This is a genomic window from Parabacteroides sp. AF39-10AC (assembly GCF_003635405.1).
Taxonomy (GTDB): domain Bacteria; phylum Bacteroidota; class Bacteroidia; order Bacteroidales; family Tannerellaceae; genus Parabacteroides; species Parabacteroides distasonis.
In genome coordinates, this window is the sequence record NZ_QTLP01000003.1 from 173,015 (window position 1) to 286,535 (window position 113,521).

The 113,521-nt window shown below is 44.3% G+C and carries 83 protein-coding genes, 4 tRNA genes and 1 riboswitch (1 of these 88 only partly in view); of the genes, 33 read left to right on the forward strand and 54 right to left on the reverse strand.

What is annotated here, in order from left to right; all coding sequences use genetic code 11:
- Positions 1-1,120 carry the 3' portion of a prolyl oligopeptidase family serine peptidase gene (locus DW033_RS04085; RefSeq protein ID WP_122368988.1) on the forward strand. The gene continues 1,298 nt to the left of window position 1, outside the view, so the window shows 1,120 of its 2,418 coding nt (coding positions 1,299-2,418); the start codon falls outside the window, past its left edge; the stop codon is at positions 1,118-1,120.
- A gap of 227 nt (positions 1,121-1,347) precedes the next feature.
- Here the strand turns inward: DW033_RS04085 and nagB are convergent, their stop codons facing one another.
- The 7 genes from nagB to DW033_RS04120 all read right to left on the reverse strand — a co-directional run bounded on the left by nagB (position 1,348) and on the right by DW033_RS04120 (position 8,600).
- Complete coding sequence (gene nagB / locus DW033_RS04090) at positions 1,348-2,160, reverse strand: glucosamine-6-phosphate deaminase (RefSeq protein ID WP_005859323.1); 813 nt, start codon at positions 2,158-2,160, stop codon at positions 1,348-1,350.
- Positions 2,161-2,202: 42 nt separating this feature from the next.
- A complete protein-coding gene (locus tag DW033_RS04095; protein WP_005867620.1) occupies positions 2,203-3,414 on the reverse strand; it encodes an FprA family A-type flavoprotein in 1,212 nt (403 codons plus the stop codon).
- Positions 3,415-3,476: 62 nt separating this feature from the next.
- The gene (gene lgt, locus DW033_RS04100; protein ID WP_005859327.1) at positions 3,477-4,310 is read right to left on the reverse strand and encodes a prolipoprotein diacylglyceryl transferase; all 834 of its coding nucleotides are present in this window, start codon (positions 4,308-4,310) and stop codon (positions 3,477-3,479) included.
- Between the two features lie 95 nt (positions 4,311-4,405).
- The gene (locus DW033_RS04105; RefSeq protein WP_005867618.1) at positions 4,406-5,302 is read right to left on the reverse strand and encodes a diaminopimelate dehydrogenase; all 897 of its coding nucleotides are present in this window, start codon (positions 5,300-5,302) and stop codon (positions 4,406-4,408) included.
- A gap of 103 nt (positions 5,303-5,405) precedes the next feature.
- Positions 5,406-6,407: a metallophosphoesterase family protein gene (locus DW033_RS04110; protein WP_083434096.1), complete on the reverse strand. Its 1,002-nt coding sequence runs from the start codon at positions 6,405-6,407 to the stop codon at positions 5,406-5,408.
- Positions 6,408-6,439: 32 nt separating this feature from the next.
- Complete coding sequence (locus DW033_RS04115) at positions 6,440-7,432, reverse strand: sugar phosphate isomerase/epimerase (protein ID WP_005859333.1); 993 nt, start codon at positions 7,430-7,432, stop codon at positions 6,440-6,442.
- Positions 7,433-7,445: 13 nt separating this feature from the next.
- Positions 7,446-8,600, reverse strand: coding sequence for a Gfo/Idh/MocA family protein (locus DW033_RS04120; RefSeq protein ID WP_048927165.1), 1,155 nt, complete (start codon positions 8,598-8,600; stop codon positions 7,446-7,448).
- Between the two features lie 155 nt (positions 8,601-8,755).
- On the opposite strand from DW033_RS04120, the gene DW033_RS04125 reads away from it, so the two are divergent.
- The gene (locus DW033_RS04125) at positions 8,756-9,715 is read left to right on the forward strand and encodes a hypothetical protein (RefSeq protein ID WP_048927164.1); all 960 of its coding nucleotides are present in this window, start codon (positions 8,756-8,758) and stop codon (positions 9,713-9,715) included.
- Positions 9,716-9,772: 57 nt separating this feature from the next.
- On the opposite strand, the gene DW033_RS04130 is transcribed toward DW033_RS04125, so the two are convergent.
- Both DW033_RS04130 and DW033_RS04135 read right to left on the reverse strand, forming a co-directional pair.
- Positions 9,773-10,084, reverse strand: coding sequence for an STAS domain-containing protein (locus DW033_RS04130; protein ID WP_005859339.1), 312 nt, complete (start codon positions 10,082-10,084; stop codon positions 9,773-9,775).
- Between the two features lie 11 nt (positions 10,085-10,095).
- Positions 10,096-10,509: an ATP-binding protein gene (locus DW033_RS04135; protein WP_005859341.1), complete on the reverse strand. Its 414-nt coding sequence runs from the start codon at positions 10,507-10,509 to the stop codon at positions 10,096-10,098.
- A gap of 97 nt (positions 10,510-10,606) precedes the next feature.
- Between DW033_RS04135 and DW033_RS04140 the strand changes: the two genes are divergently transcribed.
- Both DW033_RS04140 and DW033_RS04145 read left to right on the forward strand, forming a co-directional pair.
- The gene (locus DW033_RS04140) at positions 10,607-11,008 is read left to right on the forward strand and encodes a hypothetical protein (protein WP_008772763.1); all 402 of its coding nucleotides are present in this window, start codon (positions 10,607-10,609) and stop codon (positions 11,006-11,008) included.
- On the forward strand, positions 11,009-11,881 hold the full coding sequence (locus tag DW033_RS04145) for a DMT family transporter (RefSeq protein ID WP_048927163.1): 873 nt from the start codon (positions 11,009-11,011) through the stop codon (positions 11,879-11,881).
- 10 nt (positions 11,882-11,891) lie between these two features.
- Here DW033_RS04145 and DW033_RS04150 read toward each other — a convergent pair whose 3' ends face one another.
- The 4 genes from DW033_RS04150 to recO all read right to left on the reverse strand — a co-directional run bounded on the left by DW033_RS04150 (position 11,892) and on the right by recO (position 13,678).
- The gene (locus DW033_RS04150) at positions 11,892-12,233 is read right to left on the reverse strand and encodes a DUF86 domain-containing protein (RefSeq protein ID WP_008772765.1); all 342 of its coding nucleotides are present in this window, start codon (positions 12,231-12,233) and stop codon (positions 11,892-11,894) included.
- Positions 12,217-12,513, reverse strand: coding sequence for a nucleotidyltransferase family protein (locus DW033_RS04155; RefSeq protein ID WP_005865085.1), 297 nt, complete (start codon positions 12,511-12,513; stop codon positions 12,217-12,219). Before DW033_RS04155 ends, DW033_RS04150 begins: the two co-directional genes overlap by 17 nt.
- Positions 12,514-12,693: 180 nt before the next feature.
- Positions 12,694-12,765: transfer RNA gene (locus DW033_RS04160), tRNA-Arg, on the reverse strand.
- A gap of 187 nt (positions 12,766-12,952) precedes the next feature.
- The gene (gene recO / locus DW033_RS04170; RefSeq protein WP_048927162.1) at positions 12,953-13,678 is read right to left on the reverse strand and encodes a DNA repair protein RecO; all 726 of its coding nucleotides are present in this window, start codon (positions 13,676-13,678) and stop codon (positions 12,953-12,955) included.
- Between the two features lie 77 nt (positions 13,679-13,755).
- Here recO and DW033_RS04175 point away from each other — a divergent pair, with 77 nt between their 5' ends.
- The 9 genes from DW033_RS04175 (at position 13,756) to DW033_RS04215 (ending at position 22,004) form a co-directional block, all read left to right on the forward strand.
- Complete coding sequence (locus DW033_RS04175) at positions 13,756-14,160, forward strand: DUF2721 domain-containing protein (protein WP_005867604.1); 405 nt, start codon at positions 13,756-13,758, stop codon at positions 14,158-14,160.
- A gap of 116 nt (positions 14,161-14,276) precedes the next feature.
- Positions 14,277-14,348 (forward strand) — tRNA-Glu (locus DW033_RS04180).
- A gap of 41 nt (positions 14,349-14,389) precedes the next feature.
- The gene (gene rpsT, locus DW033_RS04185) at positions 14,390-14,644 is read left to right on the forward strand and encodes a 30S ribosomal protein S20 (RefSeq protein ID WP_005859369.1); all 255 of its coding nucleotides are present in this window, start codon (positions 14,390-14,392) and stop codon (positions 14,642-14,644) included.
- Positions 14,645-14,712: 68 nt separating this feature from the next.
- A tRNA-Glu gene (locus DW033_RS04190) sits at positions 14,713-14,787 on the forward strand.
- A 170-nt stretch (positions 14,788-14,957) separates the two neighbouring features.
- The gene (gene gyrB / locus DW033_RS04195; protein ID WP_012056068.1) at positions 14,958-16,913 is read left to right on the forward strand and encodes a DNA topoisomerase (ATP-hydrolyzing) subunit B; all 1,956 of its coding nucleotides are present in this window, start codon (positions 14,958-14,960) and stop codon (positions 16,911-16,913) included.
- Entirely contained in the window at positions 16,906-18,690 is a 1,785-nt protein-coding gene (locus DW033_RS04200; protein ID WP_122377512.1) for a gamma-glutamyl-gamma-aminobutyrate hydrolase family protein, read from the forward strand. Before gyrB ends, DW033_RS04200 begins: the two co-directional genes overlap by 8 nt.
- Before the next feature lie 22 nt (positions 18,691-18,712).
- Entirely contained in the window at positions 18,713-20,563 is a 1,851-nt protein-coding gene (locus DW033_RS04205) for a fused gamma-glutamyl-gamma-aminobutyrate hydrolase/peptidase (RefSeq protein WP_008772769.1), read from the forward strand.
- 13 nt (positions 20,564-20,576) lie between these two features.
- Positions 20,577-21,566 carry a M28 family peptidase gene (locus tag DW033_RS04210; protein WP_044545406.1) on the forward strand — a complete coding sequence of 330 codons (990 nt, stop codon included), beginning with the start codon at positions 20,577-20,579 and terminating at the stop codon, positions 21,564-21,566.
- Positions 21,567-21,578: 12 nt separating this feature from the next.
- Positions 21,579-22,004 carry a SufE family protein gene (locus DW033_RS04215; RefSeq protein WP_005867596.1) on the forward strand — a complete coding sequence of 142 codons (426 nt, stop codon included), beginning with the start codon at positions 21,579-21,581 and terminating at the stop codon, positions 22,002-22,004.
- 117 nt (positions 22,005-22,121) lie between these two features.
- Here DW033_RS04215 and DW033_RS04220 read toward each other — a convergent pair whose 3' ends face one another.
- The 5 genes from DW033_RS04220 to DW033_RS04240 form a co-directional block, all read right to left on the reverse strand.
- Positions 22,122-22,721 carry a ribonuclease HII gene (locus DW033_RS04220; RefSeq protein WP_005859375.1) on the reverse strand — a complete coding sequence of 200 codons (600 nt, stop codon included), beginning with the start codon at positions 22,719-22,721 and terminating at the stop codon, positions 22,122-22,124.
- Between the two features lie 126 nt (positions 22,722-22,847).
- Complete coding sequence (locus DW033_RS04225) at positions 22,848-23,249, reverse strand: VanZ family protein (RefSeq protein ID WP_008777889.1); 402 nt, start codon at positions 23,247-23,249, stop codon at positions 22,848-22,850.
- Positions 23,250-23,251: 2 nt separating this feature from the next.
- Positions 23,252-24,466, reverse strand: coding sequence for an aminotransferase class V-fold PLP-dependent enzyme (locus DW033_RS04230; protein ID WP_122143924.1), 1,215 nt, complete (start codon positions 24,464-24,466; stop codon positions 23,252-23,254).
- 131 nt (positions 24,467-24,597) lie between these two features.
- Positions 24,598-26,013 carry an arylsulfatase gene (locus DW033_RS04235; protein ID WP_122382471.1) on the reverse strand — a complete coding sequence of 472 codons (1,416 nt, stop codon included), beginning with the start codon at positions 26,011-26,013 and terminating at the stop codon, positions 24,598-24,600.
- Between the two features lie 24 nt (positions 26,014-26,037).
- Positions 26,038-29,205: a TIM-barrel domain-containing protein gene (locus tag DW033_RS04240; protein ID WP_122382472.1), complete on the reverse strand. Its 3,168-nt coding sequence runs from the start codon at positions 29,203-29,205 to the stop codon at positions 26,038-26,040.
- A 173-nt stretch (positions 29,206-29,378) separates the two neighbouring features.
- Between DW033_RS04240 and DW033_RS04245 the strand changes: the two genes are divergently transcribed.
- Entirely contained in the window at positions 29,379-31,226 is a 1,848-nt protein-coding gene (locus DW033_RS04245) for a glycoside hydrolase family 13 protein (RefSeq protein ID WP_008772777.1), read from the forward strand.
- A gap of 102 nt (positions 31,227-31,328) precedes the next feature.
- On the opposite strand, the gene DW033_RS04250 is transcribed toward DW033_RS04245, so the two are convergent.
- From DW033_RS04250 to rimP, 8 genes are all read right to left on the reverse strand, one after another.
- Positions 31,329-32,165 (reverse strand): GNAT family N-acetyltransferase, encoded by an 837-nt coding sequence (locus tag DW033_RS04250; RefSeq protein ID WP_122382473.1) that lies wholly within the window; start codon positions 32,163-32,165, stop codon positions 31,329-31,331.
- A 112-nt stretch (positions 32,166-32,277) separates the two neighbouring features.
- Positions 32,278-33,630, reverse strand: a complete 1,353-nt coding sequence (gene sufD, locus DW033_RS04255) for a Fe-S cluster assembly protein SufD (protein WP_122382474.1) — start codon at positions 33,628-33,630, stop codon at positions 32,278-32,280.
- On the reverse strand, positions 33,623-34,378 hold the full coding sequence (sufC, locus tag DW033_RS04260; RefSeq protein ID WP_005859388.1) for a Fe-S cluster assembly ATPase SufC: 756 nt from the start codon (positions 34,376-34,378) through the stop codon (positions 33,623-33,625). Before sufC ends, sufD begins: the two co-directional genes overlap by 8 nt.
- A 42-nt stretch (positions 34,379-34,420) precedes the next feature.
- Complete coding sequence (gene sufB, locus DW033_RS04265; protein ID WP_121961527.1) at positions 34,421-35,866, reverse strand: Fe-S cluster assembly protein SufB; 1,446 nt, start codon at positions 35,864-35,866, stop codon at positions 34,421-34,423.
- 30 nt (positions 35,867-35,896) lie between these two features.
- Positions 35,897-36,388 carry a CvpA family protein gene (locus DW033_RS04270; protein ID WP_005859392.1) on the reverse strand — a complete coding sequence of 164 codons (492 nt, stop codon included), beginning with the start codon at positions 36,386-36,388 and terminating at the stop codon, positions 35,897-35,899.
- Positions 36,389-36,390: 2 nt separating this feature from the next.
- Positions 36,391-39,312 (reverse strand): translation initiation factor IF-2, encoded by a 2,922-nt coding sequence (infB, locus tag DW033_RS04275; protein ID WP_122382475.1) that lies wholly within the window; start codon positions 39,310-39,312, stop codon positions 36,391-36,393.
- A 20-nt stretch (positions 39,313-39,332) separates the two neighbouring features.
- Complete coding sequence (nusA, locus tag DW033_RS04280) at positions 39,333-40,598, reverse strand: transcription termination factor NusA (protein ID WP_005867586.1); 1,266 nt, start codon at positions 40,596-40,598, stop codon at positions 39,333-39,335.
- A 4-nt stretch (positions 40,599-40,602) separates the two neighbouring features.
- A complete protein-coding gene (gene rimP / locus DW033_RS04285) occupies positions 40,603-41,070 on the reverse strand; it encodes a ribosome assembly cofactor RimP (protein ID WP_005867585.1) in 468 nt (155 codons plus the stop codon).
- Between the two features lie 237 nt (positions 41,071-41,307).
- Positions 41,308-41,418, forward strand: a riboswitch (TPP riboswitch).
- 42 nt (positions 41,419-41,460) lie between these two features.
- Between rimP and DW033_RS04290 the strand changes: the two genes are divergently transcribed.
- Genes DW033_RS04290 through DW033_RS04300 form a run of 3 tightly spaced genes read left to right on the forward strand, consistent with a single transcriptional unit; the run spans position 41,461 to position 44,958 of the window.
- A complete protein-coding gene (locus tag DW033_RS04290; protein ID WP_005867583.1) occupies positions 41,461-43,659 on the forward strand; it encodes a TonB-dependent receptor in 2,199 nt (732 codons plus the stop codon).
- A gap of 34 nt (positions 43,660-43,693) precedes the next feature.
- Positions 43,694-44,281 carry a nicotinamide riboside transporter PnuC gene (gene pnuC / locus DW033_RS04295; RefSeq protein WP_008777886.1) on the forward strand — a complete coding sequence of 196 codons (588 nt, stop codon included), beginning with the start codon at positions 43,694-43,696 and terminating at the stop codon, positions 44,279-44,281.
- Between the two features lie 17 nt (positions 44,282-44,298).
- Positions 44,299-44,958: a thiamine diphosphokinase gene (locus DW033_RS04300; protein ID WP_057328872.1), complete on the forward strand. Its 660-nt coding sequence runs from the start codon at positions 44,299-44,301 to the stop codon at positions 44,956-44,958.
- 80 nt (positions 44,959-45,038) lie between these two features.
- Here the strand turns inward: DW033_RS04300 and DW033_RS04305 are convergent, their stop codons facing one another.
- The 12 genes from DW033_RS04305 to DW033_RS04360 form a co-directional block, all read right to left on the reverse strand.
- On the reverse strand, positions 45,039-45,419 hold the full coding sequence (locus DW033_RS04305; protein ID WP_005867576.1) for a hypothetical protein: 381 nt from the start codon (positions 45,417-45,419) through the stop codon (positions 45,039-45,041).
- Between the two features lie 51 nt (positions 45,420-45,470).
- Positions 45,471-46,955, reverse strand: a complete 1,485-nt coding sequence (locus tag DW033_RS04310) for a DUF3868 domain-containing protein (protein WP_122382476.1) — start codon at positions 46,953-46,955, stop codon at positions 45,471-45,473.
- Positions 46,956-46,963: 8 nt separating this feature from the next.
- Positions 46,964-47,521, reverse strand: coding sequence for a DUF3575 domain-containing protein (locus tag DW033_RS04315; protein ID WP_122382477.1), 558 nt, complete (start codon positions 47,519-47,521; stop codon positions 46,964-46,966).
- A 42-nt stretch (positions 47,522-47,563) separates the two neighbouring features.
- Complete coding sequence (locus DW033_RS04320) at positions 47,564-47,851, reverse strand: HU family DNA-binding protein (protein ID WP_122382478.1); 288 nt, start codon at positions 47,849-47,851, stop codon at positions 47,564-47,566.
- Between the two features lie 1,072 nt (positions 47,852-48,923).
- Positions 48,924-51,398: a DUF4906 domain-containing protein gene (locus tag DW033_RS04325; RefSeq protein ID WP_122382479.1), complete on the reverse strand. Its 2,475-nt coding sequence runs from the start codon at positions 51,396-51,398 to the stop codon at positions 48,924-48,926.
- Positions 51,399-51,415: 17 nt separating this feature from the next.
- A complete protein-coding gene (locus DW033_RS04330) occupies positions 51,416-52,942 on the reverse strand; it encodes a hypothetical protein (RefSeq protein WP_048927148.1) in 1,527 nt (508 codons plus the stop codon).
- 21 nt (positions 52,943-52,963) lie between these two features.
- A complete protein-coding gene (locus DW033_RS04335; RefSeq protein WP_005867565.1) occupies positions 52,964-54,055 on the reverse strand; it encodes a hypothetical protein in 1,092 nt (363 codons plus the stop codon).
- A gap of 256 nt (positions 54,056-54,311) precedes the next feature.
- The gene (locus DW033_RS04340; protein ID WP_122382480.1) at positions 54,312-55,862 is read right to left on the reverse strand and encodes a fimbrial protein; all 1,551 of its coding nucleotides are present in this window, start codon (positions 55,860-55,862) and stop codon (positions 54,312-54,314) included.
- 54 nt (positions 55,863-55,916) lie between these two features.
- Positions 55,917-57,044 carry a fimbrial protein gene (locus tag DW033_RS04345; protein ID WP_122382481.1) on the reverse strand — a complete coding sequence of 376 codons (1,128 nt, stop codon included), beginning with the start codon at positions 57,042-57,044 and terminating at the stop codon, positions 55,917-55,919.
- A 41-nt stretch (positions 57,045-57,085) separates the two neighbouring features.
- Positions 57,086-57,997, reverse strand: a complete 912-nt coding sequence (locus DW033_RS04350) for a FimB/Mfa2 family fimbrial subunit (RefSeq protein ID WP_122382482.1) — start codon at positions 57,995-57,997, stop codon at positions 57,086-57,088.
- Between the two features lie 42 nt (positions 57,998-58,039).
- Positions 58,040-59,299, reverse strand: a complete 1,260-nt coding sequence (locus tag DW033_RS04355; RefSeq protein ID WP_048927147.1) for a fimbrial protein — start codon at positions 59,297-59,299, stop codon at positions 58,040-58,042.
- 225 nt (positions 59,300-59,524) lie between these two features.
- A complete protein-coding gene (locus DW033_RS04360) occupies positions 59,525-60,853 on the reverse strand; it encodes an ATP-binding protein (protein ID WP_122297490.1) in 1,329 nt (442 codons plus the stop codon).
- Between the two features lie 132 nt (positions 60,854-60,985).
- On the opposite strand from DW033_RS04360, the gene DW033_RS04365 reads away from it, so the two are divergent.
- Complete coding sequence (locus DW033_RS04365; RefSeq protein WP_122382483.1) at positions 60,986-62,128, forward strand: site-specific integrase; 1,143 nt, start codon at positions 60,986-60,988, stop codon at positions 62,126-62,128.
- A 103-nt stretch (positions 62,129-62,231) separates the two neighbouring features.
- On the opposite strand, the gene DW033_RS04370 is transcribed toward DW033_RS04365, so the two are convergent.
- Positions 62,232-62,480 (reverse strand): Rpn family recombination-promoting nuclease/putative transposase, encoded by a 249-nt coding sequence (locus tag DW033_RS04370; RefSeq protein ID WP_232282393.1) that lies wholly within the window; start codon positions 62,478-62,480, stop codon positions 62,232-62,234.
- A 256-nt stretch (positions 62,481-62,736) separates the two neighbouring features.
- Here DW033_RS04370 and DW033_RS04375 point away from each other — a divergent pair, with 256 nt between their 5' ends.
- A complete protein-coding gene (locus DW033_RS04375) occupies positions 62,737-64,134 on the forward strand; it encodes a fimbrial protein (protein ID WP_229103520.1) in 1,398 nt (465 codons plus the stop codon).
- A gap of 854 nt (positions 64,135-64,988) precedes the next feature.
- Here the strand turns inward: DW033_RS04375 and DW033_RS04380 are convergent.
- Positions 64,989-66,386, reverse strand: coding sequence for a fimbrial protein (locus DW033_RS04380; RefSeq protein WP_229103519.1), 1,398 nt, complete (start codon positions 66,384-66,386; stop codon positions 64,989-64,991).
- 341 nt (positions 66,387-66,727) lie between these two features.
- Positions 66,728-68,629: a response regulator gene (locus tag DW033_RS04385; protein WP_122297518.1), complete on the reverse strand. Its 1,902-nt coding sequence runs from the start codon at positions 68,627-68,629 to the stop codon at positions 66,728-66,730.
- Between the two features lie 564 nt (positions 68,630-69,193).
- Here DW033_RS04385 and DW033_RS04390 point away from each other — a divergent pair.
- Entirely contained in the window at positions 69,194-70,126 is a 933-nt protein-coding gene (locus tag DW033_RS04390) for a FimB/Mfa2 family fimbrial subunit (protein ID WP_005867545.1), read from the forward strand.
- A 701-nt stretch (positions 70,127-70,827) separates the two neighbouring features.
- Here DW033_RS04390 and DW033_RS04395 read toward each other — a convergent pair.
- Positions 70,828-70,901: transfer RNA gene (locus DW033_RS04395), tRNA-Met, on the reverse strand.
- A gap of 203 nt (positions 70,902-71,104) precedes the next feature.
- On the opposite strand from DW033_RS04395, the gene DW033_RS04400 reads away from it, so the two are divergent.
- The 4 genes from DW033_RS04400 (at position 71,105) to DW033_RS04415 (ending at position 76,032) form a co-directional block, all read left to right on the forward strand.
- On the forward strand, positions 71,105-71,488 hold the full coding sequence (locus DW033_RS04400) for an START-like domain-containing protein (RefSeq protein WP_005859472.1): 384 nt from the start codon (positions 71,105-71,107) through the stop codon (positions 71,486-71,488).
- A 102-nt stretch (positions 71,489-71,590) separates the two neighbouring features.
- A complete protein-coding gene (locus DW033_RS04405) occupies positions 71,591-73,537 on the forward strand; it encodes an LptF/LptG family permease (RefSeq protein ID WP_048927139.1) in 1,947 nt (648 codons plus the stop codon).
- A 2-nt stretch (positions 73,538-73,539) separates the two neighbouring features.
- Positions 73,540-74,757 (forward strand): bifunctional 3,4-dihydroxy-2-butanone-4-phosphate synthase/GTP cyclohydrolase II, encoded by a 1,218-nt coding sequence (locus tag DW033_RS04410; RefSeq protein ID WP_005859476.1) that lies wholly within the window; start codon positions 73,540-73,542, stop codon positions 74,755-74,757.
- Between the two features lie 81 nt (positions 74,758-74,838).
- Positions 74,839-76,032, forward strand: coding sequence for a pyridoxal phosphate-dependent aminotransferase (locus DW033_RS04415; protein WP_121960662.1), 1,194 nt, complete (start codon positions 74,839-74,841; stop codon positions 76,030-76,032).
- A 155-nt stretch (positions 76,033-76,187) separates the two neighbouring features.
- On the opposite strand, the gene tsf is transcribed toward DW033_RS04415, so the two are convergent.
- The 6 genes from tsf to DW033_RS04445 all read right to left on the reverse strand — a co-directional run bounded on the left by tsf (position 76,188) and on the right by DW033_RS04445 (position 83,652).
- Positions 76,188-77,177 (reverse strand): translation elongation factor Ts, encoded by a 990-nt coding sequence (tsf, locus tag DW033_RS04420; RefSeq protein WP_005859480.1) that lies wholly within the window; start codon positions 77,175-77,177, stop codon positions 76,188-76,190.
- 144 nt (positions 77,178-77,321) lie between these two features.
- Entirely contained in the window at positions 77,322-78,158 is an 837-nt protein-coding gene (gene rpsB, locus DW033_RS04425; RefSeq protein WP_005859482.1) for a 30S ribosomal protein S2, read from the reverse strand.
- A gap of 140 nt (positions 78,159-78,298) precedes the next feature.
- Positions 78,299-78,685: a 30S ribosomal protein S9 gene (rpsI, locus tag DW033_RS04430; RefSeq protein WP_005859484.1), complete on the reverse strand. Its 387-nt coding sequence runs from the start codon at positions 78,683-78,685 to the stop codon at positions 78,299-78,301.
- A gap of 5 nt (positions 78,686-78,690) precedes the next feature.
- Positions 78,691-79,146: a 50S ribosomal protein L13 gene (rplM, locus tag DW033_RS04435; protein WP_005859486.1), complete on the reverse strand. Its 456-nt coding sequence runs from the start codon at positions 79,144-79,146 to the stop codon at positions 78,691-78,693.
- 195 nt (positions 79,147-79,341) lie between these two features.
- Entirely contained in the window at positions 79,342-79,974 is a 633-nt protein-coding gene (locus DW033_RS04440) for a porin family protein (RefSeq protein ID WP_008777864.1), read from the reverse strand.
- A 483-nt stretch (positions 79,975-80,457) separates the two neighbouring features.
- Positions 80,458-83,652, reverse strand: coding sequence for a DUF6383 domain-containing protein (locus DW033_RS04445; RefSeq protein ID WP_122382484.1), 3,195 nt, complete (start codon positions 83,650-83,652; stop codon positions 80,458-80,460).
- A gap of 784 nt (positions 83,653-84,436) precedes the next feature.
- Between DW033_RS04445 and dnaE the strand changes: the two genes are divergently transcribed.
- Both dnaE and trxA read left to right on the forward strand, forming a co-directional pair.
- Positions 84,437-88,240, forward strand: a complete 3,804-nt coding sequence (gene dnaE, locus DW033_RS04450) for a DNA polymerase III subunit alpha (protein WP_008772806.1) — start codon at positions 84,437-84,439, stop codon at positions 88,238-88,240.
- Between the two features lie 87 nt (positions 88,241-88,327).
- On the forward strand, positions 88,328-88,645 hold the full coding sequence (gene trxA, locus DW033_RS04455) for a thioredoxin (RefSeq protein WP_005867529.1): 318 nt from the start codon (positions 88,328-88,330) through the stop codon (positions 88,643-88,645).
- A 60-nt stretch (positions 88,646-88,705) separates the two neighbouring features.
- On the opposite strand, the gene mnmD is transcribed toward trxA, so the two are convergent.
- Entirely contained in the window at positions 88,706-89,365 is a 660-nt protein-coding gene (mnmD, locus tag DW033_RS04460; protein WP_087880432.1) for a tRNA (5-methylaminomethyl-2-thiouridine)(34)-methyltransferase MnmD, read from the reverse strand.
- A gap of 70 nt (positions 89,366-89,435) precedes the next feature.
- Here mnmD and DW033_RS04465 point away from each other — a divergent pair, with 70 nt between their 5' ends.
- Positions 89,436-91,829 carry a TonB-dependent receptor gene (locus DW033_RS04465; protein WP_057326204.1) on the forward strand — a complete coding sequence of 798 codons (2,394 nt, stop codon included), beginning with the start codon at positions 89,436-89,438 and terminating at the stop codon, positions 91,827-91,829.
- 132 nt (positions 91,830-91,961) lie between these two features.
- Entirely contained in the window at positions 91,962-94,610 is a 2,649-nt protein-coding gene (locus DW033_RS04470; RefSeq protein WP_122382485.1) for an ATP-binding protein, read from the forward strand.
- Here DW033_RS04470 and DW033_RS04475 read toward each other — a convergent pair.
- Together DW033_RS04475 and DW033_RS04480 are read right to left on the reverse strand one after the other, a co-directional pair.
- The gene (locus DW033_RS04475; RefSeq protein ID WP_057326206.1) at positions 94,605-95,612 is read right to left on the reverse strand and encodes a PAS domain-containing sensor histidine kinase; all 1,008 of its coding nucleotides are present in this window, start codon (positions 95,610-95,612) and stop codon (positions 94,605-94,607) included. The two genes, DW033_RS04470 and DW033_RS04475, sit on opposite strands and share 6 nt — an antisense overlap.
- Complete coding sequence (locus tag DW033_RS04480) at positions 95,609-96,973, reverse strand: sigma-54 dependent transcriptional regulator (RefSeq protein WP_009275379.1); 1,365 nt, start codon at positions 96,971-96,973, stop codon at positions 95,609-95,611. The genes DW033_RS04475 and DW033_RS04480 overlap by 4 nt, the downstream gene beginning before the upstream one ends.
- 216 nt (positions 96,974-97,189) lie before the next feature.
- On the opposite strand from DW033_RS04480, the gene DW033_RS04485 reads away from it, so the two are divergent.
- Positions 97,190-97,795, forward strand: a complete 606-nt coding sequence (locus tag DW033_RS04485; protein WP_008772812.1) for a DUF4858 domain-containing protein — start codon at positions 97,190-97,192, stop codon at positions 97,793-97,795.
- Here the strand turns inward: DW033_RS04485 and nudC are convergent.
- Entirely contained in the window at positions 97,766-98,539 is a 774-nt protein-coding gene (nudC, locus tag DW033_RS04490; protein ID WP_009016882.1) for an NAD(+) diphosphatase, read from the reverse strand. The two genes, DW033_RS04485 and nudC, sit on opposite strands and share 30 nt — an antisense overlap.
- Before the next feature lie 213 nt (positions 98,540-98,752).
- Between nudC and DW033_RS04495 the strand changes: the two genes are divergently transcribed.
- A complete protein-coding gene (locus DW033_RS04495) occupies positions 98,753-101,140 on the forward strand; it encodes an ABC transporter permease (protein ID WP_044545156.1) in 2,388 nt (795 codons plus the stop codon).
- Here DW033_RS04495 and DW033_RS04500 read toward each other — a convergent pair.
- Positions 101,079-105,188 (reverse strand): hybrid sensor histidine kinase/response regulator transcription factor, encoded by a 4,110-nt coding sequence (locus DW033_RS04500; RefSeq protein WP_122382486.1) that lies wholly within the window; start codon positions 105,186-105,188, stop codon positions 101,079-101,081. The genes DW033_RS04495 and DW033_RS04500 overlap by 62 nt on opposite strands.
- A 162-nt stretch (positions 105,189-105,350) precedes the next feature.
- Between DW033_RS04500 and DW033_RS04505 the strand changes: the two genes are divergently transcribed.
- From DW033_RS04505 to DW033_RS04515, 3 genes are all read left to right on the forward strand, one after another.
- Complete coding sequence (locus tag DW033_RS04505; RefSeq protein ID WP_122382487.1) at positions 105,351-107,747, forward strand: TonB-dependent receptor; 2,397 nt, start codon at positions 105,351-105,353, stop codon at positions 107,745-107,747.
- A 234-nt stretch (positions 107,748-107,981) separates the two neighbouring features.
- Positions 107,982-109,019, forward strand: a complete 1,038-nt coding sequence (locus tag DW033_RS04510; RefSeq protein ID WP_005867516.1) for an ATP/GTP-binding protein — start codon at positions 107,982-107,984, stop codon at positions 109,017-109,019.
- On the forward strand, positions 109,012-109,563 hold the full coding sequence (locus DW033_RS04515) for a hypothetical protein (RefSeq protein WP_005867515.1): 552 nt from the start codon (positions 109,012-109,014) through the stop codon (positions 109,561-109,563). Before DW033_RS04510 ends, DW033_RS04515 begins: the two co-directional genes overlap by 8 nt.
- A 262-nt stretch (positions 109,564-109,825) precedes the next feature.
- Here the strand turns inward: DW033_RS04515 and DW033_RS04520 are convergent, their stop codons facing one another.
- On the reverse strand, positions 109,826-112,990 hold the full coding sequence (locus DW033_RS04520; protein ID WP_122382488.1) for a DUF6383 domain-containing protein: 3,165 nt from the start codon (positions 112,988-112,990) through the stop codon (positions 109,826-109,828).
- Positions 112,991-113,521 lie beyond the last annotated feature (531 nt).

The following is a 113,521-nucleotide window of genomic DNA, read 5'->3' on the forward strand; positions in this document are numbered from 1 at the left end:
TGCGTATGGCAAATATATCGTTTATACCAATAAAGCCCACAATGAGTTATTGATGCTTGCCCAAGGTGCCTCTCCTAAAGGGGATATGCCTTACCTTAGCCGTTACAATTTGAAAACAAAAAAGAACACGGAACTTTGGCGCTGCGAGGACGGATATTATGAGACCATCCTAAAGGTAGCGAATCCGGAAAAGCTGCAATTGATCACTTCACGTCAATCCATTACAGAACCGGCGAATCTCTGCTCTCGTGACTTGAGAAAGAAAAAATTCGCTCAATTGACTCATTTCGCCAATCCATATCCGGCCATGGCAAACGTTAGTAAACAAAAGATTAAATATAAACGTGCCGATGGATTGGACTTAACCGCAACGGTATATCTCCCTGCCGGATATGATAAGGCAAAAGAAGGCCCGCTACCCGTCTTGATGTGGGCTTACCCAAGAGAATACAAGAGCAAGGCCGAGGCATCCCAGGTACGTGGTTCCCAATACATGTTCACGAACATCAATTACGGATCACCAGTCTATTGGGTATTGAGAGGATACTGCGTAATGGAGAATGTCGAGATGCCGATCGTAAGCACGAGCGAGGGAGCGGAGCCAAACGATGATTTCATTGAGCAATTGACAATGAACGCCGAGGCGGCCGTAAAAGTCATTTCCGAGATGGGTGTAGGTGATCCGAATCGTGTAGCCGTAGGAGGACATTCCTATGGAGCTTTCATGACAGCGAATCTATTAACACATACCAAACTGTTCAAAGCCGGCATCGCACGTAGCGGGGCTTACAACCGTACGCTTACCCCGTTCGGCTTCCAAACAGAGACCCGTACTTATTGGGAAGTACCGGAAATATATAATGCCATGTCGCCATTCATGTCTGCCGATAAACTACATGGAGCTTTATTAATCATACATGGTGAGATGGATAACAACTCCGGAACCTTTCCGATCCAATCCGAGCGCCTGTTCAGTGCCCTAAAAGGCCACGGGGCGATCGCACGTTATGTGGTATTGCCCTATGAGAGTCATGGCTACGCCGCCAAAGAGAACATATTACATCTATTGTATGAATGTGACCTATGGCTGGATCGTTACGTCAAGAACGCAAAAAAGTAAGTAGTACTGACTTTGTCAATGAAGTATATATCCTCTGACAGGAAAAGTATATTTCCTCTAACCAGTGAAGTATATCTTCTATGAGGAAGCCAGCCGGCAGCCACCAATTGCCCTAAAACAACGATGCCCATCGTAAGGAGTTAAGAATGCCCATCGTAAACTCCTTACAATGGGCATTCTTAACTCCTTACGATGGGCATTCAAAGAAAGCCCTATCTGAGATTCGTTTATTTTAGCAATGAACAAGGACAAAGATGATCCTTCTCGATATCCTTGAAATAGTTATAAGTACCTACCTTAAGATCCGCGCAAGCCGCCTCATCGCAAACAATGATTCCCTTCGGATGCAACTGCAAGGCGGTAATTGTCCACATTTGGTTCACGGCGCCCTCAACGGCTTGTTGCAACGCACGAGCCTTGTTATGACCATTTACCATGATCAATACCTCCTTAGCGTCAAGAACCGTACCTACACCAACCGTTACAGAAGTCTTCGGAACTTTATTCACGTCATTATCAAAGAAACGGGAGTTAGCGATAATCGTATCTGTAGTTAACGTCTTGATACGAGTACGAGAACTCAAAGATGAACCCGGCTCATTGAACGCGATATGGCCATCAGGACCGATACCACCCAAGAACAGGTCTACGCCACCGACCGCTTTCATGCGAGCCTCATAAGACGCACACTCAGCCTCCAAATCCTCGGCGTTACCATTCAAGATATTTACGTTCTCCGGTTTGATATCGATATGACTGAAGAAATTATTCCACATGAAAGAATGATAGCTTTCCGGATGATCTTTCGGAAGGCCGACATACTCATCCATATTGAAAGTGATCACGTTCTGGAACGATACGACACCCTGCTTGTTCAATTCAATCAGGTTCTTGTACATACCCAGCGGAGAAGATCCGGTAGGCAAGCCCAGTACGAATGGTTTTTCAGCGGTTGGATTCGCGGCTTTGATCTTCGCTGCTACATAATTGGCAGCCCATTTTGAGAGTTGCTCGTAATTAGGTTCGATAATTAGTCTCATAACGTTATGTTTTTTAATTGAAAGTTGTATCAACTTTCTTGTTTATAAATTAGATTTGTCGTTAATTGTTTTCAATTTCCCAGCCATTTCCTTGCCCAAAGCTAAACACTCCTCGTATTTAGTAGCGCTTAAACCTTGCTTCTGCTCAACCGGCGTACCGACAGTCTCCCACTTCATCTTCTCGCCAAAAGCCGCCAAACGTTTCACGGCGGCTCCAGCCCATGTGAAAGACCCGAAATAACCGAAAATACGATTTTTCACTTCACGCAACTCGATCTTACTCAACACAGCTTCCACCTCCGGGAACAATTGATTGCTATAAGTCGGGCTACCTACGATCACTCCTTTATATTTGAACACATCTTTCAAAATATAAGAAGAAGGGCTTTTGCTAACATTATGCATCACGATATTCTTAATGCCATTATCAGCCAAAGAAGCGGCGATCGCCTCAGCCATCTGCTCCGTGTTACCATACATGCTGCCATAAATAATAACCACGCCTTCCTCACCTTCGTAGCGGCTCATACGGTCATAGATATCGATCGCTTTCGACGCATATTCACGCCAAACAGGTCCATGGGTAGAGCAAATCGTCTGGATATCCAAGCCCGAAAGCTTCTGTAATGCCCTTTGTACTGGACTTCCATATTTTCCGACAATGTTGGAGTAATAGCGAATCATCTCTTCCCAATAATGCTCCACATTCATCTCCGTATCGATCACACCACCATCCAATGTGCCATACGTACCGAACGCATCCGCAGAGAATACGATTTTATCCGTAACGTCATAAGTAACCATCACTTCCGGCCAATGCACCATCGGAGCCATATAAAATACAAGCTCATGACGACCCGTATTCAAGGTATCACCCTCTTTCACCTCAAACAAGCCTTCCTTGATGCCATGATATCCTTCCAGCATTCCGAAAGTCTTATTGTTTCCGACAATCTGTACGTCCGGATATTGCTGACGTAACAAACGGATACTACCCGCATGATCCGGCTCCATATGATTTACCACGAGATAATCCAAAGAACGTCCGTCCAAGGCATCCGCTACTTTTTTCAAGAAAATATCAGAGTAACAAACATCGACCGTATCGATCAATACGGTTTTCTCGTCTACGATCAAGTACGAGTTATAGGAAACGCCGTATGGCAACGGCCACATATTCTCGAAGAGGGCCTTTTGACGGTCATTAACTCCTACATAATAAACTTTATCCGCAATTTCTTTTAACTTGTACATCTTTTTTAATTGATAATTGATAATTGATAATTGATAATCACGAAGCGTGTGCTCTCTAATCTTCAATTTTCAATCTTTAATTTTCCATTTCTTAGTGCTCTCCAGACAAACCAGCACCCTGCCAAAACAAACGGGATACTTAGCCATTGCCCCATATTCAACATCATTCCAGCCTCGAAAGGCTCTTGGTCATTTTTCACGAATTCTATGAAGAAACGAGACCCGAATACGCATATCATAAATACGCCGAAGATAAGTCCTTGCTTTTTCCAAGCCTCTTTCTTGAAATATAGCCACATACAGATAGCGAACGTCACCAGATAACAAGCGGCCTCATACAATTGCGTCGGATGGCTCGGAGCGGTAAAAATAGGCTCCGCCCCCATTCTCCATGCGTGTAAATTATCGATAAAACGAAATCCCCAAGGCAAATCAGTGGAATGACCGTAAATCTCATGATTCATCAGGTTTCCCAGACGAATCATAGCAGCTACCAATCCTGTCGGAACCACCAACTTATCGAAAGCCCATAACATACTTTTATGGCTTACTCGCTTCGAGTAGAAATAAATGGCGATAATTATACCTAACGTACCACCATGGCTAGCCAAACCTCCCTCCCAAATCTTGAAAATCTCAATCGGGTTGGCTAAATAATATTCCGGCGCATAAAACAAACAATGCCCCAAACGGGCACCAATCACCGTACCGAGCATCGTATAAATCAAAAGGGAATCGATCCATGCGGGCGGCAGTCCCTCTTTTTTCCACATCCGCTCTACAATCATATAGCCAATAGCGAAACCAATCGCGAAAGCCAATCCATACCAACGAATCTCCCGGGAACCGATGGTAAAGATAGCGGGATCGGCAGTCCATGTAATAAAATCAAGCATAATTATTTCAGTTGGCAATTGACAATTGACAGTCGACAATCGCAAGTCAGGATTTCCCGAACTGTCAATTGCCTGCTGTCAACCATCAACTTATATTAAACGAGTCTTCTAATTAAGTTCTCTCTCTCGCCGTACAGCATATCGATTATCGGCAATTCGATCATCGTATATGCGCCCGGTTGTTGCTTCAAGCTCGCACGAGCGACAGAAACCAAGATTTGAGCGGTCAAGGCAGGGTTATTGATCTTCATATCGAATTCGATCAACTGGTTCTGAGTCTTGCCCGATACACCTTTACGAACCAAGTTCACACCATGTCCCATGTCCAACAAATTATCGACACATTCAACCTGCATTACATGAGTCTCATCATGAGCGAAATAATCATCCGCCTTGATAGCGGCAGACACTTGCTTGAAATCGTATCCGTCTTCCACCTCGATATAAACCATACGACGGTGTACACCTGTTCCCAAAGGAATCGTCATACTTAAAGCCGCTTTCACGCCTTCGATAGCCTTCACGGCAACCGTATGCCCCATACTCATTCCCGGACCGAAGTTCGTATAAGTAATACCTTTCGGCACCATCGCTTCTAACAAAGCACGTACCACTGAGTCGCTTCCCGGATCCCAACCAGCAGAAATTACAGCTACCGTATTATGAGCCTTCGCTACAGCGTCCAAAGAACGACGTAAATCCACGATACCTCCGTGGATATCGAAACTATCGACCGTATTGATGCCTAATGCCAGAATCTCTTTCGCATGCTCTTCCACGCTGCGTGTAGGAGTAGCCAAAACCGCTACGTCAACCTTATCTAACTTGGTGATGCTATCAGTAACCGTGTATGCCTTCAACTCGTCCGGAATATCATTCGGATTACGACGAATAATACCTGCTACCTCAAAATCCGGGGCAGCTTCAAGGGCCTCTAACACATATTTCCCGATGTTGCCATAACCTACGATGGCGGCTCTAATTTTCTTCATACTCTAGTTTTTACTTTTCAACCAACCGCAAAGTTAGATATAATTTAGAGCTTTAACAATAAGGAATACAGTTTTTATATCATTTTCAGAATGATATAGATCCTCACTCTTTCACGAATGAATCCGGATAGGTAGTAAGCTGCTCTACACCGGCTTTCGTACGAATCCAAGTCTTGAAGGTACGGGCTCCCTCGTTCAACTCGATCACACGTGCTCCATTTGGTATATGGATGTATTCCGTCGGACCACCCGTAAAACGACCGTAAGCCAATAATACGTCATACCAGCAAACCGCATAATCATCGTCATGATCATGGCCGACAAATACGCCCATCACGTCCCCGTTTTCCTTAATCGCCGTAAATAAGCCGGAATTCAAGGCCGGAGCGCATGCCTTTTCCCTACGTATGCCATAGAGTTGGGCATTCTCATCGGAAGACGCTTGATTAAACTCCGGCAATGCGATATGGAAGAAAGCCAAAGAAGGAACCGGCTCTCCCCCGTTATTCCGGGTAAACTCTGCGCTTTTCTTACAATACCAATCGATCTGGTCACGCTTAATATAATCGTATCCTTTTACCCCTTTGATAGTTGAATAGGTATTCGAGTCGATGCAATACAAAACGCAAGCATCCTTCTTACCATCGGACGAACGTACGGTCAAGGCGTAATTACCAACACCAGAGATTTCGGGGACCTCATCCGCCGTCAAACTATACGGTAGGCTTTCGGCTACTTTCAGCAACTCCTCTTTTGTCGCCCCCTGCTCATTATCATGATTTCCGAAAACAATGGAGAACGGTATTTTACGGTCGGAGACTGTCTTCAATACATTCCGCATATTTTCCAACGCAGGTTTGCTATAGATAATATCTCCCGTAAAAATCACCAAGTCCGGTTTCTCGTCATCCAACACTTGGTTCATACGCTCAAAAGCGATGTCCGAGCGAGGGTCTTGCCATTTTACATGCAAGTCCGTAAACTGTACAATCTTAAACTTCTTATCCGGATTAAACTTCAACCCCGGTTTCTGGGCAAATCCCAAAGAACTCAAGCCGGCGGCCAATAACAAGGCCCCGGCAAACATCCACTTTCTCACACTCATCAAATCTCGTGTTTTTTGTAATTAATAATTATTTATTCCTTTCCGAAACAAGCGTCGAACGCATGTGCGGAAGGTTGGAAATCCACTCTCTTCACCAATTCGCAAGATTCCCGTGCCCCATGTTCCCGATCCATAGCGCTATCTTCCCATTCCACGGAAAGCGGACCTTGATAGCCAATTGAATTCAAAGCACGGATAATCTCCTCAAAATTAATCTTTCCTCGTCCTAAGCTACGGAAATTCCAATATCGGCGGGGATCGCCGAAAGTAACATGACCGCCAAATATACCCACCTGCTTGGGGGTATCACTCCAATATACGTCCTTCATATGCACATGAAAGATACGCTCCGGAAACTGATAGATGAAATCCACATAGTCCACCCCTTGGTATCCTAGATGACTCGGATCATAGTTAAAACCGAAAGCAGGATGGTTATTTACCGCCTCCAATGCTCTGCGTGCGGAAAAAGTATCGAACGCGATCTCTGTAGGATGTACCTCCAACGCAAAACGTACACCCAGTTTCTGAAACTCATCCAAGATGGGCGTAAAGCGACGGGCGAAATCATCATACCCCTTTTGTATCATCGCGTCCGTTACCGGAGGGAAAGAATACAAATAATGCCAAATAGAACTACCCGTAAAACCTACAACCGTATCGACTCCCAGCATCTTTGCCGCATGAGCGGTCCGGATCATCTCCTCGGTAGCCCGTTGGTGAACCCCTTCCGGATCGCCATCTCCCCAAATATAATCCGGCAAGATCGCCTTATGGCGCTCATCGATATTATCGCAAACAGCCTGTCCTACCAAATGGGTAGAGATCGCATAAAGCCGTAAGTCATATTTCTTTAACAGATCCTTGATTCCTTGATAATAAGCCGTATCCGTACGTCGGACATCCACATGATCGGGAAGTCCCAATTCCACACCGTCGTATCCGAATTCTTTCGCTTTTTGACAAACTGTTTCCAGTGATAAATCTCCCCACTGGAGGGTATACAATGTTACAGGACGTGCCATAATAGTATTATTTTTAGTCGATTATTTTTATCCATTTATTCTCTGTCGATCCGGTAGCTACAATCGTCTCGATAAACCGCATGCCACGGACACCGTCTTCGGCGGAAGGGAAATCCAAGGTCTCAAGAGCCGGTTCCTCACCAGCCAGAATCGATTGCAAAGCCAAGGCGAAATTCCGATACAAATTAGCGAATGCCTCTATATAGCCTTCCGGATGCCCGCCCGGTGTACGGGAATTATGAGCGGCGATACCCGACATATATCCATTGGAAGTACGGACGATCTCCACCGGACGATCCGGCCAACGCATAACCATCGTATTCGGTTCTTCTTGACGCCATTCCAACCCACCTTTCTCTCCATACACACGAATATTCAAGCCATTCTCTACACCTACGGCGATCTGGCTAGCGGTCAGCACCCCTTTCGCACCTCCCTCATAACGGATCAATGCCGCCCCATCGTCATCCAAAAGACGATCCGGCACGAAGGTATTCAATTCACCGCATAATTCCACGGCCTTCAGCCCTGTTATATATTCCGCCAGATTAAACGCATGCGTCCCGATATCCCCCATGCAACCGGCCTTGCCCGACCGACCGGGATCCACCCGCCAAGCCGCCTGCTTATTAACATCAGCGCAGTCATTATATAGCCAGCCTTGAGGATATTCCACATAAATACGGCGTATCTTACCTAAATCCCCCCTGCGTACCCTTTCCCGAGCCTCCTTCACCATCGGGTAAGCGGTATAGGTATGAGTCAGCATAAACAATTTTCCGGTTTCCTTCACTTTGTCACGTAATTGTTTCGCCTCATCCAAGGTATATGTCATCGGTTTATCCAGCACGACATGAAAACCATGTTCCAACGCCATCATGGCCGGACCGAAATGCACATGATTCGGGGTAACAATAGACACAAAATCCATCCGTTCGCCTTCAGGCAGGGCGGCCTCTTTCTCTATCATTTCCTGATAAGATGCGTAAATACGATTATCCGGTAAAAATAAAGATTGTCCGGTAGCCAATGAATTCTCCGGGCGAGAACTGAAGCATCCACAGACCAACTCGATCTGTCCGTCTAAATTAGCGGCGATACGATGAACGGCCCCGATAAACGAGCCTTGTCCTCCACCGACCATTCCCATTCTGATTTTTCGTTTCATGGTATTATTCCGTTTTATTAAACTAAGGTAATTACATTGTTGATTCACAAAGCTATGAAAAATAACCCTGCGTACGCCAATTTAACAGCTTAATATTTTTTAATTCACAAAATATATCGTTCCTTTGCGTCAAACATTTACCAAAAATATCAACTATGAAGAAAAATGAATTAGTGGCTATCGCCTGTCTGCTTTGTTTTTGTTGTTGTAATGGAACGGAAAAGGAAGTACCTAACCCCGACCTACAAGAGGAATTATCACCCATACAGTTTACGATCGATTTACAAAAGGAAGTATTACCCTTCCCCGTAACCAAGAGTATTCCCGAGCTGAATATCCCTGAGCCTATTCCCCAAAATCCCGATGCCGAGGAAGATCCTTCTACACCAGATATCGATCCGGATAATTTATACAACCGGATCGATTATATCGTATACCAAAGCGGAAAACCGGACATTCTGGTAAAACATAAGCAATTCACGCCTCAAGATCCGGATTTCACGATCATTTATGATTCACTGCCCTCCGGCGACTATCATATTTGTTTCCTAGCCCACTCAGACAAGAATATCTCCGTGTCCGGACAAACCGCACTATTCAGTAAAGTCTCAGATACGTTTCATCTTTTTCTCACCCAAGAAGTACAAACGGGAGAAAGAATCATTAAGGATATCACCTTACAAAGAATCGTCGGTAAAATAGAGTTCATATCCACCGATGCCGTACCTAAAAACCTAAAAAGCTTCACGATAAATGTCTCCAATTATCAAAACAAGATTGACTTAACCACCGGGAATGGCATTTCTCAAAACACGCCTTATACACAAACCGACACTTTTAACGACTCTGATATCGGGAAAACAAATTTCTCCCATTCCTTCTTCACGTTTATCCCGGCTCCGGAATTCATGCTCAAAGCACACCTCTCGGCCAAAAATCAGATAAATGAAGTAACCCGGGAAAGAGAGGTTAATGACATCCTGCCTCTCAAAAATCACATTATTCGTTATACTGGGATTCTCTACACCCCGAAGGAATCAGACGATACCTTCACCCTTGATATATTAAACGGTGGCAAATGGGATAGCCCCATCGACAAAGATCTAAAAGATTAATACAAAGCCGGTGTGCCAAATTTGACACACCGGCTACCTTTTTCCTAACCTTCACACTTATTTTGCGTCTTCTATCTTGAAGAGAGCGTTAAATCCCGTCAAACTAAAGGTCTCACGAACCACATTCCGCATACCGATCAAACGTAAAGACCCTTTCTTGGCAGTCGTCATTTTTTGTAATATTAAAAACAATCGGAGGCCCGCACTACTCACATATTCCAAATCAGAACAATCGACACATACTTTTACTCCCGGATTCTCCCATACCGGCAAAACCTTTTCCTCGCATTCGCGAGCCGTATTCGTATCCAATCTTCCTTTGATCTTAATTACAGTCTCTTCACCTTTTTGGTCAATAACTACTTCCATATCTTTATATTTTATTCGGTTATTTTTTTCTTCATGATAAAGACATTCCGCTCATCTACTCTCTGATAAGAGACCTCATCCATAATCTTCTTGATCAAGAAAATACCCAACCCTCCGATTGGACGGTCTTCGGCAGATAAAGTAATATCAGGGTCTTTTCTTAAAGTCGGATCGAAAGCAATCCCATGATCTATCAAAGTCACGATCAATTCCCCACCTTCCCTGACCAACGAAATGTCTACGGCATCCTCAACATCTCCCTTATACGCATAAAAAATTATATTTGAGACAGCTTCTTCCATCACCAGATTCAGGCTCATCATGAAAGCGGTGCTTAATCCCAATTCTTCTCCAGCTTCCTCCAAGAACTGATTCATCATGGAAAGCTCATGAATATCGTTCTTAATGCGTAATGTTTTTTGCATATATCTGAAAATTTTGCGCTAAAGATATAAAAAAAAGAAATATCCTTTCCTTAAATTTGTATCTTTACCTCCGAATAGTATTTAAAGGTATAGAGTTATGGCTAAAAGATATTTAATAAACATATTCTTATTGATCGCCGTCTTATGCGGGTTCAGTAGTTGCGAGGAGGATCCGTATTATGATCCGTATGAGGAAATCACCTATGATTTATGTAATTATGTATGGACTGATTGGTTTGTCGTAGACGGTTTAGATTGTGAGCAGCAACTTACATTTAATCCGGATGGGAAAGGATGGGATACAAGAATTTATCATTACCCAAGCGGACGCATAGATCGAGAGGAAATTCCATTCTACTGGGACTGGGACAATTACTATACCGATATACTTTATATGGACTATGAAGACGGCCAGACGGTCTTGAAGGACATATGGATAAGCGGCCGAACTTTTGAATGTCAATACAATGGCGAATGGGTGACGTTTAAAGCCTATTAAATGATACTCACCTCTGTTGCGATCATATTAAGGGTATTATCGAATCCGCTTGGTAATGTTTTCCAAAAGCAATTAACCAATCGGTATAACCACCCTTTATTAATCAACTTCTTGACATTCCTACTATTGAGCGTATTCTGTATCATCCCGGCGATCCAAGTTCGCTGGCTTGAGTTGCCTTTCGAATTCTGGAAATATTGTATTCTAGCCGGAATCGTGGGAGCTACCGGGAATGGATTCTTAGTAAAAGCTTTACAATGCGGGGATCTATCGGTACTGGGCCCCATCAATTCCTACAAATCCGTAGTAGGTATTATTGTCGGTATCTTCTTATTAGGGGAGATCCCGAACCTATGGGGTATCGCAGGAATGTCACTGATCGTATATGGGAGCTATTATGTTTTGGATACGATGGATGAGCATTTTTCCTTGGCTCTTTTAAAACGGAAAGAGATTCAATACCGGATATGGGCTATGGTCCTTACAGCTATCGAGGCGGTCTTTATCAAGAAAATCATCTTATATTCATCCACCACCATCTCGTTCATTGTTTGGTGTTGGTTTGGCGCGATTTTCTCTTTCGCTCTTTTATTCGCTTTCAAGGTCCATCTTGTCAAAGAATTCAAGCGAATCAAAATACGGGATATTTCCTCCTACTTTTATTTGGTCCTTTGTATCGGCACCATGCAATACACCACCAATTACGTATTCGATCATATGGAGGTAGGTTATGCGTTAGCCTTGTTCCAACTCTCTACGATCGTAAGTATCTTCTTAGGATACCGTATATTCAAAGAGGAAAATATAACGAAGAAATTGATTGGCTCCGTTATCATGGTAGCGGGATCGGTCATGATCATCTTATTAAAATAATACATTGAGCTTATTTACAGATCAACCGTTCTATCTTATCCTTAAGCGGAAATAGATCTGTTTGAATGGTTCCCCACACTATCTCATCCCGAATCTGATAATACCCATGCACTAACACATGGCGCATGCCTATGACCTCATTCCATGCGATCTCTTGATGTTCCTCCCGAAATTCCTTTGTAATCAAATAAGCCGCCTCCCCTATAATCTCCAAATTCTTGATGACCGCAAAACGCAATATCTTGTTCCTGGAATACTCCTCAAAAGTCACATCTGTCGTGAACTCAATGACATTATTTATCGCCTCCAGCATATGCCGTAGACGTGTATTGTCTTTAGGCTTCTCTCTCATATACCAATATTTTATCCCGATCTACAGAAGAAACGGCAAAATCCTTCAATTGTCCTTCCTCCACCAAATCAACCTTACGATGCAACAATTGGCTTAGAGCTTCCACCATACCCGCATACTTGAATAATGTAATACGAGCGTGGGAGTCAAAACGAACCAGAATATCAATATCGCTATCCTTCGTCTCCTCTCCACGTGAACAGGAACCAAACACCCATGCTTTCTCTATTGGTTGCAAAGAGAAAAAGCCTCTTAGCTTATTAATTATCTGTTGTTTCATCTTTTAGTGATTACCTTGCGCAAATATAAACAATATTCTCACCACAAGAAACAACCTGCAGTAAGAAAACGCTTATTTTATTTACTCTCTCTTTATACAAGAGACAAAAAAACGTTTAACAATAAGGAGATCAACTTACTTGTTTTGACCAAGTTTGATAAAAAAGAGAGGAAATAAAAGTAGTCTCGCCGGGAATCGAACCCGGATCTAAAGTTTAGGAAACTTCTATTCTATCCGTTGAACTACAAGACCAACTCTTTTGAGATTGCAAAAGTATAATCTTTTCCTCAAATAGGCAACCGTTATCGGATGTTTTTCCCGCCTATCCGGAAGCTTCTCATTATTTCCGAAAAAACATGTACGTGTTTCCGGAAAAACATGTACGTCTTTTTCAAGAAACACGTACGTGTTTTCAAGAGCTAATATAACATCAAATAGATCAATCAAATAAGCTTTGCATCACCGATAACGATTTGATTTCCGGAAAATCCGGGAGATGTAGACGGTAATACTCAAGAATACGATGAATAATACGGACCCGCTCTTGCCGGGAAAAACCATAAAGCGACATATTCTCAAAACTGATACGCAGCAAACGGGAAAAGAAAGCGCTCTCCACCTTATTTAAATAATGCCGATGCATCGGGATATGATCCGTAAACACCCCATTCAACATATCGAAATAATATCCCACCCTATGCGATTCCATATTCGGGAAAATACCGAGATGGTGGAGAAGACCTAACAAGAAAACCATATGAAAATTAGCGATACCCTTATCCGCATACTCCAATAGATGTATGGACTCGTATAAATAATCAAATAAACGGGGATCCGACTCCGTATCTTTCACGACCCTAAAAAGAACCTCCGAGAGGAAAAGCGCCAATACATTCTTAACCGGATCACAACAAACATCATTCAGCGGAAAACAAATGCGGGTCTCCTTAATCCGGTGCAAGTCCCGCTTATTCAAGTGCTCCACCTCCATTTCCAGAACGGACAAAGGTATAAACAAAGCCTTCGACACCGTGCTTTTCTTCCCACGGCTACGACTAACCAGATACGAGGCCCGGCCAAACGCCTCCGTATACATATATATAATAGAATATTTATCATTGTAAGGGATCGTATGCAAGACAATCCCCCTCGTTTTACACAACATAATTCGTATCTTTGCGACGATGATTAAGAACAAAGATACTCAAATTAACGTTATACATATAATTAAAGTATAGAATTATGTTGGACTTAACGACCCCTTCTTTATTATTTTCCGCCATATCATTGATATTGTTGGCCTATACGAATCGCTTCCTTTCATACGCCAGCGTAGTGCGTGCCTTGAAAGAAAAGCATCAGCAAACCCATGACCCCAAGGATATCGCCCAGATAGCGAACCTGCGGAAAAGGCTCTATCTGACCCGTTCCATGCAAATATTAGGAATACTCAGTTTGCTGCTCTGCGTGATCGCTATGTTCTTCATTTATGTATCGTGGCAGATTTTCGCCGCATGGATATTTGGCATAGCCTTATTGCTATTAGCGGCGTCGTTATGTGTATGTATCTGGGAAATAAATATTTCCGTTAAAGCCTTGGAAATTCATCTGGAAGATATAAGTTCTAAAGAGAAGTTAAAACAGTGAGTAGTATTAAATTTTCCTTCGAAATGTTTTGCCAGTTCGGAGAGATCGTCTATCTTTGCACTCGCAATCGGGAAATCACTTTCTTAGAACGCTATAAGTGAGAGCTTTGACATTTTGGCCCATTCGTCTATCGGCTAGGACGCAAGATTTTCATTCTTGAAAGAGGGGTTCGATTCCCCTATGGGCTACAATAAACAGGATTAAAAAACAATAAAGAGAAGATCTAGAAATGGCAAATCATAAGTCATCAATCAAGAGAATCAGACAGACAAACGCAAGACGTTTGCGTAACAGATATTACGCAAAGACAGCTAGAAACGCTATGAAAGTTTTGCGCGCTACTGAAGACAAGAATGAGGCACAAGCTTTATTCCCTAAGGTATGCTCTATGTTGGATAAGCTTGCAAAAAAGAACGTTATCCACAAGAACAAGGCCGGTAATCTGAAATCTAAGTTGGCTAAGCACGTTAATGCGCTAGCATAAGCAGAAGGTAATTACTTTTACAAGTATAAAGCCGGACTCTCAATAAGCCCGGCTTTTTTAAACCTAATGGCCCATTCGTCTATCGGCTAGGACGCAAGATTTTCATTCTTGAAAGAGGGGTTCGATTCCCCTATGGGCTACCAATCAAAAGGAGAGAGATAAGTTTATGGCTTATCTCTCTCCTTTTTTACTATACCCGTCCTTTTTTCGCTATTTTCACATCCCCCACTTCGCTATCTCGATAAAAATCACTACATTTGTTAGATTTTTTTGAGGACATAGATAATTACAGATTTTAAAGAAAGATAAACTCATGAGTGAAGAAATTAAGAATACTTCTACAGAGTACTCCGCAGATAGTATTCAAGTACTTGAAGGGTTAGAGGCAGTACGAAAAAGGCCATCCATGTATATTGGCGATACCAGCGAGAAAGGTCTCCATCACTTAGTGTATGAGGTCGTAGATAACTCCATAGACGAAGCGCTAGCCGGATATTGTACATACATCGACGTGGTAATCAATGAGGACAACTCGATCACGGTTACCGACGACGGCCGTGGTATCCCCGTGGATATTCATGAGAAAGAAGGTAAATCAGCCTTGGAGGTAGTACTGACAGTGCTGCACGCCGGCGGTAAGTTCGACAAGGGAACCTATAAAGTATCCGGTGGTTTGCACGGTGTGGGTGTATCTTGCGTAAACGCCCTCTCTACTTATCTGAAAGCGGAAGTTCGCAGGAACGGCAAAGTACATATGCAGGAGTTCTCTTGCGGAAAGCCGTTGCACGACGTACAGGTTATCGATAATACGGATAAAACAGGTACTACGATCTCTTTCAAGCCGGACGGTTCTATCTTTACGGTCACGGAATACAAGTATGATATCTTGGCTACCCGTTTGCGTGAATTAGCGTTCTTGAACGCAGGTATTACGCTACGTCTGACAGATAAGCGAGTTCTGAAAGAAGACGGTTCATTCAAGTCCGAGGTATTCCATTCGGATGAGGGATTGAAAGAGTTTGTCCGCTATATCGACCGTTCTAAAGAGAAACTGATTCCAGACGTAATCCATATCGTTACCGAGAAGCAGGGTATCCCTGTCGAGGTGGCGTTAACTTATAATACTTCTTACAATGAGAGCGTATTCTCTTACGTAAATGATATTAACACGATAGAAGGTGGTACACACTTAGCCGGTTTCCGCCGTGGCCTGACCCGTACGTTGAAAAAGTACGCCGAGGATTCTAAATTATTGGAGAAAGCCAAGGTGGAGATTCAAGGGGATGACTTCCGTGAAGGTTTGACCGCCGTTATCTCTATCAAGGTAGCCGAACCTCAGTTCGAGGGACAGACAAAGACGAAGCTGGGTAATAGCGAGGTTACCGGTGCAGTGGATATGGCGATCGGTGAGGCGTTAGGCTATTATTTGGAAGAACATCCGAAAGAGGCGAAAATAATCGTCGACAAGGTGATCTTGGCCGCTCAAGCCCGTCATGCCGCTCGTAAGGCTCGCGAATTGGTACAACGCAAATCTCCGCTGACAGGAGGTGGGCTTCCCGGTAAATTGGCGGACTGTTCCTCTAAAGACGCGTCGATCTGCGAATTGTTCCTTGTCGAGGGAGACTCCGCAGGTGGTACGGCTAAGCAAGGACGCGACCGTAACTTCCAAGCGATCCTACCATTGCGCGGTAAGATCTTGAACGTGGAGAAAGCGATGGATCATAAGATCTTCGAAAGCGAGGAAATCCAGAACATCTATCGCGCGATGGGCGTAACCGTCGGTACGGAGGATGACCCGAAAGCGTTGAACATGGAGAAGCTGCGTTACCACAAGGTGATTATCATGACCGATGCCGATGTGGACGGTAGCCACATCGCCACATTGATCTTGACCTTCTTCTTCCGCCGTATGCGTTCCTTGATCGAGAACGGATATGTGTATCTGGCGACTCCTCCCCTCTATTTGTGTAAGAAAGGTAAGGTTGAGGAATATTGCTGGACCGAGCAACAACGTCAGCAGTTCATCTTAAAATATGGAGGAGGCAACGAGAACTCGATCCATACACAACGATACAAAGGTTTGGGAGAAATGAACGACCATCAATTGTGGGATACGACCATGAACCCGGAAAACCGTACGTTAAAGCAAATCACGATCGACAACGCAGCCGAGGCTGACCAAATCTTCGCCATGTTGATGGGTGAAGACGTAGGCCCTCGCCGCGAGTTTATCGAGGAAAACGCTACATATGCTAACATAGATGCTTAAAATCATGAAAGTCCGTCGTCCGAATCTAGAGGCCCTATACAAAGAAGTTGATAATTATATACCGGCTAAAGAAAGCCTTCAACCTCCCCGAATAGGAATATCCGCTAACCGGAGAGACGGACTTTCCTGTATAGCCGAGACCTACGTGCAAGCCGTGCTGGATGCGGGGGGAGCCCCGGTACTTATCCCGGTGATCACGGATCTGAAAGCATTGACCGTACTGGTTTCCGAACTAGACGGATTGGTTATGAGCGGGGGTGGAGACATCAATCCGCTCTATTTGCATGAGGAGCCTATCCCGCAATTGCAAGACGTAGATACGCTACGTGACGAATACGATTTGATCTTGCTTCGCTTGGCCGCTAACCGACAAATTCCGATCATGGGTATTTGCCGAGGGCATCAGATCATGAATGTAGCGTTCGAAGGAAGTGTCTATCAAGACATCCATTCACAAGCCGATCACCCGCTATTGAAACACAGCCAGACATTGGCGCGGGAATATCCGTCGCATACGGTAACTCTCGAACCGGGAACGAACCGGTTACGCGCTATTTTCAATGGAGAAGAACAAATCCTTGTCAACTCTTTCCACCATCAAGCGGTAAAAGAGGTCGCCCCCGGATTTAGGGCGACAGCGACCGCCCCGGATGGAATCAATGAGGCTATGGAACATACGGAGAAAACGATATTCGGCGTACAATGGCATCCGGAGGCCATGGCTCCGCAAGGGGATGAGGCCATGAAAGCCCTATTCGCTTACCATATCGAGAATGCCCGCCGTTTCGCGAAAGCCAAAGCGATCCATCAACGGATCGTGACGATCGATTCCCATACAGATACCCCGATGATCTTTCCCGGTGAATTTAATATCGGGGAGAAAGAAGGAGGGAAAGTGAATCTTCCTTTTATGGAAGAAGGGCGTATCGACGCAACCTTTATGGTCGCCTATATCCCGCAAGGTAAACGAGATGAGGCATCCTTACAGGCAGCGACAGCGTATGCGATAGAACGGCTGAATCAAGTAAAACGCCAGCAAACCTTACATCCGGACCGGATGGCTATAGCGACTACCCCCCAAGAGATCCGAACAATCAAAGCGCAAGGGAAAAAAGCGATCTGCCTCGGTATCGAGAACGGGTACGCTTTAGGGAAGCAGATCGAGAACCTACGGATGTTCAAGGAGATGGGAGTTTCTTATATCACCTTATGCCATAATGGGGATAACGATATTTGTGATTCCGCTAGAGGAAAACAGGAATGGAAAGGACTAAGTCCTTTCGGTAAGGAAGTGGTAAAAGAGATGAACCGATTAGGAATCATGGTTGATATCTCGCATGCGGCGGAAAGTACCTTTTATCAGGTAATGGAAGTGAGCGAGACGCCAATCATAGCCTCCCACTCTTCCGCACGTGCGCTTTGCGATCATCCTCGTAACTTAACAGATGATCAGCTGAAAGCACTGGCTGCTCAAGGAGGTGTCGCCCAAATCTGCCTATACAAAGGATTCATCAATAAGGAAGAGGACAAAGCTTCTTTAAGCGACGCTATCCGCCATATCAATCATATCGTGGATTTAATCGGTATCGATCATATAGGAATCGGCTCGGATTTTGACGGAGACGGGGAACTGATCGGTTGCTCGGCTACCAACGAGTTGATTAACATTACCGTCCGACTTTTAGAAGAAGGATATACGGAAGAAGATATACGGAAAATATGGGGTGGAAACTTGCTAAGGGTTATGACCGCTATACAAGATTTCCCAAACAAATAGCAAACGAAAACAACTACATATTATGAAAAAGATCTTATACACAGCAATATGCGCCTGTAGTATCTTATGTGGAGCACAGGCACAGACACCCGGATCGGAAGTACCCAACTTAAAAAAGCTATATGAGTTGACAGACTCTTGCGATGTAAACGTGCGGGCACGATTCTCCCCATTGATCGGGATTTCCGCTAGTATCTCCAATGGTGCTTCCCGGGTGGGGGCCACCTATATCCAATCCATCGTAAAGGCAGGGGGAACTCCGGTTATCATCCCGGCTGTTACTGACGGTAAGGTACTCAGGAATATCGTATCGAATTTAGACGGGCTAGTTCTTATAGGAGGAGCGGATGTAAACCCTCTATGGTATGAGGAGGAGCCTCGGGAAAAGCTGGAGGAAGTCGATCCGGTACGCGATTTGTATGAGTTGAAACTAATCAAGATGGCTACCGACCAAAATATTCCCGTCTTAGGCATATGCCGGGGATTGCAACTGTTGAATGTAGCGTTTGGCGGTACGCTTTACCAAGACATCCCCTCACAACGTGGCGATCATTCTGTCAAGCATAGGCAAGATTTACCCAGTTCGTATGGCTCACACCGTGTCTTTGTTGACGCAAACTCACAGCTAGCCACTATTCTAGGGAAAGATACCTTAGCCGTAAACTCTCTTCATCATCAAGCGATCAAGGAGTTGGCGCCTATCTTCAAGGCTACCGCTTATGCGCCCGACAGTATTATCGAGGCTATCGACGCTTATCCGAACCGATCCATCATGGGAGTTCAATGGCATCCAGAAGCATTGACTTACGGAGGCGACACTACGATGTTAAAGATATTCCACCATCTGATAGGAAAGGCCGAGACTTTCCACCAAGCCAAAGAGATGCACAAGCATTTCCTTTCCGTAGATACACATACCGATACTCCTTTCTGGTTTAAACGTGCCGGATTCAGCATCGCCGACCGGGAACGTAACCGGGTAAACATCCCTAAGATGCAAGAAGGGAAACTAGACGGGGTGTTCCTTGCGGCCTTCATCGGACAAGGTAAACGTGATGAGGCCTCTTTACAAGAAGCCGTACAAAAAGTAACAGGCTTGATCGAAGGTATTCGCAAGCAAGCTGAATTGAATAAGGATTTATGTGGCATCGCCGTTACGAACCAAGACTTCATCCGCTTGAAGAATGAAGGGAAAAAAGCGTTCTTTATCGGTATAGAGAATGGATACGGCATTGGTAAGGATCTGGCGAATATCGCTAAGTTCAAGGCGATGGGTGTCAATTATATCACGCTCTGCCACTCCTACGATAACGATATTTGCGACTCATCCACCCATACCAAGAAAGAATGGGACGGTTTAAGTCCGTTTGGCGAAGAGGTCGTGAAAGAGATGAATCGCCAAGGTATCATGGTGGATATGTCTCATGCCTCTGAGAAGGCATTTTGGGATGTTATCAAATTGTCCAAGGCCCCGATCATCTGCTCGCATTCCTCATCCATGGCGATGTGCAAGCACGACCGTAACCTGACCGACGAACAACTAAAGGCCCTTGCCCAAAATGGAGGCGTAGCGCAAGTTTGCTTGCTCGACCGCTATATCAATGAGGATTATAAAAACGCGAGCCTTACCGACGCGATCGAACATATCGATCATATGGTGAAAGTCGCCGGTATCGATCATGTAGGTATCGGCTCTGATTTTGATGGCGGTGGCGGAATTATCGGTTGCGAAAGTGACAACGATTTCATACAGATCACTGTTAAATTAATAGAGAAAGGATATACAGAGGAAGATATCGCCAAGATATGGGGTGGAAACTTGATGCGTGTATTAGACGAGGTTCAAGCGACTGCCTCCGTAAAAACATTATAAACAAAACAGATTTATGATCAGATTATTTTTTGCGTTATTGAGTTTTGCTCTTTTATCATGTGGAGCCAAAGGAACCAAAGAGACAGGTAATATGCCGGAGATCAAAAAACAACCGATCGCCTCAGCTGTTCCCGATTTCAACGCAGACAGCGCTTACGCCTATGTAGCGAACCAAGTCGCTTTTGGTCCCCGTGTACCTAACACGGCGGCTCATAAAGCATGCGGGGATTACTTAGCATCTGAATTGAAGCGCTTTGGCGCCAAAGTCTACCAACAGGAAGCGATACTGACCGCCTACGACGGAACGAAGCTGGAAGCGAGAAACATCATAGGCTCGTTTGATCCGGAGAATAGTAAACGTATTTTACTATTCGCGCATTGGGACAGCCGTCCCTATTCGGACCACGATCCCGATCCTTCCAAGCACCGAACTCCATTGGACGGGGCGGACGATGGCGGTAGTGGTGTAGGTGCCTTATTGGAAATCGCCCGCCAAATCGGACAAAAAGTCCCGGGTATCGGTATCGATATTATTTTCTTCGATGCGGAGGATTATGGTACGCCGGAATTCGTAACCGATTATACACCGGATAGCTGGTGCCTAGGTACCCAGTTCTGGGCAAAAAATCCGCATGTCCCCAATTATACGGCGGAATACGGAATCTTATTGGATATGGTGGGCGGCAAGAACGCCACGTTTTTCAAGGAGCAACAATCCTTACGTGCGGCAGCCCCGATCGTCGAGATGGTATGGAGCGCGGCCCGCGATCTGGGATATGGCAAATATTTCATTAACGCCACCGGCGGAGCGCTCATAGACGATCACCAATATGTGATTAGCGGACGTAATATCCCGAGTATCGACATTATTAACTACGACCCTGAGTCTAAAACAGGTTTCGCCAGTTATTGGCATACTCAAAAAGATAATATGGAAAATATAGACCGTGAGACTCTAAAAGCTGCCGGTCAAACCGTACTGGAAGTAATATACAATCGATAAAATACTGATAAAATGACAATCAATGAACTTCAAGACAATGTAATCGAAGAATTCTCAGTCTTCGATGATTGGATGGATAAATATGCGTTATTAATAGATCTGGGAAACTCCCTTCCCCCGCTTGATGAGAAATATAAAACGGAAAGCAACTTGATCGAGGGTTGTCAAAGCCGGGTTTGGTTCCAAGCGGATTATGTGGATGGAAAGATTATTTTCCAAGGAGAAAGCGATGCCGTGATCGTAAAAGGTATCGTATCTTTGCTGATACAGATCTTATCGGGCCATACCCCTCAAGAAATCTTGGATGCGGATCTATACTTTATAGACAAGGTAGGATTAAAAGAGCATTTATCCCCTACCCGTTCCAACGGGTTGGTAGCGATGGTGAAGCAAATGCGTCTGTACGCGATGGCTTACCGGGCAAAGGAACAACAATAAAAACAGGTGTTTTCACATGTATATAGGCACGAGCCGATACGTATATACGTGTAAGCCTACACCGATATAGGCATAGCCTCATACGTATATACGCATAAGGTTATGCCTATATACGTATTAAAAACCGAGTGTAAGCTGCTCCGGTAAGAGCGTAAAAGTCTTGCGATGATAAGGCGTGATTCCGTGGGTACGAATCGCTTCCCTGTGGACCTTGGTAGGATAACCTTTATTGTCCAGCCAATGATAAGCGGGGTATTCCAAGGCCAATTCATTCATATAATCATCCCGATAGGTTTTAGCCAATATAGAGGCGGCGGCGATACTCAGGTATTTGCCATCGCCTTTTACTACGGTCGTATGTGGAATATCGGGATAAGGGGTAAAACGGTTTCCATCGATCAATAAATGTTCCGGCCGTACTTTCAATTGCTCGATCGCACGATGCATGGCCAAGAAAGAGGCTTTCAAAATATTAATCTTATCGATCTCTTCCGGGCTAACGATACCTACCGCCCAAGCGATCGCCTCACGCTCGATAACGGGACGAAGCTTATACCGTTTCTTCTCGCTTAATTGCTTGCTATCGTTTAAATCCTCATTCTTAAAATCTTCCGGAAGAATCACGGCGGCGGCGAATACCGCACCCGCCAAGCAGCCTCTTCCCGCCTCATCACACCCAGCCTCTATACGCCCGGTTTCCATATAGGGTAATAACATGTATCTATCTCTTTTTATCGTAAAACACGCCACATGCTTACGATGCTCATTCAAGCATCCTTACAATGGGCATCGTAAGCACCTTTAAATGCCCATCATAAGCTCCATTGAATGGGCATCGTAATTTTAACTATTCAAATCCTTCACAATCCAAGGGCGAAGCACGAACCAAGCGAATGCCGTAGCGGCGATCACCCCGCAAGTATTCGCCAAGAAATCAAACCAATCCCCACCCCGGTACGTCGTACAATATTCTTGCAATATCTCAATAATCCCACTCATAACGATCGGGCATAAAACCGCCCCGATCCAAGCATGCCATAATACCGTCTCATACTTCCGGTGATTCCGCAAGAACTCCAGCCATAGCATACCCGACATCCCCCCATACATACAGAAATGAACCACCTTGTCCACACCCGGGAATAAAGGGATATCATCCATCCTCGGCGGCTTAAAGAACGACAAGTAAATAACGATCAATATAATCGCCAGTGAAAACGGATATTTCTTAATATAATACATCATACTCAAAACATCTTCCGAACTCGTTCCACACCTGCGATGAACGTATCGATCTCCTCTTTCGTATTATAAAAGGAGAAAGACGCCCGCACCGTCCCCTCGATCCCTAAGGCATGCATCAAAGGCTGGGCACAATGATGCCCTGTACGAACCGCTATTCCCAAACGGTCCAGCAACATCCCCATATCGTAATGATGGATATTACCCACCAAAAAAGAAAGCACCGCTCCTTTATGATCCGCTTGTCCGAAAATACGCATCCCTTCGATCGTATTTAATCCAGCGGTCGCATATCGCAAAAGCTCATCCTCATAAGCAGCTATATTCTCTATACCGATCCGGTCTACATACCGCAAGGCTTCCGCCAACGCCGTGCTACCAATATAATCCGGAGTTCCCGCCTCAAACTTAAAGGGAAGCTCATTAAAAGTTGTCTTCTCGAACGAGACCGTAGCGATCATCTCGCCTCCTCCCTGATACGGAGGAAGTTTATCCAACCACTCCTCTTTACCATACAAGACCCCGATACCCGTCGGTCCGTAAATCTTATGACCAGAGAAAACATAGAACTCCGCATCCAAGTCCTGCACATCCACCTTCATATGCGGAACGGCTTGAGCCCCGTCTACCAACACCGGTACGCCTTGTTCATGAGCGATCTCGATCATCTCCTTTACCGGATTCACCGTACCCAAGACATTAGACACATGAGTCACGGAAACCAAACGAGTCTTATCCGAGAATAATTTACGATACTCATCCAGATTCAACTCCCCTTTCTCATTCATCGGGATCACCTTCAACGTAATACCTTTCCGGGCCGCTTGTATCTGCCAAGGAACGATATTGGAATGATGCTCCATCACGGACACGATCACCTCATCCCCTGCCGACATACATTCATCCGTAAAGCTGGAAGCGATCAAATTAATGGATTCCGTAGTTCCCCGGGTAAAAATAATCTCATTCGAGGAACGGGCATTCAAGAAATGCTGTACCGTTTTGCGAGCCTCCTCATGCGCCTCTGTCGCCGCTTGGCTCAAGAAATGTACGCCTCGGTGGATATTGGCGTTTACGTTATAATATCCATTCTCTATCTTTTCTACCACTTGACGAGGTTTCTGGGTAGTAGCGCCATTATCAAAATATATCAGCGGTTTATCGTATATCTTATGATCCAAGATCGGAAAGTCTTTTCGGATCGCTTGAACGTCTAACATAGTCTTACTTCTTTTTGTCTTAAAATTACGAGAGCCAAAGATACAAAAAAAAGGCTTTCTCGCTGAAAGAAAGCCTTTTTTATCATTACCTAACAGATATTACGCCTACACTTTATCCTCTACTCGCACACCTACTTTTCTCTTCCAAAGTCAAAGTACGGAGACTCTGTACGGGCGTTATCCATTAAGGATGCTAGTTCTTTTACCTTATCGGGATACTTCTCCGCTAGATTCGTATCCTCATGTATATCATTACTTAAATCATACAGTTCCAATATAGTCTCACCCACGATCGGTTGCCGGATTAGTTTCCATTTACCGGAGCGTAATGCTTCCCGGCCATTCAATTCGTGAAATTCCCAATATAAATAATCATGGGCCTGTTGATTTTTCTTTGATAACAAGGTTGGTAAGAAAGAGATTCCATCCGTCTGCTCGGGCAAAACCGTACCTGTAAGCTCTGCCAACGTAGGCATGACATCCCAGAATGCGCTTATATGATCCGATTGAGCTCCGGCCTTGATCGTACCCGGGCACCATGCCACCATAGGTATACGGATACCTCCTTCATATACATCCCGTTTGATCCCCCTGAAAGGTCCGTAGCTCTTGAAAAAGTCCGGATCAGCTCCACCCTCATGATGCGGGCCGTTATCACTGGTAAAAATCACGATCGTATTCTTATCCAAACCCAACTCTTTCAATTCAGCCATTACATCCCCCACGTATTTATCCAACCGGGAGACCATGGCGGCAAAGGAGGCCAAGGGCTTCTCCGAGGTGTTATAACCGCCATACACTTTATCAAACTTACCAATATAAGGAGTCTCCTCGAATGAGTTCTCGTACATCTTATAAATAGAATCATGCGGAAGATTCAATTCCGCATGAGGCAGCGTATAGGTAAGCATCGCAAAGAACGGTTGCTCCTTATGATCCCGGATGAACTTCAATGCTTGCTCATGAATCAAATCTTGTGAATATGTCTTGCAAGCATTGTTCTCGTTTTCAGGAAAAAGAACCTTCTCCTCATTATGCCATAAATGATCCGGATAGAAGGAATGCGACTGGCGTTGGCAATTATACCCATAAAACTCATCGAAGCCCATCTTATTAGGAATGGAGACAGAGCCCGGATTTCCCAACCCCCATTTACCAAAGATACCGGTCGTATAACCGGCCGATTTCATTAATTTACCCAACGTATAGGTATCTTCCCGCATCGGCTGTTGGCCTTCGGGCGTGATCTCCCGGTTTCCCCGGACTTGCGTATGTCCCGTATGCAATCCGGTCATCAAGGAGCAACGGGAAGGGGCACTCACCGTACATCCGGCATAATGCTGCGTAAACAACATTCCCTCCTTCGCCATCCGGTCTATATTGGGAGTCTTGATAATCTGTTGGCCATAACAGCCAACATCTCCATAGCCTAAATCATCGGCCAAGATATACACAACATTCATAGGACGCTCCGGAGTTTTTTCGCAACCGGACATTCCGATAAGCAGCAATGTCCCGGATATACATAAAGTCAATTGTGTTTTCATATACCTTTAAAATAAATAGAAGTGTTAGAAACCAATTACAATCTTCTGATCCTGATTCGTAGACAAGCGGTTCGTCCGTACCTTAACCCTTCCCATACGATCCGAGGCATCGAAGTACCAGCCTTCTTGTCCGGCATTGAACGCTTCGGGGGAGATGGCAGATAGCGGCTTCCCGGCTACGGTTACGTTTGACGGGCTGGACTCCGAGCGGACATCCAATAGGTAAGTACGCTCTTGGTAACGTCCTTTATAATCTCCTTTCGCTTTCGCTATATCCACGGTGATCGTTCCTTTCTCACCTTTCGGGGAGGAAACAGAGATCAAGGTACGGGCAAACTCGCCTTTCTTATAATCACGGGTGAGACCGTCATCCTCATATAAATTGAAAGAGGTGTTTCCGTAGGGATATAAGTCCAAGGTCAAGACATCCGCAGGTTTCTCGCCGACATAATTCATATCCGGGTACATCGGGATAATGGCGCCTTGACGGATAAATACCGGGCAAATATCCAGTTTAGCCTCATATTTATCCAACCACTTGCCACCCTCGTATGTCTTTCCGGTCCAATAGTCGTACCATTCTCCGGCAGGGAAGTAGATACTGTCGCGTACGTTCTTACGGGTATATACAGGAGCAACCATCATCCACTCGCCACTCATAAATTGATATTGGGTGGTCGTATCACGGGTAACCACGTCATCCGGGAATTCCAGTACCATCGCACGAGCCATCGGTACACCGGTCGTATGCGCCTCATGACAATAGGTATAGGCGTACGGGTTCAGACGCATCTTCAGCTTTAGGAATTTACGGTTGATATCCGTGTACGGATGCCCATATACCCAAGGCTGACGGTCGGCATCCGCCCAGCCGCTCATGGTCATAAAGATCGGGGTGAAGACCTTCCATTGCAAGTCGCGGGTATAGGTTTTCGGGGAACCGCCGAAGATACCGTCCACATCGCTAGTAGCGGCGTTCATGGCGGAAAGGCCGGCACCCGTGATCGTCGGGATATGGTAACGGATATAATCCCAGTTGCTCACTTGATCACCGCTCCATACCGTAGAATACCGCTGGGTTCCGGCCCAACCGCAAACAGCCCATACGAAACCCCGTTCGTTCGTATTGTTCTCGATACCCTCGAATGCGGATTTACAGCCGTTCAAGGCAAACTCATAGCCTTCTCCAACCCAAGCCACATCCAATTTACACAGGCGGGTACCACATTTACCAACCTCGTAGGCAATCTTATCCACACCATTCTCTGTCCACAAGCCCGTATGGAAACCTCGTTTACCTAATTCCGTCACAACAGAATCCAATTTCACATAGCCGCAACCATAGCCATCGTTCGGCAAGATCCAGCCACGGGGCATATCATATTCCACATATTTATCAGCAACTTGGCTGATTACGTCCGGGGTGGATTGAGGCCATCCGGTGCGCTGTTCCCCTTTGTTATAGCAGTCGGCGTCTCCCATCGTAAGCATCCACATCGCCGGCATAAAAGGTTTTCCGGTGATATCCGTATAGTCGTTCAATAGGTCTTTCAAGGAAGGGCCGTAGAAGTAGAACGCATCAAAGCGATTCTCGTTATGCGTCAACTGACTGGTGAAGCCCATCAGCTTAAAGCCATCATCACAGTTCTTGTCCAGCATCTCCGTGCCGTTGAAGGCATAATGGCCCGGGGCAAACGTATTGCGGAATACGCCATATCCTTTCGTGGACATATAGAAGGGAGCCGGGTTAGAGGATTGATCCTCATCCCAACCGGTCACCTCGATATCCGCTTCCTTCCCGGCGTATGAGAAATTACCTTGTTGCATACCGCAACCGTAGAAATCCTCATCACCGCTACGGCGCATCGTTTGGGTCGTTTTCAGTCCGAAGGCAAGTGGTTCGGCCTCCTCGTAGATCACGGCACGGTTATTCTTGTCATACATGGCGAAACGAATAGGGTTCTTATAGACACGTACGACACATTGGGGAGTCGTGAACTTATAATAGCTGCCGTTGTCGGCCATGGAGACTCTCGGGTTCTTTACCCCATAATCCACAACGATCGAGTTTGCCGCCGGATTGGTATATGCCCCATCCGGTGCCAACCAGATACGGAAGATATCATCCCGGTAAAACATCAACTTAACCTTAGCGTACCCGGAGACGAACTCATATTCCGTGTTGCTGATCTTATTGAACTTCGTCAACTTACCCAAGTTCATACGGGCGGCGAACAGGTTCGCTTTTAATACGTTGTTTGACGAACGCTCATCCTTCGGGTATTGGATAGCGAACTCTATTTTATAGGAGCCCATCTGGGTTAGGTCGGTAGCAGGGAAAGCTACCTCATATTCCTCTTGTTTAGCGATCGGATGCCCGGAGGCGGTTACCGTGGCGGTTAGTTTCTGACCGTTGTTCAAGGAGGCGGTTACCGTGAAATCCTCGTCTACGGGCTGGGAACCAACGTTCTTCAGCTTCACTTTCAACACGTCTTCCTTCGTGAACGTATTCCCGGTTTCTTGGTGTGAGGTCACTTTCTCCAAAGCCAAATCATGCGCGAAAGGCTCTGTCAGCTCAATATCATCGACCATCCAGTACCAAGAGAAGATATCCCGCCAGAAGAAACGCAAGTAGACGGTTTTCTGGTTCGCGGCTACCTCGCTGATGTTAATCTCCTCATTCACCGGGGCGTGAAGCTGGGTAGCGGCGGGGATCTTATCCATCACGTTATACTCTTTCCAATTCACCCCGTCGTTGCTGACGCCAACCCAAAGGCCGGCACGTTTTCCGGTGAACCAATTATTCCAACGAAACAAGTGCTGGAATTTCAATACCACATCGTTCTTTCCCGCACAATCGATAGCGCTGGTCTGGAAATAGCCGTTCGGGTATTCCTCCCGTTGATTCCACTTCGTGATCTCCTCCCCGGTGACTACGCCCGGCCGGAATTGCATATGATAGCCACGACTCGTAGAGGCGATGGGAGGCGCTTGTTGCTCAAACTGGAAAGAGCCGGGATAAGGCTGATCGGTTACAATCCATTCACACTTTGCCGATTTCGTCGAATCGACAATCATCCAGCCGTCGGGTAATTTCCCGGCGGAGAAATCTTCTTTCCAAAAACTTTGTTGTGCGGACAGGGAGGAAACGCAACCTGTCAGAAGCATGGATACAATTAGACTTTTTATCATTTGAATTAGTTGATTAGATTTAGGCAGTAAAGATAGTCTTAATTTACGAGGGTTCGCAAACGTTCGCGTGATTTTTATTCTCTTTTCGCTGGGCAGAAACGTGTTATTATCAATGGAATCCTTCTATCTTTGCGTATGTACAACCTTGTCATATAAATCAATAAACATATATCATGAACAGACATTTATTCTTGAGCCTTTTACTGGCCCTTTTCGCTTCCAGTACGCTTTCTGCCGATAACCTTAAAATCGAGCCGGCCTTCTGGTGGAGCGGTATGAAGAACCCGGAACTCCAGCTGATGGTGTATGGTAAGGATATCGCCGGATATCTCCCTAGCGTGAAATATCCCGGCGTACAGTTGAAAAGCTCGGTAGCGTTGGAAAGCCCGAATTACCTATTGATCTATCTGGACGTGGAAAAGGCCAAGCCCGGCAGGTTTGATATCACGTTCACGAAGGACAAAAAGAGTTTCAATTACTCGTATGAGTTGAAGGCCCGTAAACCGAACGCCGATCGGATCAAGGGGTTTGACTCTTCCGACGTGCTTTATCTCATCATGCCGGATCGTTTCGCGAACGGAGATCCCTCGAACGATCAGATCCCGATGCGCACCGCTTATAAGGTAGACCGTAACAGCCCGAACGCCCGTCACGGAGGTGACTTGGCCGGTATCGAACAGCATTTGGATTATATCGAAGATCTGGGCGTTACCGCTATCTGGCTGAACCCGGTATTGGAGAATGATATGGAGGGAGGCTCTTATCACGGATATGCCACGACGGATTATTATCGGGTAGACCCACGCTTCGGCACGAACGAGGATTACGTCCGCTTGATCGAGAAGACACACGAGCGGGGCATGCGTGTCGTAATGGATATGATCTTCAACCATTGTGGAAGCGATCATCCTTGGATGAAAGATATCCCTAGCCACGACTGGTTTAATAATCTCGATAACTACGTGCAGACCAACCACGATAAAGAGGCTTATTTCGATCCTTACGTGTCGGATTATGATAAGGAGACGATGCTGAACGGCTGGTTTGTCCCGAGCATGCCGGACTTGAACCAAAAGAACCCACATGTAGCCAAATACCTTATCCAGAACTCTATCTGGTGGATCGAGTATTGCGGCGTGGATGGTATCCGTCAAGATACGTATCCGTATGCCGACGTGGACATGATGCGGAATTGGTGTACGGAGGTCATGAACGAGTATCCGGAGTATAACATCGTAGGCGAGGCGTGGATGAACTACACGATCGGTTCCGCTTATTGGCAGAAAGGCAGCCGGTTGAACTTCGGGCAGGATACCGAGCTGAAATCGGTAATGGATTTCCGCTTGATGGGTATCGCGAGTAAGGCGTTCCATGAGGAGACTGGGTATTCCGGAGGCTTGCACACGATCTTCGAGCATATGTGTTATGATTATGTATATCCCGATATCTATAACGTATTGCGTTTCTTGGAGAACCATGATACGGATCGTTTTCTTCCCTCCATGCCTAAGTCTGTCGATGATTTGTACGCGTTCAAGCAAGGGGTGACATTCTTGTTGACGATCCCCGGTATTCCCCAGCTCTATTACGGGCAGGAGTTGCTGATGAATGGCACCAAGGAGAAGGGAGACGGATATATCCGCTTGGATGTTCCCGGTGGCTGGCCCGGCGACAAGGTGAATCAATTCGAGGCATCCGGTCGCAGCGAGGTGCAAAATGACGCATGGAATTTCCTCCGGACTTTATTGAAATGGCGCAAGGGCAACGATATCATCGCTAAGGGCAAGATGAAACATTTCATGGTGAACCAAGGTGTCTATGTTTACGAGCGCAGTCTGGATGGCCGGAGCGTATTGGTCTTGATGAATGGCAGCGATAAGGAGGTGAACCTCCCGTTGGCCCGCTATGCGGAAGTATTGCGAGGTAAAACCTCCGGAAAAGAGATATTAACCGGAAAGGAGATTCCATTGGGAGACGAATTATCCTTGGCACCAAAAGGGATCTTCGTGCTGGAAATGTGATACCATTAGCCCCGATGATTTTTCATTCGGGGACCTATTTATAGATTACTAATAATTAAATCGGGAGGCCTCTTAAACCTCCCGATTTTCTTTTCATATATACTATTTTAATCTCTTTTCAAGAATCAATTGATGCCTGCATTGAATGCCGTTCTCCCAGATAGGCTCGGCATAGTTCCGTACGAAATAATCGCGATCTACGGCTACCAAGTCAAAGCCTTCCTGTTGATAAAGCATCATCGGGCCGGCGGCTGAGGTTCCGGTGCAAATACGCAAAAGCTCGACATCTTGAGCCGGAGCCCATTTATTAGATACATGCCGTAATAGTTTCCGGGCGATTCCTCGCCGACGGAAGATATCCGCCACGGCAAGATTCATGATCTCCGCCTTGCCACCCTCCTCCTTGCGAACCACGATCACGCCGGCAACGGAATTTCGTACCGTAGCGATAAAGCAATCCGAATCCTTTAGGTAAGCCTCTACTTTCTCCCGATCCGGATCGGCTTCCAGCAGTAACTCATAAGGAGGAAATAAAGCTACTTGTATCTCCGGCTCCCCGCCCACGACGATCTCTACTATATTTCCGTCAGGATCTCGGATTACACCCTCATAGTAACCATCCCCGGAAGTGCGGGTCTCACCGGCGATCGTGTATCCATCCATCCGGAAACGTTCGATCATTTGATCCACTTGCTCCTTCGTATCCGCATGAAAAGCCAGATGAGCCAAGCCGATATGATCCTTGTCGTAGGTATCGGAGATATCTTGCCGTTGCATAATCTCTAAAGCAGGACCACTCTCGAAAGAGACAAAATAAGAAGCGAACCCTTTCTTTGGATTCACATATTTCTCATTACTCTTACCGTTGAAGTATTTTACATAAAAATCCCGTAAACGTTCCAAATGATTCGTCCACAGGGCGATGTGTGTTAACTGCATAAGTTGGAGGTTTTAATTTGTCACTGCCAAAGATATAAAAAAATCAGACATGGTTCCCTACATTATCGTCGGGATAATCCATGTCTGATTACTGTTTTCTTCTTATTCGCGATTATTTACAAATCCGGCAACCGGCGCATTTAGCCAGTTCACCGCGGAAACGTTTCTCTACCAGTTTATGCAAACGGTCTTTCAACGCCTCCAAGCGTACATGGTCGATCACGTCGGAAGTGAAAGCCACGCTCAATAACATACGGGCCTCGTCACGCAGGATACCGCGGCTTTGCATATAGAACAAAGCGTTCTCATCTAACTGACCGGTCGTCATACCGTGCGAGCATTTTACGTCGTCCGCGTAAATCTCCAATTGCGGCTTACTGTACATACGGGCCTCACGGGTAGCGCACAGATTACGGTTCGTCTGGTAAGCGGCGGTCTTCTGGGCATCCTCTTTCACCAAGATACGTCCGCTAAAGACACCTACGGCATGATCATTCAGTACATTCTTGAACAGCTCGTTGCTGGTACAATTCGGAACCGCATGGGTGATATGGCTATAGGTATCCATCTGTTGCTCCTTGTCCAGAACGGACATACCGCATAAGGTAGACTCGGCATACTCGCCATTCAGTTCCACGTAATAATTGTTGCGAGTCAAGCCATTCGTCAACGTAATGCCGTTTACCAAGACATTGGTCGAAGCCGCCTGCTTTACGTGTACGGAAGAGAAACGGGTCGTAGACTCGCTGCTTTCTTCCAAATCATAATAATCAAAGCGAGCACCTTCCTCCGCGAAAATCTCAACCACTTGAGTCGCCAAGAATTTCACGTCGTCGATACTATGATCGCAAACCAATAGCTTCGCTTCCGAATGAGGTTCCATAATCACCAGAACACGACGGTTCGCCATCGTATCCACATCGCTACGGAAAATATTCACCAATTGGATAGGACGCTCAACCACGACATTTTTCGGTACATACACCACGAAACCATCTTGGGTTAACATCGTATTCAACGCGATAATACCATCCTTGCTACTCGGCGCCGCCTTTCCGTAATACTTGGAAGCGATCTTCGGATATTGCTCCGTAAAAGCCTTCAACCCTCCAGCATACACGCCTTCCGGCAAATGCGCTTTTGGCAATTCCTTATCGTAAAACGTATCGTTCACGACAAAGTATAACGACGTGCTTAAGTTCGGCACGTCACAACGGAACACGTCATAAGGATTCACCGGGATAGCGACCCGGTTGATATTCAAACCGTAATCCGGAGCGAACGCTTGGGCTACATCCGTATATTTATAATCCTCGCTTCTCGTGGAGGGGAATCCGAGTCGCTCAAAGTTCGCCAAGGCATCAGCCCTAAGGGCATTCATCACCGGCGTACTATGACGACATACCAGATCCTCACATTGGGCGAAAAGATCGATATATTGTTGCTCGGCCTTCATATTACTCATCTCCCATCTCTTTCTTGATCCAGTCGTAACCTTTCTCTTCCAGTTCCAAGGCCAATTCCGGACCGGCGGTCTTCACGATACGGCCTTTGTAAAGCACATGAACCACATCCGGCTTGATGTAATCCAGCAGACGCTGATAGTGCGTGATTACGATAGCGGCATTCTCCGGAGTCCTCAACTGGTTCACGCCATGCGCTACGATACGCAAGGCATCGATATCCAAACCACTATCCGTCTCATCCAAGATCGCCAATTTCGGCTCCAGCATCGCCATCTGGAAGATCTCGTTCCGCTTTTTCTCTCCACCGGAGAAACCTTCGTTCACGCTACGGCTGGCCAGTTTATTATCCAGCTCGACGATCGCACGTTTCTCACGCATCAATTTCAAGAAGTCCGTAGCCGAAACCGGTTCCAGACCGTTATATTTACGGTGCTCGTTCAACGCCGCACGCATAAAGTTCACCATACTAACTCCCGGGATCTCGACCGGATATTGGAAGCTCAAGAAAATACCCTCACGGCTACGATCCTCGGGAGAAAGATCCAGCAGATTCTTACCGTTGAAGATAACCTCTCCTTCCGTTACCTCAAAAGCGGGATTACCTACCAATACACTACTTAACGTACTTTTTCCGGAACCGTTCGGTCCCATGATAGCATGTACCTCACCCGCTTTCACCGACAGGTTGATACCTTTCAATATCTCTTTGCCATTTACGTTGGCATGTAAATTCTTAACCTCTAACATCTTTTCTAATTGAAAATTGAAAGTTGAAAATTGAAAATTATTCTATCCTACGCTGCCTTCCAGCGAGATCGTTAGTAATTTCTGAGCCTCGACGGCGAACTCCATCGGTAACTTATTCATTACCTCACGGGCATATCCATTCACGATCAAACCGACAGCCTCTTCTACCGAGATACCCCGTTGCTGGCAGTAGAACAATTGCTCCTCGCTGATCTTACTCGTCGTAGCCTCATGCTCCACGATCGCCGTCTCATTCTGAATATCAGCGTAAGGGAACGTATGAGCTCCACAAGTAGAGCTTAGTAACAAACTATCGCATTGGCTATGGTTACGGGCGCCTTCCGCACGGGCGGACACCTTTACCAATCCCCGATAGCTATTCTGGCTATGACCGGCAGAGATACCCTTGGATACGATCGTACTTTTCGTATTCTTACCCAGATGGATCATCTTCGTACCCGTATCGGCCTGTTGGTAATTATTGGTCACGGCAACCGAGTAAAACTCACCTACCGAGTTATCACCCGCCAAGATACAGCTAGGATATTTCCAAGTGATCGCCGAACCGGTCTCTACTTGCGTCCAAGAGATCTTGCTACCCTCACCTTTGCACAAACCTCGTTTCGTCACGAAGTTATAGATACCGCCTTTACCTTCCTTATCACCCGGATACCAGTTCTGTACGGTAGAATACTTCACCTCAGCACGCTCGTTCGCCACGATCTCCACGATAGCGGCATGCAATTGGTTCTCGTCACGCATCGGTGCCGTACATCCTTCCAGATAACTTACATACGCCTCATCGTCAGCGACAATCAAGGTACGCTCGAACTGTCCGGTATTAGCGGCATTGATACGGAAATACGTACTCAACTCCATCGGGCAACGTACGCCCTTCGGTATATAAACAAACGAACCGTCCGAGAACACGGCCGAATTCAAGGCGGCGAAGAAATTATCACGATAACTAACCACGCTGCCCAAATATTTCTGCACCAAGTCCGGATGATGTTGTACAGCCTCGCTGAACGAACAGAAAATAATCCCCTTCTCCGCGAGATTCTCCTTGAAAGTAGTCTTCACGGAAACACTATCCATCACGGCATCTACCGCCATTCCGCTTAAATGCTTCTGTTCTTCCAAAGGAATACCCAGTTTATCGAATGTTTTCAACAACTCAGGATCTACCTCATCCAAGCTCTTTGGTCCCTCTTTTTTCTTAGGGGCGGCATAATAGATAATGTCCTGATAATCGATCGGCGGGATATTCAAGTGAGGCCATGTAGGCATCTCCAACGTCTGCCAATGGCGAAAAGCCTTCAAACGGAACTCGAGTAACCATTCCGGCTCGTTCTTCTTGGCAGAGATAATACGGACCGTCTCCTCGTCTAATCCACGATGGATCACCTCCGTATCAATATCGGTAACGAAGCCATATTTATAATCTCCGCTCGTTACCTCATTAATTATATGATTTGAATCCTGCATAATTAAAAATTAACCATTGATAAAAGCCCTTCATTCTCCTAATGAAAACAAATTATGTGGGAAAATTGTTGGTACTATTTGCTTCACGCTATAATAAAAACGAGATTCTATCTTTGATTGGCGATGAATCAAGACCGATCCGCGATCCACGAACTCCAGCGCGTTCAACAGCAAACTGGTAAAGACCAAAACGACCAACAACCCGAAAAAACCACCAAACAAATGGTTGATAACACTCAACGGTGTCGCCCCTACCACCTTGGTAACCAGTTCACCCGCTAGGATAAATACCCCCATAATCAAGATAAAACCCGCTATATAACTCAAGATCGTAACCCCTTCTTCCGGAAACCAACCCAACGCCAAGATATATCCTTTCAGCCAAGCCGCCGCTTTCCCGCAGAAAAAGATCGCGATCACTAGGGCTATAAGCGAAACAACCTGTTTGATGATTCCATCAAACAGGCCTTTCACAAATCCTATCCCTGCCAGACATAGCAATGTAATGTCCAACCAGTTCATCGTTATAACGTCTTCTTAATTTCTGTCTCTTCGTAAGCCTCGATCATATCGCCTACTTGGATATCGTTGAAGTTCGTAATATTCAAACCGCAATCCAAGCCAGCCACGACCTCTTTCGCATCGTCCTTGAAACGTTTCAAAGAGCCTAGCTCGCCGGCATAGATCACGATACCGTCACGTATCAAGCGGATCTTGTTCGTACGCTTGATCTTGCCTTCCTTAACCATACATCCGGCAACCGTACCGACCTTGGTGATCTTGAATACCTGCCGAACTTCCACATAAGCGGTAATCTCCTCCTTGATCTCCGGAGAAAGCATGCCTTCCATAGCGCTCTTCACCTCCTCGATCGCATCGTAGATGATAGAGTACAAACGGATCTCTACACCTTCCTTCTCGGCGTTTCTACGCGCTTGCAAAGACGGACGAACTTGGAATCCGATAATGATAGCGTTCGAAGCCGCCGCCAAAACCACATCCGACTCGGAAATCTGGCCAACCGCCTTGTGAATTACGTTCACCTGAATCTCCTCTGTAGACAAACGGATCAAGGAGTCGGACAATGCCTCTACGGAACCATCCACGTCACCCTTCACGATCACGTTCAACTCTTGGAAATTACCCACGGCGATACGACGTCCGATATCATCCAAGGTAAGCATCTTCTGCGTACGAAGACCTAACTCACGCTGCAATTGCTCACGACGGTTAGCGATCTCACGCGCCTCTTGCTCAGTCTCCAATACATTAAATGTATCACCGGCCTGAGGAGCACCGTTCAAACCGAGAATCAATACCGGCTCGGAAGGACCAGCCTTCTCCACCCGTTGATTACGCTCGTTGAACATCGCTTTGATACGTCCTTGATGAGTTCCCGCCAAAACGATATCTCCCATCTTCAACGTACCGTTCTCCACCAATATGGTAGATACATAGCCACGTCCCTTGTCCAAAGAAGACTCGATGATAGAACCAACCGCACGTTTTTTCGGATTCGCTTTCAAATCCAACAGGTCGGCCTCCAACAAGACCTTCTCCAACAACTCCTCGACACCGATACCTTTCTTAGCGGAGATCTCTTGACTCTGGTACTTACCCCCCCAGTCTTCCACCAAGTAATTCATATTCGCCAACTCCTCCTTGATCTTCTCAGGATTAGCATGTGGCTTATCGATTTTATTAATAGCGAAAACAATAGGAACGCCGGCAGCCGAAGCGTGATTAATCGCCTCAATCGTCTGAGGCATCACGTTATCATCAGCGGCCACGATAATAATCGCGATATCCGTCACCTTCGCGCCACGGGCACGCATAGCGGTAAACGCCTCATGACCCGGAGTATCCAAGAACGTGATACGGCGGCCATTCTGCAACTTCACGTTGTAGGCTCCGATATGCTGCGTGATACCACCGGCCTCACCAGCGATTACGTTCGCGCTACGGATATTATCCAATAAAGAAGTCTTACCATGGTCAACGTGTCCCATCACCGTTACGATAGGCGGACGGGCTACCCAATCCTCCTCGTTATCATCTTCCTCATCAGCGTTGATCGCCTCGACAACATCCGCGCTTACATATTCAGTCTTATAACCGAACTCCTCAGCCACGATATTGATCGTCTCCGCATCCAGGCGCTGATTGATCGAAACCATAAGGCCGATGCTCATGCAAGTACCGATAACCTCCGTTACAGATACGTCCATCATGTTCGCCAAGTCGTTGGCCGTAACGAACTCGGTCAGCTTCAATACCTTGCTTTCCAGTTCTTCCTGTTCCATCAACTCGTGCTCACGTTTCACAGCGGCGTCACGTTTATCACGACGGTATTTAGCCCCCTTATTATTCTTATTATTCTTGTTGGTCAAGCGAGCCAAAGTCTCCTTGATCTGCTTTTGAACATCCTCTTCGCTAACTTCCGCTTTCACCGGCTTCTTCAAGCGAGGCTTACGGTCGTTATTCGGACGATCGTCACGATTCGGGCGCGGATAATTCGTACCCGGCGTATTATTCACGTCTACTCGATCTTTCTTGATACGTTTACGCTTCTTCTTAGCGTCACCTTCCTCACCCGGTTTAGCAGGAGCGTTCGGTTTAATCAAAGTAGGCGAATTCGGACTCTTATGAGGAGCGCCCGGACCGTTGCTATTATTACCCGGCCGATTGTTATTAAACTTTTGCTTCTCATCACGCTCTTTCCGCTTCTCCTCCTTCGTTTTCTTCTTCGGACGAGTCGATTGGTTAAGCGCATCCAAGTCAATCTTACCGGTTACCTTGATCTTTGATTCCAATTTAACCGAGTTCAAACGGAAAAGATTATCGTCTTTTTCCTCGGTCTTCTCTACTTCCTGTTCCGGTTTCACACTTTCCACCTTAGGTTCCGCAACAACCGGTTGCTTCTCTACGGTTTTTTCTTTTTCCACTTCCACTACTATAACTTTTTCTTCTTTTTTCTCCGTGGGAGCCTGCGCAGGCTGCGCGGGTTTAACAGGAGCTTGAGCAGCGGGAGCGGCAGGCGCTTCCTTCACTTTCGGCTCTTCCTTTACCTTAGGCTCTTCTTTCACCTTCGGCTCCTCTTTAGCCTTCGGCTCTTCCTGCTGTTTTTTATGTTGTCCACCATCCAAATCGATATGACCCTTCATTACGATCTTAGGCCTGAATTCTTCCGGTATCACTGTCTTTATTTCCGCAGTCTTCTCTTCTTTCACAGAAGGAGCCTCTTTCTGCGCACGATCCGCCGCAAAATTACGATCTTTCTCAGGCAGATCCTTTCCAAACTCTTTTACGAGCAAAGCATACTGTTCATCACTGATCCTCGTGTTGGGATTATCCTCAACCGAGAACCCATTCCGGTGCAGGAACTCAACCACCGTGTTGATTCCCACGTTCAATTTTCTCTGTACTTGAATTAATTTTATAGGCATATCTAACTTTGTCGTAATACTTATTCGTTACCTTCATCTTCAAATTCCGCAGATAAGATAGCTAAAAGATCGTCCACGGTCTGCTCTTCCAGATCGGCACGTTCAATAATCTCATTGCGGTTCATAGCAAGGACGCTCTTCGCCGTATAGCATCCTATATTCTTCAGTGCGTCGATCACCCAGCTGTCGATCTCGTCGGAGAACTCATCCAAGTAGATATCCTCCTCGTCCGCTCCTTCGATATCACGGAATACGTCAATCGTATACTCAGTCAACATACAAGCCAACTTAATATTCAGACCACCCTTACCGATCGCTAAAGAAACCTCCTCCGGACGTAGATAAACCTCAGCTTTCTTTTCTTCCTCATTTACACGGATAGAAGAGATCTTAGCCGGGCTTAAAGCACGCTGGATAAACAAAGAGAGATTTGAGGTGTAATTAATCACATCAATGTTCTCGTTTCTCAACTCGCGAACGATTCCGTGAATACGAGAGCCTTTCATACCTACGCAAGCACCCACCGGGTCAATACGGTCATCGTATGACTCGACAGCCACTTTGGCACGCTCTCCCGGGATACGGGCGATCGCCTTGATCGTAATCAAGCCATCATTAATCTCCGGAACCTCCAACTCGAACAACCGCTGCAAGAAGACCTTATCCGTACGGGAAAGAAGGATCTTCGGGTTGTTATTATAGTTATCCACACGTTGAACGATCGCACGTACGGTCTCTCCCTTACGATAGAAATCGGTCGGGATTTGCTCGGATTTCGGCAGTAGCAACTCATTACCATCGTCATCCAGCAACAGGATTTCTTTCTTCCACACCTGATAAACCTCAGCGGCGATGATGTGGCCGATTTTATCCTTATACTTAGCGTACAAGCTGTCTTTCTGCAATTCAAGTATCTTTGAAGCCAAAGTCTGGCGCAAGTTTAAGATCGCACGACGTCCGAAGTCCGCGAAATGCACCTCGTCGGTCACTTCCTCGCCCACCTCACAGTCGGCGTCGATTTTACGGGCCTCCGTCAACGTAAGCTGCAAGTTCTCATCCTCCAATTCATCATCAGCCACAACCGTACGGTTTCTCCAGATCTCGAAATCACCTTTCTCAGGATTGATAATCACGTCATAGTTCTCATCCGTGCCAAACATCTTGGCGATCACGTTACGGAACGAATCTTCCAAAACGCTAATCATCGTATCTTTATCGATATTCTTCAACTCCTTGAACTCCGCAAGGGTGTCAATCATACTGATTGTTTCCTCTTTCTTGGCCATAATCTTACTTGAATCTTATTAAGTATTTTGTATATTTTATTTCATCAAATGTATACGACTCATCCTCTATCACGGTTACCTTCCGCTTAGCGCCCTCCGGTTTCACCTTCTTCTCGACAGAGACAACCACACCGTTCTCGTCGGCAGATTTCAACACACCTGTCAGCTTCGAGCCGTTTTTCAACAGCATCTCCACCTCGTTTCCGATGTTCTTGACGTATTGGCGAAGTACCTTAAAAGGAGAAGTAATGCCGGCGGAGCCAACCTCCAGCTCATAATCCTCGACGTCACGATCCAGATGCTCCTCCAAATACCGGCTCAACTCAGCGCAATCATCAATGCTTACCGCTTCATCGTTATCAATTTCAACGACTATCAGGTTCCCCGGTTTAATCACTACGTCTACTAAATAATTGCTTGAAGAGGCTAGTTTTTCCTCTACTAATTGGCTTACCACTTTCTTTTCTATCATACACATATCTGTTAAGAACAAAAGAAGGGGACTACCCGCCCCCTCCTCAACTTCACTTAATCGCCCGCAAATATACAAAAAATCAATGAGTTCTCAAAATATCCTCATCTTTTTGCAGAAAAAATTAATACGACACAAACCGGATTACGATCGATAGTAATCAGAATTAATATCTATAGAAATCCGATTTACTATTGATAGTAATATTTATTAACATTTTTATGCCTATCTTTGCTGCCGAATACGAAGGGGTGCTCGCGGAATCCTTCACGAAAGGAGCGGGCTGAGATCATACCCATAGAACCTGTACAGGTAATGCTGTCGTAGGGATTCATGCTTCTCCGATCCTTTCTATTCATCTATTTAGTTTTAAAGCAAAAAGATGAAAAGATGAAAAATGTATTGGTTATCTTGGCCGGCTCCTTGCTGGCTACAACCGCCAAGGCACAAATGCCTAGTCCGGTCGACTCCTTGAAAATCTCAAAAGACGTATCTTTAGATGAAGTGGTTATTACCGCTACCAAAGTCGGGAAAGAGACCCCGGTAGCTTATAGCGACATCTCCAAACAAGAACTAAGCAGCCGGAACAACGGGCAAGGTATCCCATTCCTTATCTCCCAATCCCCGTCTGTTATCATGACCTCGGATGCCGGAACGGGTATCGGTTACTCCGGTTTTCGTATCCGGGGTACAGATGCGAACCGTATCAATATCACGATCAATGGCGTACCGGTTAATGACTCCGAGTCTCATACCGTATTCTGGGCTAATATGGCCGATATAGCTTCCTCGGTAGAATCGATCCAGATCCAACGAGGCGCCGGAACCTCTACGAACGGAGCTGCGGCTTTTGGCGCTACGGTCGCCATGCAGACCGAGAAACCGTCCTTAAAGCCTTACGGCGAATATTCCGTATCAGCAGGTTCTTTCGGTACGCTGAAACATACGGTAAAAGGCGGCACTGGATTACTTTACGATCATTTCGCTTTCGACGCCCGCTACTCCAATATCCGTAGCGACGGCTTTATCGATCGTGCCTCCGCCCGTATGAGTTCTTACTATGCCTCCGCCGCTTTCTATGCCGATAATACATTGATTAAATTCCAAGCCTTCGGGAACAGCGAGAAGACCTATCAAGCATGGAACGGTGTTCCGTCTTATTTACTTGACACAGATCGTAGCTATAATCCATGCGGAGAATATGAGGAAGATGGAGTGAAGAAGTTTTATAACAATCAGACGGATAATTATTGGCAACACAACTACCATTTAATGGCCAGCCAGCGTATCGGAGATTTCTGGAATATGAACCTGACCCTTCATTACACCGACGGAAATGGATATTACGAGGATTATAAATCGAAAGCCAAATTCAGCAGTTATAAACTACCGGAATATATCGATCCGGAGGGTAATACCGTAAAAAAGACGGACCTTGTGCGCCGTAAATGGCTCGACAATTATTTCTATGGAGCCGTTTATAGCGCAAACTATCAACGTGACAATACCCGCCTTACGCTGGGAACCGCCGTCAACAACTATGTAGGCGATCATTTTGGCCGGGTAATGTGGACCAAAAGCGCAAACGTCTTGCCACAACCGGATTACGAATATTATCGCAATACCGGTAAGAAATTAGACTACAACGCATACGCTAAATTGACTCAACGTCTTTCCCCTCTTTTCACCGGCTATCTGGACTTACAATACCGTGGGATCCATTACACCATTAAGGGAAACGATGACAAAGCCGGGGAAGGACTGGACATTCGTAAGAACTGGAACTTCTTCAACCCGAAAGCCGGAATAAACTTCCATAACAATGGCCATAACGCCTTCGTCTCTTTCTCCGTCGCTAACCGGGAACCGAACCGTGACAATTTCACGGAGGCAGGCCCCGAGGAACGTCCTACCCACGAGACCTTATATGATTACGAGGCCGGTTATAGTTTTGGTAACGACCGTTTCCGGTTTGGAGCCAATCTCTATTTCATGGATTACAACAACCAATTGATCCTGACCGGCAAGATCAGCGAGATCGGCGAGGCCCTCACTTCCAATATAAAGGATAGTTACCGAATGGGTATCGAGCTTACCGGAGGTGTACAAATCACCTCTTGGCTAAATTGGAGCGCGAACGTAACCCTCAGCCAAAATAAAATCAAGCATTTCGTGGAATACGTGGATAATTGGGATACCGGAGGACAAGAGATCAATGATCTAGGCACAACGAATATAGCTTTCTCACCCAATCTAATAGCGAACAGCATGTTCGATTTCGTTTACAAAGGGTTTATCGCAAGTTTCAACTCACAAATAGTAGGCCGCCAATACATAGACAATTCAAGCAGCAAGGATCGTTCCATCGATCCCTACTTTATCAATAGCCTACGTATCGGTTACGCCTTCCAGCCTAAGTTCATGAAAGAAATAACCCTAGACGTGACTATCAACAACCTCTTCAACGAGAAGTACGAGACCAACGCATGGGTATACTCGTATATCGAAAACGGCACACGTAAAAAGGATGACGGTTATTTCACCCAAGCCGGCACGAACGCCATGGCCAGGATCACCTTCAAATTCTAACTTAATTTTCAATTATCAATTATCAATTACTAAAATGGTTTGGCTAGAATACTTCGGAGTAATAACCGGTCTGCTCTATCTCTTTCTAGAGATTAAACAACATAAGGGCATGTGGGTGGTGGGATTCCTCACCTCCCTCGTGTATGTCTTTGTCTTCCTGTCCGCTAAGATTTATGCGGACATGGGATTGCAAACCTATTACGTAGGAATCAGCATATACGGTTTCTATCAATGGACCCGGAAGAAACATGAGATACACACGGAAAACGACAGTCTTCCCTCCGACCGTATCCTATACACCCATCTGAGCCTTCCGCTTTTCGTGGGGATTATCGGAACATTGGCCGTTGTATTCGCCATCTTATGGTATCTCCTTCATCAATTCACGGACTCTCCCATCCCCGTAGGCGATGCGTTCACCACGTCGGTAGGCATTGTCGCTACTTGGATGCTGGCAAGGCGAATTATCGAGCATTGGATTTTTTGGGTAATCGTAAACCTCGTTTCCGTATATCTTTATTACCTTCGGGGCTTGTATCCGACGATGCTACTCTATTTTTGCTATGCGACACTAGCCATTGTGGGCTATTACAATTGGCGGAAGAAAGGGGAAGAGTTTTAATTTATAATTTATGAATTATGGGAGATAATACGGAAGTGAAGGAAAGAGGATGTGTGATCGTAGCGAATGGGAGATTTCCTTCCGCTGAGTTACCCTTGAGATTATTAAAGGAAGCGAAAACGATTATCGCTTGTGATGGAGCCGTAAAGACACTTTATGAAAAGGGTATTCATCCGGACGCTATCGTAGGAGACTTGGACAGTATACCCGCCGACCTGCGCAAACGCTACGCAGACCGAATCCACCATGTAGAGGACCAAGAGATCAACGACCTCTCCAAATCCATCCGCTTCGCCCATGCCCAAGGCTATCGAGAAGTTCTCATATTAGGAGCTACCGGATTGCGTGAGGATCATACATTGGGAAATATATCCCTTCTTATGGAGTATGCCCCCTTATTCAAGCGGGTGGAGATGTTATCCGACTATGGTCTTTTCACACCTATCTTAGAAACAACGACTTTCGCTTCTTATCCGGGGCAACAAATCTCCATTTTCGTTCTTTATCCCGAAGGGGAGATTAGTACAGAAGGACTCCGCTGGCCCATTTGCCAACGAAAGCTCACCTCATGGTGGCAAGGAACTCTCAACGAGGCTTTAGGAAATCAATTTACCGTCACCCTCTCCCCAGATTGCCGGGTGATCATTTACAGGGAAGCTCCCCATACAAAAAAATAGTCCTGAAAAGTATCACTACTTTTCAGGACCGTTACACCCCTCAACTTTACATGCTTAAATAAGAAGCGTTCGCTTCCTTATCAAGCAGATAATTTTTTTAACTCATTCTCTTTCCATTCGGAAAAACCTTCTACCCTATCCCTTATCTGGAACTGTAGCTTATCGTCGGCAACCAACTTCAGCACAGCCGTAGGAGAAAGGGGCAAATACATATCATTCACGGCGAAAAAAGCTTTCAGTAAAACCACGTCATAGTCATCGTGGATTACTTCTTTCTTTAATACAACCGAAACCTCCATCTGAGTCAGATAGTAGGCTGAACGTTCGTATGCGCACCAAGCATCTCCTTCCAGATACAGATAGACATTGTTTGGATTATCTACCTCATGAGGCAGAACCAACTCTACTACATCTGATGCTTGTTCCATATAAAAGAAATTATTATTAATATTTGTCTTCATGACATTTACAAATTAAGTGCCTTCTACCCTATACATAGGGAGGAATAGCTATCATTTTACAGCGTTGAAACTATCAAATACCGCATTATCCTCTATTTTCTTGCGCAATTCCTCTAAATTTATCGCCGCGGCCTTTACTCCCATATCCTGAGCCTGCTTCAATAGAGATTCCGCTTCCGTCAAATCACCGGTCAACATACTTAACACTCCTTTCGCATGAACCGCCTCCGGGGCGTTCCCCGCTTTCGCCAAATAGTTCTTAGCGGAAGCATAATCACCCTTGCCCATAGCGATATTCGCGGCGTTAAGATTCGCTACCGGATCATTCGGAAACATACGGACAGCGATATCAAATACATTATTATATTCGTCACTACCGATCTCATAGCTGTTAGCCACCGCGAACATCTCCCCTAAACTTAGCTGTTGCGGACGAGTCTTGATAATCTCACGCCCCTCATCCACCGTAAACTCACGTACCGTATAATCAATCTTATATTCCGAGCGACGTAACGAAGGGAAAATATCTTTCAGCACATAACGGAAAGCGGCGCCACCACCCAAGGCACGTAACTTAGCCTCCTTGCGATCCGGATCATCCGAGCTATCGATAATCGCCAATACCTCGCTACGATTCGGTACATTCGGATCGGCCTCTACCTTTTCCTTAAAACCGACCCAATCTTCCGGTTCCGAGCTCATCGTGAAGAAATCAGCCTTGAAGTCATTCTTCTGGCGGATATAGTCACGTAACGCTTTGACACGATTATCCGCCAATTTCTTATTACTAGCGTAAGAGCCTTCCGGTGAGGCATATCCTTTCAGTACGATACCTGTCGGTTTCACGTTCTTATCCTCTGTAACGGTACGAATCGTATTATTGATCTTCGCCAACTCCACCGCATTATTACGGAAATCAGGAAGAATCTGATATTTACCCACTTGGAAGTCCAAAAAAGCCGTACCGACCTCCGCACGATGCTTCTCCGTCTCTGCCATCGGCGTGATATAAGAGAATGTAGGCTGAACCTCATAGCGCTTATCCGGACGACGACGAATCTTGTCCGCGATCAATAACGGACTACCGGCCTCTTCCTTACCACAACCGCATAGATTCGGGTCTAACACGACACGTGCGTCTTTCATCCAATCCTCAAAAGGCACGGCGGTTTTATAACTTACCACTTGATCTTCCTTATTGGCTTTCAAGATAGTATAATGAGGTACGTCGTTCAAATTATCCAAAGCGACCTCACGGTTATATACTTTCTGGCGGATACGTCCGTTCACCAAAATAGAAGGAAGCCCCTCTTTTTGCGAAGCCGACTCCAAGACGGGGGTCAGTTCCAAATAGCTACGGGATTTCACCGCATCGCCACTTACCGTCACCACGGCATCGATATATACCGAGTCGCCCTTCTGTACCACGTCGTTACAAATCACTTTAACCCCATCCGAGGCAGTCTGTCCCATGATTGCCGGAGACACGACGGCCATCATAGCCGCCATCATATATGCATTTATCTTCTTGTTCATCGTTTGGGTTATTTAATAAAGTAAATAATAGAAATAGCCGCTTTCGTAACCCCGAAATAATCTTTCGTATCGCTTTTCAATACGGTTCCGCAAGTGGCACAAGGATATTTATCATAATCCAGATGCGCCCAACCAATACCCAGCACGGCTTCCATGCTCCACCGGTCACTCAACAACCACTGATAGCCATAAGAAAGTCCGGCTCCATACAAATTACCTTGATACCGATGATTCTCCATATTCTTGCTCAAGAACTTCAGACCTCCAACATTGTAATCCGCATAGTGCGCATGCAAGCCGAAGAAATGTCCATTGAACTTCTCGCACAACCAATAACGAACTTCTGGTTGTACCAGCCAATGTTTCATACGAGCCTCATCGCCAAACTTCCATCCATTATAGTTGCCGGATAGATCTAGCGACCACTTTTTCGCCAAGCCAACCTCTACGCCCAAGTTGATCGTAGCAGTCGCATCATAGAGCAAGTTCGACTTCACCGCGAACTTCTGGCCGTAAACGCCTGTCGTAGCTACCAAGAGCAGGACTAGGAAAAGAATTCTCTTCATATCGAATATTTTTTCGTTTTTATTATACATTCATGAATGCCTTCACTTCGACGAGCTCGCATTCAACTGTTTAAGTAATAACTTACCAGGCTTAAACTTCACGCTTTTACGAGCTCTTATCATATAAGCCACCCCATTCCTAGGATTTCTGCCGATCCGTTCGGTTTGTTCCCAAGCGGAGAGCGTCCCAAAGCCCAATAGCATCAAAGAACCATCACTTTCCAAAGCCTCTGTCGTAGTCTCTTCCCAAGCTTGAACAAAGCGCATCACCTCCGCTTGCGTAACCGACAATTTATCAGCCAATGTTTTCACGAGTTCTCTCCTATTCATCCCTTTCACTTTTAATTTGTATCACAAAAATAGATTATAACATTTCTTAGCACGATAGGTGTGAGTTTCAACTTTAAAGGGTAAACCTACCAACTATCCTTGATTGATAAGAATACCTATTCATTTCAAAGAAGGTGATAGGAACACCGACACTTTATAAAGACAGCAAGGGGCAGACTTGTGTAAGCCTGCCCCTTATCAGTCATACTGTATTTATCAGACTCGGATTCTATTAACACCATCAATCCGCATCATCCACTTCTAATTCTTAATCTCCTCCTTGCGGATAAGGTTCTCAAGGTCATTCACTTCCTCCAAGGAAAACCCCGTAGATTGGGCGATCACAGCCGGATCCGCCCAAAAGTCTTACCTGTTTGCTCGTTTGCCAGAACCACGTCCGTTCGCCATGAAGGGAACTCGGGAAGGCTGAAGTTCAGAAAACGTATCTATGTCGTAAAGGTAAGGACTATTTTCCGAATAAAAAATCTCGTTTAGATAAAATAAGCCATTCATATCACTTTAGTATCAAAGATCAACCTGTTAGCCAAACGGACATTATCTGATCCTTTTGATCAATATAAGACGCATATCGTGGCATTCCCTTTTAACGAAAGCCACACAATAAAGACATGGAGCGCCGCTTTATTCATGTTTTAGGATAAAAAAGGACGGTTTTCAACGCACATTAGGAGGCAAAAGCCTACACATACGGTGGCGTTGGGCAACACCTACCGTGCCGTTGGGCATCGTAAGCGGTCGCTAATAGGGTTATAAGCGGTCGTGAATGGGCATTCTTGTACCGTTACACCCCAGTCGTAAGCCTGTTTTTCCCCTTTTAACCCTACTTGATATGAATTACGATGAATTAATTTAGCTAGAATGAAAGGGCATTTTTCAACATCTACGTATATGCTAAGCAATTACTGTTTTTTTCTTGCGTATTTGGAGGCAAGTCGTAGGTCGGGACGGAAAAAGGGATTCTCCGGGAGTTAAGAATACAAAGTGTCAGATTGATTTCTGTTAAATAGAGAGAGACGCAGCATGCTGCGTCTCTACAACTAGATATATCAATTTATTTTTCACTCCTCACACAACGAACAAACATGCCGTTATTCGTATTTAATGTTCCGACATTAATAGGAACATTGGTATTCAGAGAATACCAAAAATCTATAAAAAGCATATTCGTATCAGCATGAGAGTCACCAGATCCAGACCAATAAAAAGCCCCATATCGATGGGCTGTATTATAGAGAAGTCGACCTCCACCCAAATACCCAATACCAATCTCATCAATCCCTGTATCCTCTGCAGCACTCCCATGCTCAGTCATAACAGCCTTTCCATAAGAGAAGAACAAATTGACAGGTTCTCCAGTAGAACGAACCATTAATGTCCCTTTAGCCGGATTGCAATCTATAGTTTCATCTATAACCGCATTGCCTTCTGAATCCCACTGCCAACCAAAAGGAGTATTCTCAACCGGACAACTATCATCATACACATATCCTCCATATGTAAATAATGTATTTTTCTCCGTAGCACTCTTAATAGCACTGTAATGGCTAGCCGCAGGAACTTTATAACCACTCGGACATGGACCTTGTCCATACTCCCATTTGTATTTTTCATTGCGCATGTCCTCCGATGTTTTTTCTTTCCAATTCAAATGCTTATTACCATAAGTCACATCCCATGGTGTATAATAGGAATCTGAAGCCCCTCCTTGATAAAAATATCCAGATTGGGTCGGAGCGTTGGTGATAGAGCCTTTTGTCGTACAATTGAATAAAGACCAAGTTGCCCCACCATCCAACAATTGCGTATCCGCATAACCTTGACGCAAATAAATCATATGCTCGCAACGGTTATTATGATAGGTTACCTTGATAGCGCCATAACGATTGGTGGAAGAACTTCCTGTGCTCGAATTCGGTTTATAATTAAAAACAATATCACCTCCAGTACCTGTAACAGACTCCGATGTTCCGACGACAGACTGTCCGTCATCTGTAGATAGCGTAAACCAATCCCCGGCGGTAATAGTAGCTGTCCAAGGGCCAATAGAATTCAATATCTCATACTTTCTCTTCTCCTTATTAAATTCTCGCACCTTAACTTTGACAAGCTCCCTGTTGTCCCATTTCTTATAGAAAGCTATCGGATCGACCAAACGGATAACTTGATTGACAGTTACAGTTTTAGAGATTGATTTTCCATCCTTCCCTGTAGCCGTAATCGTCACGGTATTAGTTATGTGATCCTTACTACTAATATTCGTTTTCTTCGTGATAACTCGAATCGTATTCGTATTTTTATCATACGCACCAATCTGGAAATCCTTACTATTTGAACCTTCCACACTCCATTCACACTTATCAAACCACTGATGATCTGTTGGTAACTTCACTTGGATATCACTTATAGAGCCTATCCGATACCCGATATAAATATCATCCACCGTAAAATCCCAGTTGAAATCTTTCGTCACACGCCAAGAAGCCTCGTCAACCCCGCCCTTACCGGTAAGATTAAGCGTCACGTTATAGTGGGCGTTTCGCTCTACCGCAAAATTGGTAAAAGCGTCATCTCCTAAGAAAAAGCGATAAACAATCTTCCCATTAGCACCCATTTCTGAATACTCTGCTTCCACACGAATATAAGAACAAGTCTTATCCGCTTCCACAGTGGCAACATCCTTTATTGGGGTGTTACCTAAACTGGCCGGGGTTTTATATGCCTCTACATACTTTCCGTCTTTCAGTAAGCAGACACCATCCGGTTGCTTATTCTCATACATAAAGAAAACACTGTTATCTTTCATTGAACTAACATTCTCTACCGGATTGGAAAATTCGATCATATCAGCCTCCGTTATATAATCTGAAGGTGACGGATTTGCCGGGATTAAGTTGTTCATAAACAATTTACCAGTAGCCGGTACTTGATGCAAAGATACTTTTAGGGGCTTGATCGTACGATCTTTCAATCCAGAAGTATTCACAGATACGGATATCATAGCGTAAATACGCTTTAACGAAAGGATGGCAAAACCTTTTCCTCCGCTAACTGATACATCATCAGCGGATGCGCTCATTACCATCTTTGGCAAATTATCTAACGTTCCATACGATAGATTATCTATCTTATCGAACGGCTCCGCACTCAAATCAGATTCTGCGTTCGCAATTACTCGTACACGATAAGAACCATTCTGTAAAGCTATATCGTAATTAACCGCCTTATTCTCTTCGTTATTATTTACGGTAAGGCCATTCAAGGCTGCACCGGTCAAATACAATCCTTTAACTAAGCGATTATTATCCTTATTATACACAAGGATATTCAAATCGCTAATAGCATTAGCATCAGTAGCAGAGGCTTTCGTGAGCGGAGAGATCACGTCGCTAGCGGAAACGCTCAAGGACAGTCGTAATCCATCAACATTCTGCTCTCCTCCATTCACTTCCGTCTCTTCCATGCAGGAACCTAGTCCTAGCATTAACAGGCCCAAGAACAAGGCATATATATTTTTTATCGCTTTCATAATATTCTATTTACTGTTTAATTAAAGTTTGCGCTAACATCTTTCCCAACCCAAGGAGCTACCCATATATTAAACTCACCTGTTGATTGTTTCAACATTCCTGTCACATGATAATAGTTACCGTGGATCAAACCGTCCGTGCATTCATCCGCTTTATATTCAGGGTTGATTGGGATGGAGTATTGATAGTCCGTACTCTCTCCGGTAGAAGTTATATCTATTTTAGATACGGTTCCACCCATTTCCAATTCTTCCGTATTGATAATAAACTTAGTGTTTGAACCTTCTCCCCAGCCCCCATCTTCATCCCATGTGGGATGAAAACCTGTAGACTTCAACTTATAAGTTGCTATTTCCTTTTTATCACCCTTAACGTATTCCCCAACTATCTTCACAGACAAGGCTTTTGTTAGATCACTGACCTTGTCTCTTTCATACGTGTAAAAAGATAAATTGACCTTAGTATCTGCCATTCCTCCTAGGATAGATCCATCTCTCAAACCAATCGCATCATTCAATTGATTTGTGGGGATAATCAGTTTCGATTGTGTATTCACATTCAATACTTGAACACTTATCAAATTAAACAACCATGTTGGAGTTGTAGTAGTTATCGCCATTGTAATAGGGTTTCCCGAAGAAAAACTTTCTATATGCGCATATTTATTACTAGTATTAGGTTGATTAGCACAGTCTTTATCCGCAGAGTTATTCCATGCCCGCGCTAACGCCTTAGCACCAGCTGGAACTTTTTCTCCCGATCCTGTTGCCTTCAATGCACCAGACTGATCCACATATACAATAACAGGTTTATTTTTGTTAGATGCGCTACTCATTCTTTTAGATAACTTATTGATAATGTCATCCATAGAATAACCATCCAACGTCCACTTACTCGTAGTCGTAGAGCCTTCCATCTTCGGCAACTCCACATCCAAGCCCAACTCTACTTTCGCCGCCAATTGCTTCAAATGGACATCCTTGCCGCCAGAAATCACACCGCTAGTAGCGGTAAATTTCATATCCTGCTCGCCTGCCTTTATCAAGGTTTTCGGATCGAATGTATAATAACCCTCTCCACCCAACGTACCAGTATAAGTTACCGTCTCGGCACTTAACCCATTATAATCCATTTCCGCATAAGACGCAACCTTGTCCTCCAATGGATTCACGATAGCTACCACCTTCAGTTCCGTGTTAAGCGGTAAGGTTAAACCGGTCAATTTAAAAGAGCCGGAACTTTGTGTCCCGACAAAACTGCCATCACCTAAGGTTCCAGTCTTAGAAATCAAGTATTTCCACTCGTTATCCACCTTCTTGAAGATGGAGACGAAAATATTGTTTATGTTAAGCTCATCCGCCGTAGCGTACTGATAAGTACCACCGGCATTTATCGCTTTCGTCTCCACGCCCTCAGTAGAGAAAGAGATCGAAACCGTACCTGTTTCCATCGGTCGCTCATCTATCAGCTTCTCTTCCGTACATGCGGTAAAGGCCAAGAGCGCCAAAAATCCTGTCAATACTATATCTTTTAACTGCTTCATGTTATGTTTATTTTACCCTGTTTACTTAACTGGTTCTCCAAAAATATCACCGACACTCAAGGTATTCGGTATCCAATCTTCAATTACAAAATCAATATCCTCGCTGGCATTACCTATTGTCACAGATAACTTATAGAGATTCCCCCCAACAACCTTCACCGCATCTCCCGGCTTTGTCTTGATCGGATAGGTACGATCCATTACCGCACCATCGACCTTATAGGTTATTTTCATGGAAGTCTGACGATCCACATCCGTATTATCATAGCCATAAAAACGGATCTTATCGTAAGTACCGTAAATGTCTTTCTTCGGATCACTCTGGTTCACATCGGTTGGCTTCAGAATATTATCATCTACTCCGGAAAAAGAGCTACCATACTCACCTACCACTTTAGCGCTTAGCTTAATGTTCAGCATCTGTACGGAAACGACCTCTACATTCGGTACTACCGGATACTCACCATCCACCTTTTCTTTACTCGTGTCTACCACCTTGAAGGAAGCCAGTTCAAACGCCGCAACTCTCTGCGATACGGGAATTGTTATTTTGTTACAATTCACGTCATCGTGAGTAGCCAATTGAGTAGTTGTTTTATAAGATCCAATGGGTTGTTCTCCTACTTTTACTAGAAAATTAGGTTCTGCCAACTCTACATCTCGAATACCCGCTATGGTTGTACAAGCCAATAACTTATCGGCAGTCGTCTGTGTCAGGTTCGCCACCGCATAAGCCGTAAGTGCCGGCTTATCACTTGGCACTTTCACGATCATGTGGCGCTTGATATCCGTAGTAAAGGACTCGCTACTCGTCTGCAAATCGCTTGTTGCGTACCAATAAGAAGACAATACATTGTCATCTTTAATAATAGCTACAAAACAATTACTGATAGAAGATTCCGTAGAAGTAACATCATTGGGATTTTCCGTTATTTCACCAGCCTTGGTCATAGAGCTATTGCCGGAAAGAGAGAAGGCAAAAACGGCCTCGGTGTTTGCGATATTCGTCCCAACGCCTCCCATATCCACGTTATTCAAAATATCGTCTTCCATGGAGCAGGACACTCCGATGCAAAGGAAGCATAACAATGCTAGTATATTCTTTATTTTCATAATGGATTGAATTTTTCTCTTGTTTTTACGCTAGCAAAATTAGAGGAATCCATTATTCGGCACGATAGGCGTAACTTTCAACTTTAAGGGGTAAAACTAGCATATTGAATATAGGCATTTGAGGGTGTGGTTAAAGCTATCTTTGGAGATAGGGATACCTATGCAGAGCGCAAATCCATTCATCATAGGACAAAAAAAACGGAGTCCGGAAATTCCGAACCCCGTTCTCGCTATTAATCGTTATGAAAGAGTTTAATCAATTCACGTCTGTCTCAGTTTGCGTGATGACCGTCCAAGGCTCGACCTTAATACTGAAACTGATACAAGCGTTCAACTCGCTTGTGTCGGGATCCTTAGAGCCTTCACCGGTTATCGTAGCGTATATCTTATAGATGGTATTACGTTGTACACCAATAATGCCACTAGTCGCATCTTGCTTAATTGGTATACGGTAGTAGCGATCTTTTTTAACCACATCATTACTTTGTCCATTCGTTTTTCCATTCGTTTTTCCATTTGGATACCAATTGCCCCGAAGAATTAACATGGTCTGTATATTTCCAGATGGAGAAGCACCTTTATTCAGATCATCTGCAAGCATCGGTTTATCCCCCTTCATTTCAAACACATAAAATTGAGGCATCTCTTTACGTCCATATCCATCACCACTAATCGTTTGGTCATCAAAAGAGAACCAACTGCTACCATTATAATTTATGGAACCATCGCCGTTCAAATTAGAAGAATGACTATGACCCGTCATTTTGATGTCTACCCCTGCATCCATTGTCCAAGCTAAAGAAGCTATATTTTTAGTACCATTCACTAAGAAATAGTCATCTCGCTCATAGCTACAACCATGAGAATAAGCAGTAGCATTATCCAAACTATACGGTTTTGTTGCGTCAGCATAGATAAGGGAAGTATTGCTAGCGTTAGCGATATATACATGTGTCAACTCAAATGACGCGTCTGCATAATTGTTCTTGAAGTCGCAATCAATAGCTTGAAGTTGGACACGGGCTACATGGCGGGTTAATGGGATTTTATCATCATCTGGAATATTTGCCGGATCATAAGAGGAATTTTTTTCAGTCCATCCTTCCGCTTCACTTTTTTTCTCAATCTCCTTATGTGCTGCACCTACTACCGCATTGTTTGTATATGTAATAGAAGGGGTTGTAGATCCTTTCACCCAATTATCATATGTTGTTCCTGCCAGAAGCTTAGAACTACCTCCACCGATCGTAACTATCTGGCTAAACATCGGTACATACGTTTGCGTACCACTGGGCACTGGATGCACTTGCATAAAATCAACAAGACTTTCAAGTTTGGCTGCTTTCACATCCCCCAAATTAGAAGGAGGCGTAGCAAGTTTCGTATTCGCTAAAAAGACCACCGCCAATTGCGTATCAGAAAGTTCGCCGGCCGCCGTAGCTTTTACCTTGACAACGATATCCTCAATAGTCTTTACGGAATGACCATCAGCAGCAGAGGATACCGTCTTCATTGCGGCGAATTTATATGCATCCTCGTTCCCCCCATTGTCTACATAGAACAAATAGGCGGTTAGTTCATTAATAAATTGCTCGTTATTACTGCCAGATTCTAGCACAGCATCACCGCCCTCTTCCGTTGCACCTTTTGTCTGTATCCCATCCAAAGCCGTAGCGGTAAGAGAGACGTTCGCATCTATCATCTGATAGTTCTCTTCCGGTATCTCGATGCCATTCGAGCTATCGTCCGAGCAGGAGGCAAAAGTGCATGCGGCGAAGGAGGCTAATAATAAATGTCTTAGTTTCATATCCTTTTGTTTTTTCTTGTTTATACTAAATTTCATTCCCTATGATTCCATTACTTAGTCTATTACCGGATGCTGCATTACCGGGCCCCAGCCTACTACCTGCACGGCTATATTCAAGTTGGTATCTACCTCGGGTTCCGGATCCGGACCTGGGCCCGGGTCTGGCGTTACGGGAATATTGTCGAAACTTTCGCCGTCAAAATAAATACGGAGACGGTAAACGTAGTTGCGACGGATGAAATTATGATCATAGCCGTTCTGCAAGCCACCCGCATTGATCACCGCCGTGAAGATTTTCGTATGGTCCTGATAACTGGAATTCCCCCGTAAGGTAGCTTTTACGGCGATCATCGTGTGATCGTCGCTTTTCATATTTTCCATTACATAATGAACGAATGGCGTATTGGATATCGAAGCGCCATCATTTACCAACAGATCCTCGAACGAGGTATCTTCCGAATTTCGCACGGCATCGGGAGCCTCTGTCTCTCCCCAATCCGCCTCACTGAAATAGTAAGACTTTGTCTTCATATTGTAGATACCTACCGCATCGATTCGCACCTCACGTCCGGCGAACGGCGTTCCGGCAAAACGAGTGGATATATTCACCAAATCAATACGTGCGGCTACACGGGTCAAAAGGATCGGGTCGGAGATGCCATCCACATTTTGATCGCCAAGATCCTCATATCCTAAATAGTTATTTTCCTCAGATAAAGCGGATTTTGTAACGATCACTTGACTACTCATCGTTAGGTTCGTTTGCGATTGCGAGGAGAGGTCTACCAAGCGAGTCTGGAACTCATCGTAGGTAGAAACGGTAGATAATAAATCTCTCGGCACGTTCGCCAAGACAATGATCCGTGCCCGGACAGCCTTCGTTGTCGGCACATCGGCTATTATGGCGGAATGTTCCGCCCCGGAAAGAGCCTCCCATTTATAACCGAGCAGTTCCGTGCCGGTCTCATTAAAAACTACCACTGCCAAATTATTGATATAAGCCTCACCCTCCAACTCATTCACGTCATTGGGATTATAGGCTTTCGTAGCCGTACCGGACGCCTTGACAGCGACGGACAGCTTAGCGCCTTCTAAGGAAAGAACCGGATCCTCATCTTTAGAACAACTCACACAAGCGAGAATCGCCAAACCGGATAAAAATATGTTCGCTAATAATTTCATGTTCGTATCGTATTTCTTAATTATATATGATGAGGTACCCTTTAATGCATTGGAATATCTTCTTCCACTACTCCCCAAGGACGAACGGTTGCCCGGACGGATAAGGTTCCGCCCTCACCCCATTCAAGGATCAGATGGGTATTCTCTCCCGCGCTCGTATAAATAGGATCACCGTTCTCGTCTACCTTGGCCGAGCCTAACGAGACTCCATTGGCGCTTATCGACACAGCCATATCCTGTCCCGGGCAAGCGGTTTGCATAGTAGGGGTTATCCATTCAACCCCGGACTCGTTCCACGCACCTTCCGGATTATAATATACGCTATCGCCAATCTGCGTGCCACGGTAATCAAAACCACTTAATGTATTATTCAAGTAGAAGTCGCAATCCACGGAACTTCTCAACCCCATCCTGCCGAGTTGCTCTTGCAACCCTCGGGTCTCGATCGTGACCGTACCCACTTTCGGACGAATCACGATCTCAGTCTCCTTCGCTACGCCTCCGGCTTTTGTCAACACTTGTTCGCTACCATAATAAAGGCTGTCCGGGGTAACCGCCAAACCATCTTGGCTTTTCAACATCACTTTCAAGTCCTCTATGGTCTGGGCCTCCGATACGGATTGCTTTTCACCCAAGGCATTCACGTTGCCCCATGCCACGATACGTAGACTACGATCGGCGGTATAGCCATCCAAAACGATCTCATTGCGGGAACGGATAAAGTTCTTATCCAAGCGACGTTTCTCCAAGTAATTCAGATTCTCGTCGAATATATACAGATCGGTAGATTCCATCCATCCGTATTCCGTTATATCATCTCCCTTGATATTCTCGACCTTCAGTTTGAGCGTATAGCACTGATCCAAATCCTCCTTGATGCAGCTAGTCGCTATAATAGCGAACAAAGCCACAACCGAGAGAAGCAATTTCTTTGTAAACAGTATGTGTTTCATAATCCTAATTTTTTCTTATCAATTATTTTACCCTATATTGCTTTATTCTACTTCCTCATGGATAGTCTTCACGTTCCATGGCTCCACTTTCACGGATGCGCTCACGTTCGCCGATACCATCGGATCGTATGGGATCTCGGAACCGGGGCCGATGATGGTCAAGGTGATCGCGTATTTGTAGTTACGTTGGACGTAAAACCCACTCTTCTCTTCCGTACCACCAATCGTCACTTTTTCTCCAACAGGAATCGCGTAATAACAATTCTCTTTCGTAATAGACTCTTTCGCACCTTGCGGGAGATAAGTATAATCACCCTTTACGAGCAATAGAGTGTGGTTTGCATAAGCCGGATTAACATTAGATTCACCTGCATTAACTTCACCTTTTATATTCTCATAAACATAAAATTCATGATTCAAAGCCTCATCACTTGTTGTATTTTCTTGAACTAACATATCTCTTAACGACTGAGTCCCTTTCTTGTAAGAACCTTCGTCAATATTCCCTGAAAACTCTCGACCAACCATATATTTTAAATATCCAAGAGTCGGATCTGTAAAATCAATTATTTTCTCTATCGCTCCCCACTCTTCTTTAGAAGCCACATTTGAAACACCTTTTGCGCTTGCGATAAAGACTTCTTTTAAAACGAAGTTTTTACTTATATAATTCGCAGTATCGGGATTACTATGCGTTACCCGAGCTAAAGCGATCGAAGCGACATTACGAACCAAAGGAACTGGGCCTCCACCATGAACTTCCTGGCCTGTTTTTCCATTCACAGTTATCTCACTCTTCTCATCAGCATAACCTATATAGTTAATCGTATTCGCAACTAATGTCACATCAAGCACCCCACTACTCATCGTCAAACCTTTTTCCAAGGTCTCGTCGGCCAGATTGATTGTTGTTTCAAGAAAGTCAGTTATATCCTTTGCCTTTGCCAATTCAGCTTGGATAGCCGGGGCAGCGTTCGCCACAACCACGACCTGAGCATCACCCGCATACACGTCTTGCGGACCGACATCCTTTGTCCCATCAAGGTTAGGAGTAGCATCTTTTGTATATATCACACTCCATCCATCAACTCCAAACACCCCAACCGTTAGCGTATTCACGTCCGCATCCGTTGGAGTAGTTTCTCCGGTCTTCGTAACCGCCCCCTCCTCACTCTTGATAGCCAAAGCTAGTTGAGCTTTCTCCAAGACAGGAGCCTTTGGAATTTCTATTTCATTATCATCGGAACAAGCGGCAAATCCGCATAGCACCAACGATAAAAGAATGTATTTCTTGAATCTCATAGTATAATATTTTTTGTTCTCACATTAATATGTGACAAAAATAGAAAGGATATATCGTGGCGCTGATAGGCAGAACTCTCTATAATAAGAGACAAATGTATCAATTTCATAAAAGTGATAGGTTTCCCTACCTTTTGCAACTTTCACCTATAGAAAAAGGCTCAATCCGTGTATTTTATGCTACCGGGGTGGTACTCGGATCATCCTAGTAACAAATATACATAATCACTTAAATTCAGCAAAATCATGGCAAGAAAAAAGCAAGACCCATTTCCATGCAGGGATCACCTTGATCTCCTTGCCTTCTCTATTGAATGTATTTTCCTCGTCTTTCGTGACAATGATAAGATTCTCGCATCCGGTCACCGAGGCGGCTTCCAGCAAGCCTTTGATTTCCCTTTCTCTCGTACTCGCATCCACCATATCCCAAGTGACCTGTATGAGTTGTATCACGTTATCCTCCCGTTGAAGCACAAAATCGCACTCACAATTTCCTTGATAGTAGGCAATCTTGTCCGAAGGGAGCCGCATCCGGTTCAGTTGCATGAACACGGTGTTTTCCAGATTTTTCCCATTGTCGTTGCTCTGCGGCATAAGCACGGCACCACGCATACCGTTATCTATACAGTAGTATTTATCAAGCGATTTCTGTTCCTTTACCAGCGAACGGTCGTATTTGGAGATTCGTGCGAACATGAAGATGTTACAAACATAATCAGCCCAAAGATACAGGTCATCCTTACTGACTTTAAGCCCTTGGGACTTGATGTCCTTGTAGATGGCATTGATGGAGGTAGGCTTGGTGAGATTGGCCATGACACGCTTGACGAAATACCGTACCACACCCGTATTGGATATCTTGTAATGTTCGGCCAAGTCCTTCAATATCATCGTGTCGAAATAGCCGTGAAGCAGTTTCAACTGCTCCGACCGGGATGACGTCAATACGATTTCGGGAAAAGCGCTTGCCTGATTGTATGCCTCGAAAGCCATCTTCAATCTTGCCCTGTCCTGTTCCAAATAGCTATTAGTGGCGATTCCCTTGAAACGGCAATATTCATTGAACGAAAGCGGATAGGTCTCGTATTCCAAGGGATATCCGCGCAGAGCCGAACTTAACTCTGTGGACAGCATGGTAGCATTGCTTCCGCACACATAAATGTTCTTACAATAAGATTTATAGACACGCAAGACGAAGTATTCCCAATCCTTAATCAATTGAATCTCGTCGAAAAACATATACACATCTTTTATGGGTATATCCGGAAACATCTCCATGTATGAAACTATCACATCATCCAAATCATCGGATGACATATTTTTCAAACGCTCATCATCAAACCCCAGCCATAATATATTTCTAGGGGAAACCCCTTCACGGACAAGCCCATTGATAGCGATCTCCATTAATGTGGACTTACCGCAACGACGCACACCCGGAACCGTAATGATCTTGTTTCGGTTGATCGGTAACTTTATGTCTCGCTCAATCACATCAAACGGAATTTCGCTTTGCTTGATGGCAATAAGAGATTTGATGACATCTTTCCTCATGATTTTCTTTTTTTATAGGACAAAGATAGGATTTATTTCCTAAATTACAGGAAACAAACATATTGATATTTCCTTGAAATTAGGAAATACTATACTGAAAAACTTACATAATCACTTAAATTCAGCAAAATCATGGCAAGAAAAAAGAATGAGATGAAAGCGAAAGAGCCCGTAAAGCTCCGGTTCAAGAAACTGTCGAACGCGAACCAGTCCATATATCTGGACATCTATTACAAAGGAAAGAGGTATTATGAGTTCCTCAAGCTCTACCTCACCCCGGAACGTTTCCCTGAAGACCGTGATAAGAACCGGATCACTTTGCGCTTGGCCAATAGTATCAAGGCACAACGGATCATTGATCTTCAGAACGAGATTTATGGTGTCCGTATGATAAACGGGCTCGGGAAAAAAACACTTTTAGAATTCCTCTCGGAATTGTCCACCGATAAATCCGCGCATGGCGACAAAGCCTATTCCCTACGATTAAGAAGTCTGGCCAATCATCTTAGAGACTATATGCCGCAATGCTTGCTTAAAGACATAGATACCGGTTTCGTGAAAGGTTTCATCGCTCACTTGCGTAAACAACCCTACCTCAAAAGCGACTTCACGATTCACGGTTATTACCGGCTCCTGAATGTCACACTCAATAAGGCGGTCAAAAAAGGACTGATCCTCTCGAATCCTTGTGGTTCGCTGGATACAGACGAAAAACCCCACAAACCTACCAGCCTGCGTACTTATTTGACCCTAGAGGAACTAAAGAGGTTAATCCGGACAGATTGCGCATGCCCAGAGGTAAAAAAGGCTTTTCTGTTCTGCTGTTTCTGCGGACTCCGGATCAGCGACTTGACCGCTCTTAGATGGGAAGATATGCAAAAAGAAGGAAATGATAAATTCCGTTTACAGATCATACAAAGAAAGACGAAAGAGGCTATTTATCTCCCATTGTCCGAGGAAGCGATAAAATACCTTCCCGCAAGGGAGAATGACAATGACAGGGTCGGCTTGATATTCCATCTACCTAGCCTCACGATTATATGTCAGGTATTAAAAGGCTGGGCCTTAGCCGCCGGCATCAAGAACAAGAAAGTGACCTTTCACCTTGCCCGCCATACTTTCGCCACTCTTTCACTAGCTCTTGGCATTGACTTGTATACGGTATGTAAATTACTAGGACACAAGAACATCATCTCCACACAAGTATATGCGAAAATCATCGATGCTAGTAAAAGACAGGCAATAGACCGGTTTAATGGGGTGTTAGACGCATGAGACGGATATTACTTCAGATTCGGATGGCACGGATCAAGAAAGATACTTCTCCCCAAGATCCGTGTCATCCGCTATAGTTTCAGTCCGCAACCGGCTTATCAGATCAGAGACTTTGTATTATTTCCAACGGAGTCTCGCACTCCTCATAACTCAAATCGAACCGCTCGAATGAAATATAGACCTGTTTGAGCTTGATCCGTCCAAAAGTCTCACCCGTAAGCTCGTTCGCTAGCACCACGTCCGTACGCCACAACGGAAACTCTGGCAAGCTGAAGTTCAACAGATAGATTCCATACACAGGAAGCAGCTCGTACTTCCAGTCACGACCTGTCTCGCCCTGACGGGAGATCATACGGCAAATCCATCGCCACTTGCTTATCTCCAAACACAGCCTTGAAGCCGCCATCCAACATGATGTTCACGTAATGTTCCATAGTTTTATGGTTTTTAGTTGATTAATAATTCACGTATAATCTTATAAAGGTAAAGACTCTTCTGTTGAAAAACAAGCTTATTCCGATAAATTCTCATCATGCCATCCGCTCCCATACATTATTATAATAATACTACTGAGTTGTTACTTACCTGCATATAACAAAAGCATAATTATGCTAAAAACAATCTCTTATAGCCATTCCCAAATAGAACTTAGAAATTTATTATTCGGAACAATGATCGCTTGCGCATTCGCGGCGTGTTCAAACGAGGATGATCCTATCGTAGGACCGGATCAACCGCAAACAGGGGAAAATAACGCAACACTGACTATTTCTGTGAAAAATGTGGCTAGAAGTTTGACTAAAGCTGCAGCGGAGGGGACACAGACTGAAAATGAAGCTAAAATTACAAACTTAACAGTTGCTCTTTATGATGCTGAAACTGGAGCGCTTGTCGCTTCAACCTCTGATATTGCCAATGAGGATGCTGCTGCGGATAATGATGAGGTTCAATTTGCCGGACTGACAGAAGGTGCGCAATTACGTGCTATCGCATTTGCTAATATGCCTGAAATCTCACTGGCTGGTACAACAATTGACAACTTTGTATCTCCTGTATATACGATGCCAGCTGCCGGATTCGCAGAAAACTATTTACCAATGAGTAGTGGTTTGTCTGATCCATTCACTTTACAAGCAGGTAAAAACTATTATGGATATACTAAAACAGTGGGAGAAGGTGAACATATTCTTGTAGCAGATCCCTTGTACTTGATAAGAAATGTAGCGCGCATTGATTTTACGGGACTTAGCTTAGACATGACTAGAGCTGCAAAAGATGTATACGTTGAAGGAATTGCGACGATTGTACCAGAATGTGTATTCATCATGCATGGGCGGACGAAGTCCAATGCAGCAGATATGGGTAATGGCAATAGCTGGTGGAATGTCGTTAGCAATACCGTATGGGGTAATGTGTCCACAACTTATGCTGCTAATGCTACAGATTATGCTTCAGGTTATAGAGGAGATTTCGTGAATGATGACGCTATGTTTACGAATATGAGAGGTTCTATTATTGAAGGATACAAGGCCAGTTTACCAGCCACCGCATTGGTACAGAATATCGCAACTGAAGATGGTGTGTCTGCGACTATCACAATCGCCCCTAAATTCTATGTGTTCGAAAATCCCCAAGTTAAGGCTGCTCGTGAAATGAATGGTGCTGAAAATTTCAAACCAGAGGATCTTGCAACTGAAATTGTAGTTAAAGGTACTTATAAGCTCGAAAATGCTAAAAAGAGCGGAAGTAATGCAGTATACAACTATGCGGAGAAAACAGCATATTGGCCTATTAAAATTGCTGCGACGAATGAAATGGCAGCAGCTACGGCTGAGTATTTAAAGGATGGAAAGATCCATCGTAATATAATTTACAGTATTGACGCGACTTTAGCTGGTAGAGGATATGATGATCCGACTGTTCCTCCAACAGACTTTGTTGAATTGTTTGTTAAGACAAAGGTTCTTGATTGGGGTAGCGCAAATCAATCTTCAGTTGTCGAATAATATCTATTCTCTGAATAACAACCAAAAGGCATTCCTTTTATCGGGAGTGCCTTTTTTGCATATATAATTCTGGTTATGAATTGATCCGGAGACTACAAAATTTACTATCCTTTCCTTATGATGGCGATCCCATATGTCTTGAACCTAAGAACCGGAATATTATTTCATGAGAACATCTACAATATCTACAATTCAACCTCATACTTATTGTAAATAAATATGTTATATAGTGGTTGCAGATGGAATAACATCTACAATTTTCATTCTGCATCTACCATGTTTTAATGGGAAACGCAAAAAAATCACTTCTCAAGCTTGCGGACTCGTATATTTAGTATTTGAAGATTTCATAAGAGACAGACAAAGGGATTAAAGCCAATAAGAGTTTCAATAGGTGAAGTTAGTGGTTTCATACTGAAGAAACTTTTATTTCATACTGAAGAAACAAAAGTTTCTCTATAGCAAAACTTTTGTTTTTCTATGCAAAAACTATTATTTATTGAAATACAGAATGTTATACATTATTTATCGTTAGTAGTAATTGTTCGTGCTAATCTTTCCGGTAACCTAATGATGGTAGATCGAAGTTTGTAGTGGTAGATGTTCACTATCTACCACCATAAGATAAATCATTTACAATCAAAAGATTACATAAATAATGGTAGATATGGTAGATGATTTGGATTATTTACCATAGAATGGCATCTGGGGCGTGTCCGGAGAGAACAACTTCTTAAACATAAATCTTTTAACTTTCTAACTTTGCCAACGGGCATTGACATATTATATTTATAACAAAAAAGGCATTCCCTGTTGATAGAGAATGCCTTTTGGTTATTATTAGAGAATTGATATTATTCGATAACAGGAGCTTGAGTGGCTGTACCCCAATTCATAACCATTGTCTTTACAAACAAGTCGGCTGTAGGATCATCCTTAGGGAGAGTCGGATCTGCATAACCATTACCTGCGATAGTAGCAGAAATCTGATAAACCACGTTTCTATGTACCTGACCATAATATGTGTCTTCACTATCTAATCCATCGATACCAATCTTTATCGGCCAATAGCGCAATACAGGAGTACTCTCTTCGCCGAATGTCCAAGATGTGTTATCGTTCATTATAGCTTTTATATAAACTTCACCACTGATTACCAATTCGGATGCCAAAGTTGTTTTATCCAAGACGAAAGCCGGGCCTTCTTCTTCCGGATCTTCTTGTTCTCTGGCCGCTTTTGTCTGATCATTAGGCAACACATAAAAATATAAAGAGTTAGCAAGAGTAATTGCTTTACTTCCGGTAATAGTAGTACCATTCCAACTCTGAGTATATGTTGTTTCTTCTGTGCTCAATGCCTTTATATAATTAGTCGCATCGACAGTTCCAGCAAAACGACCGAATGAGCTACTAGCGTTAGTTCCGGAATAATAATCATCTCTATTAGCAATTTCATAAGTAGCGGCAATATTACCCCAAACCCTATTTGGCAGATTGAACCACAGATCATTATTTATGCTTTGGTCTGCCACATTCGCTTTTTTACGACCATGTAATACAAAAACATCTTTAGGTACAAACTTAATTGTTCCTGATTTGTATTTTTGAATATTATTAACCTTGACTTGAGTCATATCCAAAGAAAGAGCACTCAATTCCGCACGAGCCACATTTCTAATTAATCCTAAAGGTTTTCCAGATTCAATACTGTTTCCTCCTGTAGCGTTTGAGTAACCATAATAATTTTCACCTTCAGCAAGAGTGAATACTGGACTAATTCCACTACTCATAGGCAATCCATTCGCTTCTGCTCCGGTTAAGACATAGTAAGCAGATGTCAAATCAAAAGAGTTAGCAGTTGCAGTAAGAGCCTCTTTGGGGACATTAGCGAAAGCCAACGCACGATAAGAAGCACCTGCCTTTAATCCCTTAAACTGAATCTCATTGTTTGAACTAGTTTGCTCTTCATCCTTATTAGCAGTAATATCACTAACTTGCAAGAATGTCCCATCCTCATTATAAAGTGCCACAAATAAATTGTGAATCGCAGTTTCGCCCTCTTTAGCATTAGAATCATCAGCAGCTTTTGTCTGTGTATTCTTTGCCAAATTCTTTACCACAATCGTAAGATCCGCAGTGCCTGTTTCTGGAGTAGGTGTCGGATCCACGTTAGGGATAGGATCATCCTCATTTGAACACGCCGCGAACGCGCAAGCGATCATTGTCCCGAATAATAAATTTCTAAGTTTCATATACATATAATTTTATGAGTTAATAAATCTTTTATATAAACCTTTCTTTCTCAATCACTTTTTACATTTTCAGTCACATAACAAGAACTCTTTGTTCAAATCTTCCCCATGACCAATCTGTTGTTCGTTGATGACATCGCAAAGGTATTTGGACTATAAAAAAAAGTAAATAGGTGTTACTTTCATAAATAAGAGGTAAAACTATAAATTTTCATTCGGGATATTTCCGGGCTGATTAGCACCGTTGTAAGGCTATCAAAAAGAGGTTGAAAAATATCGTATCAAAAAACAACTAAAAAATTTTGCCATTCCCCGGCGATTTTCGGGAAATGGCAAAACGATTAATTCTTACCCGGCAGATACTGTGAAGGAGTGACGCCGTATTGTTCCGTAAAACGCTTACGGAAAGTGGCGGTATCGTTGAAGCCGACCATTTCCGAAACCTCTTGGATAGAGTATCGCTGCATACTGATCAGTTCGGCGGCTTTCTTCAAACGTACCATACGGGTAAGCTCCAATATACTACTATCCGAGTAGAGTTTTATCTTTCTATATAATGTAGGGAGACTCATGTTTAAAGAATCCGCCAAAATCTTCGCCTCAAAACTAGGGTCATCCAAATGTTTCTCGATCGTCGAGATAACCGCATCCATAAAAAGATTGGAAGGGGAATCATCTTTCTTTACCGTTTTCTCTACCTCGGGATGCGCACCTACAGGACTCGACGTATAGAAACGTCTCATCTCATCCCTACGTTTCAACAAACTGTTTACCTTACTTCGTAGCACCTCTACATCGAATGGCTTGGTTATATAATCATCGGCGCCACATTCAATGCCAGCTATAACATCCTCACTCTCTACCTTTGCGGTTAGCAAGACAACTGGCACTTGCGCTAATTCTGGGATGCCTTTGATTTCACGACAGGTAGCAAGCCCATCTTTAACGGGCATCATCACGTCACATAAAATAAGATCCGGCCGTTCAGCTCGTGCGATCTCTACACCCTCCTGGCCATTATGAGCTTCCGAAACATGATACTCACTGGCAAAAACATGACGCAGGAACCAACGGATCTGATCACTGTCATCAATCACCAACATTTTCTTCCCGGTCTCTTTCTTTTTCGGAACAACTTGGATCAACTCGGCGATCTCCTCCTTCTGCATCTCATTCAGCTTTACCAGATCACCATCCGGCTCGATGAATTCCACGGCACGTTCCATATAATGGCTTCTCCCCAAAGGAATCAATATCGTATATTGGGTTCCCGTCTCGTCCTCCGATGAAATTCCTTCGAAAATAGCGCCGGAAGATTCTGTCATATCCACGATCTGTTTCAAACCCAAACGGGTACTTTCGCTTTCTCCTAACCCATCATCTTGGATAGAGAAAGAACAATAAGCCTTGCCATTTGAGCGCACCACGGAAATATTGATCGAGATCTTTCCAAAGCGGTAGGTATTTTTTAACGCATTAGATAAAAGTACACGCAAGGCAAACTCCATCTTCCGACGATCTATCCAGACCCAAAGAACAGAGGTTTGGGTATTAATATGAAATTCCACATTATTCATGGCTATCCAGTCCACGAATAAATCACAAATCTGCTTTGTTATACTGATCATGTCATAACGAGCTATCCGAAGATGGTTTGCCACGTCATCTCCATGACGGGTATTTCGCAATTGCTCGATAAGGTCTTGAAGAGCCAAGGTATTACGGTAAGCAGACAATAATTGAGTCGCTTCACTAGAGTCAATATCATTTTTACGTTGCAACAACTCACTCAACGAACCAAGCACAAGCGATAGTGGAGTACGCATTTCATGAATCGTTTCAACAAAAAACGAATTATGGAGCTTTTCCATTTCCTCAAGGCGCTTTTTCAAATCCTCCCGTTCTACCTCATTATCCCTATTCCAATTATCAGTCTCACGGATTTTATTGACCAACATTTGTTGGATCTCCCGATTTTTTACGCTTAACGCATCGACAGACCGAAGAAGCTCATCGTTTCTCGCCATAAGCTCACCATCTTTGGCAATATACTCTTTCTTCAACCTATACATATAATAACTCAAAAAAGCTATTACACATATGGACACTATCAGTAAAATGATAAAAGGTAGAATTCCTTGAGAGCCCTCCATTGTATCATTGGCCGCAGCAATATAATGAGCTTCAACGAACAAGCCCCAAAATGCCATCATAAATTTCGCTTTAAAACCTTTTGATCTCATATCATTGATTATTAAGATGTTATTTATATAAAACGCCAGTAAAAAACGTTCGTTTAAATCTTGCGTTTTTATGTGTATAAATTATGAAGTCTCATTGATAATCATGTTATTTTTTTTATTATTTTTATCCAACTGAATAACTGAAATTTAAATAAAATTTTTGACCTTTGTAAGGCTGCAAAAAAGTTGAAGATAAAAACGCAAGATTTAAACGAACGTTTTTTACTGGCGTTTTAATAGACGTTAACAACAACTGCATTCCTATCACACAACAGAGGCAAGGCTATCGGTAAGGACCAGCGATGATATATTTACCACTCAAATTGATAGGAATAAACTAATTAACATTATTTAAGCATCATCCAAAACATGCATCAATAAAGGGACATAGAGGTATAATGATAGTTTTACCCACTTTTTTGATAAAAATACCCATCATAAAAGATACAACCTATGATTTTTATACATACATTCGCGATGTAGTGATAAGGAAAGACCGTTGAGGGGCGGTCAAAAAAAACCAAGTCACTTAGATTAAGGGTAAAGCATATAAAAAGTAGGGTCATGAAAAAGGGTAATTTTTTCGCAAATTGCGTATTTGCGGTTTCTGTTATTTTCACAGTTTTGTCATTCTCCGCTTGCACGGATGATTCAAATGACGTAGTAGCAACAACGAGTGAGGTTATTGAACAAGCCGAAGTGCCATTCTCCGTGGTATTAAAAGCAATGAATTCAGATGGTAACGACATTACGACCAAGGGAGAGGTGAATGGAGCTACATTATTTGTCTTCGATCAAAACAACGATTTCTTCGAGCAGATTAATGTAAACAAATCTACAATTTTATCTCGCCGGGCTATAGACATTAACTGCCCGAACAGTAATGACATAACCGTGATCGCATGGAGTGGAATCAATTCTGGAAACGAAGAGATTTCAAACATGAGCAAAGCCAATATTATATCCGATTTGCAAGTCAGTCTAAAAGAGAATAACGGCATAGCTAATATTCCGAGCGATTTGTTCTATGGACAAGTTACGCTTCATAAGAACTCTTCAACAAAATCCACCGTATCAAACGAATTACAAATCATTCGCAAAACTTCAATTTTCCAGCTTTCAACGAAAGGACTGATCAAGTATCTAGGGAGTAATGCCGGAAATTTTGAATATCGAATTAAAAATACAAAAAGCTCATTGGACTACAATGGCAACCCAACTGGAGAAGAGGTTGAATTCGCTTTCCCCGCTTCTTTTGACGAAAAAGGTAATTTGACAACAGAAGCCCAAGCCATTTTTCCGGCTCAAAATATAACGATAGAGCTTTACAAGGACGGTGATCTTATTTTTTCTAGCGAAAAAGACAAAAACGGAGAATTATTCGCTGCAAACCCCGGAAAACGCACCGAGATCACTTTCAAGTACTCTGGAGAAGTTTCGGCTAATATTGTAATTGCCGACTGGGCAACCGTTATCCAACATATAACACTGAATTAAGATACCCTCAATTTTTATATGCTTTGGCGCACGTCACGAGATTAGAGAATTTCGGGCGTGCGCTGTTTTTCTCTCAAAAACCGCATTCTCAGTGATAGGAATACCCATGATATTGACACGAACACCGTCTTAACTTTATTTAAATATTAACGGAAACCCGCTTCATTACAAGGCTCACCCCATCTGTTGATAGTTTTACACACTAAACTGATACAAATACCGATCAAATAAAGATACAACCTATGAATATTATGAATATATTCGCAACAGACATTAGGATAAGCATATAAAAATCACAGCAGGGTCACTACATAAACAAGGGTAACTAGATTTAAATTTTATATGCTAAACGCACGCTTCAGATGATTTCCGAGGCGTGCGTTATTTATATGATAGAAATACATTCTCCTATTGAGACAAATACCATCACTCAAAACATTTAGACATACATATCTTTGTATTTATAAATCAAGCAAAGCAATTTGCGAAATTTTACCCTATGACCCTGCTTACATATATAATTACCCTTAAATTATGATGTAGGCAAACCTAATTAACATAACCGCGAGGTTACATAATTATTTTGCCTGAACAATCAAGATCGTTTACGAGAAAGATTGTTCAGGTTTTTTTATCCTCCCAAAAGACCATCTGATAGCAAAAGAAAAAAGGAGATCGAAAAATCGACCTCCTTTTCTAGGTAGCGAGACCCGGGATTGAACCGGGGACCTCATGATTATGAATCATGCGCTCTAACCAGCTGAGCTATCTCGCCATCATTTCATTGTCACTATTTCTCTTATTGACGGTGCAAAAGTAGGGGTTATTTTTGAATTACACAACATTTTCAATAAAAAAATTCGCTTAATTTTTAAGACCTCCACCTAATCAGTTAGTTATTAGTTACTTTTTTCATCATTAAAATTAGTCGTTTTCAAATCTTTTATGTATCTTGCGGCAAATATAAGGATAAGAACAATGAAGAAAGAGAAGTTTCATATCGAATACATTTTCGATAAAGTTTCACGACGAAGCTTGTGGAATCACCTAACCACCGCTTTGGGACTTTCCGCTTGGTTCGCCGACGAGGTCATTATAAATGATAATCTCTACACCTTTAAATGGAGTAAAGAGGCCCAAGAGGCAACAGTGATCGACTCCAAGCCGGAGAACTTTATCCGTTACCGCTGGGTGGACGAGGAAGATGAGAACGCTTATTTCGAATTTATAATCCATACAATCGAATTAACAGGTTCTACGGCACTTGAGATTACGGATTTCTCCGAACCCGGGGAGAAAAAAGATTCCATTAATTTATGGGACTCGCAAGTGGAAGATTTGAAGCGAACGCTTGGTATTTAGAGTAGTTTTACAGAAATCTGTGGGGTGTTATCGTTTTTTACACTACTTTTGCCACTTCAACCAGATTAGGCAATGTTGAGAATAAAACGATTATATACATTTATGCTGCAGACATTCCTGCCGTTGTTTCTTATGACATTCGGTATTTGTCTGTTTATTGTGTTGATGCAATTTCTTTGGCGATACATCGACGATATGGTGGGAAAAGGCCTTGGTATCCCTGTATTAGCGGAGATGTTTATGTATGCGGCCTTGTTTCTTGTCCCGATGGCACTTCCCTTGGCTATTCTATTAGCCTCATTAATGACTTTTGGAAATTTAGGGGAACGTCTGGAATTACTGGCCATGAAGTCTGCCGGGGTATCATTGATACATATCATGCGTCCTTTGATCGTAACGCTACTATTTGTGAGCGTGGGAGCCTTTTTCTTCCAAAACAACGTAATGCCCGTTGTCCAAGTCAAGCTATATACATTATTATATTCCATGCGCCAGAAATCACCGGAATTGGATATTCCGGAAGGTTCATTCTACAAAGATATTCCCGGATTCAATGTATATGTGAAGAAAAAGGACCCGAAGGACGGTTTATTAAAAGACGTGATGATCTATGATTATTCGGAAGGATTCAATAACGCCCGTGTAATCGTAGCGGACTCCGGACGGCTAAAGACATCCGCCGATAAATTATTCCTTGTCCTATCTTTATTTAACGGAGAATCTTTCGAGAACGTAGGTAAAAGCCAAGCCAACACGACGCAAGCGAGAACCGCCGTCCCCTATCGACGGGAATCATTCAGCAGCAAGGATATCTTGATTGAATTCGACGCGAATTTCAACCGTACCGACGAATCTTTCATGCAGAACCAATATATGGGAAAAAACTTGAAGGATTTACAAACCTCTATCGATTCGATGGGCGTACGCTTGGATAGCATCAAGGACGTGAACGCAAAAAGCATTTACGATGCCTCATACGTAAAAACACTAAAGTCCTTACGAGCTAAAAAAGAGAGTGAAGCCGAGGGGCAACCAGACGAGCAGCAGGAAAAATTGCCGGTAATCACTCCTACCATCCAGTTGGATTTCGACAGTCTTTACCAAGCGCAGGCACCGAGTAGTAAAGCGGCTTTATTAGGCCGGGCCAAATCCTCGATCGAGAATATCAAGACCGACTATTATTTCCGTGCGGCCACGGTTGGCGACGAGGCCTATAAGGTACGCCGCCACTTGACGGAATGGCATAAGAAATTCACGGTATCGTTCGCTTGCATCATGTTCTTCTTTATCGGAGCGCCCTTAGGAGCCATCATCCGTAAAGGTGGGTTGGGCGTACCGGTCGTTATCTCGGTAATCTTGTTTATCTTCTATTATATTATAGATAATATGGGCTTCAAGATGGCACGCGACGGCGTTTGGGACGCATGGGAAGGTATGTGGCTTAGCTCCGTGGTCTTAACACCTATGGGTATATTCCTAACCTATAAAGCGGTAAAAGATTCTGTTATCTTGAATGCCGACACTTACGTGAATGCCTTGAAGAACTTAATAGGTAAGCGTGAAGGGAGAAAAGTGGAGCGGAAAGAGGTTATCATATACACCCCCGATTATGAGGCAACCCTTCCTCAACTGGAGAAATTAGTGGAAGAAAGCACGACTTATCTGGCAAACCATAAACGTTGGATCAATTATCTGACATTTTGGAAACAAGGCGGAAAAGATAACACAGCGGAACTGTTAGCTCAGGACACGGAAAATATCGTGGAGGAATTAAGTAATTCCGACCAGAATTTACTCCTGAATAAATTGATGGACTACCCGGTCATCGGAGGTTACAATAATAAGCTAAGCAAGCATATAAACGGGAAACTTGCCTTGGCTATCGGTATTTTCTTCCCACTGGGATTGCCGATCTACCTATTGGCTACGTACCAACGTAAATTGCTACGGCATGATATCGTCATGGTACAAAAGACCAGTAAGGAGCTGATCAATATGATATATTCATTACATTTGCTAAAAAATAACTCGGATATAAATAATCAATAAATATGAGCGAGATTCAATTAAACACCATCGAAGAAGCTATCGAGGATTTCCGTGAAGGAAAGTTCTTAATCGTTGTAGACGACGAGGACCGGGAGAATGAAGGAGACTTTATCATCGCGGCCGAGAAAGTAACCCCGGAAAAAATCAACTTCATGTTGAAAAACGGACGAGGTGTATTATGCGCCCCGATCACGGAAGAACGTTGCCAAGAGTTGGAGCTGGATATGCAAGTTGCCAATAACACCTCTTTATTAGGTACTCCTTTCACGATAACAGTAGATAAATTAGGAGGGAAATGTACGACCGGCGTTTCCATGTACGACCGTGCGGAAACGATCTTGGCGCTGGCAGATCCAAAGACCAAGCCATCCGATCTGGGACGTCCCGGACATATCAATCCGCTCCGTGCCCGCTCTCGTGGCGTACTTCGCCGTGCGGGTCATACAGAGGCTGCCGTGGATTTGGCCCGGTTAGCCGGTTTATATCCCGCCGGAGCCTTGATCGAGATCATCAACGAGGATGGAACCATGGCACGTCTGCCGCAATTAATTGAGGTAGCCAAGAAATTCGATATCAAGATTATTTGCATCAAGGACCTGATCGCTTATCGCCTCCGGACCGAATCGATCGTAGAGAACGGCGTAGAGGTAGATCTCCCTACCGAGTACGGACATTTCCGTCTCATTCCTTTCCGCCAGAAAAGCAATGGATTAGAGCATATAGCTTTGATAAAGGGTAAATTCGAGAAAGACGAGCCTATCTTAGTACGCGTGCACTCATCTTGCGCTACAGGTGATATCTTCGGTTCCATGCGTTGCGAGTGCGGAGAGCAACTGCACGAGGCTATGCGCCGCATCGACCAAGAAGGCAAAGGCGTTATCGTTTACCTGAACCAAGAAGGACGAGGCATCGGATTGATGGAGAAGATGAAAGCATACAAGCTCCAAGAGGATGGTTTGGATACGGTGGACGCGAACTTGCATTTAGGCCATCAAGCGGATGAGCGAGATTATGGTGTCGGAGCACAGATCTTACGTCATATCGGCGTAACGAAAATGCGCCTGATGAGCAATAATCCGGTAAAACGCGTAGGTCTGGAAGCTTACGGACTTGAGGTAGTAGAGAACGTTCCTATCGAGGTGAAACCAAATCCATACAACGAATTCTACATGAAAACGAAGAAAGAACGTATGGGGCATGTGCTGCATAACATTAAATAGTTATCAGAACGTTGCAAGAATTCCGATTATTGATTACTTTTGTCGCATAATAATAAAACAACCTATACAAAAAGCAATGTCATGACACAAGTCTCAGATCGTTTAGCGAGTTTATCGCCTTCAGCAACATTGGCGATGTCACAAAAGAGCGGTGAGTTGAAAGCTCAAGGTATCGATGTTATCAACTTAAGTGTGGGAGAACCCGATTTCAATACTCCCGACTTCATTAAAGAAGCCGCGAAGAAGGCGATTGACGATAATTTCTCACGTTATTCTCCCGTAGCGGGTTATCCGGCATTACGTAATGCTATCGTTGCCAAATTGAAGAACGAGAATGGACTGGAATATACAGCAGGCCAGATCTCTTGCGCAAACGGTGCCAAACAATCCGTTTGTAACACGGTCATGGTATTGGTAAATCCGGGGGACGAGGTTATCATCCCTGCCCCTTTCTGGGTAAGCTATCCGGAGATGGTGAAGTTAGCGGAAGGAACTCCCGTTATCGTTCCGGCTGGTATCGAGCAAGATTTCAAGATCACTCCAGCTCAGCTGGAAGCCGCTATTACACCTAAGACAAAAGCGTTAATCCTTTGCTCTCCCTCCAACCCGACGGGTTCTGTTTACAGCGCCGAGGAATTGGCAGGTTTAGCGGAAGTATTGAAAAAGCATCCGGATATCATCGTTATAGCGGATGAGATCTACGAACATATTAACTATATTGGTAAACACAACAGCATCGCTTCTATCAAAGGAATGAAAGACCGTACGGTTATCGTAAACGGCGTTTCCAAAGCGTATGCGATGACTGGCTGGCGTATCGGTTTCATCGCCGGACCGGAATGGATCGTGAAAGCGGTTAATAAATTACAAGGACAATATACCTCTGGCCCTTGCTCCGTATCTCAAAAAGCGGCGGAAGCGGCTTATACAGGCTCACAAGAACCCGTTGAGGAAATGCGCAAGGCCTTCGAACGTCGTCGTGACTTAATCGTTAATTTAGCGAAAGAAGTTCCGGGCTTCGAGGTGAATAAGCCGGAAGGCGCCTTCTACTTATTCCCCAAATGTAGTTATTATTACGGCAAGACAGATGGAACCCGTGTAATCAACAACGCTGATGACTTAGCTATGTATCTCTTAGAAGTAGCGCACGTAGCTTGCGTAGGTGGTACCTCTTTCGGGGCACCTGAGTGTATCCGCATGAGTTACGCTACCAGCGATGAGAATATCGTGGAGGCGATCAAACGTATTAAGGATGCGTTGGCCGCATTGAAATAAGAAAAAATTAAACAGATATACTTACTTGGCAAAGTAAGATATACTGCATTGGACAAGTAAGTATATCTTCTATGGGCAAGTAAGCTATACTTCATAAAAAAGGCGATACATTGGGTTGTACCGCCTTTTTCTTTATATCAAATACGTTACCGCAATTATTCAGCACGCAAAGTGAAACGTTTGAACGCCAAGATTTGTAACTCAGGATCGATCTCCTTCATTGTCTCTCTTACAGTCTTCTTGCCATCCATAATGTCTTCTTGGTTCAACAAGCAAACCTCTTTCAAGAACTTGCCCAGACGACCCTTAGCGATATTCTCGATCATCTGTTGAGGTAAGTTAGCCGCCTTCTCAGCGGAAACAGTAGCAATGATTTCTTTAGCCTTAGCTACATCCTCTGCCGTGATCCAACCCTTATCCATGTTACTTTCCATGTGAGCCTCGCTATCTACATGCGAAGGATTAATACCAGCCTTCTTCAATGCAGCCTCTACAGCCTTCTGTACCTGCTCAGCCTTCGTCTTCTCGATAGCAACCTGGATCTCTTTCTCTTTTACAGACTCAGGAACACCAGCCTCATCAATAGCAATCGGATTCATAGCGGCGATCTGCATAACAATATTGTGAGCGGCTTCCTCAGACTCCTTGTTGAAAGCGGCGATCGTACAAAGTTGGTTCTTGCCCATATGGTTGTATACAGTAGTGTAAGCACCTTCAACTACGCAGTAGCCATCCAACTCCATTTTCTCGCCAGTGATACCGCTACGATCCGTAACAGCTTCTTGGATAGTACCCTTGCCCATAGGCAAAGCTTTCACCTCGTCCAAAGTACGGCATTTGTTAGCCACGGCAGCGTCCAAGATAGCTTGAGTCAAAGCTACGAAGTCCTCATTCTTAGCCACGAAGTCCGTTTCGCACTTCAAAGCGATGATAGCGGCGAACTCGCCATCCTTCTTAGCCAACACACAACCCTCGGCAGCCTCACGATCAGAACGTTTAGCGGCGATAGCCTGTCCTTTTTTACGGATAATTTCCATTGCTTTCTCGATGTCACCGTCAGACTCTGTCAAAGCCTTCTTACAGTCCATCATACCAGCTCCACTCATTTTGCGCAGCTTGGTAATATCAGCCATTGTTACAGCCATAATCTTATTTCCTTTATCTTTAAAATGTTTATACTTTCAAAAATTGACAATGGACAGTTGCCAATTGACAAATCCTGTCAAAAGCCAACTGCCCATTGTATTTGTATTCTAATTGTCAATTGTCAACGTCAATTGTCAATCGAATTATTCTTCGTCTTTCGCGAACTTACCGGCAACGTTAGCGTTCAACGCATCGTCGTCTTCTTTCTTCGTACGTTCTTTCTTAACAGCAGCTTTTGCCTTACGCTCTCTTTTCGGAGCTTCCTCAGCAGCCTCTGCGTCAATTTTCTCAGCCTTACGCTCTTGCAAGCCTTCGTTCATAGCCTCGCAGATAGCGCCCAAGATAACCTCTACAGACTTTGTAGCGTCATCGTTAGCCGGGATAACGTAGTCGATATTGTTCGGATTAGAGTTCGTATCAACCATACCGAATACAGGGATACCCAAACGGTTAGCCTCGCGAACAGCGATATGCTCTTTCATCACGTCTACAACGAACAACGCTGACGGAAGACGAGTAAGGTCTACGATAGAACCTAAAGTCTTCTCCAACTTAGCGCGTTGGCGAGTGATTTGAAGTTTTTCTCTCTTAGAAAGATTATCAAATGTACCATCTTTTGTCATCTTATCGATAGTAGCCATCTTCTTGATAGCTTTACGGATCGTCGGGAAGTTGGTCAACATACCACCCGGCCAGCGCTCGATAACGTAAGGCATACCTACGGAAGCAGCCTTATCAGCGACAACTTGTTTAGCTTGTTTTTTGGTAGCCACGAAAAGAACTTTCTTGCCTTGTTTAGCCAAGTTCTTCATAACTTCAGCGGCTTCGTCTACTTTAGCAACTGTTTTATAAAGGTCAATGATATGAATACCATTGCGCTCCATGAAGATATAAGGAGCCATAGCGGGATTCCACTTTCTTTTTAAGTGTCCGAAGTGTACACCAGCCTCTAATAATTGATCAAAATTTACTCTTGACATTGTTTTTTTCTTAAATCGTTTACTTTCTTTGTTTAATTTCAACCATCAGGTAGTCTTTCCGCATGTCCACATGTAAAAAGAATCCCGATAATTTAGATACTAAACGCTTCGCTTTACTTGTAAGGGACTCACAAATAACATTAACGTTTACTGAACTGGAATCTCTTACGAGCTTTCGGACGACCCGGTTTCTTACGCTCAACAGCACGAGGATCGCGAGTTACGAATCCTTCCGCTCTCAAGACAGCCTTATCTTCCGGATTAATCTTTATCAACGCACGAGAGATAGCCAAACGGGCAGCCTCAGACTGACCTTTGAAACCACCACCGTCAAGGTTGATCTTAATATCATATTGCTCAGCGACGTTCAACTTTGCTAACGGCTGCTTTACGATAAACTGAAGGATTGAAGAAGGAAAGTATTTTTCCAGCTCACGTTTGTTGATCGTGATCTTTCCCGTACCTTCGCTAACGAATACGCGAGCGACTGCCGCTTTACGTCTTCCTATTGCATTTACTACTTCCATCGTGATTATTTATATGAGTTTATATCGATTAACTTAGGTTGTTGAGCCTCGTGCTTGTGCTCAGTTCCCTCATAAACGTACATGTTGTTCAACAACTTTGCACCCAGACGGTTCTTAGGCAACATACCTTTTACTACTTTACGGAACAGACGGTCGCCACCTTTCTTCAAAAGATCAGCCGGAGTATACTCGATCTGTCCACCGGGATATCCGGTATATCTCAAATAAATACGATCGTTCCACTTGTTACCAGTCAGAACGACTTTGTCTGCATTGATGATGATTACATTATCACCACAGTCAACGTGCGGAGTGAAATTGGGTTTGTACTTACCGCGCAAAAGCTTCGCTACTTTAGCGCAAAGGCGACCTAACGTCTGGCCTTCAGCATCAACAATGACCCACTCTTTGTTTACAGTTGCCTTGTTTGCAGAAATGGTCTTAAAACTTAAAGTATCCACTGCTTAAAAATTAAATTAATTAATAACTCAAAAAACTAGCCTTACCAACATTGTCACAACGGACACATGATGCAACAACGTGCTAAGAACTAAACTCTTAGTACAATTTGATAATAATCGGCTTGCAAAGGTACGGGTTTTATCCGAAATACCAAACAAATCTAATTATTTTTCAAGTTATTATGAAGATACTCATCACTTACGGAAGTAATACCCCAAAGAGAATGTCACGTTATTTTGATAAACGGAAGTCTCGCCGTCACGCTTCAAGGCACGGCGGTCTATCATGCCGCATAGGGAACTTACGGAAAAGAAAAAGTTACTATATTCTACCGATAGGCCGACATTCATGCCAAAGTCGCAAGGTTTCAAGTCCTTCTCATCGGACACGCCGAAATGGAGATCCGGATTGGTCTCCCGGCTCTTCATCTTGCCAAACAAGGACCAATCAAAGGTAGGACCGGCGAATACGGACAGATGAACGTCCGTGAAGGTAAACGTATAAGCCACATTCACGGGTATCTGCAAAGAGTAATACCAACATTTATTATGAAGCGCCATCCCATGTATATCCTGATTCGAATAATAAGCGCCACCTTGGTTTACGAACGCCACCTCAGGACGAAGCGACCATTTTTTATTCTTACTCAAAGGAATATCCGCCAAACCCGCTATGCTGAAACCGAAGCGGGCTCCCGCCTCATACGTATCCTCCACTTTCTGGATCAACGAAGAATAAGCGCCTCCGGCACGTACGCCGAAAGAAACCTGAGCCATCGCCGGTAAAATCATCATCACGGCAATCAACAACAATCCGATCTTTCTCATAAACTTCCTCATTTGCTTTTCCTTCTAATAGTAAGCAAAGATATACATTTTTCAATAACATCTACATTTATCCTACTGAAACCTATAAGAAAGCGGTATAAAAAGCGCAGCTTTGCCATTTAAGCTTTAACGAATGGCACAACATGATACATCTTATCCCCATAAGATGATACATCTTATCCTTGCAACATGATACATCTTATTGCCACAACACGATACATCTTCAACAGAACTGTCTTGAAGCTGATTCCCCTACTGAGTAAAACCGGAATCTCCAAACCAATAAAGCCCCGACTGGACGAACCGGCCGGAGCTTATTCCTTTTCCGCCCTCGCTCCTCACGGAGGTAACGGCAGATGAACTTTAATTTATTACTTTAGTATTAATATTAATCCATTCCCGCCTGTTCGCCCTCACGGGGTACTTGAATCACTACAACTCCCGCAGGAATGATTTTCGATTTATGTTTTATCGTCATTATTCTTATTTAACGACTGCCTTAACAGCTTCCTCACCATCGACAGCTACCACGATGATGCCCGCAGGAGCGGCGATCGTAGCGTTATCGGATGTAAGAACCGTGCTAGCCACAACCTTACCAAGAACGTTCGTGATTACCACGTTCTTTCCGGCAGCGCCTTGGATCTCAACAGTACCGTTGCCAGCGATTACCTTAACGCCTTCTGCTGCGTCTGCGATAGACTCGTTAGCTGTAGGATCGCCTGTAGTGATAGTGAAGCGCATTGCTTTCTCCTTGCTACCGCTCCAAGACAACTGGTCGTTGAAGCTATACAGATAAGAACCCTTCTTGGCTACAGAACGGATACGATATTCGTTCTCATTGTCCTCGCACTGGATGATCTGAACCTTGAAGTAATCCAAGCCACCTAATACGCCCTCATCATCAGCCTCTTCAGCCACGGAAACCTTGTTACCCTTAACGACCGTAGTCAAAGTATCCTTAGTCTCCCAAAGAGTGGCCGGCTTGAAGATCGCCTTTGTCTCACCCTTGATCCACTCATACTTTCTGTCGTATGTACCATCTGCGACATAATAGTTTACAGAGTCTGCCGGGTTGAACAAGAACAATCTGTCACCATTCTCAACCGTACCCTTGTTAGAGATATAGAAAGAAGGAACAACAGCGTCCTCATCGGTTACTTGCAAGTAGAATGAGTATTGATTCTCGTTTACCACGATACCATCGCGATTCTCGTTCATGGAGATATAGTTACCCTTATCGCTTACCAAGGAGATATGACCTTCCTCTGCCGGGTAGCTGATCTCCGGTGCTTCTACGATCAAGTAGGTGTTCAATAACCAATCTTGTTGTGTAGAAGTTGACGGCCATGCGTAAACTGAAGACGGAGTAGTATATTGACATTCGTCGATAGAAGCCTTATAAGTAGCGTCTACAACAGACTTCGTATTCTCATTCAAAATTGAAGCGATAGAACTGTTTGTGTCACCCACCGGAATCAAGTAAACAGAACCATCGGCGGCTAGCTTGATCACGAACTTAGCTTGACCTTCATTAACTAACACTTCCTGTTCTGTTACATTAGTTACAGGACTAGTTCCTTGCGGGAAATATTTATCAGTCTCGATACCATCATTGATATACTGCAACTGATAAACATAAGCGTAGCCCTTATCTGCTCTAGCCTGTACCGTCACGCGGCCATCCTTATTGTAAACGAAACTGCGCTCGATGATCGTACATTTTTTATCATCTTTCACCAATTGCCATTGAGCGGCATCGGATACCTCGTTAGCGAACTTACCGTTCTTGTTCAATTCATATCCAGTCAATGGGCTTGCTTGTTTCTTAGCTGCCACATACCACTTATTGGAAGTCTCGTTGTTATCGCGAGCGAAAGCCATCGTCACCAAAGTCTCATCGTCTAGGTTCAAGAAACCTGCGTACGGATCAACCTCAGCCGGAGTCAACTCGACGATCAGTTGTTGCATTTCAGCGACTTCACCCTCTGTCTCATTGTATGTGTTCGCGTCTACATAGATAGCGGTAACCTTTTCGCTCTTTGTGGACAATTCGTAAACGTTCTCGCCCAGATCAGCCTTCGGGAACAAGCTTGCTGTGAAATACTCGCCGGTCTCACGGTTCGTGAATGTCACCTCATACTCATTGTCTACGCTGGAGATAGCCCATTGATAAGCCGGAGTCTCCAATTGAGAAAGAACCTTAGCCTTAGCTACCAACTCGAATTGAGAAGCTTTAACGGCGTTCGTCAAGTACTTGCCGTATACGCTCTTGATGTCTTTCTTGTCGATGTTATCGGTAGATGACCCAAATTCCTTACCGTCTAAGATACGGATCGTGTAAGCGGCGACCTTAGCCTCCGTGTTCAACAACTCGATACCTTTCTTCATACCGGCGGCAGCCAACTTGAAGATGAACTGGTCATCTGTAGCATGTGTAGTGGTCAGATAGTACTTGTCACTATGTTTCAACACATGTAACTTAACAGGCTTAGTAACGTGCTTAGCCTTGCTAGCTTGCTCACGATAACGGAAATCATCAACGTTCAACTCATACGGATAAGCGTCCACATAGCTCTTTTGCACACGGAAGTTAGCGTTATTGATAGAGATATCGTTACCTGCTGTCATCCAAGCATTATCCGAACCTTGATAGAAGTTCAAGTCGCTGACTTTCACCTCTGCCAAAGCGAAACCATCACCAGAGGCACGTCCCGCATTTGTAGCCTCAACGGTCTCCGTTGAGCTTACGACCAAGATCGTAGCGTTCATCCATTCTTTATAATCAGCATCATCTTTCGGAGCGTTCTCTGTGAAGAAATACATACCCGGCTCGATCCTCAAATCACTAGTATTACCCGAATAAGAAGGATACTGAGTAGCGTCAACTTCAATAGCGGTAGATACATAGCGAGCTACCACCTTCTTCGTATTGAACAAGTTGCCGATCGGCTCCTCGGTTTGATCCGTATCATAAGGCTTGGAAGCGAATGAGAATCCAGAAGTGTTATATAATGCGTTCAACTCGGTAACATCCTCAAGTTCCTCGGATTTAACCTCATAGAACACAGGAGCAGAGATCGTAGTAGTAGAGACCAATGGGCTGCCAGACCATGACAGACCGTTCCAAACAGTCGCACCCGCTTTATAGGCAACCATGTACTTATTAGAGACAGAATACTTCGCACCAGTGGGAGTAGAAGTGACAGCACCTGTATTCTCAAACACGAAATCCTTAAAGGTATCCTCGGCTTTCGCTGCCGGGTCTGTCTCTATCGCATTATATGCGCTGTTGTATCTCAACGCCTTTCCAGTCTCCGCATTGGTGAGGGTATAAGAGAAGAAACCTCTCGGAGCCTCTGTCACGCTGACCGTCCAAATGTACTTCTTTACGCCGTCTTTGCTATCGCTGTCATCGTAAAAAATCGGAGTGTTTATAGCCTCCCCTACCTCAACAATCTTACCGGTAGTAGTGCTTATTTCATGACCATAGGCTAGCGATGAAGAGGCATCTACCATCACATATCGAGCCCCGTTTTTCAGTTCATTCGTTACTGTAGATCCGATTCCGGTCAAATCTTTAATGGAAACCGTCGGCGTCTGAGCGAAGGCACTACCGCACAGCGACCCCGCCACAAGCAGACCCGCCGTTAACAATGTAGAAATCTTTCTGTTCATAATTTAGAATTTAATATTAATAATAGTGTTAATTAAGCACTTAGCTATTTTCTGATAGCAGACTACCGTTAGAAAACGACTAGTCTAAACCATCGTTTAGATCTTGCGTTTTTAAAGAAGGAAAACGGGAGGTTCGTTTACGGAATCGGTTGTTTCGTAAAGGATAGGCTATCCTATTGATAAGAAAGCGAATAAGGGATGAAAAAAATAGCCCGGAAGGGTTGCAGAAGTCAAAGAAACGCGTACCTTTGCAAATGACTAATTAAAACGATCGTTTAAATCAATCATTTTTCTCTTTTATTATTTAATGTACATGCGTACATTAGTAAATACACCATCCAATAATCAACAAAAGTAAGATCACCTTTTGCGATAGATCGGAATATTAGTTTCCTTTGTTCTAGCAAAATGACATTTTGTAAACAGAACTCCCTGAGATTCGCTTTTTCCAAGCATAAGTACAGTATAAAACGGCTTTTCACACAGAAAAACGCCATTCATAACTATCTTCCATCCGCTAGTTCGAGCACCTCACGAAAACCTCCTGTCACGATATACGGCTTATATCAAGCAAAATATCAATACAACATCTGTTTATATAACATATAGATTCTATAGAATCACACATATTATAACCTCATTATATCCTTCAGAAAACACGTACGTGTTTCCGAAAAAAGACGTACGTGTTTTTTTAAAAGCAAAACAACCTCTCTCGTACTAAAAAATATTTCCTACCTTTATGCACTCATTTCAATATGCACCAGACTATACATTAATATATATGGAACCGTTTATTCATTTACACGTACATACCCAGTATTCCTTGCTGGACGGACAGGCATCCATCGACGCATTGATCGACAAAGCGTACAAAGACGGAATGCGTGCGATCGCCGTAACAGACCATGGCGTTATGTTCGGTATCAAGGAGTTTTTCAATAAGGTTAGCAAAAAGAACAGTAAACCTCTCGGGATCATCAAGGACTCCGAGAAAGAACTAAAACCGCTGCTGGCCAAGGATGCTCCAACCGATGAGGAACAACAAAGGATAACGGAACTACAAAAACAAATCGCCGAAGCGAAAGCTTCCATCTTCAAGCCGATCATCGGGTGCGAATGTTATTGCGCTCGCAACGGAAGGCATAGCAAGCTGGCCTCGCAAGACGACCGTAGCGGCTGGCACTTGATCGTTCTGGCCAAAAATAAGAACGGATACAAGAACCTGATCAAGATGGTATCCCTCTCATGGACGGAAGGATTCTACGGACGTCCGCGTATCGACAAAGAGTTGTTGGAGAAATACCACGAGGATCTGATCATCTGCTCCGCCTGTTTAGGTGGAGAGATCCCGCAGCATATCATGCACGGACGAATCGATAAGGCCGAGGAGTCTATCAAATGGTTCAAAAACTTATTCGGAGAAGATTATTACCTTGAGATGCAACGGCACGAGACACACGACCCCAACGCCGATTGCACGATTTTCCCGCATCAACAAGAGGTGAACAAGGTACTGATCGAACTTGCTCACAAACATAATATCAAGCTAATCGCCACCAACGACGTCCATTTCGTCAATGCCGACGACGCTGAGGCCCACGACCGCCTGATCTGCCTTAGTACCGGCAAAGACTTGGACGACCCCAAGCGTATGCGCTACTCCAAGCAAGAATGGATGAAGACAACCGCCGAGATGAACACCATCTTCGCCGATATCCCCGAAGCTTTGAGTAATACCCTCGAGATAGCCGACAAAATAGAATTCTACTCCATCGACAGCGGTCCTATCATGCCGACTTTCGCCATTCCCGAGGAGTTCGGCACCGAGGAGTCCTACCGTCAGAAATTGACAGAGCATGATTTATTTGAGGAATTCACCCGAGACGAGAACGGTAATGTCGTATTAAGCGAGGAAGAGGCGCACTCCAAAATCAAGAAATTAGGTGGATACGACAAACTATACCGCATCAAGCTGGAAGCCGACTATTTGGCGAAATTGACATACGACGGAGCCAAGGAGCTTTACGGAGACCCCTTGAACGATGAAGTAAAGGAGCGTCTGAACTTCGAGTTACATATCATGAAGACCATGGGTTTCCCCGGCTACTTCTTGATCGTACAAGATTTCATCCGTGCCGCTCGTGAGGAACTCGGTGTATCCGTAGGACCGGGACGTGGTTCGGCCGCCGGATCTGCCGTAGCTTATTGCTTAGGGATCACCAAGATCGACCCGATCAAATATGACCTCCTGTTCGAGCGTTTCTTGAATCCGGACCGTATCTCCCTCCCCGATATCGATACCGACTTCGATGATGATGGCCGTGGCGAGGTCTTACGCTGGGTAACGGAGAAATACGGTGCCGAGCGTGTGGCTCATATCATTACTTATGGTACAATGGCTACCAAGTCCGCTATCAAGGATGTCGCCCGGGTACAGAAATTACCGTTATCCGAATCGAACCGGTTAGCCAAATTGGTTCCGGATAAGATCCCCGACATGAAGAAGTTCAAATTGGGTGACGCCATCAAGTATGTGCCGGAACTAAAAGAGGCGGCTAACGGAAATGATCCGCTGGCACGGGATACCTTGAAATACGCCCAGATGCTGGAAGGCAACGTCCGTAACACGGGTGTACACGCCTGCGGTGTCATTATCGGACGTTATGATATATCGGATGTCGTACCTGTCAGTACGGCGAAAGACAAGGATACCGGCGAGGAGATGCTGGTTACCCAATACGAGGGTTCCGTGATCGAGGAAACCGGATTGATCAAGATGGACTTCTTGGGCTTGAAGACCTTGTCCATCATCAAGGAAGCAATCGAGAACGTGAAACTGACTACCGGACATGATCTGGATATCGATCATATCAGTCTGGAGGACCCCAAGACTTATAAATTGTATTGCGACGGAAAGACAACCGGTACATTCCAGTTCGAGTCCGCCGGTATGCAAAAGTATTTGAAGGAGTTGCAACCTTCTAAATTCGAGGACTTGATCGCCATGAACGCCCTGTATCGCCCGGGCCCAATGGATTACATCCCTTCTTTTATCGCCCGTAAACAGGGTAAGGAGGAGATCAAGTACGATATTCCCGTCATGGAACGCTACCTAAAAGATACGTACGGTATTACGGTCTATCAGGAGCAGGTCATGCTTCTATCCCGTTTGCTCGCTAACTTCACGCGTGGTGAGAGTGATGCCTTACGTAAGGCGATGGGTAAGAAGTTGATCGAGAAGATGAACCACTTGAAGTCTAAATTTATGGCTGGTGGTCAAGCCAACGGCTATAAAGAGGAAACTTTAAATAAGATCTGGTCCGACTGGGAGAAGTTCGCCTCATACGCATTCAATAAGAGTCACGCTACTTGTTACTCATGGGTGGCTTATCAGACCGCTTACTTGAAAGCGAACTTCCCGTCCGAGTATATGGCCGCCGTCTTGAGCCGAAGCTTATCCAATATCACGGATATCACGAAGTTCATGGATGAATGTAAAGCGATGGGTATTCAAGTATTGGGACCGGACGTGAACGAGTCTATCTTGAAGTTCAGCGTAGATAAGAACAAGAACATCCGCTTCGGGCTAGGTGCCGTGAAAGGCGTAGGTGAGTCAGCCGTACAAAATATCATAGAGGAACGCAAGAAGAACGGCCCGTACAAGAGTATCTTCGATTTCGTAGAACGGGTGAACTTGACCGCTTGCAATAAGAAAAACATAGAGTCCATGGCTTTGGCCGGAGCGTTCGATAACTTCGGTATCCAGCGTGAGCAGTTCTTCACCGACAGTGGAAAAGGAGAATTGTTCTTGGATACCTTGGTTCGCTATGGTAACAAATACCAGATGGATAAGAGCACGGCAGTCAACTCTTTATTCGGTGGAGACGCCTTGATCGCCATCGCTAAACCGGAGATCCCGCAATGCGAGCGTTGGAGCGATCTCGAACGCCTGAATAAAGAGAAGGAGTTGGTCGGTATTTACCTATCCGCCCACCCGTTGGATGAATACCGTATCATATTAAAGTATGTATGTAATACCGGCATGGTAGAACTTAACGAGCGGGAAACCTTACAAGGCCGGGAAGTTTTATTAGGTGGTATCGTCACCGGTTTCCGGGAAGGAATGACCAAGAACGGAAAGCCTTACGGTATCTTGAAGATCGAGGATTTCACGGGTAGTGGCGAGATCCCGCTTTTCGGACAGGATTATATCGAATACAGCAAGTATGGTAAAATAGGGATGTATCTCTTGATCACAGCCCGTGTAGAGCCTAGCCGCTGGGACCCCAATAAACTGGACTTCAAGATTGGTACCGTCAACCTTTTGCAAGACGAGAAAGACAAGCTGATCGAGAAAATCAGTATCACGGTCCCGATCCATGATTTGGACGAGCCGACAATCAATGAGCTTTCGGTATTGATCAAGAACAATCCGGGCCATAGCCTGTTATATTTTAAGGTTGTCGATGGGGAACATAATATTTCCCTAAATCTCTTCTCCCAAAATATCCGCTTAAACGTGACCCGTGAGCTGGTAGACTTTTTACAGGAGAACGAGAATATCGATTTTAAAATTAATGGTTAAAGTTGTACGACGCTGAAAGAATTTGTACTTTTGGCGTCATAACAATCATTAGATTATAATTCATAATTAAATAATACGTAATTCAAAATGGCACTACAAATTACAGACGCTAATTTCGAGGAGTTGGTTAACTCCGGAAAGCCCATGGTTCTTGACTTTTGGGCAGAGTGGTGTGGCCCTTGCCGCATGGTATCTCCTATCATTGATGAGTTGGCAACCGAATACGAAGGTCGTGTGACGATCGGTAAAATGAACGTTGACGAGAATGACGATGTAGTCGGACAATTCGGTATCCGCAACATCCCTACCGTTCTTTTCTTCAAAGACGGTAAGATGGTTGATAAAGTAGTAGGCGCTACGGCTAAGGATAAGTTCGTAGAAAAGATCGAGGCAATGCTTAAATAATTGAAAGTTGAGAATTGAGAATTGAAAATACCGAGGAATACGCTCTGTAACTTTCAATTCTCAATTTTTACCCCTAAGTATATGTCGCTTGCCCGGAGGACCGGGAAGACGGCTCATCTCAAAACCAGCCGCTTGCATACCTCTGCGTACCTCTCCTTTTGCGCAATAGGTTACGATCACTCCGCCCGGTGCGGTATGAGCATACAAACGATTATAGATTTCCTGATTCCACATCTCCGGTTGTTTCTCGGGCGCAAATGCGTCGAAATAGATCAAATCGATATCATCCGGTAGTTCACAGGCGTTACTATTTCCTTCTATTTTATGAAGTGTAAAGCGCTCTGAGATTGAAACGGGAGTATTCCACTCCGCCTCATGCAAGGCTAAGAATAACTCTTTTCTCTCCGGCCAGATCAGCTCCCCATAATTCAAGGCACGAATCGTATCTAAAGGAAGCGGGTATAACTCCACTGTATGATAATCAATATGATGTGCTTGAGATAGCTCGACATCCTTCAATGTCAAGAAGGCGTTCAGCCCTGTACCGAAGCCAATCTCCACGATTCGGATAAAGTCTTTTTCAAGCGCATGCAATCCCGCCTCTATAAATATATGTCTTGATTCCTGCAGGGCCCCGTTCACGGAATGATAATGTTCATCCATCGCCGGAATATATAGCGTATGGCTTCCATCCGCCGTTATCTGTAATTCTTTCTCCATATGTATGCAAAGATAATACATACGAATCAGAATAATACTTATCTTTACCGCTATAAATATGATATAAGATATGGATAGACGCCATCTTTACTTCTTACTATTCTTATTATGTACCATACAAGCCGCTATCGGTCAACAGCGCTCCTTCTCTATCAAGGGAGTTGTAAAAGACGCATCGAGCGGACAGCCGATACCTTTCGCTAACGTAGTGGTATGGAACACGACGCAAGGGGCGGTCACCGATTCCACCGGATTATTCGAGATATCCGGCATATCACCCGGAAGCTATCGTCTCCAATCCTCCTTTCTGGGATATAAGCCATTCGTTACCGCCGAATTCAGACTAGCGAATAAAGATATATTCTTCCCGATCGAGCTAGAGGAAGCCAGCCAGAATCTGCAAGAGGTTAGCGTAGTAGCCTCTCCGTTCCGTAAAACCGCCGAAAGTCCGCTAGGACTTCGTGTAATCGGTTTCAAGGAGATAGAGAAAAGCGCGGGAGGAAACCGGGATATCTCCCGGGTAGTACAAACCTTTCCGGGAGTAGCGTCTACGGCAGCGTTTCGTAACGACTTGATGGTAAGAGGAGGAGGTCCCTCGGAAAACCGTTTCTTTTTGGATGGCGTAGAGATACCGAATATCAACCATTTCTCTACCCAAGGAGCCTCCGGAGGTCCGGTCGGTATTATCAATCCCGATTTTATCCGGGAGGTCAACTTTTATTCGGCCGCATTCCCCGCATCCAAAGGGAACACTTTAAGTTCGGTATTGGATTTTAAACTACAAGATGGGAATAAGGAGAAATTCTCATTGCGAGGAGTCCTAGGAGCCTCAGATATCGGTGTGTCCGCTAATGGACCGCTAGGAAAAAAGACCACTTACCAAGTGTCTGTTCGTCGCTCTTACCTTCAATTCCTTTTCGATATGATCGGCTTGCCGTTCTTACCTACTTTCACGGATGCCCAATTCAAGATTAAGCACTCCTTCAACCCCAAGAATGAGCTTACAGTTCTCGGATTAGGGGCGATCGATGATATGAAGCTGAATACAGGAATGAAAGACATGAGCGAGAAAAACCAATATATCCTCTCTTACTTGCCGGTCGTAAAACAAAAAACGTATACCCTTGGAGCGGTTTATAAACACTACGCCGGTAAAAATCTCTACTCGGTCATTATCAGCCGTAGCCAGACCAACAATAAGAATATTAAATACAAAGACAATGACGAAAGCAAGGAAGAGAATCTCTCCTTAAATTACCGTTCGGATGAGATCGAGAATAAGTTCCGAACGGAAAACACGTTCCGCTTACCATTCATTCAATTGAATGTCGGAGGAAACATCGAATACGCCCAATACACGAATGACACCTATCAAAAGCAATTTACCTCTATCCCCCGTACCATCGTATATCAAACAGACCTTGGCATATGGAAGTGGGGTATCTATGCCACGGCTATTTATGAGAGTTATAACGAGCGGTTTACCGCCTCTTTAGGTGTTCGTGCGGACGCAAACAATTATTCCTCGGATATGAATAATTTGTTAGATCAGTTATCTCCTCGCCTATCCTTATCCTACCGCTTGTCCGATCCGCTTTATATAAACGCGAATATCGGACGCTACTACGAGCTTCCTCCTTATACGACATTGGGATTCAAGGATAATGAAGGTAATTATGTAAACCGGACAAATCATTTAAGCTATATCCGAAGCGACCAAGCCGGATTAGGCTTGGAATACCGTCCTACCTCATACTTGAAATTCACGGCCGAAGGATTCTATAAACATTATGATCGTTATCCGATGTCCATACTCGACAGTATCCCACTCGCGTCGAAAGGTACAGACTATGGTGTCTTGGGAAATGAGGCCGTATCGTCTACCGCTACAGGGCGAGCTTATGGGCTTGAGATCATGGGACGTTGGTATAATTATAAAGGGCTTACTTTCATCGCATCCTACACTTTGGTAAGAAGCGAATTCAAGGATGGGAGAAATATGGACACTTATCTTCCCTCGGCTTGGGACAATAAGCATCTGTTCACGTTTAGCGGGACTTATTCTTTACCCAAGAACTGGGACGTAGGCGCCAAGTTCCGGGTAGTAGGAGGCGCTCCCTATACGCCTTACGATGTAGAAAAGAGTAGTTATGTAGAAGCTTGGGACGCTAATAACGGGCTATACTATGATTACAGCCGGTTTAACAGCGAACGGCTCAAGCCATTCACGCAGTTAGATATCCGTATCGATAAAACATTTTACTTCAAAAAGATCATGCTTGGAGCCTATATCGACATCCAAAACATATTGAATTCCAAATACAAAGAGCAAGACGTATATATCAAAACGGGTAAAATTATCAACCCGGAAGCTCCCATATATGAACAACGGTACGAATTAAGACCGATAGAACGTCTTACAGGAACGCTTCTCCCAAGTATCGGAGTGATGATCGAGTTATAGATTTTAGGCGTAATAGATTCTTTTTATTTTGAATTTCAGCAATTAATCATAAATCTTTTCTATTTTTGTGGACTGTATGAACAAAAAATAGTACTTTAATCGCAAATAAGCACATGAATAGGTAGGTAAAGAATGACATTATTAAAATACTACATACGATTCGTACTCTTTATCGTGTTAAGTCTGGTCTTTTCTTTCCACTTATACGCTACAGATAATGCAGGCCCTATTTTAATCATTAGCTCCTACAATCCCGATACACGTAATACGACCGCCAATATTTCCGAGTTTATGGAGGAATATAAGCGGGGAGGTGGTATCTCGCCGGTGGTTATCGAGAACATGAACTGTAAGAGCCTCCCGGAAGCCCCCTTATGGGACGGTAAGATGAGAGGTATATTGGATAAATATAAGGAAAATAACACCCCTCAGCTTATCATTATCTTAGGTCAAGAGGCATGGGCTTCTTATATCTCCCAAGAATACAAGCCTAATTTACCGGTTTTATGCGGTATGATCAGTAAGAATGCGATCTTATTACCCGACTCGGATTTAAATGTCGCTGAATGGGAACCGAAATACATCGATATCCAAGAGTACGTAGATAAAGGTTTACACCTTGGCGGGTTCTTGTATTCTTATGACGTAAAAGAAAATATCCGGTTAATACGTAAGCTATATCCCCAAACTCAAAATATAGCATTAATCACCGATAATACCTACGGTGGTTTAGCTATGCAGACCTTGGTAAAAAAGGAAATGGAAAATATCAAGGATCTGAACTTGATATTACTGGATGGAAGAAAGAATAATATCTACACCATTGTTGAGCAAATCAAGAACCTGCCGGATCAGACCGTGATATTGATTGGTACATGGCGTGTAGACGTGAACGACGGGTATTATGTTGGAAATGCCACGTATACCATGATGACCGCCAATCCCAGAATCCCGACATTCACATTGGCATCCGTCGGCATAGGGCACTGGGCCATCGGAGGTTTCAGTCCCAAATACAGGCCTATAGGTTCCGATTTGGCGAAAGAGGCTTTAAGTATATTGGAGAAGAAAATCGCCCCTAAAGATATCCATCCACAAATCATTCCCAATGGATATATGTTCGACGCTTCAAAGATCAAGGCTTTTGATATCAGCAGATTGTCATTGCCCCACGACGCTACTATTATCAACGAGGACCCGAGCCTATTCTCCAAATACAGGTTCGAGATCTTGCTAAGCGTAATCACCGTATTATTTATTTTCCTGATTATGATATTAATCTTCTTTATCCGGACCAATAAACTGAAAGATAAGTTATTGGATCTACAGAAGGATAATATACTAATCATGAATAATATCCAAGCTTCCATCTATTTCATCAAGCCGGATTATACCGTAAAATGGAGAAATGAGGTAGAGTTCCATGACTGTATCCCTGAATTCGGTCCGGCTAATTGCTTCTTGGTCAAGAACGGAGTAAAGCCTTATTGTACCCGTTGCACGGTCGCAAAGGCCATGGAAACCAAAAAGCAGGTCGATATCACGAATGAGTTCGGCGATGGAAAGTATCTTCATATTTTGGCGAACCCTGTATTAGACGAGCACGACAACCTTATCGGGGTTATTTTCAAGAAAGAAGATGTGACAAAACAAAAACAGGCGGAGAACGAACTGAGGAAAGCGAAAGAGAGAGCGGAAGAGTCCGATCGTTTGAAATCCGCGTTCTTGGCGAATATGAGTCATGAGATTCGAACGCCATTGAATGCGATCGTCGGTTTCTCCGGATTATTGGCCGTAACCGAGAATATGGAGGATAAAGAGGAATATATCAATATCATTAATAGCAACAACGACCTGCTATTGCAATTGATCAATGATATTCTCGATCTAGCCAAGATAGAGGCGGGTACGCTAGAATTCGTGGATTCAGACGTAGATGTCAATCAACTATTCTCCGATATCGAGCAGTCTTCCCGTTTGAAGGCGCAAGATGGTGTGCAGGTATGCTTTGTCGAGAAGATCCCGAATTGTATCTTACGCACCGACCGTAACCGGGTCTCCCAAGTCATTACGAACTTTATCAACAACGCCATCAAATTCACGACTCAAGGTAGCATCCTGTTTGGCTACCGCCATAGAGATGATGAGTTGTATTTCTATGTAAAAGATACGGGATGCGGTATCGCCAAGGATAAGATCGGTCAAGTTTTCACCCGTTTCGTTAAGTTAAATAGCTTTGTGCAAGGAACGGGGCTAGGATTATCGATCTGCCAGATGATTATCAAGCGTCTGGGTGGAGATATAGGGGTGGAATCAGAGCAAGGAAAAGGTTCTACATTCTGGTTTACGTTGCCCTATTCGATACTAGAGATGCAGGAAGTCCCGCATGAGAAACCAAAGACCGAGAATGTACAGAAGAGCCAGTCATCCAAATCTGCAACCCTATTAATAGCGGAAGATAACGAAAGCAACTATACTTTATTCCAAGCCATGTTGAAAGATTATAACCTTATACACGCATGGAACGGGGAACAAGCGATCGATTTATTCAATAAATATCAACCGGACTTAATCCTAATGGACCTAAAAATGCCGATCGTAGACGGCTATGAGGCTACACGGGTAATTCGGGAAAAGAACCAGTCCATTCCTATCATCGCCGTAACGGCTTTCGCCTTCGCGGAAGATGAGGAACGGGTAAAACAAAGCGGATTCTCCTCTTACATCGCTAAACCGATCAAGCCGGATAAGCTAATCGCATGTATTAATACTTATTTATAGAATCCGTTTGGTAACAATCGGAAAACGCAAAACGAAAGAGGAACCCTTCTCTACTTGAGAGTCGAGACTAATACTTCCTCTATGACGGTTCATGATCTGCCGGCAAAGACTTAATCCGATACCGGAACCTTTAGATTTAGTCGTGAAGAAAGGCACGAAGACCTTGTCGATCGCCTCGGGAACAATTCCGCTACCATTATCAATCACCGAAATAATAACCATGCCGGCTTTTTGGACAGCCTCCACGACTATTTGAGGAGATAAGGACTCTTCACAAGCCTCTATCGCATTTTTCAATAGATTAATTAATACTTGTTCCACCATGATCCGGTCCGCATATAAATTCAAGTCTTCCGGCTTTACATGAAAGAAGAGGATATCGGATTTCTCCGGGAATAGAAGCCGGATATCGTCAAAGAGAGCCGAAACCGAGAAGTTTCGTAAAGTAGGTAAAGGCAGACGGGTTAATTTCCGATAATTCTCGACAAAATCCAATAACCCCTTACTTCTTCGGTGGATCGTTTGCATGGCTTGTACCATAATAGCGTAGTCTTTCTCATTCATGCCATTTATCGTCGCACGCTCGGCTACCGTCTCTGATAAAGAGATTACCGGAGCGATCGAGTTCATGATCTCATGCGTCAATACCCGGATAAGTTTCTGCCATGCCTCGGTTTCCGCCTCAGCGACCACCGAATTATACAATCGACTCCGTAAAGCCTCCAAGGCAGCGTTCATAGAAGAGGCCAAAGCCTTTTCGTCTTCCGTCATTGAATCGGAAGGATAAAACAGGCTCAGATCCCCGTAATGAATACTCTCTATCAGGTATTCCATCCGCTTAACAGTCTTTTGCTGATCCTTATATAAGAAAACCGAAAGCGCAAGAATACAAAATCCGAACAGCACGGGAATAAACAAAAACCCTTTCAGCATTAAGAATGAGGCAGTAAAAGACAATACCACGATCCCCAAAATACGAGCGAACAACAAGTAACGTATCATAAGCCAAATTTCTCCAATTTACGATACAAGGTAAAGCGGGTAATCCCTAGAAGCTCGGCGGCACGAGTGATATTCCCCTCGGCACGACGTAAGGCACGTTCGATCGCTTCTTTCTCCAATACCGTCAAATTTAACTCATCGGATGGTTCCTTATCCCTAAGCGGGACAGAACGCAGAATAAAGTCTTCCGGCCTTAGCCAATTACTTTCAGACAAGATAACCGCCCGTTCAATCGCATGTTGCAGTTCACGTACATTACCGGGCCAAGCATAATTATGTAGCTTATTCTTCCCATCCCTGTTAATGCCCTTCAAGTCTTTCTTATATTTACGAGCATACTTCGACAAGAAATGTTCAGCCAATAAGATCACGTCATTTCCTCGTTCCCTCAAGGGAGGAATATGTAACTCGATCGTATTAATACGATATAAAAGATCTTGCCGGAAAGTACCTTCTGCCACAAGATGATGGATATTCACGTTCGTTGCGCAGATCAACCGGATATCAATCGGTATGGGTTGCGTTGCTCCCAAGCGGGTTATCTGTCGTTTTTCCAAAGCGGTCAACAGTTTCGCTTGCATGGAAAGGCTTAAGTTCCCGATCTCATCCAAGAACAAGGTGCCACCGGAAGCTACCTCCATTCGTCCCGGCTTTTCCTTACGGGCATCCGTAAAAGCCCCTTTCTCATAGCCGAATAATTCACTCTCGAAAAGTTGTTCCGGAATAGAGCCCACATCGATCCCGACGAAAAGATTCCCCGAACGCGGAGATTGATGATATAAGGCGCGGGCAACTAAATCTTTACCGGTTCCATTCTCCCCCAAGATTAATATATTGGCATCCGTATTCTTTAATTTATCGACCGTAGCGAAAATAGCCTGCATCGGTTCGCTTTCACCGATGATCTCGAAGCCAGCATCCTCGGGTGAACTAAGAATCTCAACTTGTTTCTTTAAATTTCGCACTTCCGCCCTACTCTCCCGAAGTTCCAATGCCGAAGAGAGTGTAGCGAGTAATTTCTCCTTTTCCCAAGGTTTCGGGATAAAGTCGGTAGCTCCCGCCTTAATCGCCCGCACGGCCTTATCCGTATCCGAATAGGCAGTCATAAAAAGAACCACCACGTCCGGGTCTATCTTCTTTATCTTCTCCAGCCAATAGAAACCCTCCTGACCACTAATAGCATCCCGTTTGAAATTCATATCCAACAAGATAATATCCGGGATAAAAGTCCGCATGAAATGATCGATGCGCTCCGGTTGCGTAGCCACTCTTATTTGTTCCATATAGGGCTCCAGTAATAAGTTAAGGGCAAAAAGGATGTCCTCATTATCATCTATAATTAATAGTTTTCCCTTTTTCATAAGCGCTGAACTAGTTTGTGATGCCTCAAAGGTAGGTATTAAATCAATGGAAGAAGCGTGCGTAATCGAACGATTATCGTGCACAGATGAACTGTTAAATTAATAGTCCGCAAAGAGGGTTAAGATTAAGTAAACGGTAAGACTATTTAAGCGAAAGAAAAAACGAGGAGAAAGAAGGAAGACTATCTTTGAACACAATTAACAATTCAGGCATTCATGAGACCACTATTGATTGGATTTTTCGTCTGTATAAATATACACTTAGGCTATGCGCAATGGACTGAGCAAGATTCGATCTGGCTAAAGGATGTATTAGCAGGCAAAGATTCCATCAAATTGAACCCTGAATTCCAAAAAGCAATCCAAAGCGGTTCTTTCCTCAACCCGGAACCAGGAAAACCGATGGGGAAACCTCAACTGGCCGCTCCCAGCAATATCCCTATCACCAAAGATTTCTCAGAATATATCCAACAAGACGATACGACACACCGAAAAGTAGCATTGAAGGATTTACCACCATCGGTATTCTGGCGACATAATCCACCGTATAAAAAGATACTGCCTGTCTATCAATCTATCTTAGATGAATTGAAAAGGACTCCGTCCAGTGGTCGTACTTCACTAGCTACCTTCGATCTAGGAAGGATGACCAGCCGGAAAACATATGTCCATAAACGCAACGCAAAACGCAACGGAACTTGGCAAAACTACGGTAACCTCCCTACCCCGGATGTCATCTCTAAAAGGAAGAAATTCGAAAGACAACAGGCAGAGGCCGCAAAAAAGGACTCCTCATTGATGATCCAACCACCAATCGATTAGCTTACGGGCCAAGCTCAACTTACGGGGGATCTCCGGTAAGTTATCTTTGGTATAGAAGGCACCAGAACTTAGTTCCTCATCCTGCAACTTAATTTCCCCACTTACATAATCCGCTACAAAGCCTACCATCAAGCCACTCGGATAAGGCCAGGGTTGGTTTCCGAAATAAGTGATATTATCGACCTCTAAACCCGTTTCCTCACGGACCTCCCGACGCACACACTCTTCCAAGGTCTCGCCAACTTCTAAGAATCCGGCCACTAATCCATGGAAAGTTCCCCGGAAATTACGGGCATGTACCAAAAGAATCGAATCCTCCTTACGGATCAAGACGATCATCGCTGCTGAGATTGTCGGATAAATCTCATGTTTGCAAGAAGGACATTGCTTCATGATCGACGTAGTCTGTACGGTAGGAGTACCACATACCGGGCAGAAACGGCTATGGCTATCCCAATAAAGCAATTGAAAAGCCTTACCCGCCTTCTCGTAACACGCTCTCGAGATATAATCCCAAGAGGCACGCAACCCCATATGTACGTAACGGTCATTCCCCTCCACCGGAGTATCCAATTCTGCCGTACGCGCGGGAAGTCCATCCCGGTAATCAACCTCCAGCGTATGAGAAACCGGAACTGGGGGATTCTCGCCATAAGGGATGGTATACGTATCATTCTCTTTCTGAAGCAACAGTTGGTCTTTATAAAAAAGGAACCAATAACAGAGTTTATTTGAAGTTTCCATGCTGATATTTCCGAATTATCTTTCTATATGTAAAACATCCGCGAACTTACGAATTAAAATCAAATAACGTGCGAAAGCGAACGTGCACCGTGCGAAGGCACACACAATCGTTTCTAAGCATTTTTCTATTATCTTATGATTAGCAGAACGTTACATCGATGGCACATTATTTGCCTCTTTTCTAAAAAATGAATATATTTAAAACCTGTTACAATGAAACTAATGATTCGAAACTTACTTTATCTATTCAAGCGGTTTAAGACCGCCGTCGTGTTAAACCTCTTCGGCTTGACAATCGCTTTCGCCGCCTTCCTCCTGATAGTAATGCAGGTGGATTACGAGATGAATTACGATGCCATGCACAGTAAATCGGGCCGAACCTTCCGGCTAGAGGCAAATCACGGAGAATTCGAGCATAACGCCATCCATTGCCTAATGTTTAGCGATGCTTTTGTTAACTCATCCGCTCATATCACGGATTACTCCTACCGTTATCCATTCTACGGAGGAGAACGGTATTGCCAAATCGACGAGGTAGACGATCAAGGAGAAGCGAAAGTATTTAAGGAAAACTTCCAGCTTTGTCTACCCAATATCTCAGATGTCTTTGATTTCCACATGAAAGAAGGTTCCGTCGAATGCCTATCCATTCCCGGTTCCGTACTCATTCCGGAGAGTGTCGCCAAAAGGCTGTTCGACAAACAATCCGCTATCGGTAAACGTATCCGGATGTCCGGCAGTAGTGGCTGGCAACCTGTAAGTACCACGATACTTACTATTGGGGGTGTCTATAAGGATTTCCCGGGAAATACTACAGTACAAAACCGTATTTACGTCCCGATGGACCAACTGGATCTATTAAAAAGTTCTTGGCAAATGTATGCCAACGAAATATACGTCACGCTAGACGATCCCCTAAATAAAGAGGAGGTATTGGATCATTTCAACAAGACTTTCGATTTCGCTAAAAGCCAAATGGGTTCAGCGCAAGAGATCGCATTACGTCTAACCCCCTTAAAGGAAGTTTATTACACGCATGATACAACTTTCGACTTTAATCCGAAAGGTCACCGGGAGACAAATTATGTGTTACTGGGTATCGCTTTCCTCATCTTATTCATCGCCGGAATCAATTTTACCAATCTCACAACCTCGTTGATTCCCCTACGATTGAAAACGATCAATACGCACCGGGTATTAGGATGCTCCATCTATAAGTTACAAGCCATCTCACTGATTGAATCGATCGTGATCTGCTTGATATCCTACATTCTCGCCTTATTCATCGTAAACGATTTGTCTTACACACCGATCGCTAATTGGGTAGATGCGGATATACGTCTTAGTCAATACAAAGGCCTGATCCTTCTCACTGCACTGATCGCTATCTTGACGGGTTGCTTGGCGGGACTTTATCCAGCTATACGAAGTACCTCCTATGCGCCAGCCTTGGTACTAAAGGGCTCTTTCGGTCTTAGTCCCAAAGGGAAAAAAGTACGTGTCGCCCTGATCGGTTTCCAATACACGGTATCGATCGCCTTGATTATTGTCACCTTATTCATGGGACTTCAGAACCATTTCATGACCTCTAGCGAGCAACTAGGATTCAATAAAGACCAAGTAGCCATCGTGAACCTGACACCGGAGATCTACGCCAAGCATAAGCCCCAATATATCCAGAAACTTAAAGATTATCCGGGAATAGAGGATGTGGCCTTCTCCGTCTACGAATTATCGAAAGAAGATGACATGATCGATCTCGAATATGCCCGTCATGAAGATAAGGATGTATTCTTCAAGGTATTCTATGCCTCCGAGAATTTCCTTTCCGTCATGGATATCCAAGTAGAGGAAGGAAGGGATTTTACACGGGAGGATTTAAACAAGGCACAAAGTGATTATATCATCAATCCGGCGGCAGAGCGGGATTTCCACTTACATCCCGGAGATCGTTTCAATGATCGTACGGTTCTAGGAGTCAGCAAGGATTTCCGGTTTAACTCTTGCCGGATCGCAAGCTCGCCTTTCGTATTCGCATTGAATAACGATATACCCAATCCTAAATTGGTATCCTATATCCGCTTCAATTCGAAAACGAATTTACAGGAAGCTGTCGCCCACGTCCGGGAAACATTGAAAGAGATCGATCCGACTTTCCCTTTCGAGATCTCTTTCTACAACACCATCTTAAACAATTTATATCAGAAAGAACAAACACTGGGTAAACTAATCTCCCTATTCGGAATAATGGCGATCTTGATCTCTATCGTAGGTGTATTCGGACTCGTGCTATTTGAGACGCAATACCGCCGGAAAGAGATCGGTATCCGCAAGATCAACGGAGCGACTACCGGACAGATTCTTTTGATGTTCAACAAGACTTATATCCGGATCGTCTCCGTTTGCTTCATCATCTCGATCCCAATAGCATGGATGGGAACACAACAGTGGCTAGAGAATTTCGCTTATAAAACACCACTCCATCTTTGGGTCTTCATCGTAGCTTTCCTAATCATTCTCTCGGTTACGATCGGTACCGTTACTTTCCGGAACTGGCAAGCGGCGAATGAGAATCCTGTGAACTCGGTGAAGTCTGAATAAACTCACTCGGAGTGATCCCGTAAATTTCTTTAAAGCAACGGGTAAAATAGTTCGGATCGGAGAAGCCGACCTGAGCAGCTACCTCCCCGATCGAATAAGCGTGCTGCCCCAATAACTCGGCGGCACGCTTTATACGTATATTACGGGTGAATGAGGAAGCGGAGCAACCAGTAGTAGACTTTAATTTCCTAAATAAGCTGGCACGGCTCATCGCCATCTCGGAACAGAAAAGCTCTACATCAAACTCCGGGTCCTGCAAATGGGCCAGAACGACCCTTGTCACTTTCGAAACAAATTCCTTATCCGGATCGGCGATGGTTTGCTCCGGAGTACGCAAGTCGAACCGATCCCTGAAATATAACTTTAGTTGCTCACTACGTTTGAGCAGATTCTTGATCTTCGCTTTTAGGACAGCAAGACTGAACGGTTTAGGCAGATAATCATCCGCTCCGGCTCCATACCCTTCCAATTGTTGACGTTCTTCCGCTAAAGCAGTCAATAGGATAACCGGTATATGGGCCGTCCGTTCATCCGTTTTCAAAGCCTCGCAACATTCAATCCCATTCATGACCGGCATCATTACATCCGAGACAATCACGTCCGGTAGGATCTCCATGGCTTTCTCCAAGCCGACCTTTCCGTTTTTCGCTATCACGACCCGGTAATCCGTTTGAAAAGCATTCATCAAATAACGACATAGATCCTCATTATCCTCTACAAACAAAAGCGTTTGTCGTAGATTCTCCGGGACCGGGTTTGTTCCTTCCAATGGAACTGATTCCCGCAAAGATGCCTCTTCCATTTTAGGTTCCGAATACTCCAACCACTCCTCAGGATAAGCCTCTTCCGATATAGGCAAGGCAACCGTAAAAACAGAACCTTTCCCCAATTCACTCTCACATTGAATGGTTGCCTTATGTAACTCCAATAGCTCTTTTGTGTACGCAAGGCCGATCCCCGAACTCTCCGAGCGGCGAAACGCTATCGATTCCCCCTTATAATATTGATCAAAAATATACGGTAACGATTCGGGGGGAATGCCGATTCCACTATCCGTAATTCGTAAAGTCATGACCGCATCGGATGAGCTTTGCTCCAATAAAGCGGAAAAGCTTACCGAACCACCATCCGGCGTATACTTAAATGCGTTCGACAGTAAATTATATAGAACCTGCTCTAGGATATTCTTGTCAAAATAAGCGATTGAGATATCCGGGGCAATCGAATACGTAAACGCAATTTTATAGGAATCGGCCAAAGGAATAAAGGTTTCCGAAATCTCCTTTAAGAATCGACTGAGATCCGCACAAACAATATGCGGGGAAGGAACTCCCCGGGTCAATACCGATAAATCCAGTAATTCATTGACATGCCGAATCAAGCGATTGGTATTCCGGGAGATCGTACGCAAAGTTTCTTTATCTCCACAAGATTCTTCTGAACCGGAATGCCGTTCCAGATCCTCCGTCAATCCCTTGATTATCGTCAGAGGGGTACGAAGCTCATGAGAGACATTCATAAAGAAACGAGTTTTCAACGCATCTTTTTCCTCCAGTTCTTGCTTGGCCTGTTTCAACAGCCGTGTACGTTCTTGTATCTTACGCTCCAACTCGGCTTGGCGAAGCTGATACCAGCGCACCCGGCTCTTATAGGCGATATACAACAGTACGCATACAACCACGAATACCAGCAAAATAAACCACCACGTCCGCCACCAAGGAGGAAAGATCCTGACAGGTTCGGTAATGGGAGCGCTCCAATAGGAACCATTGCCGGAAGTTTCCACCCGAAACACATAGTTTCCCGGTGGTAGGCGGTTATATATAGCCGTACGATCGCTGGCGTCCACCTCCCGCCAATCCGTATCATATCCATCCAGACGATACCGGTATCGGATACTACGGGGATGAGAATAATCGAACGCGATAAAACCCACCTGTAAACCTTGCTTCTCACGTGAGTCTCCGATCGTGAGGTTCGTGATTTGCAAAGACTCAGGTATTTTTCTCAAACCGTCCGTTAACTGAACGGGATCAAAAGAAACGATCCCCTCATTACTGCCAAATACAAGTTCACCCGATTTGCGCTTACAGCAAGCGCCACCCATAAACTCATTCGATAATAAACCGTTTGCCGTCGTATAATTAACGATATGCCGGTTTTGTATATCCAAGCGACTCAGCCCTTTATTCGTGCTGACAAACAGGATGCCCGGCTCACCTTCACGGATTCCTCGTACGATATTTCCCGATAAGCCATCCTGTACCGTGAAATGATCAAATCGCCCGGTTCGCTTGTCGTATTGATCCAACCCCGCATTCGTACCGATCCACAAATAACCGGAAGAGTCCACAAACAGACAATGAATATGATTCGACGCAAGGGGATTCATCTCACCCGGTATATATCGATACGTGATAAGTGCTCTCGTCTTCGTATCCCACACCCGAAGCCGCCCCTCATCCGCTCCTCCCCAAAACCAAGATTCTTCGCTCACGCATAAGTTACATAACTCCGACAACGAGTTGATCGGATAATCATAAGAGACTTGGTAATCCGGTATAAAAGGGCGGATTCGGAAATCATCCAGATTCAACCGGTCCGGGTTGGCGTCTTGATAACTGATCCATAGGTTCCGCTCCGAATCCTCACGGATAGAACCTATAATCTTTCCGGATAAAGAGGACGGACTTTTTCGGGGTGAGAAGGTAAAACGCATATCTACCCGGGAAGTCTTATGGTTAATCCGATCTAATCCCCTAGAGGTCGCAACCCAAAGATTCAGGTCCGAATCCTCATAAACGGCTAGGATATGAAGAGAAGACAGATTCTCTTTTTCCGTGTATCCCAAGGTATATCGAAACAAGGAAGGTGTTAAATCCGCATGGCTCACCCCATACGTGGAATGCCCCGCCCACAGATGATCCGAGTCATCCAGAAACAAACAGGTAATCTGGTTACTGCTGATAGAATGTGCGTCTTCCGGCACGTTCCTCAACTGTCCCATTTTCCTCTCCTTCGGAGAATAATAAAAAAGACCTTGATTGAAACGGCTATCATCAAACCAGACCGTTCCGTCCTTACTCTCGAAGATGGATCGCACTTGGCATTCTCCCGTAGGTTCCAGATCCTCCGGCCGGTCAAAGAAATGCTCACATCGCAAGGCAAGCCGGTTCATCCAGCTAATCAAGCTTACCCCCTTATTATGTCCGATCCAGAAATCACCATCACCGGTCTCCAAGAATTGATATACCCGAGTATCCTCACGACCGACAGATTGGAAGATCTCTCGCTCTCCCATATCAAGCGAACGAAAAGCCCCTTCACGTCCCGTACCTAACCACATATAATCAAACCGGTCGATATAGATCGCGTTAACGCCATTCAAATTGCCGGCATTGATATCCTCCCGGTCATTTGTCCGTATCGTATAATCTTGAAAGTGGTTTGTTTCTTTGTCATACAAACTAAAACCAGCTAAAGTCCCTACCCAAAACGAATGATCCGGCGCCGAATACAAACAATTCACAGGAGACGACGAGACTACCGAACCCGCCGGCGAAAGGCGTACCAATTTCTTCTCTTTAGCATCATACTCCAACATCCCGTTCTCCGTACCTATAAAGATATGTCCCGGAACGGAGGCCGAGAAACAAGTAGGACTACCATACACACGTAACTGTTGTCGAAGCCATTCTTTCGTGAAATTCAAAAATGTATCCGAACCTCTGTCATAACGGCTAATCCCACCCGAGGAAAAAAAGATCCAGATACCTCCATCTGAATCCTCGAATAATTTATCGATAGAACTGCTTTGTATACTTTCCGGACAATCCGGTACGGGCAAGAATACTTTAAACGTATATCCATCGTAGCGGTTCAAGCCTTCAGTCGTCCCGACCCAGACATACCCGGTACGATCCTTCAAAATAGAGGTCACCGAGGAAGAAGAAAGCCCGCTATCCATTGTTATCCGGTCAAAAATAACGTTGGTAGCTTGCGTTCTCGTTACCATAAGTACAAACAGCAGTAAAAGGTATATTCTCATCCATTCATCCGATTAATGCCCCAAATATAAAGATTAAGTGGGTGAAAATCACAGAAAACAGAAAGATTGAACGATTTGTACGGTATTATGAAACATATGTCCGGCCCGCTCCCTCCCTATTTCCCTAGCTTTGCGGTATCAATTCTAAAACGAATGTAAAATATGAGAAAACTTTTTCTATCGCTAGTATTCCTTAGCGCACTACTATCTATCCATGCGAATCCGGGTATTAAAGGAATCGTAATCGATCAAACCACCCGTAAGGCATTAGACTACGCTCACGTTGTATTATATGATGGAGATCATATCGTCGAAGAAGCTATGACTGAAGCGAACGGTTCTTTTCTAATCCAGCCCGTAAAACCGGGAACGTATTCGATCCGTATCCATTTTCTGGGATATGATGTTTATATGGGAGAGGAGTTTATCCTTACAGAGCAAATCAAAGATCTGGGTATTATCCCGATGCAAATGCTTGAGGTAGGCTTACAGGAAGTGGAGGTCGTAGCCAACAAGAAACAAGTCATCTATAAACTGGATAAAAAGATCATCGAGGCTTCTTCCAACCTGCTTTCCTCGGGAGGAACCGCTGTCGATATCCTAGAGAACACGCCTTCCATCCGGGTGAACGCCGAGGGAGAGGTTACCTTCCGGGGAAGTAGCGGATTCACGGTCTACGTAGATGGAAAGCCCAGTATATTTACCGGGACCCAAGCCTTGGAACAGATCCCGTCCGGACAAATCCAGAATATAGAGATCATCACCACCCCGTCCGCCCAACATGATACTGGGGGTGATGTCGGGATCATCAATGTCATTACCAAGAAGAACTTCGGGGAAGGGCTGAGCGGAGTAATCAACCTAAGCGGGAATACGGTATGGAGCCGGACCTTGGATTTCTTGTTGACCGGACAAAACAAGGCGTCTCAATGGCGTATAGGCGGTTATGTGGGAAACCGACTTCGTAAAAGTCATTTTACCCAAGAGAAAACGACGTTGGTAAACGATACGACAACGACTTCTTATTCCAATGGCCCCCGTGAAAGTAACGGCTACGCATATATTCTCAACGGAGGTTGGAGCTATACGCAAAAACAAACGACTTTTTCTATTAACGCGGAAGGCGGATATGCCGGACTCAAGCGAAAAGGAGATCTGGAATATACGGAAGAACGTTCCGCTAATGGCGAGCAATTCGAGAACGGAGAGTTCAAGAGCCTTGACGACTTTGATATCCATGAGACTTTCGGACTAGGGAATCTGGCCGTGGATCATAAGTTCAATGATAAGGGGCATAACCTTAGCGGTAGCTTCTTCTTGAAATATGGAGGCGACGCTCTGGAATATTTCCAAAGCGATCTGTTCGACAAAAACAACGTACGCCAGCAAGGTCATCGTGCGTGGGAGGCCGAACATCGTTGGACCGTCCGTGCGAAAGCCGATTATGTATTTCCATACAGCAAAACCGGACAAATCAAGGCGGGTTATCAATATTTCTCATACTCGGAAGACGGCGATTATAGTATGCAGTTTTGGAACCCGGATACCAAAGAGTTCTTCTGGCGTGACGATATTTACAACACGTTCTATTTCCAACAAGGGATCAACTCCCTTTATGCGATCGTTGGGGATAGCTACCGGTCTTTTGATTTTCAAGTAGGATTACGGGGAGAACATACGCATCAAGTATTACGTAGCTCCAAAGATTGGGCGAACCGCCTACAAAGGCGTTTTGAGTTGTTCCCATCCGCCCATATCGGTTATAACCTCACACAAAATCAGAAGCTTCTATTCGCTTACAGCCGTCGTACGACCCGACCAGAGCTTTATTTCATGGAGCCATACATCACTTACAAGGATTACTATACAGCCGAGATCGGTAACCCGGATATACGCCCGGAGTACATTCATTCTTTCGAGTTGAATTATTCCTTGACTTCCGGCGACAATGCCTTGTCTGCCTCCCTATTCCACCGAACCCGCAAAGACAAGATCGAACGATTACGGGTTCCTTACCAAGCCGGGGTTACCTTGGATTCCATGGCGAACGTGGGACATGATTATTCCACCGGAATAGAACTATCGGGCAGTTTGCAGGCCACCAGTTGGTGGAATACGCAAATAAACGGTAGCCTTTATCACTACCGGGTAGAGAACGAGTATAAGACGGACGGAAAGAATGAGACCAGTACCAATTACGAGATCGCTTGGAACAACGCTTTCACGGCCGGGAAATACACAAGGATACAGCTTGACGGCAATTTCGTAGGTCCTTCCGTAACCACCCAAGGAAGAACCCAGTCGTTCTGGTTTGTCAACCTAGCGATACGGCAACAATTCTTCAAACGGAAGTTGACGGCCACCCTCTCTTTCCGGGATGTCTTCAATACGGCCCGTTATGTCAATACGATCACTTCCTCGAACTTGATTTCCAAAACACGAATCCGGCCCGATTACCCGTTGATAGGCTTGACCCTTAGCTATACGTTCAACCAGTTCAAGCTAAAGAATGGCTTATCCAACAATTCAAAGGATTTATTCGAGGGGACGAATCATTAATACCGAATTACCCTACTTTCAAAGTAAGCTAGCTTCGTTGGCAAAGTAAGCTAATTAAAATGCCCAAGTAAGTTAACTTACTTTGCCAACGAGATAAACGTAGTGGTCCTTATATCTTGTTTACCGAGGATAGAATACATCATTGGGTAACTGTAACTTTTTTGAATCCAACTTTGTTACTTTCCAATTTTAAGTTACTTTTGTGAACACTTAGTTAAAAATGAGGTATATTCAATGATTAACAGCATATTACTGACTAATTTCACGGGCTTTGCAAACAATCGTTTCGATTTCACCGAAGGAGTAAATGTCCTCATCGGCAAGAATGGTACCGGCAAGACACACGTGCTTAAATGCTTGGCTGCCACCTTGCAGGCACGTCACGACTTCCTCGGCAAGAACTCTGCTTCCAAAGAGCAGTTTGAGTATATCTTGGCGGAAGATATGATCTATTATTTCAAGCCGGACATCATCGGCAATTTGGTCAGCAAAGGACTACCTTCCGGTAGGGCGAACATTGCGGTTACGATAGATAGCAAGGTATTGCAATATAGCTTTTCCTCTGCAGCCAAGACGACTGTGAAATTGGAAACGGACGAGAAGTGGAACGACCGTCATTTCATCTACATCCCTCCTCGTGAAATGTTCTCTTTGTTCGAGGGTTTTATCGGTTTGAGCAGTAAGCGTGAGATTTCATTCGACCAGACCTACATCAATCTAGCACACGCATTGGCTCTCCCCGTATTGCGTGAGTCTGAAGATAATCCGTTGAGACCGGCTGTTGAGTTGTTGGAACGGGAATTGCAGTTCAAGGTACTGCAGATGAACGGACGTTTCTATATACAGACGGAAAGTGGTAATATGGAAGCGCATTTGGTGGCAGAAGGTCTTCGCAAGTTGGCCTCTATCTTATACCTCATACTGAATGGGGAAATTAATGCGAACACCATTCTGTTCTGGGATGAGCCGGAAGCCAATTTGAACCCGGCTCTTATCAAAGTGGTGTCGAAGTTCATCCTTGTGCTTCAGGAATGTGGTTTGCAGATTTTCATCGCTACACACGATTATTTGCTTACACATACGCTTTCTCTTTATTCCGAGTATAAAGAACACACCGGTGTATCTGTCAAATTCTTTGGGCTGAAAAAAGAAGGCAAGGGAATCATTGTAGAGGAAAGCGAAACCTTGGCAGGCATACAGAGCAATCCGATTCTGGAGGAATATGCAGCCTTTTACGACTTGGAACAACAATTCATCAGCAAATATGAGTAATTTTCAGGAAAGCGGCATAAACTTCAAGTTTCAATCTCCCAAATGGAACGTTGTCAAGTACGACGAACATTTGGCGCACAAAAAAGTAAGCAATGCCTTGCAGCCTACCAAAGCGGTGGACTTTTTAGGTATTCATGACAACAGACAGTTGTTTTTGGTAGAAGTAAAGAATTACAGAGGGCATACACACGATGCAGAGACTCAGGAAGTGCTTCAGGCAAAAGGCGAGGAATTAATGCGCAGGATTGCTGTCAAAGTTAGGGACACAATCGCCACGGTAACTAATTCTGCTCGTTTTTCGACCAATGATGAGGATTTTTTTACCCGGATTAATCAGTTGCTACTTGATAATCAGAAAAAGATAGTCATTATTGCCTGTATAGAACTAGACATTGCTGGTGAAAAAGAACACAAAGCCCGTATGAGTGTCTGGATGCAAAAATTAAAGCAAAAGTTGGCATGGTTACATGCGGCTAAAATTTCCATCAATCCGATTGAAAATATCTCTGCTGTCTTGCCGGATACGGAAATCTTGTTCGTGTAATCTCCCGGCAAACTTTAGTGACCTTTGTTGCCGGTCTTTTATTAGTCCGTCTTTTTCTCTTCTGTGGATTCCCCAAAAGTAAGCCCCGATCGAATAAACGACCGGGGCTAATTCTTTTCCCGCTTTCCTTCCTCACGGAAGTACTAAGGGATGAACTTTAATTTATTACTTTAGTATTAATATTAATCCATTCCCGCTTGTTCGCCCTCACGGGATACTTGGGCCGAGGCCCTCACGGGAACTTAATATCGTCATTATATTTTTATTTAACTATTGTCTTAACAGCGTTCTCGCCTTCTACGGCTACTGCGATGATTCCAGCAGGAACAGCGATCGTAGCGTTGTCGGAAGCAAGAATAGTCTCGGCTACTACCTTACCTAAGATATTAGAGATAACCACCTTCTTACCGGCTGCGCCTTGGATCTCTACGATACCATTGCCACCTATTACCTTAACACCGGCAGCGCCATCAGCTACAGACTCGTTGGAAGTAGGATCACCAGCAGTGATCGTGAACTTCATGGCGCTATTCTTATCAGTACCCCAAGCCAATTTGTCGTTGAGGCCATATAAGTAACGACCTTTCTCCTTAACGGAACGGATCACATACATACCCTCATCGTCAGCGCATTGGATAATCTGAACCTTGAAGTTATCCAAGCCGCCTAATACGCCTTCGTCGTCAGCATTTTTCGCAACTTTCACTTCCTTACCCTTTACTACCGTAGAGATCGTATCGTTGTTTGCCTCGATAGAAGCAGACTTGAAGATAGCCTTAGTAGCTTTTTCAGCCCATTCATATTTCTTGTCGTACATGCCGTCCGCTACATAATAGTCCACAGAATCCTTCGGATTGAACAAGAACAAGCTTCTATTAGGATCTTCCGTACCCTTAGAGATATAGAAAGAAGGAACGATCGCTTTCGTATCGGTTACGCGCAAATAGAATGAGTATTGCTCATTATTCACTACGATACCCTCTTGGTTCTCGTTCAAGGAGATATAGTTGCCTAACTCGCTTACCAATGAGATATGGCCATTCTTAGCGGGATAGCTGATTTCCGGAGCTTCCTCGATCAAGTAAGTCTTTAATGTCATGTCTTGATTATTACCCGGCAATGCATAAACTACGGATGGAGTTGTATACACATACTCGTCATTGTTATACTTAACAGCTACTACTGATTTCGTAGTCTTGCCAAATACAGTTGTAACATTCGCATTCGTACTTGATACAGGAATCAAATAAACAGAGCCATCAGCAGCTTGTTTAATAACGAACTTAGCCGCATCTGCCGTAGCCATAACGTCTGCACCGTTAACATGGGTACTAGTACCTGTACCTTGCGGGAAATAGGCATTAGTCTCTATACCATCATTGATATAGCGCAATTGATAAGCATAAGCATAGCCTTTATCGCCCTTAGCCTGTACGGTCACGTGGTTACCTCTATTGTAAACGAAGCTACTCTCGATGATCGTCTTCGGAGCCTCGTCTTTGATCAATTGCCATTGAGCGGCATCGGATACGCTGTTGGCGAACTTACCATCAGCATTCAATTTGTAGACATTACTATTATTGTCTTTTGTAACAGCGGTATACCATTTATTGGAAGTCACGTTGTTGTCGCGAGCGAAAGCCATTGTTACCAAAGTCTGGTCATCTACGTTCAAGAAACCTGCGTATGGATCAACTTCTTCTACTTTCGTCAACTCCACTAACAGACGCTTAAACTCTACGGTCTGAGTCGAAGCAGTCTCACGGTAGGTATTCTCATCAACATAGATAGGAGTGATATCCCGAGTTGAAGGAACAGCTGTCTCATATACATTCTCACCCAAATCTGTTTTAGGGAACAATGTCGTAAGGAAATGATCACCTGTCTCACGATTCGTGAAAGTGATCTTATAAGTATCATCCACGCTTGTAATCATCCATTGATAAGCCGGAGTCTCTGTCTGTGACAACACCTTCGCTTTTGCGACAAGCTCAAAACTACCATTATCGACCGCAGAAGTCAAATATTTTCCATATACGCTCTTCACATCCCCTTGCTTACCGCTCAATACACGGATCGTATAAACAGCTGCCTTAGCCTCCTTGTTCAACAACTCGATACCTTTCTTCGTACCGGCAACGCCCAACTTAAAGATGAACTTATCCGTCTTGTCTGAAGTGTTAGAGATCGTAGTCAAGTAGAAATTATCATTATGCTGCAAAATCTCCAACTTGATTTGAGCATCCTTATGATCGGCCTTGCTACCTTGTATTCTGAAACGGAAACGATCCAGATTCAACTCATACGGATAAGATTCCACGTAACTCTTTTGAACACGGAAACAAGCGTTATGGATAGAAATCTCGTCACCTTGTGTCTTCCAAGCCGCACCTGTTCCTACATACAGGTTCAAGTCACCAATTTCCTTCTCTACCAAAGAGAAACCATCACCATTCGCACGTCCGGCGTTCGTTCCCTCCATTGTCTCTGTAGAGCTTGCAACCAAAACCGTAGCGTTCAACCACGCATTATAGTCCCTAACCACTTGGTCACTATTATCTAAAGCTGGAGCATTTTTCGTAAAGAAGTACATACCGGCAGGAATCTGCAAGTCTGAAGAAGATCCTGAATACCCCGGGTATTGTGTAGCATCAATCGTAATTGGGCGAGCCAAATAACGAGCTACCACCATTTTGTCGTTAAACAAGTTACCGATAGGTTCTTCACCTTGATCTTTAAGACGTTTAGAAACGAAAGAGAAACCAGATGTATTGTACAATGCGTTCAATTCCTCTGAATTCGTCAACAACTCAGACTTAACCTCGTAAAAGATCGGAGCCGCAATCGTCGTAGATACTGTTGACACATTACTACCCCAATTCAAGCCGTTGAGAGGAGTAGAAGATGAATAAATATACAAATTGTTATTCGTGCCAGAATATGCACCTCCCGTAAGAGCAGAAACAGAAGATCCATCAAATACGAAATCCTTATTCGTATTCTTATCCTCTACTTTCGTGTTTTTCTCTATAGCCGTAAAGCCGACATTAACCCTTAAAAGCTTTCCTGTCTCAACATTCGTAAAATTGTAAGAGAAGAAGCCTTTCGGAGATTCAGTTATGCCAACAGTCCAAACATACTGTTTAACATCATCATTATCAGCAAGAGGCGTAGATAATCCTATCGTAGACTCTGTAATGGTGCTACCCGATAGCTCATGACCATAAGCCTCATTATTCGTCTGATCATTAACAAATACATACTGGTGTCCAGCCTTCAATTCCGTAGCAGGCGTTGCGGTAAACGTCCCCTGTCCATTCACAAAGCCAGCCAATTGCTGAATAGAACTTTGCGCCCAAGCACTACCGCACAACGAACCCGCCATCAGCAGACCCGCCGTAAACAATGTAGAAATCTTTCTGTTCATAAATCGAAAATTTAAATATTAATAATAGTGTTAATTGAATATCTATCAAATCCTTAATCATCCTTCGTCTATACCGAAACGACTAGTTTAAACGATCGTTTAGATCTTGCGTTTTTAAAGGAGGAAAAAGAGAGGTTCGTCTGCCGAATCGGTTGTTTCGTAAAGGATAGGCTATTCTATTGATAAGAAAGCCGATAAGGGGCAAAAAAAATAGCAAGGAAGGGTTGCAAGTGTCAAAGAAACGCGTACCTTTGCAAAAGACTAATCTAAACGATCGTTTTCACCGTTCATTTTCATGTATATAATATAATGTACGTGCGTACATTGAATAAAGGCTTACTAAAAATCTTCCTACAATAAATAACATATTCAATATAAACTGCCCTGTTTTGGGTCTCCCAAGTGAATAACTAACGGCTTGTCGAGTGAATAACTTACCACTTACAAACCTTTTTTCCTACCGTTGACCCCAAAATTTGGCTCACCCGATATTTATTGGGGACAGAGTTAATTCAAAGGGATAAAACAAGA

What these genes read in the sequence shown, in the direction of transcription:
- nagB (WP_005859323.1), bottom strand. Translation starts at nt 2,160, where the DNA reads ATGAGACTAATTATCGAACCTAATTACGAGCAACTCTCAAAATGGGCT.
- DW033_RS04095 (WP_005867620.1), bottom strand. Translation starts at nt 3,414, where the DNA reads ATGTACAAGTTAAAAGAAATTGCGGATAAAGTTTATTATGTAGGAGTT.
- lgt (WP_005859327.1), bottom strand. Translation starts at nt 4,310, where the DNA reads ATGCTTGATTTTATTACATGGACTGCCGATCCCGCTATCTTTACCATC.
- DW033_RS04105 (WP_005867618.1), bottom strand. Translation starts at nt 5,302, where the DNA reads ATGAAGAAAATTAGAGCCGCCATCGTAGGTTATGGCAACATCGGGAAA.
- DW033_RS04110 (WP_083434096.1), bottom strand. Translation starts at nt 6,407, where the DNA reads ATGAGTGTGAGAAAGTGGATGTTTGCCGGGGCCTTGTTATTGGCCGCC.
- DW033_RS04115 (WP_005859333.1), bottom strand. Translation starts at nt 7,432, where the DNA reads ATGGCACGTCCTGTAACATTGTATACCCTCCAGTGGGGAGATTTATCA.
- DW033_RS04120 (WP_048927165.1), bottom strand. Translation starts at nt 8,600, where the DNA reads ATGAAACGAAAAATCAGAATGGGAATGGTCGGTGGAGGACAAGGCTCG.
- DW033_RS04125 (WP_048927164.1), top strand. Translation starts at nt 8,756, where the DNA reads ATGAAGAAAAATGAATTAGTGGCTATCGCCTGTCTGCTTTGTTTTTGT.
- DW033_RS04130 (WP_005859339.1), bottom strand. Translation starts at nt 10,084, where the DNA reads ATGGAAGTAGTTATTGACCAAAAAGGTGAAGAGACTGTAATTAAGATC.
- DW033_RS04135 (WP_005859341.1), bottom strand. Translation starts at nt 10,509, where the DNA reads ATGCAAAAAACATTACGCATTAAGAACGATATTCATGAGCTTTCCATG.
- DW033_RS04140 (WP_008772763.1), top strand. Translation starts at nt 10,607, where the DNA reads ATGGCTAAAAGATATTTAATAAACATATTCTTATTGATCGCCGTCTTA.
- DW033_RS04145 (WP_048927163.1), top strand. Translation starts at nt 11,009, where the DNA reads ATGATACTCACCTCTGTTGCGATCATATTAAGGGTATTATCGAATCCG.
- DW033_RS04150 (WP_008772765.1), bottom strand. Translation starts at nt 12,233, where the DNA reads ATGAGAGAGAAGCCTAAAGACAATACACGTCTACGGCATATGCTGGAG.
- DW033_RS04155 (WP_005865085.1), bottom strand. Translation starts at nt 12,513, where the DNA reads ATGAAACAACAGATAATTAATAAGCTAAGAGGCTTTTTCTCTTTGCAA.
- recO (WP_048927162.1), bottom strand. Translation starts at nt 13,678, where the DNA reads ATGTTGTGTAAAACGAGGGGGATTGTCTTGCATACGATCCCTTACAAT.
- DW033_RS04175 (WP_005867604.1), top strand. Translation starts at nt 13,756, where the DNA reads ATGTTGGACTTAACGACCCCTTCTTTATTATTTTCCGCCATATCATTG.
- rpsT (WP_005859369.1), top strand. Translation starts at nt 14,390, where the DNA reads ATGGCAAATCATAAGTCATCAATCAAGAGAATCAGACAGACAAACGCA.
- gyrB (WP_012056068.1), top strand. Translation starts at nt 14,958, where the DNA reads ATGAGTGAAGAAATTAAGAATACTTCTACAGAGTACTCCGCAGATAGT.
- DW033_RS04200 (WP_122377512.1), top strand. Translation starts at nt 16,906, where the DNA reads ATGCTTAAAATCATGAAAGTCCGTCGTCCGAATCTAGAGGCCCTATAC.
- DW033_RS04205 (WP_008772769.1), top strand. Translation starts at nt 18,713, where the DNA reads ATGAAAAAGATCTTATACACAGCAATATGCGCCTGTAGTATCTTATGT.
- DW033_RS04210 (WP_044545406.1), top strand. Translation starts at nt 20,577, where the DNA reads ATGATCAGATTATTTTTTGCGTTATTGAGTTTTGCTCTTTTATCATGT.
- DW033_RS04215 (WP_005867596.1), top strand. Translation starts at nt 21,579, where the DNA reads ATGACAATCAATGAACTTCAAGACAATGTAATCGAAGAATTCTCAGTC.
- DW033_RS04220 (WP_005859375.1), bottom strand. Translation starts at nt 22,721, where the DNA reads ATGTTATTACCCTATATGGAAACCGGGCGTATAGAGGCTGGGTGTGAT.
- DW033_RS04225 (WP_008777889.1), bottom strand. Translation starts at nt 23,249, where the DNA reads ATGATGTATTATATTAAGAAATATCCGTTTTCACTGGCGATTATATTG.
- DW033_RS04230 (WP_122143924.1), bottom strand. Translation starts at nt 24,466, where the DNA reads ATGTTAGACGTTCAAGCGATCCGAAAAGACTTTCCGATCTTGGATCAT.
- DW033_RS04235 (WP_122382471.1), bottom strand. Translation starts at nt 26,013, where the DNA reads ATGAAAACACAATTGACTTTATGTATATCCGGGACATTGCTGCTTATC.
- DW033_RS04240 (WP_122382472.1), bottom strand. Translation starts at nt 29,205, where the DNA reads ATGATAAAAAGTCTAATTGTATCCATGCTTCTGACAGGTTGCGTTTCC.
- DW033_RS04245 (WP_008772777.1), top strand. Translation starts at nt 29,379, where the DNA reads ATGAACAGACATTTATTCTTGAGCCTTTTACTGGCCCTTTTCGCTTCC.
- DW033_RS04250 (WP_122382473.1), bottom strand. Translation starts at nt 32,165, where the DNA reads ATGCAGTTAACACACATCGCCCTGTGGACGAATCATTTGGAACGTTTA.
- sufD (WP_122382474.1), bottom strand. Translation starts at nt 33,630, where the DNA reads ATGAGTAATATGAAGGCCGAGCAACAATATATCGATCTTTTCGCCCAA.
- sufC (WP_005859388.1), bottom strand. Translation starts at nt 34,378, where the DNA reads ATGTTAGAGGTTAAGAATTTACATGCCAACGTAAATGGCAAAGAGATA.
- sufB (WP_121961527.1), bottom strand. Translation starts at nt 35,866, where the DNA reads ATGCAGGATTCAAATCATATAATTAATGAGGTAACGAGCGGAGATTAT.
- DW033_RS04270 (WP_005859392.1), bottom strand. Translation starts at nt 36,388, where the DNA reads ATGAACTGGTTGGACATTACATTGCTATGTCTGGCAGGGATAGGATTT.
- infB (WP_122382475.1), bottom strand. Translation starts at nt 39,312, where the DNA reads ATGCCTATAAAATTAATTCAAGTACAGAGAAAATTGAACGTGGGAATC.
- nusA (WP_005867586.1), bottom strand. Translation starts at nt 40,598, where the DNA reads ATGGCCAAGAAAGAGGAAACAATCAGTATGATTGACACCCTTGCGGAG.
- rimP (WP_005867585.1), bottom strand. Translation starts at nt 41,070, where the DNA reads ATGATAGAAAAGAAAGTGGTAAGCCAATTAGTAGAGGAAAAACTAGCC.
- DW033_RS04290 (WP_005867583.1), top strand. Translation starts at nt 41,461, where the DNA reads ATGAAAAATGTATTGGTTATCTTGGCCGGCTCCTTGCTGGCTACAACC.
- pnuC (WP_008777886.1), top strand. Translation starts at nt 43,694, where the DNA reads ATGGTTTGGCTAGAATACTTCGGAGTAATAACCGGTCTGCTCTATCTC.
- DW033_RS04300 (WP_057328872.1), top strand. Translation starts at nt 44,299, where the DNA reads ATGGGAGATAATACGGAAGTGAAGGAAAGAGGATGTGTGATCGTAGCG.
- DW033_RS04305 (WP_005867576.1), bottom strand. Translation starts at nt 45,419, where the DNA reads ATGAAGACAAATATTAATAATAATTTCTTTTATATGGAACAAGCATCA.
- DW033_RS04310 (WP_122382476.1), bottom strand. Translation starts at nt 46,955, where the DNA reads ATGAACAAGAAGATAAATGCATATATGATGGCGGCTATGATGGCCGTC.
- DW033_RS04315 (WP_122382477.1), bottom strand. Translation starts at nt 47,521, where the DNA reads ATGAAGAGAATTCTTTTCCTAGTCCTGCTCTTGGTAGCTACGACAGGC.
- DW033_RS04320 (WP_122382478.1), bottom strand. Translation starts at nt 47,851, where the DNA reads ATGAATAGGAGAGAACTCGTGAAAACATTGGCTGATAAATTGTCGGTT.
- DW033_RS04325 (WP_122382479.1), bottom strand. Translation starts at nt 51,398, where the DNA reads ATGAAAGCGATAAAAAATATATATGCCTTGTTCTTGGGCCTGTTAATG.
- DW033_RS04330 (WP_048927148.1), bottom strand. Translation starts at nt 52,942, where the DNA reads ATGAAGCAGTTAAAAGATATAGTATTGACAGGATTTTTGGCGCTCTTG.
- DW033_RS04335 (WP_005867565.1), bottom strand. Translation starts at nt 54,055, where the DNA reads ATGAAAATAAAGAATATACTAGCATTGTTATGCTTCCTTTGCATCGGA.
- DW033_RS04340 (WP_122382480.1), bottom strand. Translation starts at nt 55,862, where the DNA reads ATGAAACTAAGACATTTATTATTAGCCTCCTTCGCCGCATGCACTTTT.
- DW033_RS04345 (WP_122382481.1), bottom strand. Translation starts at nt 57,044, where the DNA reads ATGAAATTATTAGCGAACATATTTTTATCCGGTTTGGCGATTCTCGCT.
- DW033_RS04350 (WP_122382482.1), bottom strand. Translation starts at nt 57,997, where the DNA reads ATGAAACACATACTGTTTACAAAGAAATTGCTTCTCTCGGTTGTGGCT.
- DW033_RS04355 (WP_048927147.1), bottom strand. Translation starts at nt 59,299, where the DNA reads ATGAGATTCAAGAAATACATTCTTTTATCGTTGGTGCTATGCGGATTT.
- DW033_RS04360 (WP_122297490.1), bottom strand. Translation starts at nt 60,853, where the DNA reads ATGAGGAAAGATGTCATCAAATCTCTTATTGCCATCAAGCAAAGCGAA.
- DW033_RS04365 (WP_122382483.1), top strand. Translation starts at nt 60,986, where the DNA reads ATGGCAAGAAAAAAGAATGAGATGAAAGCGAAAGAGCCCGTAAAGCTC.
- DW033_RS04370 (WP_232282393.1), bottom strand. Translation starts at nt 62,480, where the DNA reads ATGATCTCCCGTCAGGGCGAGACAGGTCGTGACTGGAAGTACGAGCTG.
- DW033_RS04375 (WP_229103520.1), top strand. Translation starts at nt 62,737, where the DNA reads ATGCTAAAAACAATCTCTTATAGCCATTCCCAAATAGAACTTAGAAAT.
- DW033_RS04380 (WP_229103519.1), bottom strand. Translation starts at nt 66,386, where the DNA reads ATGAAACTTAGAAATTTATTATTCGGGACAATGATCGCTTGCGCGTTC.
- DW033_RS04385 (WP_122297518.1), bottom strand. Translation starts at nt 68,629, where the DNA reads ATGAGATCAAAAGGTTTTAAAGCGAAATTTATGATGGCATTTTGGGGC.
- DW033_RS04390 (WP_005867545.1), top strand. Translation starts at nt 69,194, where the DNA reads ATGAAAAAGGGTAATTTTTTCGCAAATTGCGTATTTGCGGTTTCTGTT.
- DW033_RS04400 (WP_005859472.1), top strand. Translation starts at nt 71,105, where the DNA reads ATGAAGAAAGAGAAGTTTCATATCGAATACATTTTCGATAAAGTTTCA.
- DW033_RS04405 (WP_048927139.1), top strand. Translation starts at nt 71,591, where the DNA reads ATGCTGCAGACATTCCTGCCGTTGTTTCTTATGACATTCGGTATTTGT.
- DW033_RS04410 (WP_005859476.1), top strand. Translation starts at nt 73,540, where the DNA reads ATGAGCGAGATTCAATTAAACACCATCGAAGAAGCTATCGAGGATTTC.
- DW033_RS04415 (WP_121960662.1), top strand. Translation starts at nt 74,839, where the DNA reads ATGACACAAGTCTCAGATCGTTTAGCGAGTTTATCGCCTTCAGCAACA.
- tsf (WP_005859480.1), bottom strand. Translation starts at nt 77,177, where the DNA reads ATGGCTGTAACAATGGCTGATATTACCAAGCTGCGCAAAATGAGTGGA.
- rpsB (WP_005859482.1), bottom strand. Translation starts at nt 78,158, where the DNA reads ATGTCAAGAGTAAATTTTGATCAATTATTAGAGGCTGGTGTACACTTC.
- rpsI (WP_005859484.1), bottom strand. Translation starts at nt 78,685, where the DNA reads ATGGAAGTAGTAAATGCAATAGGAAGACGTAAAGCGGCAGTCGCTCGC.
- DW033_RS04440 (WP_008777864.1), bottom strand. Translation starts at nt 79,974, where the DNA reads ATGAGAAAGATCGGATTGTTGTTGATTGCCGTGATGATGATTTTACCG.
- DW033_RS04445 (WP_122382484.1), bottom strand. Translation starts at nt 83,652, where the DNA reads ATGAACAGAAAGATTTCTACATTGTTAACGGCGGGTCTGCTTGTGGCG.
- dnaE (WP_008772806.1), top strand. Translation starts at nt 84,437, where the DNA reads ATGGAACCGTTTATTCATTTACACGTACATACCCAGTATTCCTTGCTG.
- trxA (WP_005867529.1), top strand. Translation starts at nt 88,328, where the DNA reads ATGGCACTACAAATTACAGACGCTAATTTCGAGGAGTTGGTTAACTCC.
- mnmD (WP_087880432.1), bottom strand. Translation starts at nt 89,365, where the DNA reads ATGGAGAAAGAATTACAGATAACGGCGGATGGAAGCCATACGCTATAT.
- DW033_RS04465 (WP_057326204.1), top strand. Translation starts at nt 89,436, where the DNA reads ATGGATAGACGCCATCTTTACTTCTTACTATTCTTATTATGTACCATA.
- DW033_RS04470 (WP_122382485.1), top strand. Translation starts at nt 91,962, where the DNA reads ATGACATTATTAAAATACTACATACGATTCGTACTCTTTATCGTGTTA.
- DW033_RS04475 (WP_057326206.1), bottom strand. Translation starts at nt 95,612, where the DNA reads ATGATACGTTACTTGTTGTTCGCTCGTATTTTGGGGATCGTGGTATTG.
- DW033_RS04480 (WP_009275379.1), bottom strand. Translation starts at nt 96,973, where the DNA reads ATGAAAAAGGGAAAACTATTAATTATAGATGATAATGAGGACATCCTT.
- DW033_RS04485 (WP_008772812.1), top strand. Translation starts at nt 97,190, where the DNA reads ATGAGACCACTATTGATTGGATTTTTCGTCTGTATAAATATACACTTA.
- nudC (WP_009016882.1), bottom strand. Translation starts at nt 98,539, where the DNA reads ATGGAAACTTCAAATAAACTCTGTTATTGGTTCCTTTTTTATAAAGAC.
- DW033_RS04495 (WP_044545156.1), top strand. Translation starts at nt 98,753, where the DNA reads ATGAAACTAATGATTCGAAACTTACTTTATCTATTCAAGCGGTTTAAG.
- DW033_RS04500 (WP_122382486.1), bottom strand. Translation starts at nt 105,188, where the DNA reads ATGAGAATATACCTTTTACTGCTGTTTGTACTTATGGTAACGAGAACG.
- DW033_RS04505 (WP_122382487.1), top strand. Translation starts at nt 105,351, where the DNA reads ATGAGAAAACTTTTTCTATCGCTAGTATTCCTTAGCGCACTACTATCT.
- DW033_RS04510 (WP_005867516.1), top strand. Translation starts at nt 107,982, where the DNA reads ATGATTAACAGCATATTACTGACTAATTTCACGGGCTTTGCAAACAAT.
- DW033_RS04515 (WP_005867515.1), top strand. Translation starts at nt 109,012, where the DNA reads ATGAGTAATTTTCAGGAAAGCGGCATAAACTTCAAGTTTCAATCTCCC.
- DW033_RS04520 (WP_122382488.1), bottom strand. Translation starts at nt 112,990, where the DNA reads ATGAACAGAAAGATTTCTACATTGTTTACGGCGGGTCTGCTGATGGCG.